This window comes from Methylomarinum vadi (assembly GCF_000733935.1).
Lineage (GTDB): Bacteria > Pseudomonadota > Gammaproteobacteria > Methylococcales > Methylomonadaceae > Methylomarinum > Methylomarinum vadi.
This window is the reverse complement of record NZ_JPON01000001.1, coordinates 862,719-978,061: the sequence shown is the minus strand read 5'-3', so window position 1 is coordinate 978,061 and position 115,343 is coordinate 862,719. Positions and strand designations below refer to the sequence as shown.

Here is a 115,343-nt window from a genome sequence, read left to right as displayed (position 1 = left end):
CGTAAATAAATCCATAGCAATACCTCTCTTTTATAATTATTGTTGGTCCACGTTATGTCATGTGGAACTGAGATATAGACACAGAAACTACTTTGAAGTCAAATAATTATGTTGACAGGCGCACGGAATGCGTTGCGGCAAAGGTCTCGTCTCTGCGCTTCTTCCAGCGGAGAATTGGGGACGGACTATGATAAGAATATGGTCGTAATCAACTTTGTTCAGGGTTACCCCAATCATTCCCGCACTCTGCGTGGAAATGCATACTAAACCGCATATCGGGCTATTACCTCCAAGGATTCCCTATAGGTTGAAAATACGTTTCCGGCGGTTTTTAGCCAAATCCTGAGCAAGACCGGAAGGCTTGTGTAACATCCCTGTTATTTAAACTCGGCACTTCCTGCCGAGATAACTACTTACGTTATCGGCATTAACGCATAGAGCGCCTTACAATTCTTCCTCGACATCCATCTGCTTCGGCTTGTTGCGCATGATCAGGTAATACACTACTGGGATCACGACCAGCGAGAACAGCGTCGAGGCGATGATGCCGAAAATGAAGCTCCAGGCCAGGCCGGAAAAGATCGGGTCAAGTACGATGATGGCCGAGCCGAACACCGCGGCAGCGGCGGTAAGGAAGATCGGCGTCAGCCGGGTCGCGCCGGCCTCGATCAGCGCATCGGCCAGGGTTGTCTCGCGATCTCGGTTGTAGGCGCGCTCGATGAAATCGATCAGGATAATCGAGTTACGCACGACGATACCGGCCAAGGCGATCATGCCGATCATCGCCGTCGCGGTGAAGTAGACCGGATTGGCGTAGTCTCCGACCGGCTCCGTGAACAGGTTGATGAACCAGAAGCCCGGCATGATGCCGATCACGGTCAACGGAATCGCGATCATCATGATCAACGGAATGCCGAGCGAACCAGTCTGGCCGACCAACAGCACATAAATCATCACCATCGCCGCGCCAAAGGCCAGGCCGAGGTCGCGGAACACGTCGACGGTGATCTTCCATTCCCCTTCGCCGGCGAGTTCGGCATGATAGCCTGCCGGCAGCGGATTGTTATCCAGCCAGTCATACATATCCAATACCGCCTCGACCGGGCTACGGCCGGCCATTTCCGCGGTGACGTAGGACAGCCGCTGCAGATTTTTATGATAAATCGTACGGCTGGCGTTTTCCTCGATTATCGTGCCGATTTCGCCGAGCGAAATTAGCTTGTCGTCGTCGGTCTTGACCCGGAGTGCCAGCAGATCGGCGGCCGAGGAGCGCAGCGGCCTAGGTAGTTGCAGATGAATCAGCAAGGGCTGGCGTTCGCTGACGATATGCACGGTGCCGACATTCTCTCCGGCCAGTGCTAGTTTCAGCGTATTGGCGACCTGTTCGGTCGTGACGCCGTTCAGCGCGGCTTTGGGGCGGTTCAGCAGGAAATGAATCTGTTCGTGTTCGGCATCGACCATGTCGTCGACATCGACCACGCCCTCGGTTTGTTTCAGCGCGGCCTTGACCCGGTCGGAGACCGCGATGATGTCGTCATAACTGGCTTCCGGCGGGCCGTAGACTTCGGCGACGACGGTCGACAGTACCGGCGGGCCGGGCGGCAATTCGACGATCTTGATGTTGGCGCCGTATTGGCGTTCGATGCGATCGATGTCGGGACGGATGCGCAACGCGATCTCATGGGATTGCTGCTCGCGTTTTTCCTTATGCAGCAGATTGATGCGAATCTCGCCGACATGACTGCCTTTGCGCAAATAATAGTGACGCACCATGCCGTTGAAATCCATCGGCGAGGCCAGGCCAACATAGGTTTCGTAATCGGTGACTTCGTTGACCGTGGCCAGATAGCGGCCCAGCGCCGTGGCGACGGCGTCGGTTTCCTCCAATGTCGTGCCGCGCGGCATGTCGATGACCAGTTGCAACTCGGTTTTGTTGTCGAAAGGCAATAGCTTCAACGGCACGACACGGGTCACCGCCAGCATGGACGAGGCGACGAAGGCGACGAAGATAGCCAATAAGAACCAGCGCGAACGGGCCGGGGTGGCGATCAAAGGTGCCAGAATCGCTTTGTAGATGCGAAAACCGAAGGTGTTTTTCAATTCGAACGGCTTGCCGTGGCCCTTGCCGTAGTCTTTTCTCAGCAGACGGTAACTGGCCCAGGGGGTCACAGTGAAAGCGATCAGCAATGACAACAGCATCGCGATCGGCACGTTGAAGGCCATCGGCGCCATGTACGGTCCCATCATGCCGGTGATGAAGAACATCGGCAGAAACGACACGATCACCGCGAATGTCGCCAGGATGGTCGGCGGCCGCACTTCATCGACGGCCGTCAGCAAGGCGCGCAACGGCGGCTCCTTGCGCATTTTGTAATGGCGGTGGATATTCTCGACGTCGACGATCGGGTCGTCGACCAGCAGGCCGAGCGACAGGATCAGCGCGAACAAGGTGACCCGGTTGATCGTGTAGCCGAAGATCAAGTCGAACAACAAGGTCACGGCGAAGGTCATCGGCACCGCGATCGAGACAATGAAGGATTCCTTCAGCCCCAGGGCCAACGCCAGCAGGACGATGATCGTCAGGATCGCTATCCCCAAGTGTTTGACCAATTCGTTGACCTTGTGATCGGCGGTTTCCCCGTAATTGCGGCTGACCGTCATCAACACGTCGTCGGGAACCAGGGTGCCGCGCAACTCCTCGGCCAAGGCCAATACGTCCTCGGCGACGCTGACCGCATTGCTGCCCTTGCGCTTGGCGATCGCCAGCGTCACCGCTTCGCGTTCCTCGCCAGCCTCCGGATGGTTACCGACCGCCTTGCCGATCGTGCGCATCTCCTCGACCGCCGGGCCGAAGCCGATACGGGTGTAATGGCGTGGGTCGAGCGGTCCGTCTATGATTTGAGCGACATCGCGCAGATAGACCAGGCGGCCGTTAACGCTCTTGATCACGGTCGCGGCGACTTGCTCGGGCGTTTTGAAGTGTGGGCCGGCTTCCAGCAGAATCTCCTTGTCGTGGCTGTCGAAGCTGCCGGCCTGCATGTTGACGTTGCTGTTGGCCAGGGCCTTCTTGACTTCCAATAATGTCGTTTCGCGGGCGGCCAGCTTGACCGGGTCCGGATAGACCGTGATACGTCTTGCCGTGCCGCCGACCACCCAGCTCTTACCGACGTTTTCCACGACGCGCAGGCGCTCGATCAGCTCGTCGGCGATACGGCGGATCGCCATCGAATCGTAGACTTCGTTCTGCGGGGACAGCGTAATCAACACGGTCGGCACGTCGTCGATCTCGACCGGCTTGACCAGCCAGTTGGTGACGCCTGGCGGAATGATGTCCTGATTGGCCAACAATTTGTCGCGGGTCTTGATCAGGCTTTGCTCCAAGTCTTCGCCTACATAATAGCGTACCGTCACCACCGATTGTCCGGGACTCGAGGCCGAATAAACATATTCGACGCCGTCGATCTGGCTGAGCAAAGCCTCCAGCGGCGTCGTCACCAGCATCTCGATTTCCTCGCTGGAGGCGCCGGGATAGTCGACGAAGACGTCCATGACCGGCACGATGATTTGCGGGTCTTCCTCGCGCGGCGTCAATACCAGTGCGGCGGCGCCGGCCAGCAGCGAGATGATCAGAAACAACAGCGACAGTTGCGAGGTCGTGAACAGCCGGACGATACTGACGGTTATGCTGTCTTTTTGCTTTTCCTGGCTTTCGCTCATTGCTGCAATCCACTATTGATCAGGATGGTTTCGCCTTCGCGCAGGCCGGAAAGTACCTCGACTTTATCGCCGCGCTGTTTGCCGGTGCGGATATGACGGGTATAGACCTGTTTGTTCTCGACGATCTTTACCGCTTCCAGCTGGCCGTAATGCAGCACCGCGGAAACTGGAATCAGCAACACATTCTGGTGTTCCTCGCAGCTTTGTTCCAGCCAGGCGAACAGGCCCGGGATCAAACCTTCGGATGAGGGCAGGGCGGCCTTGACCAATTGGGTGCGGGTCAGGGGATCGATTTCCGGCACGATTTCGTCGATCCTGCCGGTGATTTTCTTATTCAACGTATCGATACGGATATCGACCGGCATGCCCAGCGTGATGCGTTTCGCGCAGCTGGTCGGGATCGCCGCTTCCATGCGCAGATCATCCGGTTTTTGCAGGATCACGATCGGATCGTTGGGCAGGCCCATGTCGCCCGGTTCTTTCAACCGTTCGCTGATGATGCCGTCGAACGGCGCCAGCAGCACATTCTCGCCCAGATTGACCTTGATTTGTTTGACCGCGCTGCGGGCCTGTTTGACCGTGGCGCGGGCGGTATTGGCCCTGGCCACGACCGCGTCGTAATTTTGCCGGGTGGCCGCCTCCTTGCTGTACAATTCCTTGATTCTTTTTTCGTCGGCGATCGCCTGATCGGCTTGCGCCTGAGCCGCATTCAGCACGGCCAGCGCCTCCTGGTAGGAAGCGCGCAAGGCTTGTTCGTCAAGGCGGGCGATGACTTCGCCCTTCTTGACGGCATCGCCGGCATTGACGGTGACTTCGAGAATGCGGGCATTCAGTTTCGGCGCGATCTTGGCGATACTGCGCGAGCGTATCGTACCCGGCCAGGACATGAGGTTGTCGGACAACTCCTTGCCGACGGTCAGGGTCTTGGCGCCGGCCGGTAGCGGCGTCAGTTTATGCACGGTGGTGCCCGGCTCCACTTTTTCACCGCCGCCGATGACGCCCAGCGCGAACAAAATCACCAGAATCAATGCCAGTATCGACAGCGACGGAATCAACCATTTCGATTTTTGCAAGGAGGAAATGTCAGTCATGGTTTTTAGATGTGCAAAGTAAAAGGTTCAAGTACAGGGCGAAAGACGCAAAATTGTTTTTGTTTATCCTTTAGCGCCAGCGTCCGATGGCCTGGTTCAGTTGAGCGTCGGCGATTAGGGCGTCGAAACGGGCCGCAATTCTGCGCGACAAAGCTCGGTCGCGGGCGACTTCGGCTTCTATATAGCGCGTGACGGTAACAACGCCGGCATTGCGTTGTTCGTTGACCATGCGTAAGGCCTCTTCCGCAGCCGCTACCGAAGCAGTCGTGACTTTCAACCGGGCTAAGGCCTCTTGCAATTTTAAATGGGCCGATTTGACCTCTTTTTCGATATTCAGCCGGGTGCGGGTAACGGTTTTCTCAGCAGCGGTCAACTGGTGCCTGGCTTCGTTGATTTTTTCCTGGGTGGCGAAACCGGAAAAAATATCCATTTCCACCTTGACGCCGGCTGTCACGTTGTCGCGGTTGGTGCTAAAGTCTAGATTCTTACTGTCCGAACCGTAACTGACATAGGCATCGGCGCGAGGCAGGTGGGTACCTTGGGCGGCACTGAGCTGGCGTTGCGCGATGGCTAATTGCTTGTTGGCCGCGAGGATTTCCGGGCGTTGTGCCATCGCCTGGCTAAGCAGTTCGGCGAAGCCGTTATCGGCTTCGGGTAATGCCCAATCGGCGCCGGATTCGATCTCCAAACTTTTCTCGGCGTTGAGTCCCAGTAGTGTTTTCAAACCGGTACGGGCCAATTCGATGGCATTGGCGGCCTGGATTTCATCGTCCTGCGCCTGCGCCAGTTGTACTTCCAGCGATAAGACATCGGACTTCAAGGCGGTGCCGGCTTCGTAACGAGTACGGCTTTGTTTCAATTCGCTGGTGACGGCGGTGATCGAGCGTTGGGTGACCTTGTGCGCTTCGACAGCGGCAAGGTAGCCGTAATAAGCCGAATGTACGGCCTGAATCAATCGGTTACGCAACGCCGAACGGTTCAGCGCTGCGGCTTCCACACCCAGTTCGGCGGCCTTGCTGCGCTGGTAGTCCTGGCCGCCTCGGAACAACGAATAACTCGCCGAGACTTCCGGGCGGTAATTGTCGACCCCACCGGGATGGTTAAAGCCCTGGTCGCCTATGGAAAAATCCAAGCGCCGTTGCGAAATGACCATGGCGAAGGCCCGCGATGGGTTGTCGCTGTGTTCGTAGTAAAGGCCGGTCTTGATTTGCGGATAAAAAGCGGCCAACGCTTCGCCCAATTGCGCTTCGGCCTGACCGATGCGTTCCTGCATGATTTGCAGGTCGGGGTTGTTTTGCAGCGCGTAGTCCACCGCTTGCGGCAATGTAAAACTTTCCGCATTAAGGACGCCGCTATTCAGCCAGAATGCAGCGCCGAGAAATGTCAGAGTTTTTCGAAGTGTATGCATGGGAGCTAGCCGGTCCTGGTATTTTAGAGAATGTTAATATTGTATACTAATTTCAATCCGTGTTTAACGACAGTAAGCAAAAATCCTATGAACAAGCCGTTTAAAATCACCTATCGACTGATTATAGTTGCGTTGCTCTGGTTAGCGAGCGCAATGGCCCTGGCAACCGACAATTCCCGCCACGGAAAACGCATCAGCAATGCCTGGGAATTGCCGCCCTTGATTCTTGATGATCTCGATGGTCAAAGACATAACCTGTACGACTGGCATGGTCAGGTTATTCTTCTTAACTTCTGGGCCACCTGGTGCGGTCCCTGTCAACTTGAAATTCCGGACTTTATCGATTACCAGGCCCGTTACGCGGACCAAGGGTTGCTGGTCATCGGTGTCGGTCTCGACGAAACTCGTAAGCTGCGCAATTTTGTCCGCACGGTCGGCATCAATTATCCGATCTTGCAGGCCGATCCCGAATCGCAATACGAATTGCTGAAACAGTGGGGCAATTCCTTCGGCGTCTTGCCGTTCACCGTGGTCATCGGCCGCGACGGCCATCTTGTGTACATGCAGCAGGGCATCTTCCGCAAGGAAGCGTTCGCCACTATCGTAGAGCCGTTGTTGCGGTAGGTTTCCAGACAAGAAAAATGTAGGATGTGCTGAACAACGTGAAGCGCATCGGTTTATATGGGTTGATGCGCTTCCTGTCGTCAGCACATCCTACGGCCTCTACAATTTTTTAAATCGATGTTCATTCATCCCGCTCGGCGATCTGCCATTTCAACGGATATTTTTTTGTCACCTCGCGTAAATACTCGCTCATTTTTTCCGCGACAAATTTTTGCCTGACCCGGTCCTTGATCGCGGCGAAATTTTTGCGCACAGACGGTTTGCGATCGACGATCATGACCAAGTGCCAGCCTTTTTCGGTTTGAATCGGTTCGCTGACTCGATCGTTGGGCAGACCGTCGATGGCTTGTTCGATTTCCGGCGCGGCGCTGCCCGCGCTTAACCAACCCATGTCGCCCAGGCGTTGGCGGCCGTAAGGGTCGATGCTGTAACTGCCGGCCAGCTCGAACAAGCTTTCGCCGGCGACGATGCGGGCGCGGAGTTGTTCGGCCTGTTGCTTAGTAGCGACTACGATCTGACCGATTTGCCTACGTTCCGGAATATAGCCGATATCGGGATGGCGTTGAAAATAGTCGAACAGAGTTTGTTCATCCGGAATCCAGTTTTGTTCTTGCTGCGCCAGCAGGAGGCGTATCGCCAGATCGTGGCCGTATTCGGCCAATTGCGCAGCGATGTTTTCTCCCTGTTGCTGGGCCGTCCGGGCCATCAGCATCAGATCGATCCATTCATTGACTTCGTCCTCAATGGCGTCGAGCTCGATTTCGCGGTCATTATTTGCGAATAAATCGCCATAGCGTATCGAGAGAGCATCGCCCTCGGCCAACAAACTGTCTTTTGACGGTTGGCCGTTCAGTCGCTCGAAATGGGTTCGCACATTCGCCTGTTCGCGTAAACTTTTTAGGGCGACTTGCTTGGCTTCGGAAAAACGGCGGGCGAGGTAGGCCGAGCGGGCAGCGGTCAGCGCATCGCCGTTGCCGCTAAACTCCTCTTTGAATAGTTGGTCGACATCGTCGGGAACCGTGATTTGCCGGCGCAATCGGTAAAGATAACGCTGGGCCAGGGTGGTTGTGGAGAAATTGCCGATTTCCTGTTTGAACTGAGGGGTTTGTTGAATGTCGGAAGCAATCGCTTCCTGATACAACGCTTCCGCACGGGCAAGCCGTAGCAGCATGTCGCCGCGTAAATAAGCCTGGTCTTGCTCGTCCATTGCTGGAAACTGCGTGGCGAAAGGCGCCGCGAGCATTGCCGCTTCCAATTCTTGCTCGGTAACCCGGCCGGAATCACCGATCGTGACTAGCACCTGGTTGGCTTGGGCAGGTAGTAAAAAAGCGCTTAACAGTATGTAAGACAAACGTTTCTTCATAAAGATATAAAGTGAGCAATTGTTATCTCATTATCGTTGCCACACCGCTCGCGTCGCCTCACGAAGAGGGGATGCAGATTGCGTTCCCACGCAGGAGCGTGGGAACGATACGGCAAGGAGGTGGGGTTATTTGCGATTTTTTCCTCCCAAATCATGCGCGTTTCCGTGTATCCAGCTGATCGCCGCGTCGAGGTCATCCTTGATTTTCTTGCCTTCCCACGTCAGCCCTTCGGCGACGATCGGCACCCCGGATTCGTTGACTTCATGGCAGGATGCGCACAACAACGGGCCGTGACTGCCGTCCGGATTGTATTGCGTGGCCTGCTTATAGGTGGTGGTGTCGACGATCGGCCTGACCGGATACAGCCCATGGATCGACTCATGACAGGCCTGGCATGCCAGGCCGGCGTGACCTTTCGAGTAGCGCATCAGGCTATATTTACCCGGCTGGTTGATCGGGAAGGCGACGCCGCCTTGTCCTTCTACATAAGGTGGCGCATGACAATCGGCGCAGTGCGGTTCGCCGGCCGCCAACCAGTAATCGCGACCATGGCTGGCGGCGTCATACGAGACCGCGGCCACGCCAGTGGCGCCTTCGGGCAGCTGCAGTGATGCCAGCTTGGTAGATGGATTGGCCGACAACAGCGCGACGTTGACGTCGCCGTCTTCGTCTTTGCGGATCAACGGCTTGTCTTCTTGCATCGCGATCACGCCGATATCGGGTGCCATGCGCTCCTTGGACCAGGTCAACAAAATCCCGGATTTATTGGGGCTATCATGGCCGTCCTTATCGGCGATGACTTTGGGGTCAAGATATTTTTGCTCCAGCGTCTTGCGATCGACACCGATGGCCTTGGCAATTTCGTCCAGAGACTGGTTACGGATCGTCGTGCCGGTTTGTTTGAAGGCATTTTCCAGATTGTCGCGTTGATACAGTTCCCGCGACAGCTGGTTATGACAATTGGTGCACCACATGCCTTTGCCGCCCTGGTCGTTGCCGATCTTCGAGACATTGGCCTGTAGCCATTGACCGACGGCATTGAGGTGTTCCGGTGTGCCGACGCCATCGTTTTCCTTATTCGGATTGGAATGTACGTCGCGCCCGGCGAAGCAGCCGCCCTTGCTGTCGCGGTTATCGGCCTCGGCATAGAAGTTCTTGCCGTCAGGCGTGATTGGATAACCGTCCATCGAGCCGTCCTGACGGTGGGCGGGATGGCAGCCGGCACAGGTACCGGTACGGCCTTCGGAATCGGGCAGCGGTCGCATGGTTTGATGGACCCGGTGCAGTGCCTGAGACAGGGCCACGATCGGGGTATCCCAGGACTCGCGGGTTTTGCTGCCGCTCAAAACTTGGGCGACGCCTTTCGACTCCAACACGCCGATGACGTTGTCGGCATGGCATTGCTGGCACAAAACCGGATCGTTGCCCAAACGGTTTTGCGTCGCTCGGCTGCTGGGGTCGTATTTGGCCAGAAATTGCGTACCGTGGCGGGCGTCGTGAATCTGCAGAATCGAGATCGAGGTCGCTTTCAAATCGGCCATGTAATCGGAAGCGCCGAGGCTTTTCCAGAACGCTTTTTCTTGTTTGTACAGAGTGAATTTGTCGCCGTTGGCGTTCTCGTTGGCATGGCAGTTGGCGCAGTTGGGCACGTCGATCGGGTTGGTGCCGATGAAACGGACCGGCTTGCCGCTATGGCTGTCGATCACCGGCTTGCCGCTGTCGGCGTCTACCAGGCCGACCCAGGCCTCCTGATAAGGGCGGATATCGCTTTCGACGATTTCCAGGGGGCTTTTCTTCATCAGCTCGTCATAGAACGGCGTCAACGGCAGGCCCAGGGCATCCCAGATGCCGGGATTGGTCAGCACGATCGGTACGTTGTCCAATACCGGAGACTTGGTGTAGACGATGGTGCCGGTATCACCGGTGTAATGCAGATGGCCGTTTTTTAGCGGCTGGCCGGAAGGGCCGGCGTCGCGGGGAATCGGCAGCTCAATGCCGATGCGCAGTTTCTCGCTGTCCTTACTGGTGTTTTTCGGGTTGCTGCCTTTCAGATCCTTGTAGATGTAGAGGTGGGTGAAATAGGCGTTGCCGACATTTTCGTTCTTACTGTATTTGCCGTCCTTGTTGACATCGTAAGGAATATTCCAATAGGCCAGCTTCGTGCCTTCGGAAAAGGTATTGTCGATGTGGCCGTATTCCAGCTTCATGCGTTTATCGCCGTCCACCAGCACGGTGGGGTCGTTCGGGTCGGCTTTCAATAATTGCGGAAAGGTGTAAGGGGCGGTGGCCGTCTTGACGACTTGGCTCTGTATCGAATTATAAGGTGGCAAAATACAACAATAGGAAAAGTCGAAGCCGGTGCAGTGCATGCCCAGCTCGTAATTGATCGTGATGTTGTAATCGTTTTTCGGTTTACGGGTATTATCGGCGACGGGTTTTTCGATCGGATTGTTTCTGATCAGCGGGTCGTCAGTCGGCGCCTGATAGGGGATGATTCGGGCAAATGCCGGGCCGGCCAGTAGGCCGATCAACAGCAACGGGACGGTAATGTTCTTCATGCGGTGTTACCTCCTCATTTGATAATAATATTGCGCCAATTGCTTGATATCTTCTTCGCTCAATTGCTGCGCGATCAGCCGCATGCGACTATAGATATCGTTATGGCGGACACCGGTCTTGTATTCGTTCAGGGTATTGATGAAATAACCCGGCTGCTGACCGGATAATGCCGGAATATCCTGTTTTTCTCCTTGGCCGTTGCTGCCGTGGCAGACGAAACAGGAGGGGATGATTTTCTTGCCGTTGCCCCGAGTGACCAACACTTCGGCTTTTTTCAGCGGTTCTTTACTGCGTTGGCCCTTGGCCGGCGGCAAGGTCGCGAACCACGCCGCTATGTCGGCGGAATCCTTTTCCGACAAGCCTTGGGCAATCGAATTCATCAACATGTGGCTGCGCTTGCCGTCGGCATAATCGCGCAGTTGTTTATAGGTATAGGTCGCCAATTGCCCGGCCAATGAAGGATAGCCCTCCATCGGGCTGACGCCTTTGTCGCCATGGCAGCCGGCGCAGGTTTGCGCCAGTTGTTGTCCGTTTTCGGCATCTCCGTTGCCGACGAACTCGAGCAATTCGGGCGTCCAGGCAATATTGGAAGAGGGTTCCGCGACGGCTAGAGCGGGAACGATTGCTAATAGTAAAGCGACTATGCGTTTCATGTTCAGTAACTCCAGGCGCTTGAATCGAAAGTGTCGAGAAAGAAGAATTGCAGGATAGGAATGCCGAAACTGACGGCCATGTAGATGGCAATGACCTTGTTCCATAATTTGAAGTCGTTCAGGTACTCCGGTAACGATTTCACCGCATGCAAGGGTTCTGCATATTCGACTTCGGCGGCGTAGGTTTCTTCCGACTTGGCGAACTGGGTCTTGTACAGCAGGTAAACGAACAGACAGGCCGAACTGAGCATGATCAGGCCGCCGGCGATCATCGCCAGTTCATAGGGTTTCCAGGACAAGGTCAGCAGGTTGTTATAAACGACGCTGGAAATGCGGCGCGGCTGCCCCAACAATCCCAATACATGCCAGGGCGTGGTCAGGATAGTCATGCCGATGAACCAGGTCCATAGTTGCAGCAAGGCCAGATTGTTCGAAAACAGCGGCTTTTTGCTCAGAATCGGCCACAAATAATAGGCGATGGCGAAATACATGATCACCGAGGTGCCGGCGAAAATCAGATGGAAATGGCCTGGCACCCAAGCGGTGTTGTGCACCATCGCGTTCATCGCATAACTGGCGTTGACGATGCCGCCGAAGCCGCCGAAGATCAACATCAGCAACGACAATATCACCGCCAGCACCATTGTATTGTTCCACGGCAGGCTGCCGATCCAGCCGAACATCCCTTTACCGCCGCGCAGGCGGCCGGCTATTTCCAGCGAGGCGATCACGGTGAAGCCGGTGACGAAGGTCGGCAGCGTGACGATGAAGGTGCCGATGCCGTGCAGGATTTTCCAGCCCTTGGCCTGTTCCGGGTCCATATAGAGATGATGAAAACCGATCGGGAGGCTGAATACCACTAAAACGATGATGGCGGCGCGCGCGACCTCGTCGCTAAACAGATAGGAGCCGGCTTGCTTGGGGACGAACACATAATAGGCCGTATAGGCCGGAATCAGCCAGAAATAGACGATCGGATGTAAGGTCCAGGCGAACAGCGTGCGGGCCAGGCCGGGGTCGACCGTGTCGGTCCAGCCAAGCGACCAGGGTATCAATAAAAACACTGCTTCCAACGCGACGCCGGCGCTGGTCCACAGCCAAAGGAGCGCATTCGCCGTCGTTGCGAACATCGCTAGCGGGACCGGTTGTTCGGGATTGGCCTTCTTCCATTGATAGAACATCACGACCATGATCGCGCACCAGACCCATGAACCGACGATCAGCAGGGTCGCGCCGAGATAAAAAAAGTGATGCGCCTGGACCGGCGGGTAAAAGGTGTAGAGCACCGAGGCTTTGCCTGATAGTAAAGGCAAAGCGGCCAGCAACACACCAAATAGGGATAATCCGAAGCCCGTCCAGGCTAGCTCGGGCTTCCAAACGGGGGTTTCGAGCGAGGTGGCGGCGGTGTAATAGCCGAAGCCCATGATGAAGAAGGTGGTCAACACATAGGCCATCAATACGCCGTGGGTACTGACCGAGGCGAAATATACCGTTGGCGAACCCAACGACTCAATTAAGCCGCTACGTTCGAAGACCTGATATTCGCCCAGGAAACAGGCAAGGATAAAGGCCGTGAAGGCTACCGACATATGGCTCAGCGCCAGTTTTCTTTCAATAACATTATTCATTGTCGATCGCCCCGCTGCTAGGTTGTTGAGTCGCGTGCCATTGGTCCCTTTCTACGACATTGATTTTGCTCCACATGTGATCATGGCCGAGCCCGCAATATTCATTGCATAACACGGGATAATCCCCGGGTTTCGGAAAGGTGGTTTCCAACTCGGCGACGAAACCGGGTACGACCATCGTGCTCATGTTTGTCATCGGTATATGCACGCCATGCAAGACATCAATGCTGACCCAACGGAAGGTCAATTTGGTTTCAGCAGGGACGCTGATTTCTTTGGGAAAAAAGGAATAACGTCCGGCGACCATACGCACGATAATATTGCCGTTTTCATCACGGTGCACGCCCAGATTGTCCTCGGCGAATTCCTCGCTCAGATGCAGACTGGCGGAGTCGATGGTTTCGACGTTGCTGGGCGTGTGGATATTATGAAAAAAGGCATCAATCAGAATGAGGCCGACAAACAGACCGCAGATGCCTAGGGCGGTCTGTATCCATTTACTTTCTAACGGATCGATATGCATGTCTTGCCCCCTAGTTGATAATGCCGCGAGGCGAGAAAACCCCGTAGTAAAGAAATAACCAAGCAGCAACCATGCTCGCGCCAACCACCAGCATTAATGCCAGGGTTCCGATAGGGGGGCTTTCCAGAATCTTTTTCCGTTCCTCATCGCTGATCTGTTTCATGGGAGAATCTCCGGGATTATTGTTGTTATTGGAAAAGGTGCGGGCTTAGGGGTTGAAGAATAAGCGAACTCTGATAATACCTAGGCTAATTTACCCTGTCAATTAAAGTGTAAGGTTTTTAGGCGATACTACTCGCGCTGTTAATATGGCATTGAAAAAAAGTTTTTCAATCAAGCAATTATCATTTACATTTGATAAAGAAGATTAGATATATCACTGTACAGCTTCAATTTTACAAGATGATGACCTTACGACTTTGTTTGTCAACGCCTGGATAGAACTCTGTTTTCAATCCGTTAGCATTTGCTCATGGTTCAAGACATTTCTTTTTGTCGGATTAAGTCAGTGATTTTTGCCATCAAGTTGGTTGCTACTACTTGGTTTTTACCTTCAATGAGCAATGGGTTTTAAACACTAGGAACTATTGCATGGATATAAAAATTATCGCGGTTATTAAAGCCTTATTATTGCCGCCGGCCGGATTAATATTGTTGGGGTTATTGGGTTTGTTTGTTCGGCCGCAACGATTGGCTGACACCTTGATCACAATCAGTTTATTAGGGTTGATAGCCTGTAGCTTGCCTGTAATCGTCACTTTGTGGGCGAAATCGTGGGAAACGGTTCCTCCGCTGCCTCAACGGTCAATTTTGCAATTAAAGCCCGAAGCAATCGTGGTTCTTGGAGGGGGCTTAAAGCAATCGGGCAACGAAGTCGTATTGAAAAGCGGATCGTTAATGCGGTTACGTTATGCGGCAAATTTGGCGCGTGACACAGGATTACCATTATTACTTTCCGGAGGAGGGCGGCTAGAAGAATTTGATTTCTCCGAGGCAGAGTTAATGGCGGATTGTTTACGCAACGATTATGGCGTCCCCGCCCGTTGGCTGGAAGGTGAAAGCAAGAACACCGCAGAAAATGCGCGTTATAGCAATAAAATTCTGAGTCGGGAAGGCATTCGACGCATTATGTTGGTAACCCAGGCTTACCATATGCCGAGGGCATTGGTTCAATTCGAAAAGCAAGGTCTTGAGGTATTACCGGCGCCGACCGATTTTATCGGTAGCGACGAGCAATGGGATGTTTTCAGCTTCATCCCTTCGGTAGAGGCGCTGACAAATAGTTTCCTCTTAGCTCATGAATGGTTCGGAATGTATTGGTACAAATTGCGTTATTAGCGAATTGCTTTAAGCCAGCGTTCGGTAAATTGCCGCGATGGCCTTTTGGCATTTTTATGCCAGATTTCTTTCGACCTGGTGTTTTCGTTGACTAAAATTACGGCAGCGGCCTTCTTCATTCTTACCGATAGCAAATAATAAACTATGTTATTTAACCCGTTTCATTAATTATCCATCATAAGGTTTAAACCACCGGCTTTAGCCGGTCAGCTTTAGCTGCGATAATTTGCCCAAGGAGGTGGCGATGGACTATAGATACGGCAGCCATACGGTTTACCAAATTGAGTATCATTTTGTTTGGGTTACGAAGTATCGTTATAAAGTGCTGAAGGATGAAATAGCCGAACGAGTGAGAGACTTGGTGCGGCAGACATGCGAAGCCTTTGAGATACGGATTATCAAAGGTGTCGTGAGCAAAGATCATGTGCACATTTTGGTGAGTGCGCCGCCGACTATGGCCCCAAGCGAAATCATGAGGCGAATCAAGGGACGAACTTCGAGCTATCTGTTCGAAGAGTTCCCGCACTTGAAAAAGCGATATTGGGGTCGACATTTTTGAGCCCGCGGTTATTTTTGCGCCACAGTGGGGCAAATGACTGATGAGATGATAAAGCAATATTTGGAGCATCACTTTGAACCTAATCCAAACGATAATTTCAAGATGGAGCCCGACTAAGACGCGTCGTTTAGTCGACGCGTATCCGGACTTTCAGTCCGTTATTGGAACCCACCCGCTTGAGCGGGTGGTTGTTTAGTCAAATCACGCAAGGAAGAATGCAATATGCATTCTACATATCTGTAAGTGTTTAACTACATTAGTAATTATGGTTTTGGTCTGGTTGTTGCTTTGAATAAGAACCATTTTTATTATCAGGTATGAAAAATGAAAAGAAGAGATTTTCTGCGGGTCAGCGCGGCCGGGGTCGCCGCCTCCGCAATGGGAGGCGCCGGCCTGCTGTCCTGGACGCCACGCGCGTCTGCCGCAACGATCAACAAGACCTACTATATCACCGCCGGTTATATCGAACAGCCCGATGGGACCGATGTCTATTTTCGCGGCTTCAGCAACAGCAGCGGCTCTTTGAACGTTCCGGGCGAGTCGCTGATCGTTCAGGAAGGCGACACGGTCAACATCACCGTCGTCAATACCCTGTCGACCTCGCATAGTTTCGTCATCGATGGCTTGGTCGATTCCGGAACGATCAGGGGAGGGAGGAGCGCCAACCTCTCTTTCACGGCCAATAAGGTCGGATCTTTCCTATTCTATGACAAACTCAATGCCCCTTATAACCGCTTGGTCGGCCTGCACGGCGGCTTTGCCGTGATGCCTCAGGGAAGCAACAACGAGTTGTATGCCGGCAGCCCGCAATTCGTGCAACAGTATTTCTGGATTTTTAATGATATTGATCCAGTCTGGCATGATCGGATACGTAGAGGCTATACGCCGAGCACCCAATACATACCGCGCTATTTCACGTTGAACGGTCTGAGCGGAAGGCCGCCCGGCGCGCCAGGCGCCCATGATCCGAATATCGGTTCATTAACCGACCCTCGTTCCGCCTTGCATGGCCATATTGGCGACCGGACGTTGATCCGCATGTTCAATGTCGGCAAAGCGGACCAGTCCGTCCATGCGCACGCCAACCATATGGAATGGCTTACCGAAAACGGTGTGATCCGTCCCGACGTTTGGAAAAAGGATTGTTTGTATCTGGAAGGCGATATGGGATCCATAGACAGCATCTTCCCGTTCGAAACACCCCCCGATGCCTATCCGCCTGTGTCGACCGGCGCGTTTCCGATGCATCTGCATACCGAGATGTCACAAACGGCCGCCGGCGGTTCCTATATGTTCGGCGCGATGACCGATATTTATTTTGAATAAAGGAGGAGAATACGATGTTTAAGCTTAAAGAACCGCTGTTGATGGGCATGCGAGGTGGAGGCGGTGGCGGCATGGGCGGCGGAGGCGGTGGCATGATGGGCAGCGCCTGCTACACTTATCCGGCCTCGCCTTCGACGCCCGGTTTAACGACGCCCGACGTGATCTACAACCGCGGAATTTATATGAATGGCTCGATCACGATGGATGACGGCCGCAGCATCACCATCTGGGGCTTTAGCGACGGTGGCGGAGGCATGGGCGGTGGCGGCATGGGCGGCGACGGCATGATGGGCGGAAACGGCAATTTCCCTTCGCCGCCAATCCGTGTCTTCGAAGGTCAAATCGTCCATACTAACCTGAGTGTCAACGGCATGATGTGGCTGCATACGATCCATCATCACGGCATCGAACCGAGCATGGAGAATGACGGCGTCGGCCATATCACCTGGGATGTCGACGGCAGCTATACCTATCAATGGAAGCCGGCGCATCCCGGCACTTATTTTTATCATTGTCATACCAATACCGTGTTGCATGCGGAAATGGGCATGTATGGCGCGCTGATCGTCGACCCGTTGCCTGATCCCAATGATCCTCCCGGCACCAAGCGGCCATTCGCTAATGGCCCGATTTACGATGTCGAGGTGATCTGGGCGGTCGATGAGATCGACTCCAGTTGGCACAGTAAATCGTGGGCTGCTGGAACCTGCGGCGGCGACGCCGGCCTGAATTTACTGGAGCCGGATTATTTTATTATCACCGGCGTCGATGGGGCTCAGTCTGCATTGACGGCGCCCGGCATCGCTGCCACGGTGCAAGTCGGTCAAACATTGCTGATTCGCTATATTTGCGCGGGCTATCATCCCCAGGAAATCCACCTGGGCGGATTGACCGCCAATATCATCGCCTCGGACGGTCGGCCGTTGCCCAACCCCGTGCCGGTCGAGTCGTTCAGAGGCATTTCCGGCGAGCGTTATGACTTGATCGTCGAAGCGACCGATCCGGGTGAATACATCATCGAGATGGATATCAATGATTGGGTAACCGGTGAAACCTGGGGGACGGCAAGGACAAAAATAACGATTGTATGATTGCTCTGTTTTCTTATAGGCATGGATATCTACCAACTTTTGTTTCTTTCGTTGTTTCAACAACTCTTTGCGTGCTAGATGAAGGAGTTGTGTCGCTATCGCGACGGTTGTGTGAATGTCGGTTCGCGGACCAACAGCCGCGATACTTTCTTTTGCGTCGCCAAAAGAAAGTATCCAAAGAAAAGGCGCCCCGGATGCCGCTTACATCCTGCGCTCCAGCGGTTTTGCCGAGGGTTTTCGGAAGGGCTGTCCATAGCCCTCCGAAAACGAGCGGCTTCCGTGCCGCTCCCCGGTTGGGCTATTCTCGACAAAACCACCGGTGCTCGGCGCGGCATAACGGGATAAAACCAGTGTCCCTTAGCCCCTTCTGTATACTGAGTAGATTATAGACAGCGATTAAATCCATCCAGCCTATTTGGTCGAGTTACGGCTAGTGCCTGATCCGACCTTCATAACTATCACTCACTCAAACTCATCAAAACTTGGAGAACACATGGGTATCAGCGTGACGCAACTCGCGATCGTCTTGGCGATCGTGATTGTCTTATTTGGCACGAAACGACTGCGCACTGTTGGCGCCGATCTCGGCGGTGCGATCAAGGGGTTTCGTTCCGCGCTCAAGGAAGGCGAAGCCTTAGAAAACAAAGAGGCAGTGACCCTGCCTAGCAACATTAGTGTCGAAGAAGGTTCGGTTAATAAGACTCATCCATGATCATGGAAAAGTACGTGGCCGAAAGCGTCATGCGTGTGGGTCGAATCCTGTTATGGTTGCCGCTGCTGTCGGTATTCGTTGCCTGCGATCATGCCGATGCGCCGGCCAAAACCGAAACGGCGCTGGAACATGCCCGCAAGCACCTGGATCCAAGCTATGTTTGCCCGATGCACCCGCAAATCGTTAAAGACAGTCCGGGGAACTGCCCCATCTGCGGTATGCAGCTGGTCGAAAAAAAACAAACTATTGATTCGATAAATCCAACCGTCGAGCTTGATCACGGCACGGTCCAAAAACTGGGAGTGCGCAGCGTAGCGGTCCGAAAGGGAAGGATGGCAAAAACCATCAGGCTGTTGGGCCAGGTCGCCTACGATGAAAAAAATGTCGCCGAAATCCGCACCAGCACCTACGGCTGGGTCGAAAACCTAGGCGTGCGTAGCGAAGGCTTGCAAGTCAAACGCGGCCAGTTATTGCTGGAACTCTATTCCCCGGAATATTTGGATGCGCAACAGGAATTTTTAAAAGCCCAAAAGCAAGACAAGTCCGGCATCACCAAAAAATATGCGCAGCGTTCCGAAAGCGTTCCGATACGCGATTATCTGCGTTATTTGGGAATTCCCGATAGTTCGCTAAATGAAATCGCCCGAACAGGCCAAATCAAGCACCGGATTCCGGTCTATGCGCCGCAATTCGGCATTATTGTCCGCCATAACGTCCATAAACATCAGTTTTTAGAAGAAGATTTTTTAATGTTCACGATCGCCGACCTGTCCACGGTCTGGGTGGTGGTCGATGTTCCGGAATATCAGTTACAGTGGATCAGGCGAGGACTGAAAGCCACGATAACAGTTCCGTCCTTTCCCGGAAAATCCTGGGACGGCCGGGTGGACTATCTCTATCCTGAATTAGACGCCGGCAGCCGCAGTCTCAAAGTGCGTTTGTCGGTGCCCAATTTTTCCGGTGAATTAAAACCGAATATGCTCGCCCATGTGCGCATCGCCAGCCAGTTCGACGCCGAGGTGCTTAAGATTCCGTCCGAGGCGTTGATTATGAGCGGGGAGCGGGAAGTCGTGATTGTAGCATTAGGCGATGGCAAGTTTCGACCGGTCGAGGTGGTCTCGGGTTTGCGCGAGGGCGGTGACGTGCAGATTATTTCCGGCCTAAACGAAAACGACAGAGTCGTGGTCTCGGGACAATTTCTGCTCGATTCGGAAGCCAATCTCCAAGCCAGTTTTAAGCGTATCAACGCCGATTACGCGCAGCATTGATTGAGCTATCATGTTGAATCTACTGATACGCCAAGCGATCGAGCATCGCGTATTGATCTTAATCGCGACGTTGGCGCTGAGCATTTGGGGCTGGATTTCGGCGCAACAAACGGCGCTGGATGCGATACCGGATTTATCGGATGTGCAAGTCATCATCCGCACCCCTTATCCGGGGCAATCGCCCAAAATCGTCGAGGACCAGGTTACCCATCCCATTGCCTCCGCGATGCAGGCGGTACCGGGCGCAGAGGTCGTGCGCGGTTATTCGTTTTTCGGCGATTCCTACCTTTATATTATTTTTAAGGACGGCACCGATCTTTATTGGGCGCGCTCGCGCGTGCTGGAATATTTGAATCAGATTCAGGCGAGTTTGCCTGCCGATGCCTATCCGCGCCTGGGCCCCGATGCGTCGGGTGTGGGCTGGGTGTATTCCTACGCGCTGGTCGACCGTAGCGGTAGGCACGATATTTCGCAATTGCGGAGTCTGCAGGACAGCTTTTTAAAACTGGAGTTGCAAAGCGTGCCAGGTGTCGCCGAAGTCGCGTCGATAGGCGGCATGGTCCGCCAGTATCAAGTGATCGTGCATCCGGACAAATTGATCGCCCATCAGCTGACGCTGACTCAGGTCAGCGACGCGATCCGCAAGAATAATCAGGAAACGGGTGGCTCGGTGATCGAACAGGCCGAGGCCGAATACATGATTCATACCCAGGGTTATCTGACGTCTGTCAGGGACATTGAGATGATCCCGGTACGGCGGCTTGCAAACGGCGGCGTGATAACGCTACGCGATCTGGCGACTGTGCAGATCGGGCCCGAAATGCGGCGCGCCGCCACCGATCTTGATGGCGCAGGCGAAGTCGCCGGCGGCATTGTCGTGATGCGGCATGGTGAGAATGCCTTGTCTACGATAACGGCAGTCAAAAAAAGATTGGCGCAGCTGCGTCAAGGCTTGCCGGAAGGCGTCGAGCTGGTCACGACCTATGACCGTTCCGAACTGATTGAAAACGCACTCGCCAATCTGAGCGATAAACTGATGCTGGAATTTTTGTTCATCGCCTTGGTTTGCGGCATCTTTCTGTTTCATCTGCGCTCGGCGTTGATCGCGGTGATCTCGCTGCCGGTCGGCGTGTTAACGGCCTTCATCGTCATGCGCTGGCAAGGCGTCAGCGCCAATATCATGTCGCTGGGCGGCATCGCGATCGCGATCGGCACGATGACGGACGCCGCGATCGTCATGATCGAAAACGCCCATAAACATCTGCAAGGCTGGCGGCAACAACATCCGGGTCGGCAGCCGACATCGACAGAGCATTGGCAATTGATCCAACAGGCCTGCGAGGAAGTCGGGCCGGCGTTGTTCTTTTCGTTGCTGATCATCACCTGCAGCTTCATTCCGGTTTTCACGTTGGAGGCCCAGGAGGGGCGTCTGTTTTCGCCGCTGGCCTTCACGAAGACTTATGCGATGGCGGCCGCCGCGATTTTGGCCGTCACGTTAATTCCGGTGCTGTTGGGTTATCTGATTCGCGGCAATTTGCCGGATGAATCGGACAATCCGCTCAACCGCTGGCTGAACCGGCGTTACCGGCAAGCGCTGGCGTGGATGATCGCACGTTCGAACAAGACCTTGACATGGGCCACGCTGATCCTGATCAGTGTTTGGTTGCCGGTTTTTGGACTCAGTAGCATTTTATCACCGTTGAAATGGCCGGTAGAGCTGATCACTCAAAGTCCTGAAGACAACCGGTATCTGCAACAAGTGAATACCTGGCAGCACCAATTTGAGAGTTTTTGGCAACGGGCTTTTCGGCATGTGCCTGGATTGGCGAGGCTCTCGACAGGCATCGGCACCGAGTTCATGCCGCCTTTGTTCGAAGGCGACCTGATGTATATGCCGACGACCTTGCCGGGCATTGCGATAGGTAAGGCGCAAGAACTGTTGCAACAGACCAATCGCCTGATAGCCAGTGTGCCCGAGGTCGAACGCGTCTTCGGTAAAGTCGGGCGGGCCGAGACCGCGACCGATCCGGCCCCGCTGAATATGATCGAAACGCTGATCCGGCTCAAGTCCCGGCAACAATGGCGAGAAGGCATGACCCTAGAAAAACTGATTGCCGAATTGGATGCCTTAGTCTATTTGCCAGGGTTGAGCAATGCCTGGGTTATGCCGATCAAGACCCGCATCGATATGATGGCGACCGGCATCAAAACGCCGTTAGGCATAAAGATTTCCGGTGACAGTCCGGACGTCATCGAGCATATCGGCCGCGACATCGAAAACGCCTTGAATAATGTCGCCGGCACCCGTTCGGTGATCGCCGAACGCGTCAGCGGCGGACGTTACATCGAAATCATTCCGGACCGGAAACAATTGAGTTTGCTCGGGCTGAATATCGCCGACATCAACGCGCTGATACAGACTGCTGTCGGTGGCAGCAACGTTTCTTTTGTCGTCGAAGGTACGCAGCGTTATCCGCTGAACCTCAGATTTCCCCGCGAGCTGAGAGACGATATTGAGGAATTGAAAGAGATGACGCTGTTGACTTCAACCGGTCAGCTGATCGCGTTGGGGCAGGTCGCCGACATCAAAATCGTCAGCGGCCCGCCGGTTTATAAAACCGAAAACGCCCGCTTGCAGGGATGGGTCTTTATCGATACCGACGACGGCGATTTAGGCCGCTATATCGCGGCCGCGCATCAAGCCTTGCAAGCGACGGTGGACATCCCGGCCGGTTACGCCGTCAGTTGGGATGGCCAATATCGAGCCATGGAACGGGCCGCAGATAAACTGGCCCGGTTGATTCCGTTGACGCTGCTGAGCATCGTCGTGTTGCTGTATTTCATTTTCGCTAATGTCGGCCAAATATTGATCGTGCTGCTGACCTTGCCGTTTGCGTTGGTGGGCGGATTTTGGCTGATGTTTTTATTGGATTATCGGTTGTCGGTGGCCTCGGCGGTCGGATTCATCGCCCTTGCCGGCATGGCGATCGAATTCGGCGTCATCATGCAGCTTTATCTGGACAAGGCGATTGCGGACTATTCGGCCCGAGGACGACTGAACAACCACGAGGATTTAACTCAAGCCATTCTGGCTGGCGCCGTACAGCGCATGCGCCCGAAAGCAATGACCGTTGCGATCATTATTTTCGGCCTGCTGCCGATGATGTACGGACATGGCGCGGGTTCCGATGTCCTGCAGCGGATCGCGACGCCGATACTCGGCGGCATGATCACGGCGCCGTTGCTGTCGCTGTTCATCATTCCTGTGATTTACTTACGTTGGCAAGGTCGTCGATTGGGGTGAGAAAAACTGCGCGGAACGCTTTTCTTCGTCGATATTCGGCTGGATTTCCAGCAGCAGCAAGAACAGCAGGGTCAGGGCGGCGACGGTGCCAAAAGCCCAAAGAACCTTCTCTTTTCTGGTCATCGGACATGGGCTAGTGCTGCGGCCCCAAGCGATCGAGGCCCAGATGCGCTCGTACACATAGTACATGATCATGCGCGTGGAGTGGTGGTAGACGACGATAAGAGTGGCGATCAGGGCTGCCGACTGGCGAGAGGGCGGAATAAAAAGGAGAATAAGGTATGCTCCGATCCAGGTCCATACGATGCCAATCAGGCGCCAGAGCAGCGATTTTACGAGGGTACGACGGTGCAGTTCATTGGTGTTCGGTTCTTTCATGCTGTTTCTCTAATTCGTGCCGCGCCTTTGCCGGTGAGGATTCTGGCCTGCAGATAATCGCGACGCCAATTCGGCGTGCATTAGCCGCCCATCCCCAGGAATTTTGCCCCCTGATAGACCAGGATGCCGGCGCCCAGTGCGATCACCAGCAGCAGCGTTACGCCGAACAATGTCCAACGCCAACTTCCGGTTTCTTGGCGCATCACCGCCACGGTGGCCAGGCAGGGGATGAACAGCATCGTCACGGTCATGAAGGCGAGCGCCGAGGCGGGAGCGACCTGGGCGGCGAGCGTGGGGATCAGGCCGCTTCCGCCTTGGCCGTAGAGGATGCCGAGCGTGACAATGACGTTCTCCTTGGCGACGAAACCGGCGATCAGCGCCACCAGCATGCGCCAGTCCATGCCCATCAAGTCGCCGAGCGGCGCGATTCCCTGTCCGAGGCGGGCGAGATAACTCTGTTCGAGGTCGCCGCTAGGGAAATAGCTCAACGCCCAGATCAGCACCGACGCGATCAGGATCAGGCTGCCGGCCTTGCGCGCGAAGGCCCAGGTGTTATGCCAGACAAAGGCGGCGATGGTGCGGGCGTTTGGCATATGATAGAGCGGCAGTTCCATGATGAAGGCCATGTGTTGGCCGCGAAACAGCGTACGGTTGAGCATGATGCCCAGCAGCGCCAGCACCACCAGGTTCAACATGACCAGGGCGAGTACGACTAGTAGTGCCGCTGTGCCGAAGAAAGCCGGAGCGAGAAAGGCGAGCACGACCAGTCGAGCGCTGCATGGCACCAACGGCGCGAGCAGAATGGTCAACAATTGGCCGCTCCGCGATTCGACCACCCGCGCGCCCATGACCGCCGGCACGTTGCAGCCGAAGCCGAGAAACAGCGGCAGGAAACTCTTGCCGTGCAGTCCGAGCGCGTGCATGAAGCGGTCCATCAGATAGGCGCTGCGGGCGAGATAACCGGTGTCTTCCAACAGTGCCAAGAGGGCGAAGAACAGCGCAAGTACAGGCAGGAACGTCAGGACCAGGCCAGCGCCGCCTAACACGCCTTCGGCGACGAGGGCTGTGAGCCAGGTAGGCGCGTCGGCGAGTAACTGCCGCACCGTCGCCTGCGCCTGTCCGATCGCGGTGACGTCCAGCCATTCCTGCAGCGGGACCGCGAGCGTGAACGTCAGCCAGAATACGGCCGCGAAAACACTGAAGAGCAAGACTAAGCCCCATAACGGATGCACCGCGATACGGTCCAGTTTATCGGTCAGACTCACTTGGCCGAGGCGCGGGCGGATCACGGCGGCCCGCACCATACGGCCTATCCATGCGTAGCGGCCGCTGGCTATGTCGAGCACCGCGTCTTCATGCGCGTGCAGCAGGGCTTCGATCTTAGGCCAGCGTTGTTGACCGCTCCAGTCTTTGGCTTTGTGAGTGATTTCGGCATCGCCTTCCAGCAGCTTGAGTGCGACCCAATCCGGATCGAACGGCGACGGAACCTGTTCGGCGACCATCGTCTTCAATTGCTTGAATACCTGACGGTGCGGAGCGGCAATCCGCGGACGCGCCGGTTGGAAGCTGTCCGGATGGCTGGCCAGTCGCTCGATGGCGGCGATGAGTTCGGTCATCCCTTGGTTGCGGGTCGCGACGATGGGAACAACCGGCAAGCCCAGCGCGGCTTCCAGCACATGCGCTTCGATCTTAATGCCCTGGTCCTCGGCGACATCCAGCATATTCAGCGCCAGCACGACCGACGCCCGCAGGCTCAGCAACTCGGCAAGCAGATAAAGGTTGCGCTCCAGCGACGAGGCGTCGGCCACCATCACGATGACGTCGGGCCGCTCTTCGATGATGAAATCGCGCGCGACGCGTTCCTCAAGGCTGTGCGCCGTCAGGCTATAGGTTCCCGGCAGATCGATCAGGCGCAGCCGTGTGTTATTGTGAATCAGTGAGCCTTCCTTACGCTCCACGGTCTTGCCTGGCCAGTTGCCGACGTGCTGGGAAAGCCCCGTCAACAGGTTGAAGACCGTGGACTTGCCCACGTTGGGCTGCCCGGCCAGACCTACCAGCAGCGTTTGTTTGTGTGACGTGGGCTCAGTTGGCCGGTTCATCGTCAGTTTCCTGCACCAGAATCTTCAAGGCCTCTCCCCGACCTAAGGCAATACGGCTTTCGTGCGTGCGCACCAGTATTGGGCCTCGTTCTGAATTCTGCAGTATCTCGATGTCCGTTCCCTTCGCCAGTCCCATTCCCGCCAGGCGGCCGGAGAAATCCGAGCCGCCTTGGATATCCCGGACGATCGCGTGCTTGCCGGCTGCGAGTTGGACGAGAGGAATTAGTTGGCGGTCGTTCATGCTTGTCCCTTGCGTCCCCTATGTCGTCCCGCGCCGCGTCCATGCCCGCCAGTCGCGGAACTCTGCGCGCAGCGTTGAAAGGCCGGCAGGTGGCGCTGCTGTGACGCTTCCTGGAGATTACGGAACACTCTGAGTATATCCGGGTGCTCCGTCGCACGAAGCAGCCGCTGATACATGTCTTCGTTGGCGATTTCGGCGGCGATACCGGCTTCGCAGGCTTGTTGCAGACTGGTATAGCGCTGAACCTTGCCCGGCCAGGAATTCTCGGGTATGGTCAGACCATAGCGCGTGAACAGCACGAAAAGGGCATCGATATGTCGCCCCTCGGCAGCGCGGATATTGCTGAACGGAGGCACCTCACCGAAGTCGGCAATCACCTGGTTATAGGTCGCGAAGGCGCGGTATTCGTCATCGAGGGCCTCGTTCAGCGCGTGGATTTCGGTTTCCGATAAATCGGTCATAGCGTAACCTCCAAGTATAAAGTCAAGGATGCGTCCATACGCGGAATTCCCGGTAAACTGGCAAACAACAGTACCTCTTAGTGTTGCCAGCCGATATAGGTACCATTACTATTCAATCGAACATTCCTAATATTATCTCAACATATCGTTACAATCATGCCCGTTAGCTCTCCTGAGTGAAGAATGCTTAGTAAAAAGGTTTGTGACTGGAAAAACAAAACATTTCTCGCAGTATTGTTGACCGTTCAACTTTGCTCTGAAAGTCCGGTGCTTGCGGAACCTTTTGAATTCTTTAAACCCAAGAAGGCGTTGGAATATCCAGACTCTTTTGCCTCTGCATTGACCGGAAATTGGAGCGGTGTTCGAACGACGGCGCTGCAACACGGAATCCGCTTCGATATTGCCAACTCCGGCGATTTACTGGCCAACTCGCGTGGAGTAAGAGCCGATATCCGTTATGCTAACCTGTTGGAAACCGCTTTCACGGCCGATATCGACACGTTAGCGGGGTGGCCCGGCGGCACGCTTTATATTATGGCCATCGCTTCCCTGGGTGGAGACTCGGCCGAGACGAACGGCAGCATTAGCGCGCCCAGTAATCTGACGGCCGCCGATGGCTTCAAGCTGTTCGAAGCCTGGTATGAACAAAGCGTGTTTGACGATAGGGTCGGTATCTTGGCAGGACTTTACGCCGTCGATTCCGAATTCGATGTCAAGGGAACCGCCGACGTTTTTCTTAACGGCGCCTTCGGTACGGGCCTGGATTTGTCCGAAACCGGTATTAACGGTCCTTCGGTTTTTCCGGTGACCTCTCTCGGCGTCAGGGTACGCGCTAATCTCAGCCAGGAAGTCACGGTGCGGGTGGCCGTTTTGGACGGCGTACCGGGCGATCCAAACGACTCCTCCGGGACACAGATCAGTCTGAAAGGGGCCGATGGCCTGCTCATCATGAGCGAAATCAATTATCAACCCGAACAGTTCGATTTCCTGCGCTTCGGATTGGGGTCATGGTTGTACACCGCCGAGTTTAAGGATCTGCTCGACACCTATGCTAATGGCGATCCTGTGCGCCGAAATGGCACTTACGGTGTTTATGGCTTTGTCGAAGGGGTGATCTTCACTGAAACGGAGGCGCGTGACCAGGGGCTGAGCGCTTTTCTCCGCATGGGCGGAGCCGACGAGGACGTCAATCAAATAGCAAGATTTTATGGTGCCGGTTTGGTCTACACCGGCCTGATCCCCAATCGCGACGACGATATAGTGGGTTTGGGCATCGCCGTGGGCGTCAACGGCGAAAAATATAAACGCGCTCGGCAAAGCGGCGGAGTCGCGGTCAGGGATGCGGAAATCGCCTTGGAACTGACGTATAGGGCTCAGCTCATGCGATGGTTCAGCTTTCAGCCGGTTCTCCAGTATTATATTAATCCCGGCGCTAATCCCGCCTTGAACGACAGTCTTGTCGGCGGCTTCAGGTACAGCATAAATTTCTGAGGAGACTGAGTTTTCATGATATTCGCTAAGCGGGCAAGTTGGTGGTCGCATTCGACCTTGATAGCGGCGATGCTCGGCGTCGGCTGCAACTCTACGCTGCACGAGGAAGCAATGCTCCGGCAGGCACAAGCCATCGGTACCGAATGTCCGCCGCCACGCTTAACGCCGCAGCTCCCACACGCTTATTACCAGAAGCATAACCCATTTCCGGCGACAGCCGACAACATTGCACTAGGAAAACGCTTATATGAGCGCGATATGCTACCTGCTTCATGTGCGGATTGTCATGGCATCGAAGGCGACGGGCAAGGGCCGATCGGCAAATACCTGCGGCCTCCGCCGACCGATTTTACCTGTAAAGAACTGATGGATACTTTACCCGACGGCCGCTTGTTTTGGGTGATTCAAAATGGATGGGGATTTTTTGAGATGGCGCCCGGCCACAGCCGGGACACGTTGAAACGGCCTGGCCGACGCCCCCGTTACACCTACATGCACGGTCACAAGAATCATTTGAGCGAGGTGCAGATTTGGCATTTGCTACTCTACATCAGGAGCCTGTCGAAATAACCTCCGTTGCAGCGATAAAGTTTCTGTTATTGAATACTCCCGGTTGTATCTCATGCCGGACCTAATCGGTTTAACGATTTCTTGCCAGGTTTCGGGTATGTACTTTAACCTGAGTTTGGTTTAAGAACGCCATAGAGCATCAGGTATTGACACCGGAAGACGCCGTCAATACCCTCTGTAGGCTAGCCGAAATTAGGTTACTTTAATTGTTTGACATATCAAAAAGGCCACATTGAACATTATGAAATTTATAGTGATGTGCGTAATTGCATTGACGCTTTTTTCACCTGTTTCGAGCAATGCCGGCGAGGCGTTATCGGCTTTTTCCAGACTTGATAATGCGGGTTTGATCATTTTAGATTCCAGTGGCCGGACTGTTCTTGCCGATCATGCCGACAGGCCGTTGATTCCGGCCTCGACAACCAAGCTTCCGACTGCCTGGATGGCGTTAAAACATTGGGGGGAAGATTATCGCTTTCGTACCCATTTTTATCTGGACGAGGCGGGCACAACTCTATGGGTCAAAGGCAGCGGCGATCCTTATTTGGTTTCGGAAGAACTGGAGATCATTGCGAGAAAACTTAAGCAGAGAGGCTTGAAACAAATCGAAGCCATCGGCCTGGATACGGCGATATTCGAACAGGATTTGCTGCTGCCGGGCACCGGCGCGACCAACAATCCCTACGATGCGGTGCCCAGTGCCGTTGCCGCGAATTTCAACACGCTAAACCTTAAAAAGGTCGGTGGCCGCGTGAGGTCAGCCGAAGCCCACACGCCTTTGACCGAGTATGGGAAACGTTTAGCGGACTCTCTGGGGAATGGGATATTGCGGGTCAATACCGGCCCGAATCCGCGCAACGCCGAGCGATATTTTGCCGAGCTGCTGGCCGCTTTTTTACGGAAGCAAGGTGTCCAAGTAGGTTCCCGAATCGTGTATGGCCAGGTTCCTAACCGGCCTGTTTTTTATACGCATGTGAATGGCAAGACGCTGGGCGAGATCGTACGCACGATGCTAAAATATTCCACGAATTTCATCGCCAACCAATTAATCCTGATGCTGGTTGCGGAAACGTCTCAACGTCCGGCCAACAGCGCCGAAGTGCAACGGTACATGGAAGAAGCGCTGTTTCGCCGCTTTGCTTGGGAAAATTTCTCGTTGGCGGATGGCGCCGGCTTGTCCCGCGGTAACCGCCTGTCACCGCAACAATTGACCGAGCTGTTACAGGCTTTTCGCCGTTGGAAGCACTTGTTACCGGAAATCGAACCCGGCATCTATGCGAAATCGGGAACGTTAAACGGTGTTAGCGCGTTGGCGGGATATTTTGTTAAAGGCAGCGAATGGCGGCCCTTTGCCATCATCATGAACGAAAGAGTGCCTTATCGCTTGAGAAACCGCATCGCCCGAGAGCTTTCGAGACGGCAAAGCGCCAATCTTGCCGGCGTTTTCGATTAGACCTGTAGGTCGGGCATGTTTTTTTTATGCCCGACAAGTAAATTATTTCACTAGCGCGACAATTTTAGGATTTCCGAAACTTTCTCGATTATTGCCCAAGTTGTTGGACAACGAACAGCGTTTCTTGACTTAGTGTGTCCGGCATGGTTTAAAACTCGTTATCTAAAAAGAGATAACCGGAGCGGTATGCTTGCCTGTGAAGAAGACATATCATAGTCCTTCAAAATTCGGCGCCTTAATACCTTCGTCCTCCGGGATAAGGTTAGAAGAGGGCGTCAAAAGAACCGAATTCTGAAGTGCGAACAGTCGTTGATAATATGACAAAGTAGAGATAAGATCGAACCGTCTTTGGTTGATTTTGTCCGTTGCTGACGTAAACGATGAGTTGGACTTTGCCGTATTCGAGTGGGATGCTTCCGCTGTTAGCGGAAAAGCCAACTGTTTTCAAGCAGCACGATAGCATGATTACGATCTGCGTCCTTTGCCGCATAGACCAGCGTTACGTCACCCTTGTCCAGCTCCTGTTTTAAGGTTTGGATTTGCTCGTGGTTGCTCTTGAGTTCTGCGAGATACCGTTCCTTGAACTCTTCCCATTTGCTCTGGTCGTGGCCAAACCATTTTCGGAGCTCCGTGTTAGGGGCGATATCTTTTAGCCACAGATCGATACTCGCTTTTTCCTTTGTCAACCCACGCGGCCAGAGTCTGTCCACGAGGATTCGCCGGCCGTCATATTCGTCCGGCGGTTCATAGACCCTTTTAATCTTGAGTTTGTATTGATCCGGGTGTTGCATTAGGAAAAAAGTCATTCGGCCGTCTGTTTATTGGCAATGAGCCAGCCTTTGACGGCTACAATCACTAACGGTATGACGCCGAATATAATGAACACCATGTCTCCGGGAAGCCGTAACCATTCGATCAGGCGAGACCGGGCGCTTCCCGTATACTCAAGGCTGCGTGCATGCCAGTATCCATGCTGCGCCACATCCCAGACCTGCAACACGCCACCGGGAAACAAACTCATACTTAGCATAAGCGCCAGGCCGGCATTACATCCCCAAAATCCGACCTTGGCATATTTTTCTATGCCAGCCCAGTGGGGGTCACTGCTGGTCTGGCGCACCACGAATATCATCAACGCCAGCGCCAACATTCCAAAGACCCCCATCATAGCGGCATGGCCGTGGTTGGGGGTAAGCTGCGTGCCGACTTCGAAATAGCTAATGACCGGCAAGTTGATCAAGAAGCCGCAGATGCCTGCGCCCACAAAGTTCCAAAAGCCTACCGACATCAAGAAGTAAAAAGTCCACTTATGCGGCACGGCTACCGGCTTGCCGCAGGTGTCGCAGTCGGCGCGTGTGGTGCGGATGAATGCCCACGCATCCAAGGTCAACAATGTTAGCGGCACCACCTCTAGTGTCGAGAACATCGATGACATCGCCATGTTGAAGCTGGTTTGTCCGGTAAAATACCAGTGATGGCCGGTTCCGATCAAGCCGCCGGCGAAATACAAAATGGCATCCAAGTAGACCACCCTTAATGCAACGTTGCGTTGAGTAAGACCCAGTTGATAGAACATCAGCGCAACCATTGTGGTGACGAAAAATTCAAAGAATCCTTCGACCCATAAATGAATGATCCAGAATCGCCAGGTATCGACGACTGTGAAATTGGTTTTGGCCCCGAAGAAAAGCGCCGGAAGATAGAACATTGGAATCGCCAGGGAAGCGAACAAGAACATCCTAGTCAGAGGTTTCACGGCAGGATCGGTTAACTCCGAGGATTCCATCAGTTTCAACAAGATCGCAAACCAGACCAACAGACCGCCTATAAGCAGATACTGCCATAGACGGCCAAGCTCCATGTACTCCCACCCTTGGTTGCCTAGCCAGAACCACCACTGATCCAACAACTGTGAGATCCCCGCCCACTCGCCGAACAGGCTGCCGGCGATGACAATGACGAAAGCGCCGAACAATAAATGGACCGACCCGGCGAGCCAGCGCGGTTCGTCAGTTCGCAGCGAACGGCCGAGAAATAACGCGGCCGCAATATAGGCGGTTGCAATCCAAAAAACCGCCGTCTGCAGATGCCATGTGCGCGTCAGATTGCTGGGAAATATCCGCTCAAGTTGGAAGCCGTAAAAACTATCGGGGGCCGCCCGATAGTGAGCTGTCGCACCGCCTAGCAATGTTTGCATCAGGAACAGTAGCATTACCACGACGAAGAACTTTACGAGGGCGAGCTGGCCGGCGCTCGCTTGATTGGGCAACAAATGGGGATGCACATGTTTTTCTGTGCTAATCCAACCGAGATAATCGAATTTACCGAATATCAACAGTACCGTAGCGATACCGGCTAGCAGCATGATTAGACTCAGCGCGCTCCATAACACGGCGTCAGGCGTCACCCTATTGCCTACGCTGGGGTCGTAGGGAAAGTTGTTGGTATAGGAATGGGTTTCGCCGGGACGATTGGTCACTGCAGCCCAAGCAGTCCATGTGACGAAAGCGGTAAACTGCTGCAATTCGACAGGATTGTTGATCAGTCCGCGCTCGAGCCCGCCATTGCTCGCGGGGTCGAGGAAGTACTCGCGCCAGTAGTTGGCTTCCTGGCGGTAAGCGGCGGTTGCCGGCGGCGTCAGATGTAATGTCCCACTGGCGGCATCGTAACGATTGGTTTTTAGTTCGATGGCTGTTTGCGCATAGACCGCGGCTTGTTTTTCTGGTGTCAGCGCCACCAATGGTTTCCTATATTGCCGCTGAGCGATTACCGCAGCGGTATGCTCGCCGATACGGTGTAACGCTTCGGCCGAATAATCGGGGCCCAGATAGGCGCCATGGCCCCAGACACTGCCGTTATCCATCAATCCGTATTTGAGAAAGACTTCCTGGCCTTTGCCGATGTCCTCAGCGCTAAACAGGCGTTTCCCTTGTTCATCGACAACCTGGGACGGAATTGGGGGCGCGTGACGGTAGGCCAGAAACGTAATGAGGATTAGGACGGCAAAGCCCAGAACCATCACGATCAGCACCGTGCGCAGCCACCAAGGACAGAGCGGAATCCTCGGCAGTTAAGGGTTGTGCGGCAACACTCATGGGGTTCTCCCAAGAATTACTATGAAAGTCGCGAAGCGACATCTTAACCTTCCTAGCCCTTAGGAGGGCGTCGTAAAACCCCAATTTCTTTGATTTACCACTGGAAACCGGCCGTATTTTCCACGGTCGGCGAAGTTGGCAAGTCAGTAGTGTAACTCAGCCAAATGTCGACCATTCGGTCAAACGAGCTCATAAACCGGCTAAGCCAATGATATAAAGCACGAAAAAGAGCTGCCACTAAGGCGCGGCTCAGATTGTAAGCCATGGCGTGCAAGGCGAACTCTACTTTGACACCCGCCAAACCTTTACGGCGAAAGCGATTCAAACCTTGGCGACCGCGTAGCTGACTGAAGACGGGCTCCACCATGGCCTGCCGCTGTCGATAGCGTTGCCGAGGTTCGGGCTGGTCCATTTTCAGGCGCAGGGCTTCTTTTTGTGTATCGCTGTCATAGCGTTTGAGGGTGCGACCACTCTCGCTACGCGTGCATTGGGATTTCAGCGGGCAGTCTGAACAGGCATCGCAGGCGTAGACGGTATAAGCGCGGCCACTTTTACCGCCTTTGCAGGTGTGACGGCGAGTCAAGCGTTGTTGCCCCGGACAGCGATAGGTGTCGTCGTCGGCCTGATAAATAAAGCGGCTTTTGGGGATTTGTTTGTTGGATTGTTTGTTCCAATCGTCTCCTTCACTTTGGCCTTCCGGACAAAGCAATTCGATGTTGTGTTGCTCAGCAGTATCCAAGACGCCATTGCTGAAATAGCCAGCATCGAACAGAGCTGTTTCGACGCCTCCCATGGCTTGGGCGCGATCCAGTAAGCCCGGCACCACCTCGGTTTCGCTGGAAGGATGAACGTCGCAAGCCACGATCACTCGATTGTCGTTCGCCAATACCGACGGTTTATAACTGCCGCGAAAGTCTTTGGAGTTCTTTTGCGGCTGTAATACCGCCTCCGGCTCGTTGCTTTGTACTTGGGTCTTGGCCGGATCTTTGCCTTTGGCGGCTTGTTTTTGCTGGCGAGACTTTAGCTCGGCTTGGGCTTGTTCCAATAGGTTCAACCGCTTGCTTGCCGCTGCATCGTCGGGTTTGGCTTGCGCGGCTTCCTGCGCTTGCGCCAAGGCTTGCTTGAGCGCTTCTTCCTTCATCAATTGAAACCGGGAGGACATGGCTTCGATCACGGTACCGTCGCCCGCCAACGTCGTCGTGCCTGAGCCTGTGACTTTCAAAGTACGACGCGCCAGTTGATCGAAAAATTCGGTCGTCAATGATTCGGCATGCTGATGGACGAAACGGCCAATGACTGAGTGATCCGGCATGATACCGCCACTTAGCCACCAACACCCCACATCGGCTCGAGCTAAACGCTCCAAGTCGCGCAGGCTGCTGATGCCTTGTAACAGGCCGTAGAGAATAATCCCCACCATCGCACGTGGCGCATACGGCGGACGCCCGCCGGGCCGATAACGGGCTTCGAACTCGGCGAAGGATAGCGATTGCAGGAAGGGGCGCAATTTCAACGGGATGGTTAAGCCGGCGTGCTCCAGATGTTCGCCGAGCGGTTTACCGTTGATCGATAAGCCGCGCGGGTCGGGCGCTTCAAAATGGGCCATCGGTTCGCTCGAGATCGATTGAGCGATCAACTCAGGTAACGGTTCAACCTCGCATTCATCGAATAGCGAATATTGCTTGGCGCTATACAATGTCCTGACGGGTCTAATGTTTACTTCGGCTGCCATTGATCTATTTCTAATAGGTTTGGATAGGGTTATTTTACCGTATGTAGCTGGTTGGGGGGCTTTTACGACAGCCTCCTTAGGGAGAGGGCCGGAAAGAAGGCGCGATCGGGCACTTGACGCATTCATTGGCCGGTGGCACCAGACGCCGACATGTCATGTGCAAGTATCAATTACGGTTAATACTAGTATCGCTTTATGGATGTTGGCGCAAGGAAAATTTTTCAATCAGCCATCCATTGATGATGGCAAAGGCTATCAGGTAAAAACACAGTACTGCGGTATAGGCCGCTCCGAAATAATGAATCATCAGTGGCAACAAAGGCAGTTTGATCGCGCGGCTGTTTAGAAACGTGGCAATCAGCGCGACTCTCATTTCTTTTCGTCGAAGATCGCTCAGCAGGACATACCATGCGTACACAGGCCCCATCGAGATGATGCCGCCGATTACCGCCGTTCCCCAACCTTTGAGGCCGCTTTGTTTTCCCACGTAACTGCTGATCCGTTTGGAATCGATCGCGAGGTTGGCGATTATCAGTAGGAAAAAAACCAGTCCCAATACGGGTAGCAATTGATTCAGTGAATGCTTGAATAAGGTCAGAGCCTGTGTTGCCCTTTCCGGATTAAAAATGCCGATCAAGCCATAAGCGCTCAACACCAAGACTAGAAATGTCCAGCCCAGGAAACGGGGTTTGGGTTGTTCGTCGCTCATTCAGATCGCTCCCAGCATTCGCAGGGTGAAGGGGGTCAAAAAAGAGATCGCAATGGCAGCTAAGAAACTGATCAGGTTACGATAGGCGGCAAAGCGCGTCCCCAATATCATCGCTTCGGCCGGTATCTGCACGATTCCCACCGTGACCCAGGTAACCAGCAGGGCGGTGACGGCCGTTAAGCTAACGCCGACTTTCAGCATTTCCCCGCCTAACAGATAGCTGGCCAGGGGGTGGCCGACGGCTATGCTACCGGCAGCGGCGGCCAGCAAACTATCGAAAATTTCGCCGTTTCCGAACACACCGGCGTGGAGCTGCGCCGGGAACAGCGTGACAACGAGACTGGTCAGCAACAGCATACCAACGATAATCGGCAGTACATTGATGAATGTCCTCAAACTTTTCTGGAGGGCAATTGTGAAATAATGTGTTTTTTGCATTTTTTGTTAGAGAGTCGCTGTCACGCCGCCTTGCTCGCGCCACAAGCACGAAGCTGGGTAGGGCTACGACATTAGTTTGCCTTCGTTGCCGCAACCGCGACAAACGAACATTGGCCGCGTCCTGGCCGTAAGGCTTCGATTTCCCGTATCTCCGGAAGGGGGTGGGAAAGCGTCTGCCCCCATGCGTCAATCGTAAAGCCGTTATCCAATAATAGTTGCTCGACTTCGTCGGCGGAAAAGAACGTGGCCTCCCGATAAAAAACGCTTTCGTGCTGATGCGCCAGATAATGTTCACCGATTGAGCTGGTCCGGTCGATGAAGCCGATCACTAGACGTCCGCCGGGCTTGAGTATTCGGCGTGCCTCGGCCATCATCTGAATCGGTGAATCGACGAAACAAATGGTTGTCACGTTTAGGGCATAATCGAAACTGGCGCTCGCTAAGGGCAGGTTCTCGGCCGTCCCATGCACGACCTGGATTCCTCTGGCGCGCGCATGCGCCAGCATGGCCGGAGAAGGGTCTACTCCCACTTGAATGCCTAGCGGTGCGGCGAAACGGGCGGTGCCGACACCGATTTCGAGGCCCAACCCTTGCCAGGGAATGAAAGGGCGTAACGCCAGAAGTTCCGAAATATAGGCGGCTTCATGTTTTTCAAACCACGCTTCATAGCGTAGATGATGATCTTCGAACGGTGCAATTTTTGGCATACAGAACACTACCCCGGGAGCATTAATGGTTTTATCTGAATATCCGAGATTGGATGAGGTTCAACAACGTTGTCTGAAAAATACTGGCATTTTTGATCAACATTGACAAGCGTAATCTGCGCCCATAATATGGCTAACTCTGTAGTCGTTAGAACTCCTGAGTTTTTATCTTTCTGCACGATGAGTTTTCCGCCCGTATTTTTACCATAGGCATCATTGCAGACCCCTATTTTATTTGAAATCGACCACTACTGAACGAGCTGAGATCAGATGTTAAAAGAATAGCCGATTTCCCTGGTTGAGCAGGGGGATATTCAGTCTTTAAGCGCATCATCGCGAGGATTTAAAATTGATGCCTGAAGCCATGGTAGCGATTGCAATCGACTGTTTACTTTTTTGCAAGTCGCTTGACGGAGTTCAACATGAATGTTGATGACAAAAAACGGCGCGACAAAGACGCCTTGAATCGCGCCTTTTTTAAACGCAACGGCAAAAAAATAACTTCTAGACATTATGACCGGATTATCGATAAAGCGCATGAAATAGAGGGCAAAGCAAAAAGCATTCCGGCACTGCATAAAGTTATTAAGGACGTACTGCTATGCCTCGAGTTGATAAGGGACTATCGCTCAGGGGCGTATAGAAACATAGAAACTTGGGCCATTGTAGCGGTGGCGTTTGGCCTGCTATACCTGATCAATCCTCTGGAGTTGATTCCCGATGTTATTCCGGTAGTCGGCTATCTCGATGATGTCGCCGTGATGGTGGCTATCTTGAGGCTAGTGAAGGTCGAAATCGATAAATACGCACAGTGGCGAGAAAAACGCTCGGAATATGAGGATGCTTTCGGACGCCTTTTGAATCACGATCAAAACGGAAATTGACTTGAGCATTGACTGGACAAACTTATTCAGCGTCTTCGACACGAGTATTTTTAACGTAGCCTCCCATTGGTTCGCCGAGCGTTCGCATATTCTGCAAGCATTGTTGGCTGCCTTGTTTACCTGGGGAATGACTGCGTTGGGTGCCGCGCTGGTGTTTTTCACTAAACGCTTCAACCAGAAGCTGCTGGATGCGATGCTCGGATTTTCCGGCGGAGTGATGCTGGCGGCCAGTTATTGGTCATTATTGGCTCCGGCGATCGATTTGTCACAAGCATACGAGTCTTTTGCCTGGTTTCCGGCGGCTCTCGGCTTCGGACTGGGGGCGTTCGTACTCAGTCTGTCCGACAAGTTGTTGCCTCATTTTCAGCTTGGAGCGTCGGTGCGGACAGAGACATCGCAAAGCACCACTTGGCGACGCACCTTGTTGTTGGTTTTCGCGATTACGCTGCACAATATTCCCGAAGGCTTGGCGGTCGGTGTCGCTTTTGGCGCGTTGTCTTGCGGTTACGATACGGCTAGCCTCGGAGCCGCGATCGCCTTAGCGATCGGCATCGGTATCCAGAATTTTCCCGAAGGTTCGGCGGTGGCGTTGCCATTACGCCGAGCGGGCTGGTCGCAGCTACGCAGCTTTTATTATGGACAGCTTTCCGCCATCGTCGAGCCGATAGCTGCGGTAATCGGCGCGGCCGCGGTCACAGCCTGCATGCCCATCATGCCTTATGCCTTGGCTTTCGCCGCCGGCGCGATGATCTATGTCGTCATCGACGCGGTGATTCCCGAGTCGCGGGACCGCGGCAATACCGATATTGCGACGCTGGGCGCAATTATGGGCTTCATCGTCATGATGATACTCGATGTAGCACTGGGTTAATGTATTCTCTGCCGAGATTGGGTAAAACCGCTTGCTATGTTTTTTCTGAAACGATTGAGCGTAACATCAGGTTTAACCATTATGACATTTCGTTTTGGTAAGATTCGAGAGTGCGTTATGGACTTGGCGGTTGAGGATTAGGTTTGTTGCCGATAGGCTCTGAGGTAATAGGTTTGGCCGCGATAGTCTAATTGCCGCAGTTGATTTTTTTGGATCAATTCATCAACGAGACTCCAATCCGTCCGGGTCTTGGCCAACAAAGCCATAACGGCATCCTTACGCATCGGGTGTACCGAAGTGATCTCAAGGAGGTCTTTGGCCGGGTCGCCGCTGGCGGCAAAGGCATCGCCTTCATAACCGGTGAGTAACTCGACAGCGGCTACGCGTTGCTTAACCGTTTGATAAATATGATTGAGGCGCTCGGCATCAGGAGCGGCTACTCCTGTTTCGGCGGTCGGACGGGTAGGAATGGCCAGATAAGCTTTATGTGGTTGCAAGCGGCCGAGATAGTCGGCCAGTCTTTCGATGCATTCATCTGCGGTATTGATGCCTTGTAGTAACATGGTTTCGGTGGCGAGAAAACCGTCGAATTCGCCGGCGAAAGACAATACGGATGACAAAATGGACTGCAGATCCAAATGTGAATCGGGGCGATTGATATGTTGCCAGCATGTTTCATCGACGCTGTCGACCTTCAGCGAAACCCAGTCGGCCAACTGCAATGCTTCCCTGACGTCTTTACGCCAGATTAGCGAGGCATTGCTGATTACGGCAATTTTGATTCCTTGGTCGCGTAATAGCTTGATGGATGTACCCAGGTTTTTATCGAGCGTCGGTTCTCCATCGGGAACGAAGGTTAAATAATCAACGGCCTCGTGTTCCCGTTCCAGGGTCGCTAGGCGAAGTTTGATGCTCGAGACGATTTGTTCCGGCGTATAGAAATTACGAGGATTTATTTCAGTATGGGACGTTCTACCTACCTGACAATACAGGCAGGAATAGGAGCAGTGTTTTGGAGGAATATTATTGATACCCAGGCTGCGGCCCAGACGTCTCGACGGTACGGGTCCGAATACAATCATCGATGGCAACCTCCATTAGTGAGTTTTTCACGTTATCGCCATGCTTCTCAATAGAGGCAATCTTTCAAAAGTAGCGCAATCTTGGCCAATTACTGATGGCGAGGTTTGGGTTCTTGGCGAGAAGTATGCTAACACGTTGATTGAGAATTTGGGCGGAATAGTTTATTTTGGCAAGTCCTGATTATTCCGATGACGCATCGGCAATGGTTTTTTCATCTTCAACACATCATTATATTTTTCCTGACAAGGATAGACAATCATGTCCTCTACCAGCGCGAACAATGAATTAGCTGAAAGCCTCCCTACTACCGCCCAACCCCATTTCGAAGCAGCCGATCCTCAATGGTATCTCAACCGGGAATTAACGTGGTTGGAATTCAATAAGCGGGTATTGCACGAAGCCGAGGATGAGCGGACGCCTCTGTTGGAACGGGTCAAGTTTCTGGCGATCGTCAGTTCCAATCTGGACGAATTTTTCATGAAGCGTATAGGCGGCCTCAAACAGCAGGTTGGGGCGGGTATCAGCGAATTGAGCGTCGATGGCCGTAGTCCGCAACGACAAATTGACGAATGTTATGCCGTGGTCCGAGAGCTGGAGGCCAAAAAACAGCAGTTATTGGTTAAGGTGATGGCATTGTTGGAGCAACAAGACATTGCCATCGTACCTTATTCCAAATTGCCGGTAAAACAGCAGCAATTGATGCGGGAGCATTATATCCAAAACATTTTTCCGTTAGTAACGCCTCAAGCCATCGATCCGGCCCATCCTTTTCCCTTTATCTCCAATTTGTCCCTGAATCTGTTGGCCGGTGTCTATGTCAATAAACCGGAGGAACTGACCCAGGTACGGATCAAGGTGCCTGTAAGTGGCGGTGTTTCGCGCTTTATTCAGGTTGGCGAGGAACTTTTATATATCGATCTTGCCGACTTGATTGCGAATAACCTCGATTTATTGTTTCCCGGCATGAAAATCGGTTATTGCGAGATTTTTCGCGTCACTCGCAACGCCATTACGGAAAAGGACGAGGAGCAGGCCGATGATTTGTTGCAGATGATCGAATCCGAATTGCGCGAACGTAAATTCGCGTCGGTTGTGAGGCTGGAAGTCGCTTCGACGATGGGTAAGCAACAAAGCGGCATGCTGGCGGCCGAATTGGGTTTGAATGAAGAACAAGATGTCTTTGTTGTGGACCAGCGCCTGGCGATGTCGGATTTGTTTCAAATCGCCGGAATTCCCCGGGCCGATTTGCTCGATCCGCCGCATCACCCTTGTGACCACCCCAAGCTGGTCGGCGCAACCAATATTTTTCATGCAATCAGGGAACAAGGTGAGATCTTGCTGCAGCATCCCTACGAATCGTTTGTCACGTCGGTGGAACGGTTTGTCAAGGAAGCCAGTCGCGACCCGAGTGTTCAAGCCATAAAAATGACTTTATACCGTACTTCGGCGGGAACTAAGATCGTTCAATATTTGATCGATGCCGCATTGAACGGCAAGCAGGTGGCGGTGGTCGTCGAATTAAAGGCGCGTTTCGATGAATCGGCCAATATCAAATGGGCCCAGCGCATGGAGCAGGCGGGAATACATGTTACCTACGGTGTGGTCGGCTTGAAAACCCATTGTAAGGTGGTCTATGTCGTACGCCAGGATTATAACGGTCTCCGCCGTTATGCCCATATCGGTACCGGCAATTATCACGCCGGCACTGCGCGCTTGTATACGGACCTCGGTATTCTAATCTGCGATCCCCATATCGGTGAGGAATTGACCGAGTTATTCAACTTCTTGACGACCGGCTTGGTGCCCAAGCGTAATTATCAAAGGCTGCTGACTGCGCCGAAAGTATTGAAGCCCAGTTTGTTGGAAAAAATCGACCGTGAAATCAGCAAGCACAGTAATGAACAGCCCGGTTTGATCCAGTTCAAAATGAATGCGCTGGAAGACGCCGATATTACCGCCGCCCTATACCGGGCCTCTCAAGCGGGCGTCAAGGTCGATTTGATCATTCGTGATACTTGTCGCTTGCGGCCGGGAATTCCGGGAATATCCGATAATGTCAAGGTGATCAGTATCGTCGGACGTTTCCTCGAACATACCCGGATTTTTTATTTTCAAAACGGTGGCGAGGAAGAATATTTCATCGGCTCGGCCGATTGCATGAAACGCAATCTGGAAAGTCGGGTCGAAGTTGTCACCCCTGTGCAAAAAGACGAACTGAAAGCCGATTTACGTGAAATACTGGATGTTCAACTGGGCAATCAACGCAGTGTTTGGGAGATGCAGTCGGACGGGAGCTACATTCAACGTCGGCCCAAGAACGACACTCAGCGAATCGGTGCCCAGGAAATGTTGATTGACTTGGCCAAAAAACGTTGTAAAGCCGTTGGCAAGAAAGGCAAAAAGATCAAGCGCAAGAAGAGAATGATCAGATTCTCGGATTGAATTTGGAAAATTCTAAAGCAGGTTGCTGCGAAGATTCGTGCCCGCTGGAGTAGAGGGGGGGGTTAAATAGCAGTCATTGGTTTTTCGATGTATTTCAATAAGAGTAAGAGAGTGCCGATTTAATCGGCACTTCCGTTGGTCAAGTTTTATTCCGCTGTTTTTGGGTCAGTCGTTTCTTGTTCTTGTGTTTCTGCTGGCTGCTCGGATTGTTCGGCTGGCGCTGCTTCGTTTTCTTGTTGTTCGGTTGCCGTTTCTTCGGTTTCGCCAGCGGTTTCTTGGTCAGGCTGAGCTTTCTTTTCTTCGGCCTGTGTCAGCAGCACTTCCACTTTGGCCTGTTTGCGCAGGTTTTCCATCATGCTTTGTATTTGTTGTCGCTGCAGCATCTGACGAATTTGGTCTTTGACGGCTTCAAGCGGAGGCGGGGTTTGCGCTCTGGAGTCTTCTCTCAAAATAACATGCCAGCCGAATTGAGTTTCGACCGGTTCTTCGCTGAACTTGCCATTTTCCAAGGCGATAACGGCTTCAGAGAAAGGGGGTACCATGCGGTCCGCGGTGAACCATCCCAAATCCCCGCCCTGTGGTCCCGATGGGCCGGTCGATTTTGATTTTGCCAATTCAGCAAAGTCGGCGCCTTTTTTCAGTTCTTCGATCAATTTCTTGGCTTCATCTTCGCTTTTGACCAGGATATGGCGGGCTTTGTATTCGGTGCCGGCATTAGCCATTTTACTGTCGTATTCGGCCTTGATTTCTTCGTCCGTTATAGGATGGGATTCCATAAAATTTTTCAAATCGGCTTGGGACAACAATGAATTGCGAACCGTTTGCATGCGTTCGATGAAATCCGGGGTTTTGTCCAATTGTTTTTTCAGCGCATCCTGAACCAATAATTCGCGTTGGATCAATTCTTCCAGCAGTTGTTCCTTGGGGAAAGTCTGGCCATGGCTGCGTTGTTGTATTTCTTGTTCCAGATTTTCCAGGCTTTGCTTACTGATGTAGGTGCCATTAACAACGGCTACCGCGTCCTCTTTACTGACAGTCGGTGCGGCCGATTGCGTAGAGTCTTGTGTTTTTTGTTCGAAACAGCCGGGCAAGAGGGTAGTGCTGGCCAGAAGCAGGGGAATTATTTTTTTATTCATTTATTGTTTTCCTTAGATTTTATGTTCGGAAGGGGTTAAAGCGTTAATGCCCAGTGCATGAATTTCATTTTTCATCATGTCACCTAGAGCCTGATAAATTAGCTGATGGCGCTGGACTAGCGACTTTCCGCTGAAACTATCGGCTACGATGGTGACGTAATAATGGCCGCCGCCGTTTTGAGCGCCGATATGGCCGGCGTGTTCTGCGCTGTCATCGATTATTTCGAGCAAATCGGGATTGAATGCGTCATGCAGTTTTTGTCTGATGGTTTCTGATGTCATTGAGGAAAGACCTGTTTGAATGGTTTAACGGTAACACGGGAATAGACGCCTGCTTCTTGGTAAGGGTCCGTATCCGCCCAGCTCTGGGCTTCCCCAAGGCTGGCGAATTCGGCAACGACCAGACTACCGCTAAATCCGGTGTCTCCCGGATTGTCGCTGTCGATGGCCGGGTGCGGCCCGGCGAGAACCAGACGCCCCTCGTCCTGTAATTGTTGCAAACGTTGCAAGTGTGCCGGACGAGCCGATAAGCGCTTTTGAAGGCTATCTTCGGTATCTTCGCTGATAATGGCGTATAACACTATTTTTCCTCTGTTTCGGGTAGGTACTTATATAAATAAATCATCTGCAGGATAATAAAAACGACCATCAGGCCGGGGACGATAAAGGTTTTGAAAGTGACCCAGTCGTCTGTGTTGAACGTATACATCACATATAGATTCAGGCAACCGACGCCGATGAAAAAAAACGACCAGATCAGGTTGAGCCGTTTCCAGATCGTAGCAGGTAATTCCAGATTGGTTCCCATCATGCGTTCGACGAAGGTTTTTTGGCCGACAAACTGGCTGCCGAGAAAGGCAAAGCCGAATAACCACTCGATAATGGTGAGTTTCCATTTGATAAAGTTTTCATTCTGGAGGTAGATTGTCGCGCCGCCCATCACGATGATCAAAGCCAAGGTAATCCATTGCATCTTTTCGACTTTGCGATACTTGATCCAAGTAATGGCGACTTGAACAATCGTCGCGACAATGACGACGCCCGTAGCGACATAAATATCGTACAGTTTATAAAAAACAAAGAACAGAATAATAGGAATGAATTCGAGTAATTGTTTCATGGTAGTCAGGTGATGTGTGTCAGACGAAATAATCAATGCCGCTGAGCTGTGAAGGCTGCTCTGCCATGGGTTGTCTGACAGTCTCTGTGTAGAAATTCAGGGCTTTTTGTATCCGGCTGTTGGTGATTTGGCTAGGAGCCATAGGCGTTGTTGTATTGGGGTGACGTAGCGATCTTTCGCTGGCTTTAAATGTAGCAGCAGTATCTACTGTGTTGTTATTAATACCCTGTTGGAGGCGTTTGTCCTCATTAGGTTCCTTGTCGGCGGCTGTCGGCGTATTAACGTCAAGTCCGCTAGCCGGGCGCCTATTCGGGACAGGATTATAAACCAGGGATGAACTATGTATTTGCACGTCTACGAATTAGGATTAAGAACCTGATCGTCAATTGTAAAATCTTTAGTCGCTATTGTACATTAGCTAAATCCTATTTTTGATAGAATAGCTTTTTTTTGGAAGAACATATGAACGAAAACGACAAAACCAAATACGAGGCCGCTGTTTTCAGGCAATTAATCAAACATTTGCAACAGCACTCCGAGGTGCAGAACATCGATTTGATGATATTGGCGGATTTTTGCCGCAATTGCCTGGCCAAGTGGTATGTAGCCGCCGCAGCGGAGCAGGGTGAAACGATCGATTACGAGCAAGCGAGGGAGATTGTCTACGGCATGCCTTATAGTGAATGGAAAGAAAAATTTCAGGCCGAAGCCACACCCGAGCAACTGGCCGCCTATCAGCGTAAACTGGAGCAAAAAGAGGCTTCTTAAGCATGGATAAACAGTACGATGCCATGTTTGCCGGGGTGATTGGTCAGGACTATGAAATGCTAAAATTGATCAGCCCGTTAGCGCCGGAAATGAGTCGTCTGGTTGGCGAAGCCGTCAAGCATTATTGCTGCGGTAAGTCCTATGACACGGTTCAGGTGTTGGAGTTAGGGGGCGGAACCGGCATTACCACGTTGTCTATTCTATCGGCTGCGGATAACGTTAATGTGCTCAGCGTCGACAGCGAGCCAACCATGCAGAACCAAGCGAAATCCCATCTTCGTGAGTGGGCGAAGCAGGGCCGGTTGGAATTCTCTCCCGAGGATGCGTTGACGGCGTTAAAGAGGCTGGACAACAACAGTTTCGATCTGATGGCCTCGGCCTATACGCTGCATAATTCCGATCAGGCTTATCGGCAACAAGTGATCGATGAAATTTTTCGGGTATTAAAACCGGGCGGCAGGTTTATCAATGGCGACCGTTACGCGCTGGATGACATTTCCGCGCATACGGCGTTAATCCAGCGCGAAGTGGCTGGCTATTTCGACGTGTTGACGCAACATCAACGCGTCGATCTGCTGGAACAATGGGTCATTCATATCCTCAGCGACGAATCGGAAAACCATGTCATGCGCGAAAGCGTTGCGTTAAATCAGTTGGCTGCAGCCGGTTTCGACGATATCGAATTGTCTCACCGCATGGAAGTCAACGCCTTGTTGACGGCTAATAAAAACGGCGATCATTGGGTTAGAAATTGATTGACTTGCTGGATGTCTTCCTCGCTCAAACTGCCTGCCGCTTCCTTTAGTTTGATGCCATTGATCAAATAATCATAGCGGCTGCGGGCGTAATCCCTTTTGGAACGGTAAAGGTTGCGTTGTTCGGCGAGCACGTCGACCATAGTCCGGGTGCCGACCTCGAAGCCGGCCTCGGTGGCTTCGAGCGCGCTTTCCGACGACTTTACGGTCGCCGCCAAGGCGTGGACGCGGCTGAGACTAGCCAGTACTCCGCGATAGGCGTTTCTGACTTGACGGGTGACCGATCTTTTCACTTTGATCAGGTCTTCCTTGGCCCGTTGGTAATCGTAATGCGCTTGTTCGGCGCGGGAATAGGTGCCGCCTCCCTCGAACAGCGGCAGATTCAATTCCAAACCGACGGCCTGATAGTCGCCGCGAAGACCGAAACGGCTATTGTTGTCCTGTACGTTATAATTGGCAACGATGTCTAGTGTGGGTAAATGGCCGCTTTGCTGCAATTGAATTTCTTTCCTAGCAACCTCGGCCTGATTCAATTGCGCGACGATGGTGAAATTGCTGTTGGCGGCCGATTCCGTCCAACTAGCGATATCGGCAGGTTCCGGTTTATTCAAAATGATTTTTTTGTGCAAAGGGTTTAAATCGGCTTCGTTTTCTCCGATCAGTTCGCGCAAGCTTTCTTTGGCGTCATCGAGCTGGTTGACGGCGTCGATTTCGTTGGCCCGGGCCTGGTCGTAAGCCGCTTGTGCTTCGTAAACGTCGGTAATGGCGATCAAACCGACCTCGAAACGTTGTTTGGCTTGTTCCAGCTGTTTTTCGATGGCTTTTTGTTCGGCGATCGTGAATTCCAGATTATCTTGTGCCGCCAAAATGTCGAAATAGGCTTCCGTCGTTTTGACGATCAGCGCCAGGTATTGTGCCTGATATTCGGCTTCCGCTTGCGCGATCCGATTGTCGGATTGGCTCAATTGTATCCAATGGCCCCAATTGAAAACCGGTTGTCTGAAGTTAATAGTGAGGATTTGGTTCCAGTATTCTTGTTTACCGGCGCCTTGGAAAGTGACTTTCTTATTGAACAGGCGATTTCTGGAACTGGCGGCCTGTAAAGAAATGTTCGGCAGCATTTGCGCAATGCTTTGCGATTTTATTTCTCCTGTGGAAAACTGATTGTAATAGGCGCTTTTGATTTCCGGATCGTTTTCCAGGGCAAGTCGATAAGTTTCAATCAAATCCTGGGCGACGCCCGGTTGAACGGCGCAAACAATCAATAAAGCCGCCGTCAATTTTAATTTGAACACACGCATCCTCATGTTTAAAAAGATCATTGTAAGCCGAGATGGCGACAATCAATCAATAAAGTTACCTAATTGTTTCCGCAAAAACCATCCATCGGCATTTCTTCACTCGGCTTGTCATCATGATTAGAAAGGTATGGACGGTAACTCTTTGACTGTTAGAATTATACGCAAGTCGAGCTGAATTTTTCCAAACAAAATATGATCATGAAACAAGTTATAGCAAAAGTTGTATTCGTCATGTTGGCGTCGTTGATCGGAGGTTGCGCCAGCCTGGGTAAAGGCATCACCGAAGCGATTCTGGAAAAACAGGAATCGGAAGATACCCGCTTGTGCGAGATTCGGGGGCATGCTTTCAGAGGCTTGAAACCGCATCTCGAACAGGAAAACAGCAAGATGAAAGTCTTGATGGTGCATGGCGTAGGCGATCATTTGCCGGGTTATTCGACCGAATTCTTCGAAAAACTGGCGAAGGAGTTGGATTTGACCGTAACCGCCAGTAAGCATAAAAACATCACGTTGACCGATCCGGAACATCCGGAGAAGAAACTGGGTAACCTCCGGATTAACCGTTTCTTGAATAAAGATCATTCTCAGGAATTATTATTCTACGAATTGACGTGGTCGGAAATCACCGCGACCCAGAAAAAGGTTTTATCATACGATAATTCCGGCGAATATTCCTTCCGGCGCGCCGAAGTAAACGACTTGCTTAAAAAATTCTCCAATGACACCGGTCCCGACCCCATCATCTATCTGGGGGATAGCCGGGAAGATATTTTACTGGCTTTCGAGCAATCGTTTTGCTGGATGACGACCGGTAGTTGGGAGGATTTACCGGATGACGTGCACCAGCCGTGCGAATCCCAGAATATCGAATCGGTTTACCGGGACAGTTATGCCTTTGTTTCCCACAGCCTGGGCAGCCGCATCACGATAGACGGAATGCAGCGAATCGCTTCGTTATTGGGCGACCATCAGAACAGTAAACGCCATAAAGATTTGGTATTGGCTCTGAAAAACAAGGAAATACCGATTTATATGATGTCGAATCAATTGCCCATGTTGCAGTTGGGCCGTAAACTGCCGGAAGTCAGTAATCAGGAGCAATCCTATTGCACGCCGAACGGCGATAAATACGCCGAACGCATGCTGGCCAAAACCCCCATCATCGCCTTCAGCGACCCCAACGATTTATTGAGTTATGCGATACCCCACGATTTCGTCAATACCTACCTGGACTCAAGACTGTGTATCCGGGTGACCAATATCAATATTAATGTCGCCACCGTATTCGACGTTTTCGGTCTTGGCAGGATGGCTAATCCGATGGATGCGCATATTGGCTACGATATAGACGACAGGGTCGTCGCGCTAATCGCCAAGGGGATCGGCAATGACTATACCGCCGACATCGTCAGAAAGCGTTGCCATTGGATCGATACGATCGATTGAGAGAGGAAATCGCCTTTTGAATGTAAGTTAGTCGGCTGGCCCCACCCTAGCTGAACATACCAGTTTTTGATCCTGCTTATGCTATCAGGATCATTTGGTCTTGCGAAATCAAATTTTTCAGCTAAATCAATATATTGATTAACTTGCAACTATCTCAAATGGAACTATTATCTTAGCTGAATTAATGGCAAGCCATCACGAGAGGGACATGAATGATGCTGGATCTTTTCTCGCTATTGTTCGATCCGAAAGGTTACATGCCGCATGGTCACTGCTTTCATTGGCAGCCTCTGGTGTTATGGTTAACGGTGACATCCGATTTATTGATTTTTGCCGCTTATTTTTCCATTCCGGCGGCATTGGGTTATTTTGTTTACAAACGCAAGGATTTGGATAAGAAGTGGTTGTACGCGCTTTTTTCCACCTTCATTGTAGTTTGCGGTATTACTCATTTGCTTGCGGCGATTAATGTTTGGCAACCTTTTTACGGCGTCACCGCCCTGTTCAAGGCGGTGACGGCCATCATTTCGTTGGTTACCGCATTCATCCTTTGGCCCTTCATTCCTATTGCGCTCAAAATCCCCAGTCCTAGCCAGCTTCAATTGGTGAATCGAGAATTACAGGTATTGAACGATTCCCTCGATCAGCAAGTGGAAGAGCGAACCCGGGAATTATGCTACAGCCAGAAACAATTAATCAACGTCATCAAACTTAGCCCTTCGGTCGTGTATATCTTGAGGCCGACTGGAAATCCCCAATCCCCTTTCCGCGTAGAATTCATTTCCGAGAAAATTGTCGAGATTACCGGATTTACGCCGGACGATTGGTATCAGAATCCCACGCTGTGGATAGATCATATTCACCCCGAGGATGCTGGGCAGGCTTTGGAAAATATGCGGAAATTGCTTGAGACAGGTAAATTGCAGCATGAATATCGTTTCCGGACCAAAAGCGGGAGTTACCGCTGGATCAGGGACGAATTGATCATGGATTTCGAGGAGGATCGTTCATGCAAGGAAGTCTTCGGTTCTTGGGACGATATCACCGCTTACAAACAGGCCGAGGTGGAGCTGTTATTGGCGGCGACGACATTCGAAAGCATGCAGGCCGTCATGATTACCGATGCGGCCGGTAATATTTTGCGGGTTAACAAAGCCTTTACCGATATCACCGGATATGCTATCGAGGATGTGATCGGCAAAAATCCCAATATGTTTAAATCCGGTTATCAAGATGATGAATTCTATCGCCGATTTTGGAAAACATTGTTGGAGCAAGGGCATTTCGAAGGTGAATTATGGAATCGAAAGAAAAGTGGCGAGATCTTTCCCGCTTGGGAAAGCATTACCGCCGTCAAGGACGGTGTCGGCAATATTACCCATTACGTTTCCATATTCAGCAACATCAGCGAAAAAAAAGAAAAAGAAAAGGAAATCCAGGCACTTGCCTATTATGACACACTGACCAAACTGCCGAACCGGCGTCTGTTGATCGACCGTATCGAGCATGAATTGAGTGCGGTCGTCAGGCACGCTTTGTATGGCGCCATCATTTTTCTGGATTTGGATGACTTTAAACTGTTGAATGATTCGGCCGGACACTTGGTTGGCGATGAATTGTTGATCAAGGTCGCCGACCGAATCAGTCAACATTTGCGCGCCGAGGATACGCCGGCGAGGCTCGGTGGCGACGAGTTCGTGGTCCTGTTGCAAGCCAATGATCACCGGGTTGAAGAGGCTTCCGAGCATGCTTGGCGGTAGCGAAAAAAATTCAACAAGAATTGAATAAGCCCTATGTGTTGAATGGAACGCCCATGCACTTTACGACCAGTATCGGTATCAGCGTATATCCAGACGGTAACCTTAGCGCCAACGAACTGATCCAACAAGCGGACACCGCGATGTACCGGTCGAAAAACAGAGGCAAGAATTCGATCAGTTTTTTCAATCGTGAAATGCAGAGCGCGGCGGACCATCGCATCAAAATCGAAAGCCAGCTCAGAACCGCGTTGCAAGAAAACCAATTCGAACTGTTTTTTCAACCGCAGATGGACGCGACTGGGCAATGTTACGGCGCCGAGGCATTGATTCGCTGGCAACATCCGCAGAAAGGGCTGTTATCACCCGGCGAGTTTATCCCTATTGCCGAACAAAGCGACTTGATCTCGTTGCTGGATTTGTGGGTGATTAAGGAAGCTTGCCGGCAACTTAAGGAATGGCAACAAAACGGCACAATACTGCAACATCTTGCCGTCAATGTCAGTTCCCGATTGTTACGTAAGGGAAACTTCGTGGCGAAGTTCGAAGAGATTTTACGGGAAACCGGCGCCAACCCGGAGGCCCTGATGCTCGAAGTGACCGAGCGAATCTTTATCGACAAGGTTGAAAAAGTGGCCTATGTAATCAGGCAGTTGAACGAGTTGGGAATAGCATTCTCGATCGACGATTTCGGTACCGGTTATTCCTCGCTTTCCTATTTGAAGAGCCTTCCTTTTCGGCAATTGAAGATCGATCGTGAATTCGTCAGGGATATTCTGACCGACGGCAATGACGATGCCATCGTCGAAACGATCATAGCGATGGCCAATAAATTGAATATGTGGGTGATCGCAGAAGGGGTCGAGACCGAACAACAACTGGAAATATTGCGCCAAAAAGGGTGTGATCATTATCAAGGCTATTATTTCAGCCGGCCTTTAACCGAGCGCGCTTTCAGAAAATTGTTACGCCGGCATTAAGGAGGCGTTTTTACGATTGGCAGGCGTAACAGAAGTAACTGGCGCGCTGGCCGATTTTAATCTGCTTGATCGGCATAGAGCAGCGTTTACACGGTTGCCCGGCGCGACCGTAGACAAACAAGGACTGCTGGAAATAACCGGGTTTTCCGCTTTCGTTAACGAAATCCCGCAAGGTGGTTCCTCCCTGTTCAATCGCGCTTTGCAATACGCATTTAATGGCATCGGCCAAAGCTTGGTAACGGAGTAACGAAATACGACCGGCCTGGCGGGAAGGGAGAATGCCGGCCAGGAACAAGGATTCGTTGGCGTAGATGTTGCCTACGCCGACGACGATATGACCGTCCATGATGAACGATTTGACCGCGGTTTTGCGTCCGCGCGACAATCGATACAGGTATTCGCCGTCGAACTCGGCAGAGAGGGGTTCCGGACCCAGCCGGGCCAATAACGGGTGAGAAGCGGGCGGTTTTTCACTCCAGAGTACGGCGCCGAATTTGCGCGGATCGTTGAAACGCAGCACGGTATCGTCGGCGAAAACCCAATCGATATGGTCATGTTTTGCGGGGGATTGAGTGGGAGCGACAATGCGCAAACTGCCCGACATGCCTAGATGGATGATCAGCGTGCCGGTAGTGCATTCGAGCAATAAATATTTGGCGCGGCGGCCGATATGATGGAAGCGCAGGCCTCTGAGTAGGATAGGCAATTCAGAGGGTACAGGCCAGCGCAGACGGGGTTGTCTGACGATGACATCAATAATGGGCTTGTTTTCGATATGCGGAGCGATGCCGCGCCGAGTAGTCTCGACCTCGGGAAGTTCGGGCATATTTTACTGTTTTCTACGTTTGCGCCAGATGAGGATGCCGGCCAGCAAAAACAGGCCCGGTAACAAGAGCAAGAAACCGAAGCCGATCATGGCGATGGCCGGCTTGCTAAATTGCAGGGTTCTTCCCGGCACGACTTTGCTTGGAATATCGATAAAACGATCGTTATTGGTGAGCCAGTTGACCATGCGCAGGCCAAGGTCCAGATTGCCGACATTATTTAGATAGGCGTTGGAAAGAAAATCGCCGTCGCCGATCACGATGATCCGTTGCTGTTTGCCGTCGTCCAGTTGACGGGTCAAGGCGAAGGCGAAATCAAGCGGCCCCTCACGTTCATCGCTGTCGCCATCGAAGCGTATTTTTCCAACAATGGGACCGGTTTCATTCCACGACTCCTTGCCGCTGTTAAGTAGGGGAGCGGCTCGGTATTCGTTGTCTTCGGCTTCGAACGCCAGCGCGACGGTGATTGGGAATACCGTGATGTTGCGAAATCCCTGGGTTACCGCATGCACGGGATATTCTCCTACCAGCACGAAGGTCGGGTCTTCGATACCGTAAAGGCTGGAGCGTTTATCTACAATTTTACCGGGCAGCGTGGTGATGCCTAGTTGCATGAGGAACAAATCCAGAGAGTGATTATCCGGATCGGTCATTAACAGGATATTGCCGCCAGCCCCGATATAGTCGGCGATGAGCTCCATTTCTCCATCCAACAGGTCGACGGCCGGGTCGCTCAGTACCAACAGCGACGAGTTATCCGGTATGGCCGACAATTGCGTCAGATTAATTTCCTGCGCTCGCAGGCCGCGTTTTTCCAATTCATTGCCGAACAGGCTTAGGTCGAAGTTGGCTTGGCCGGAAGGAGAGCGTTCGCCGTGCCCGCCCAGAAAGGTGATCCATCGTTCGCGACTTTCGGCCAAGCGTAACAGAGCATTGGTCAGGCTGGTTTCATCAAGATAATGGATTTTTTCGCTGCGTCCCTGATATTCGACGATGACTGCGCCTTGTGCGCCAATATTATGTTCTCGGGCTTGTTCGGGCGATTGCGTCGGATCGATGAATTGGATCTCAATATCCGGTTTGACGTATTGGTAACGCGACAGCAGTTGCTTAATTTGCTGGCGCAAGGTCGCTTCGCGGATAAATGCCTGGATACGGATGGGTTGGCCGAGTTTGCCGAGCACTTTAATAGAGGCTTCGGACAGGGTATTGTTGGCGTTGGCGCTCAAATCGATACGGGCCGGGTATTTCAGGCTTAACCAGGCTGCGGCGATAATCAGCAACAACAGCACTGATGTGACCAAAAAGCTTTTCAGACGCAAAGTCTGGTGTATGTGCCGATTAATTTTCATTTTTGCAATCTATCGGATTCCAAGCGACGAATGCTTAGAATGATGAAAGTAGCGCTGAATAGCATGAAATACAGGACATCGCTCGAATCCAACAAACCGCTCTGCATGTTTTGAAAATGTTGCAGCATGGATAAATAATTAAAAATTTCGCTGCTTTGGCCTTTCAAACCGGCGCTCCAGTCCAGTACCCACAACAACAATAGCAGGCCGAAACTGCCTATGGCGGCGACGGTCGGATGGCCGGCGATGCAGGACATGTACAGGCCGACGGAGGCGAACGCGGCAATCAACAAGGATAGCGCCAGTATGTTGCAAAAAAATTTACCGACATCGAGTTCGCCGCCAAGCAGCAGGGAGAGGGGCATCAGGCAAACCAGGCCTACAATAGACAGCAACAACCCAAGAATCCCGGCATATTTTCCGATGATGATTTCAGTGCCGTTGAGCGGCGCCGACAGCAACAGGGACAAGGTTTTATTGCGGCGTTCCTCGCATACCAGGCGCATGGTCAATAAAGGGGTGACCAACAACAGGATGATGGCGGCATTGGTAAACAATGGATTGACGACGATATCGGTGAGTCCCGGGGCGTTGTCGATGGTGGCCAGGCGCGCCTGAAAACTGTTGAAGGTCTCGACCTGGCTCAGGAATAAATAGGCCAAAATGAATTGCAGGATAGCCAGGATAGACCATGCCAGCGGAGAGAGAAACAATGTTTTCAGTTCCCTGCGGCCAATGATAAAAATCATTTTCATTGGGATAGCTCCGATTGTCGGGTCAGAGAAATAAAAATATCCTCGATGGATTTTTTTACCGGCGTGATTTCCTCCAGGCCCCAGCCCGCTTCGATGATGCGTAACGCGATTTTTTCCAATAATTGCGGCTGTTCCCTATGATGCAATAAATAATGCCGTTCTCCAGTGTTTTCGATAGCCATGACGCCGTCGATGACACTCAGTCGTTCCGTCTCGATAGGCTGCCGGGTTCGGAAACTGATTGTCGCGCAATTCATGTGCCGGTTCAGCCCGGCAATTGTTTCATGAAGGACCAGCTTGCCCTGGTGGATGATTTGTACATGGGTACAGGATTCCTGAACTTCCGGCAATATATGGGTGGACAGGATAATCCCATGGCGTTCGCCCAACTCTCTGATGAGATTGCGAATTTCCTTAATCTGGATAGGATCCAGCCCGACCGTGGGCTCGTCGAGGATGATCAGGTCGGGGTCGTGCAGAATGGCTTGGGCGATACCGATGCGTTGCTGAAAGCCCTTCGACAAGTTGGCGATCAGGCGCCGGGATGCTTGCTCCAGGCCGCATAGTCGTTTCGCCTTTGCCACGGCTTTTCCGACGTCGCGAAAAGGGAGGCCGTGCAAGCGCGCGCAAAACTCGAGATATTGATCAACGGTCAATTCCCGATATAGCGGCGGGGTGTCGGGCAGATAACCGAGGATGGACTTGGCTTGCTTGGGTTGGTCCAATAAGTCGATGCCATTGATAATAATTTGACCGGCGCTGGGCGCCAGATTTCCGCACAACATCTGCATCGTGGTTGTTTTGCCGGCGCCGTTGGGGCCAAGAAAGCCGAGAATCTCGCCTTTGTTCAGTTCGAAACTGACATCGTGGACCGCACAGTGGTCGTCGTAATAACGATACAGATTTTGGGCTTCGATTAGCGCGGTCATGTGATGCCAGTCTCCGCAAGTGGGCGCGATCGTCGTAAGGAATCAGATGTGCTTTAGTAACAACTGGATCTCGTCTTGTAGCTTCTTGCGAAACAACAAAAATTTCCAACGTGCCCCGCCGCATTGCCGCCATAGCAAGGCGGAACGAACGCCGGCCAGTAACAATGCCCTGATCTTATTGACGATAGCGGGGTTGGAAAGATATTCGGGTTCGCCGTTGACCATGATCCGTGGCGGTATGGTACTAATGGTGCTGTGATACAAATCGCCCAGATTGGCGAAGATGTTTTCATGCAACAAACCGAAATGTTCAGCCTGGTTTTGCGCCTTTTCGATTCCTGCGGTGATGGTTTTCAGCATCTCCGGACGGTTGGACAACTGCCTTTCCAGGTAGATTAACGAAGCGGCATAGCGGGCTTGCTCGGGATCGGCAATTGTTCTGCCGGTCAACTGTTTATCCAGTTGCTTTAATCCGAGCCCAACTCCCTCCAGTCCGCCATAAATGTCGGTCACGCTGGCGGCATCGATTTTCAATAGGCTGCCGATACTGGCTTCCATGGCCTTGCTGTCGGCGGAACCAGATGTGGCCAATTGTTGCACCAGATAACAGGCTTGGGCCACGCCGGCCAGGGCGATCGTTTGGTTGGTAATGGTTTTTAGAGGCATGTTAGTTACAGGCAAGCTGGTTTGGGCAGGCGTTGTCGAGTTTTTGTCCCGCTTTTAGCCAGGCTTGGATGCCGTTGGATAAATGGTAGACGTTTTTCATGCCCAATTGTTGGGTTAAATAATTGCCGACCATGCCGCTGCGGTTGCCGGAACGGCAAACGAGAATGACGGGTTGGTCGGAAGACGATTTCAGTTTTGCCAACTCGCTCAGCCATTGTTCGGCATCGTATTTTCCTTGCTTGTTGAAAAACTCCAGCTTATGGCTTGAGGGAATGATTCCGGTGGACAGCCATTCTTGTTCGGTGCGGATGTCGATCACCAATGCCGCGCCGTTTTTCTGCAAGGCCTGGACTTGTTCGACGGATAAATCGATTAACTCGGCGGCCGTTGTTAACGAAGAAAATAATGACAAAAGAGTGAAGAGAATTATTTTTATGCGCATATTTTTTATTTTAGCAGTTTATATTGTCCAGCACATCGTCTGCCCAACTGATGCTTTGCAGATAAATCTGGCCGATGTTTTTCGGGCTGATTTGAGAAAAGTGTTTGCTGGATAGTTCCCAGCGCTCATAACAGATGACATAGGATAAGATTTCACCGCCAATACCGCTATGGTGCAAGATCGCTTGGTAGACATCTTCGGTCAGGGGTAATTGGTTTAAAGCCTCTTCGAGAGGTATATCCAAAAGGCTGTCCAGCGACGACAACAAGCCGATTAGAAACAAATGCTCTGGCGCTTCATTATACTGTTTGGCGAGCAGTTCGCACATTTTGCCGCGAATCAATATTTGTTGGAACAGCGCATTCGGTTTGTTCGACAAAGATGTCAGGGTCAGGATGTTGATCCAGCGTTTTATTTCGTTCATGCCCAGATAGGTCAGGGCGTGTTTGATCGACTCTATTTTATTAGGCAAGGAAAAGAACGCCGAATTGATATAACGGAGCAGCTTATAGCTCAGCCCGACGTCATGGGAGATGATATTGCCCAGTTCGTCGAACCCCACTTCCGGTTGGTTTATTTTAGTCAACAGCCGGATTGCCGCGGCTTGATTGACGCTGAGTCTTTTGCCGGACACGAGATGCGGTTTACTGAAGAAAAACCCCTGGAATAGCATGCAGCCCGCGGCCTTGAGCGCTTCGAATTCGGCGTGGGTTTCGACTTTTTCGGCCAGCAGGGTCAGACTGAAACGTTTTAATTTTTCGATCAAGGCCAGTGTTTTCGGTAGAGGCATGGCCTTGATGTCGAGCTTGATGATGTCGGCGATTTTAAGTAGCGGCAACCATTCCGGTTTCAATACGAAATCGTCCAAGGCGATGGTATAGCCTTGCCGAGAAAATTCCTTCAATGCGTCGATGATGGCCTGGTCGATGGTTATATTTTCCAGCACTTCGATGACGATGCGATCCTTGGGCAGGCTGAGCGGGGTTTTTTCCAGCAGATTACGTGCGGTAAAATTAATAAAGGCCTTGCCCGGCCCCACTAGCTCATTAAGACCGATTTCCAGCAAGGTGTCCGTGATGACTTGATTGGTGGCGTCAGCCGCTTCATCCTTATGGGAAAGGTCGAAATCCTGGCCTCGAAACAGGATTTCGTAAGCATAGATATTTTGATGGCTATCGAGAATTTGCTGTCGTCCGATGAGAATGTCGCTCATTAACTGTCATTTTATTTTACGAAGAAGGGGCATTGCTCTATCATGCGGTCAAGCGTTTATATCATGTTCGTTGATTAGCAGTCGAGCATGAGTGAGTGAATTTTTTAACACAAATGGAGGAAACGATGAGTGAAACAGTAACTCTTAACGTCAGCGGGATGAAATGCGGCGGATGTGAATCGTCGGTTAACGAAAAAGTCGGTGCCATAAACGGCGTCATTGCCGTAAAGCCCTCGCATAAGGAAAATAAAGTGGAGGTCGAATACGATGAAGCCAAAACCACGCTGGATGACATAAAACAAGTGATCGCCGACGCCGGATTTACCGTGGAATAAAAAAACGCGCACAGGAAGTCGATTTTAACGAGAATGAGATAGGCAGGCATAGTTTATGAATACCGAGACACAGGCAGATTCATCAACCGAAACACGATTATCAATTCTGGGAATGCGTTGCGCCGGTTGTGTCAGCGCGGTCGAAGGTGCTCTGAATGCTGTGCCTGGCGTCAAAGAAGTGAGTGTCAATTTTGCCGATCATTCGGCGGTCGTTCGAGGAAATAGCGATCCCGATTTATTAAAAACGGCAGTCCAGGAGGCCGGCTATGATGCCGCCATTATGGAAGGACTCGAAGATCCAGCGGAAGAGGAACAGCAGGAATTGGAACGTTATCAAAAACTGATGAAAAAAGCGGCTGTGGCGGCCGCCTTCGGGTTTCCGCTGATGATTGCCGGGCACATGGATTGGTTGCCGGCACTCAACTCCGCGGCCGGACAGGTGTTTTGGCCTTATGTCTCGTTGATTACGCTGGCGTTGCTGTATTATTCCGGAGGGCATTTTTACCAGGGCGCGCTTAAGTCTTTGTTGTTGAAGCAAGCCAATATGGACACGTTGATTGCGTTGGGAACCGGCGCCGCCTGGTTTTATTCGTCGATTTTGATCGATTTTTCCGATACTCTGGCATCGCTGTCCGCGCATGCGTATTTCGAAGCTTCCGTCATTATCCTGGCCTTCATCAATTTCGGCACCGCCTTGGAAACCCGGGCCCGAGGTAAGACTTCTTCGGCGATCAGGGAATTGATCGGACTGCAACCGCGCACCGCCCGAGTCATTCGGGACGGCCAGGAAATGGATATACCGATCGAACAGGTCGGCCTGGAGGAAACGCTGCGAGTCAGGCCGGGCGAAAAAATTCCGGTCGACGGCGTGTTGATCGAAGGGCATTCGACCGTCGACGAATCGATGTTGACCGGCGAACCGATTCCGGTCGAGAAAATGGAAGGCTCCGGGGTGGTGGCCGGAACGATGAACCAGCAAGGCAGCTTTCTGTTCAAGGCGACCCGGATCGGCCGCGATACCGCGTTGGCGCAGATCATTAAAAGCGTGCGCCAAGCGCAAAGTACCAAACCGGCGATCGCAAAACTGGCGGATAAAATTTCCGCCGTGTTCGTGCCGATCGTAGTGGCGATATCGTTGCTGACGTTTATGATTTGGATGGCTATCGGGCCTGATCCGGCCTTGGCCTATGCCTTTGTCACATCGATGACGGTTTTGGTCATTGCTTGTCCTTGCGCGCTGGGATTGGCGACGCCGATCTCGGTCATGGTATCGGTGGGTCGGGCCGCACAAATGGGGGTGTTGATACGCAATGGCGAGTCCTTGCAAAGCGCCGGCAAGTTAAGTTGTTTGATCCTCGACAAAACCGGTACCGTGACGGAGGGCAAGCCCACGGTTTCCACCATCGAGGCGGTCGGTGATTACGACGAAGAACGCGTGTTGCAATTGGCCGCCAGTATCGAATCCGGTTCCGAGCATCCCTTGGCCGCGGCCATTCTGGCGGCTGCCGAAGAAAAACAAGTCAAATTGGAAAAGACCGGCAGATTTCACGCCGTGGCGGGTCATGGCATCACCGCGGAAATTGGTGAGCATCAAGTGTGCTTCGGCAATACCGCCTTGATGGACGAACAGGGCGTCAAATACGCACGCTACGGTAAAAAAATGGAAACTTTGTCGAGCCAGGGACAGACTCCTATGCTGTTGGCGGTGGATAACAAAATCGTAGGGATTATTGCCGTTTCCGACCCGATCAAAAAGGATTCGGCCAAGGCGGTTAAAGAACTGATCCAACAGGGCGTCAGGGTTTTGATGGTGACCGGCGATAATGAAATAACCGCCAAGGCGGTCGCCAAACAGGCCGGAATTCAGGAAATTCGCGCGCAAGTCCTGCCGCAAGACAAGGCGGCCGTAGTCAAGAAATTGCAACAGCAAGGCGAAGTCGTCGGCATGGTGGGCGACGGCATCAATGACGCGCCGGCCTTGGCCCAGGCCGATGTCGGTTTCGCCATCGGTACCGGCACCGATGTCGCGATCGAAAGCGCCGATATCGTAATCTTGCAGGGCTCGCTGTTGAAAGTGCCGGAAGCGATGGCGCTATCCAGGGCGACGGTGACCAATATCAAACAAAATCTGTTGGGCGCCTTCTTTTACAATACTATCGGCATTCCGGTAGCGGCCGGTTTGTTGTATCCGGTCTTCGGCCTGTTGTTGAACCCGATGATCGCAGGCGCGGCGATGGCAATGTCGTCGGTCACCGTTGTCAGTAACGCCAACCGCTTGCGCTGGGTCAAATTGAGCGGCGAGTAGAGCGCCGCTAAAATAATATCTTGTGTTTTGCTATCTTGTTGGGCGGGTAGCGAACGACTCCGCCCGACTAACACAAGGTTTAAAGGGCGAACCCACCCCAAATTTCAGTCGTTCTTCCGCATAACTCAACCGAAAAAACAGTCGCCGAATTCGATCATCATTTGGCGACAACTGAACAAGGTATAGGGATATTCGGTCCAGATCAGATAGCGAACCACATATTCGAAATAGGCATATAAGGTTATCAGGCGCGCCGTGCTGGCCTGCCATTTCGACCCGCATTTATCGGAAGCGCGCCATACCGCCACCGTCCAGTAAACCAAGGGCAGGGCAAAGATGATATGCATAGTCGCCCAACTGGCTATGGTGTAGGTTTCGTTAACGGCCCTGTAATCGATATAAAATAAAGTGGCGTTAAATAGCAGCAGAAAAGGCCAGAATACCTTCCATAAGGCGACCCGGCCGAACCAAGTGGCATGAAGGTAAAGATAGGGGTCATTGGGCCGCTCCTCATGCCATTCCGGCAATGGTTCGGGGGTGCCCAAGTGGACAAAGTAGCCGACTCCGGCAAGCAGAAGGGCGAATTCCCAATAGCTGATAATTGCAATATTGCCGAAAAGAATGGGTAGGCTGGTGACAAACATACGACGATTAATGCACGATATCCGTTAGGGCGCTGGTAAGATCGGTATAAGCGAAACGAAACCCTTGCTTAAGCAAACGGTCCGGTAGCACCCGCTGGCTTCCCAGCACCAAACCGGACATCTCTCCTAGCAAGGTTTCCAATGCAAAGGCCGGTATGGGAAGGCAGGCCGGTCTTTTTAACACCTTGGCCAATGTTTCGGTGAATTGACGGTTGGTGACGGGGGTGGGTGCCGTGGCGTTATAGGCGCCTTGCATTGTCGGGTCGTCGATCATCGTTTCCGCGATACTTAACCAATCTTGCAGATGAATCCAGGACATCCATTGCTTGCCGTTTCCGATTCTTCCGCCTAGTCCAAGTTTGAATGGCAGCAGCATTTGTTTCAGCAAACCTCCCCCGGGGCCCAGTACCAGCCCGGTCCGTATCAGGCAGACTCGGACACTGTGTTGTTCGGCCTGTAAGGCGGCCCGTTCCCAATCGGCACATAGGCGATGCGGAAAATCGTCCACGCTATTGCTTTCCTCCGTCAGTATCTCATCGCCCTGGTCGCCGTAATAACCGATGGCCGAACTGCTGATCAGCAATTGCGGTTTTTGTTCCATAACAGCAATGGCGTTAACAAGTTTTTCGGTCAAGGCGATACGACTGTCGCGCAGAGTTTTTTTGCGTCGCTCGCTCCAACGTTGCGCAAATATTGGGGCGCCCGCCAGGTTGATGACGACATCGAACGTTTCGCGAGCCGATAACTGGCCAAGATCGGTCAGAGGCGTCACCTTGCCGGCAAAAAGCGTCGTGACTTTTTCCCGGCTCCTGCTCAAAATGGTGACATGATGCCCTTGTTCGAGGAATTTTCTGGTCAAGGCGCTGCCGATGAAGCCAGTCCCTCCGGTAATGAGTATTTTCATAGCGTCACCCATGGCGTTTATTTCGTTGTATTATGGAGCTTATTGACCAATCCGGAAAAAGCAAGTTTCTTTTCGAAGTGCTGGATCAGCCCATGTCAGATTGCTCGGCGCTTGCATGCAAATTTCTATGGAGTGCTACGTTAGCGGCCAACGGGTTGCTGCCGTTTATTGTTCATCTGGTTTTTTATCGATTAGCCAATAAGTCAGTCCGAGCGCCAATACTACCGCGGCGCTGGAATAGACATATTCAGGTTGCAGGCTTTTGAAATCGAATATGATCACTTTTCGGGAAATCGCCATCAGCGCCGTGGCGACGACCAATTTAACCGGAATGACGTCGCTGCGCAGGTACAAACTGATATTCAGGAAAATCTCAATCGCAATCAATACCGCAAGGAAGGCGCCGAATGTCGCCAAAATATCAGGGATGGTCATCAGAAAATGGGGCGGGGTCAACAACAGTTTCTGATAGATCACATAAACGACATCGGCGACTCCCAGAAAAATCACCAAAACCATCAAGAAGGCCAGAATTGTCACCGCAAAACGGATAGCCTTGTGAAATAAGATCAGGATTCCCTGCTGATCATCATGAATCGGTAACTCCTCGTGTGCTTGACGTTTTTCATAGGATGTCTTGAAAAATTTCATTAAGGGAGCAATCAGTGTTTGATTGACATCCAGATCGGGATTTTGCTTTTGCTTGCTGAAAAAATCGTTTAAACCATCGATATTTAAGGCGGCTAATTGCGCTTCATTGACTTCTTCGAATCCCATGCTCCATTGGTCGAATTGACGTTCGCTGATGTACTCTCTGTTCAACTCGATGACATTTTTATGCCGAGGATCTTTTTTGATTTTTTCATAAACTTTATTGATGACTTCTTCCTTGCCTTCCAAAACCTGGATAAAGCATTCGTTGTGATAAAGCAGGACACCCGTCAGGTTGTTTTTGGTATTGTTCGTTCGGCATTGCCGAAGCAAGGACATTAAATCGTCACTACTAACCGGTTTTACTGATTGGCTGATATAGACCAGTCGAATCATGATCAATCCTCCCGCATGTCATTATTGTTATGTGCGTTCCAGTTTGGTGCAATCAACAGCGGATAGCAAGCCTTTATTTGGCTCTAAGCGATGCCGTTCTATTCAGGATATGAGGTGGGCGGTTGAACCTTGAGTTATCGCGATGACTCATCATCCGAGTGATTCCGGCGTGAAAAAGCGCCAAACAAAATGTGTGATAGCCCAAGGTATAAGAAGAAGGTGTTGTAATCATTGTCAATGGGAATCTCATTGACGTAGCCATAGAATTGCAACGAGGCAATCAGCATTAACAAGAATAGCCCTAAGAGCATGATCCCTTGGTTATTATTGCTAAAGTGGCAATAGCTGTAGACGGCAATTTCCGTCAAACACAAATAAACAAACATTATGCGCAGATTGCCGCTTAACGGGCCATATAAATCTCCAAGATCGGCAAAGAAGAAATCACTGCCGCTTAAGGAAAAAACGCTGACGATCATCAAAAAGATGACCGAAGCGTTAAAATTGACCTGTAACAGTATTTTCAAAATAGTGAGACTTTTCGACATGGAAAGCTGACGATTCACTGCTGCCAAAAAAGAAGCCCTTCACAGCATTGAACCGGAAGGGCCTTGAAATAAAGAATGTTAAACCGGGAATGGGCCGCCTTGGCCGATATTTTGCGGGTTATCGTCGCCAGAGGGTGTTTCGATATTTTGTTCAGGCGGCGTTTTCGACTCCTGGGATGGCGGATCGATCTTTTCGCCTTTCATCAAGCGGTCGATCTGGTTTTTATCGATGGTTTCCCAGTCCATCAGCGCATGGGCCATGTTATGCAATATATCCATGTGTTCGGTCAGGATATCCTTGGCACGTTTGTAATTGGTATCGACGACATGACGAATCTCGTCGTCGATGATCTGCGCCATTTTTTCCGACATCGGCTTGGCTTGCGGACCCATGTAGCCCATGCCTTCGCTTTCGCCGTAATCCATAGGGCCGAGCCGGTCGGATAGACCCCATTTGGTGACCATGTTGCGGGCCAGTTGGGTCGCCCGTTCGATATCATTAGAGGCGCCGGTGGTGACTTTGTTTTTGCCGTAAATAAGTTCTTCGGCGACACGACCGCCAAAAAGACTGGCGATCTGACTTTCCAGTTTGTCCTTGCTGGCGCTGTATTGGTCGCGTTCCGGCAGGAACATCGTGATGCCCAGCGCGCCGCCGCGCGGCATGATACTCACTTTATAAACCGGATCGTGTTCCGGAACGATCCGGCCGACGATGGCGTGACCGGCTTCGTGGTAAGCCGTCATCAGCAAGTCTTCGGGGCGCATGACCATCGAGCGTCTTTCCGCGCCCATCAGCATCTTGTCCCGTGCTTTATCCAGGTCGTTCATGGACACGATGCGCTTGTTATTACGGGCGGCGAACAGGGCGCCTTCATTGATCAAGTTGGCCAGTTCGGCGCCGGAAAAACCCGGGGTGCCGCGGGCAAGATCGGTAACGCTGACGTCGTCGGCTAAGGGAATTTTCTTCGCGTGAACTTTCAAAATTTGTTCGCGGCCTTTAATGTCGGGCAGGCCGACATTGACTTGGCGATCGAAACGGCCTGGTCTCAGCAGTGCCTTATCTAATACATCGGCACGGTTGGTCGCGGCAATAACGATGATCCCTTCATTGCCGCTGAAGCCGTCCATTTCGACTAACAATTGGTTCAACGTTTGTTCGCGTTCGTCATTGCCGCCGCCCATGCCGGAACCGCGATGGCGGCCTACCGCATCGATCTCATCGATAAAGATGATGCAGGGCGCGCGTTTCTTGGCTTGTTCGAACATGTCACGCACCCGGGAGGCGCCGACACCCACAAACATTTCGACAAAATCAGAGCCCGAGATCGAGAAAAAGGGCACGCCCGCCTCTCCGGCAATGGCCCGAGCCAGCAGTGTTTTACCGGTACCGGGAGGGCCCACCATCAGCACGCCGCGCGGGATTTTGCCGCCGAGGAATTCGTATTTAGCCGGGTCTTTTAGAAAATCGACCATTTCGACCACGTCTTCCTTGGCTTCTTCGACACCGGCAACATCGTCGAAGCAGACCTTAACCTGGTTTTCTTCCAGCAACTTGGCCCGGCTTTTACCGAAGTTCATCTGCCCTCCAGCCCCGCCGGCCTGCTGTTTACGCATGAAGTATATCCAAACGGCAATCAACAACAGGATAGGGCCCCAAGACATGAAAAATTGCATGAAAGCGGAAGGCCTTTCCGGTTTGGCGACCTTGATTTTGACCCCGTATTGCAGTAGCTCGTCGATCATGTGCGGATCGTTGGGGTTGTAGGTAGTGAAGCGTTCGCCGTTAGTACGGCGGCCATTAACGACTTCATCGTTGATGGTTACTTCGGCAATTGCTCCGCCACGAATATCTTCAATGAAATCGGAATAGGATAGAGCGTAATTACGTTCGTAACTCGGGCCCGTCCGATTGAACATCGATATGACGACCGTGACAATCACGGTCAACATGAAGATTCTGATGATATGTGCTTTCATGCTTCAACCTCTCTGTGAGCAGTAATTCTTGATTCTCCAAAAATACCCGACCTTCCTTCTCGGGTTTTATTCAGTTTATCACGAGTAACGATTCCTAGTCCCTATTAGTCTTCATGCCGTAATAAACGCCATTCGATCTTACCGCCGGACAGTGCTTACATGTTGGAAAGTGCATCTTGATCTACTTCATATAAGCAATGTCGGACAAAATAACTTTCTTGTTTGTCCACTTTTAAAGGGATAAGTTCATCGCTTTTATAAGCGATTGGTAATATAAGGTCAACTTAACGGTTATTCATTGGCCGGTAAATACAATTTAAGTTCGTAACCAAAGTTTTGTCTTAGCTTTTCCAGCGCGATATTTTGAATTTGTCTGATTCTTTCCCGAGTCACTTGCATTTGTTCAGCGACTCCCTGCAAAGTCATCTCATGCTGGTTTTTCAGCCCAAAACGCATGGTTAGGATATCTGCCTCGCGTTGCGACAAGGATTCGATCGCTTCGAGCAGAAATTGACTCAGGTTTTGTTCCGCCAATACCTCCAGGGGTTGTTGAAACACTTGTTGTTCCAGATTAGCCATGGCGTCTGGGTGATCGTCTTCGCCCGTTTCGGATGTAGCCGGCGTTAATGCATTCTGATAAAAACTGACGACGGTCTTTATTTCGTCTTCGCTGAGCTCGCACTGAGATTTTATTTCCTCGATGCTTGGCCAACGGTTTTCGTTAAGGTAATGGCTACGCATGATTTCAAATACGCCGGAGGCCTTTTCAGCCAAGCCGAACGGTAGGCGGACAATTTTATCTTGCCGCACTACCAACCGGGAGACGGTTTGTTTGATCCAATAACTGGCATACGTTGAAAAGCGAATGTCACGACGATAGTCAAATCGATCCACCGCCTTGAGCAAGCCAATCATCCCTTCCTGCATCACATCATGGAAGTTGAGGTTTCCGGTGTTTTGTTTGCGGACGATAAAGGCGACAAGCTTGCGGTTTTGCATGACCATTTGCTGGCGCGTAGCCTGTAGACTATGGCGCAGTTGCTGTAATTCTTGTCGATAAACTTTGTTGTCTTGATTAGCGGCAATATTTTTTTCGGCCGCTTGCAGTAAAAATACCGGCAAAAAATGAAACTGAGACAATTCAGTGGCGACATGGCTAGGCTGTGATAAAACCTGATCCATTAATCCCGCGATTTTTTCGGTGATTTGTCTAGGATTAGGTTGTACAGACTGTTCATGCTGTACAACTTTTTCAAGGTAAAGCGAGCAATTGACCATTTCGCTGATATCGATATTTCTCTCGAGACAGGCCGAAAAATGTTTGGCCACAACATGAAGTCCCTTTGGGTTTTCCAATAGAATGTGTTGCAACCTTTCACGCGTCTGCTCGATTTGCTTCGCCAGGCGTTGCATGTCATCCATGGTGTCGGGGGAGTGGTTTGGATGGATAGATTGAGTGCTTATTGAAGACATAATGGAAACCCTGAGTTTTACAAGACTTTGCAAGTAAGCTACAGCAATGTACAATCATTGTCAAATAAAAACATGTACAAAACATAAACAATGTATCATATCAAAACTATCGCAACATTGACCGGATTGAGTTCCGAAACGCTGCGGGCCTGGGAAAGACGCTACCAGACGGTAGTTCCTGCGCGCGATGAAAGCGGCAGACGGGTATATTCCGAACAAGATCTGGCGCGCTTGCTGTTACTGGCGGAATTGACCCATGCTGGACACAGCATTGGCAAGTTATCCAAGTTGGACGATAGGCAATTGGCCAAACTTGTTCAGCCGGAAAGTAGATTGACTGATGTTTCCCAACATCAGTATTTCGATCGCATCATCGAGTCATTGCTGCAATATCGGGTCGATTCTTTTGAAGAATTGTTGAAACGCGCGCTGCTGGCTTACGAGCCGTTGCCCTACGTCCGCGATATTTTGACCCCAGCCCTGTATCGGGTGGGACAACTATGGCATGAGGAGAAATTGAGCGTAGCCCAGGAACATATGTTTTCGGCTTGCGTGAAACGTATTATTCTCAGCATGGTCAATAACATTCACCTGTTAACACATAATAGGCCGTCCATCCTTTTCGCGACGCCACAAGGAGAAATCCATGAATTCGGTATTTTGATGGCTTGTCTGCTAGCGGCCTCGCAGCAATTCAATTGTTATTATCTGGGCAGTGACCTACCAGCAGCGGAAATTGTCGAAGCCAGCCGTCATTTGCAGCCGGATGTCGTTGCGTTAAGTGTTATTAACACGCCTCCTGAACCGGAAATTGTCGAACAGCTGCATTGGCTCGGCGAGGTCGATGAACTTCGCGAAACGCAAATCTGGATTGGAGGTCAGGGGGCGAAATATTTGGCCGAGCATCAGCGACTCAACCGGCGTTTGCAGCTGATTGCTGATATCGATGCTTTTCATCAGAAGGCCTGTCAATTCAAATATTTGAGGGATAGATCGTGAGTTGTTCAACAGTCTCCGAGCGCCCCATTATTTGTTGGTTTCGCAACGATCTGCGCTTGAGTGACCATGCCGCCCTTCATGCGGCGGTGGCTAGCGGGAGGCCGCTCATGGCGCTGTACATATTGGATGACTCCAATGCCGGTCGATGGCGCCAAGGAAGTGCCAGCCGTTGGTGGTTGCATCATAGCCTAATGTCGTTGCAACGCAGTTTGGCCAAATTAGGCGGAGATTTATGCCTGCGCCGCGGCAATCCATTAACGATCATTCCCGAGTTGCTGGCCGAAACCGGTGCCAAGGCGCTGTACTTTACTCGCGCTTACGAACCGTGGGCCGGGACAGTGGAAAAGGCGCTACATTCGCGGTTACATAAGGAGATCGATATCCAGCGTTTCCCGGGCGCTTTGCTGTTCGAACCGGAGCAAATCAAAACCAAAGCCGGAGATCCATTCAAGGTATTCACGCCGTTCTGGAAAGCCTGTTTGCAGGCCCGGCAGGCGGACAGCTGTTTACCGGCTCCCGAGTCGATCAATTTTTATTCGCATGCGCCATATTCCGAAGATTTGCCCAGTTGGCGGTTACTGCCGACCTCGCCGGATTGGGCCGGCGGTCTGAGAGAGGCATGGCAGCCTGGAGAGGAGGGCGCCTGGGGTACCTTGGAAAATTTTTTGCAAACTTCGCTGACCCATTATGCGGCGCAGCGCGACCGACCCGATTTGCGGGCAACTTCGTGCTTATCTCCCTATTTGCATTTCGGGGAGCTCAGTCCTCGGCAGCTTTGGCTGGCGATCAGAGGGTGGCAGGACACCCATGCTGGCGCCACCAAGGGCGCGGAAAGCTTTTTACGCGAATTGGGCTGGCGAGAATTTTGTTGGCATTTGCTATTTCATTGGCCCAAACTTCCTGAAGAACCGTTTCAGCAGCAATTCGCCGCCTTTCCCTGGCAACGCGATGCGGCTTTATTGCAGGCATGGCAACAGGGAAGGACCGGTTATCCGATCGTCGATGCCGGTATGCGCGAATTGTGGCAGACTGGCTGGATGCATAATCGAGTCAGAATGATAGCCGCTTCATTTCTGGTGAAGGATTTGCTGCAGCCGTGGCAGGACGGCGAGGCCTGGTTTTGGGATACCCTGGTCGATGCCGATTTGGCCAACAATGCCGGCGGTTGGCAATGGGTGGCCGGATGCGGCGCCGATGCGGCGCCGTATTTCCGCATTTTCAATCCCGTCCTGCAGGGCAAGAAATTCGATCTGGAAGGCGTTTATGTCAAACGTTGGTTACCCGAATTGTCGGCCTTGCCGGCGAAACATATCCACGAACCCTGGCTGGCGCCGAATGCGGTATTGCGGCAGGCCGGTATTACGTTGGCGCGGGATTATCCGTTTCCGCTGGTCGATCACGCCGAGGCCCGGCAGCGGGCTTTAGCCTCATTTCAGCAAAGTAAACACTCCGCCGAGTGAATTTACGGTTGTCTTTTGGCGATTGCATGGAATACTCGTCATTATAGCCGTGACAATTTTACGTTTATAGCGGCTCGAGGCGATCTGTAATTAGGTTCGGTCTATGTCGGTGATACAGTCTTTATGGTTGATGATGGCCTTGGTTTGGATCGGCGCGGAGTGGCGGGTGGCATCGTCTACGCGCTATGCCCTGGCCGAGTCTTCCGGCGACCGTCATGCGGGCGATGCCTTGCTGTGGCTGGTCATAGGTCTGTCGTTGCCGATTGCCTTATGGCTGAAACAACAACAGCAATGGCCCATTGCTTGGCCGACTGGTCTGCGGCAGCCGCTGGCGATTGGGGTGTTTTTGTTGGGCTTGGTTATCCGCTATAGCGCGGTGTCGGCGCTCGGCCGTTTTTTCACTACCCGGGTCGGCATTCAGCCTGCGCATGTCCTGATCAAAACGGGGCCGTATCGTTATATCAGGCATCCCTCCTATACCGGTCTGCTGGTCAGTTTTGCCGGGGCGGGATTTGCGATGGGCGATCTTTTAGCCTTTGCCGTCTTGTTGATTCCGTTGTTTGGGGTGTTGCTGAAGCGAATCGACGTGGAGGAACGTTGGTTACAGAACCATTTTGGTCAGGATTATCGGAACTACTGCCAAAATACTCGCAAACTATTTCCGTATCTGTATTGAAAGGATGAACAATGCCTGAAAAACATATCGTCATCGTTGGGGGTGGTCCCGGGGGGTTATGTGCCGCGATGTTATTGAGTCACCGTGGATTCAGGGTTTCCCTGTTCGACAAAAATACCACTGTAGGCGGCCGCAACAGAGCCTTGCGCGAGAGCGGTTATGTTTTCGACATTGGACCGACCTTCCTGTTGATGAAAGGGGTGCTCGATGAAATGTTTGAATTGTGCGGCCGCGACAGCGCCGATTACCTGGATTTCATCCGCCTCGATCCAATGTACCGGCTGTTATTCGATGACCGGCAGATTCAAATCTATTCCGATCCGGAATTGATGCGTCAGGAGTTACGGAAGGTTTTTCCCGACAGTCCGGCTGGCTACGACCATTTTTTGCAGCGGGAAGGCGAGCGCTTCCGCCATCTGTATCCTTGCATCACGCGCGATTATTCAAGCATTAAATCCTTTTTGTCGCAGGATTTGCTCAAGGCTTTGCCGCATTTGGCGGTCAAGGACAGCGTCTTCTCCAATTTGGGCCGATATTTCAAAGAAGAAAAAATGCGCCTGATCTTCTCCTTTCAGGCCAAATATCTGGGAATGTCGCCATGGCAATGTCCGGCCTTGTTCACGATGTTGTCTTATCTCGAGCATCGTTATGGCATTTATCACGTTAAAGGCGGACTGAACCGAATTTCGTCGGCAATGGCGACAGTGGTCGAGGAGCAGGGTGGTTCCATTCATTCCGGCGTGGAAGTGAAGTCATTGCTGATTGACAATAAATTGGTCAAAGGCGTCCGCCTGGAGGACGGGACCGAAGTGGCCGCCGATGAAGTCATCGTCAATGCCGATTTCGCCTATGCGATGAGCGAACTGGTCGAGCCCGGCGTACTGAAACGATACAGTCGAGCCAAACTCGAGCAAAAGGAATTTTCCTGCTCCACCTTCATGCTCTATCTTGGGTTAGACAAACGCTATGATATTCCGCACCACAATGTCGTGTTCGCCCGCGATTACAAAACCAATGTCAGTAATATTTTTACCCGTAAAACTTTGTCCGAGGACTTTTCCTTTTATGTGCAGAATGCCTGTGCCAGCGACGATACGTTGGCCCCGGTCGGCAAGTCGGCGCTTTATGTTTTGGTGCCGATGCCCAATAATCGAAGCGGCATAGACTGGTCCGAACAGTGCGCGACGATCCGCGAAAAGGTGCTCGATAACCTCGGCGGCAGACTGGGGTTGCACGATGTGCGCAATCATATCGAATACGAAAAGATCATCACGCCGCAAAATTGGCAAAGCGATGAGAACGTTTTTCTCGGCGCGACCTTTAACCTGTCGCATAAATTCAGTCAGATGTTGTATTGGCGCCCGCACAATCGATTCGAAGAGCTGGAACGGTGCTATCTGGTCGGCGGCGGAACCCATCCGGGCAGTGGATTGCCGACGATTTATGAATCGGCCCGTATTTCCGCCAACATGATTTGCCGGAAGTACGGCGTCGATTTTTCAGCAGAACCAAACAATGAGTGGTTGGAGCAAATGCGATGAGCGGAAGGGTGTTTGAGGCAACGAGTCCCGTTGATGGACGCCTGCTGAAAACCTATCGCGAGACAGCAATCGATCAAATCGGTCAGCGCATCGCCACGGCTCGACAGGCCGCCGAAATCTGGGCGGGTTATAGCATCGAACGGCGTTTAGCTGCGTTGTCGCCGTTACGCGATCGATTGGCAACCGATATTGACTCAATCAGCGATCGTTTGGCCGGCGTTACCGGCAAGGTCCGGACCGAGATTTTGCTGGGAGAAATCTATCCGTTGCTGCATATGCTGGATTACTACGGCAAGCATGCCGCGGCAATTCTTGCCCCGCAAGCGGTGAGCACTTCCGCTCTGATGTTTCCCGACGCGACTGCCGGCTACGAATATAAGCCTTATGGCGTGGTTGCGGTTATTTCGCCGTGGAATTTTCCCTTGCAATTAACCCTGTATCCCTTGCTGTCCGCATTGATTGCCGGTAACGGCGTGGTTTTCAAGACATCCGAATTGAGCCTGCCGATCGGCGAATTGATCGTTGAGCTGTTTGCGGCATTGGAGATCCCGCAAGGTTTGGTGCAATGGATCATCGGCGGACCGGAAGCCGGGCGGCAGCTGATCGAGCAGCGACCCGACCTGGTTTTTTTTACCGGTGGCCTGAACGCCGGCCGCAGCGTGATGAATCAGGCTGCGCGTCACCCGATTCCGTTGATTCTTGAATTGGGCGGCAAAGACGCCATGGTGGTGTTTGCCGATGCATACCAAGAACGTGCCGTCAATGCGGCCTTGTACGGCGCTTTCAGCAATAGCGGACAGGTATGCGTCGCGGTTGAACGGCTTTATGTCGAGGACAGCCTTTACCTGCCATTTGTTGAGCGACTGTGCGAGGCGGTGGTTAAGTTGACGCTAGGGCAAGACGGCGAGGGCGATGCGGGGCCGATCATATCGCAACAACAATTGGCCGTGATCGAGGCGCATTATCACGATGCGCTGGCTAAAGGCGCCCGGGCATCGGGGCCATTGCAACGAAACGGCAATTATTTACGGCCGGTTATTTTATGGAATGTTAATGAGGACATGCGGGTCGTGAAGGAGGAAACGTTCGGTCCTTTGCTGCCGGTGATGGTTTTTGCAACGGAACAGGAAGCGATAACCCGCATTAACCGTTGCGAATTCGGCCTCAATGCCAGCGTTTGGAGTCGCGATCTCGACAAGGCTCAACGCGTGGCCGAGCAATTAAGCGTCGGTAATTGGGCCGTCAATGACCTGCTCAAGAACATCGGTCACGCGGGCTTACCGTTCGGCGGGATCAAAAATAGCGGCTTCGGTCGTTACCATGGCGCGGAGGGCCTGCGAAGCTTTACCTATACGGTGTCGGGAATGGTTAATCGCGGCCGCCTGAAGCGCGAACCCAATTGGTTTCCTTATACTGAACAGGGTTACAAGGAATTGCGTAGCTATGTCGATTTTGTTTTTGGAAGTGGGACTTGGCTGCAGCGCATGCAGCGCAATTGGCCTGCCTTGTTGGCCATGCGGCAATACGCGGGTTTTTACCTGCGGCAATATTGGCGCAATTTTCTGTGTTTGATTTCGAGAAGGCATTATTGACATGAATATACCAAAAAGTCAGAAACGCGTTGTCGTCATCGGGGCGGGCCTGGGCGGATTGTCTGCTGCCATTTCCCTGGCCTGTGAAGGTTTTGCCGTTCAATTGCTGGAAAAAAACGGGCAAGTGGGAGGCAAGCTGAATGTATTGCGCAAAGAAGGTTTCACCTTCGATCTAGGGCCTTCGATTTTAACCATGCCGCATATTTTCCGGCGCTTGTTCGAGCAGGCCGGAAGGAACATGGAGGATTATGTCGCCATTCAAGCGGTCGAGCCGCACTGGCGGAATTTTTTTGCCGACGGTACGGTATTCGATTTGACTCCGGAACCCGTGACGATGCGGCGCGAATTGCAAAAGCTGGACGACAAGTCGACCGCCGAATTCGAGCGTTTCATGGCCTATTCGAGGCGGCTCGGCCGGGCCGTGGAAAAAGGTTATTTTGCCAAGGGATTGGACGGTCTGGGGGAACTGCTCGGTCATTACGGCGTCCTAAGCAGCCTGTGGGATTTTGATGTGTTGCGATCAATGGACCAGGGCGTCAGACGCTTCATCAGCAACCCGAAACTGGTCGATGTGCTTAATTACTTCATCAAATATGTCGGCTCGTCTCCCTACGACGCGCCAGCGCTGATGAATTTGCTGCCTTACATCCAGTTCGAATACGGACTTTGGTATGTCAAGGGCGGCATGTATGGGCTCGCCCAGGCGATGCAAAGGTTGGCCCGGGAATTGGGCGTCGAGATTCGGCTCAACTGTGAAGTGGAACGGGTCGATTTGAAAGGAGACCGGGCAGCGGCGGTTTGTCTACGTGACGGCGAGGTGGTCCCCGCCGATATCATAGTTTCCAACATGGAGGTCATTCCGGCCGCGCGCCGCTTATTGCAACGTTCCGAGCAGGAAATAAAAGCGTTGCGCCGCTTTGCCCCCAGTTGTTCCGGCTTGGTCATGCATTTAGGGGTGAAACGGATTTATCCGCAGTTGGCGCATCATAACTTTTTTTATTCCGAACATCCGAAACGACATTTCGAGGCGGCATTTCATCAACATCGCCTGTCTGACGACCCGACGCTGTATGTCGTGGCGCCGGTCAAGAGCGATCCGGGGCAGGCCCCCGAAGGGTGCGAGATCATCAAGGTGTTACCACATATACTGCATTTGGACCCGGACCGGCCGCTACGGCGCGAAGATTATCTGGCATTTCGCGAGCGGGTGTTGGATAAGCTGGAAAACATGGGCTTGAGCGATTTACGCCAACAGATCGTGTGCGAGGAAACCTGGACGCCGCTGGATATCGAATCGCACTACTATTCCAACCAGGGGGCAATTTACGGCGTGGTGTCGGATCGTTTCAAAAATTTGGGCTTCAAGGCGCCGCAACGCGACCGTCAATTGCGCAATCTTTATTATGTCGGAGGTAGCGTCAATCCCGGTGGCGGCATGCCGATGGTGACGCTGTCCGGCATGCTGGCACGCGACAAAATATTGGCTGATTTGGCACGATAAGGATGGATTAATCTAAGGATAGATTAATCTTGGTTAGGGATTGGCGTTTTTTTAGCCAAGCCATAGTTGTCAAACTCAATGATGTTAATCGCCTTGATGGCGTTCTCTGACCTCCTGGGTATATTCCTCCAATTCCTCGACATTGGTGAGAAAATGCCAGGTGCGTAACGATTCCCGAATCAACCAACCTTTATTTTCCGGCATCATGTCATAGCCGAATTCGGCCAACTCCTCCTGGCAAGCTTGAATGCGCAGTTGTTCATCGTGCGAGATTTCCAGCGATGGATGGAAGGGATAAAACCACAACTGATAGAGACTGACAAGGATCTGTACCGCTAGAGACAAGCCAAGCAGGCCGCCCGCGGTCACGACGACATAAGCGAACCAGGGAATGAAGGTTGTGATGTACCAAGATAAGATATCGATGACCATGGCGACAAACGGAATGGCCACGATGGTTCTTTTCAGCAGCGGGTTGAGTTCGGTCAGGATAAAAATTTTACCGATCAGGAACAGGATGAAGGCGATGCCGAACAGATGGATATGGGAGACTTTGACCAGGGCGGGCAACGAGGCGCCGTTGGCATCGGCGACTTCCAGCACCGCTTCGTAATGGGTCAGATCGGGTATGCTTTCGTTGATACTCGGGCGATGACACGACAGACAATCCCGTTCGAGTATCGGCGCTACTTTTTCCCGATATTCATCCTCATGCTTGCCGTCCTGCAGCCATTTCAGTATGACCAATTTATCGGCTTTCGATCGCAGATTTGGTTCCATTGGGCCATTGATGGCGGCACCTAGCCGACTATGATCGTGCGAGCCATAGTAGGCGATCATGACATCGTCGACGGACATGCCGGGCTGCCCGTCACGGCTGTTATGGGTGAAATAAAGGTGGGTCAAGGCGAATAAATATCCCAAACCGATGGTCAGCAGAAACAACGTATCCAAAATTCGTTCGCTGGTGGAAATATCGCGGAAACGGCGGTAACGGGCGGCCATGACAGACTCCTGATTATCGTTATAGTCAGCAGTCTATCGACGATTCGATTCAACACAAGGCCTGACGATAAGAACTTTTTTAATATTTAGGGCAGTTCTGTATTAATCCGTGCTGGATTTCTCAGCGCCCGGTTAAGAAAAATACGTTTCCTTTAACCTCGCAAAATCAGTCGCTTATTGCGGTCGATTTTGGTCGTACGCCCCTGCACTCCAGGAAACACTAAATTAATCAGCATTTTCTCAGTGTATTCCCAGATTTCCACAAATGCTGTGGATAACTCTGTGGGCAACGGCTTATCGAATAGCGGGAAGCCGCATCGTTTCAGCCATACATTTAAATTGTACAAAATTTGCGCAAAATACTATTTTGTTCTTTTGCGGTGCCGTAAAAAGATTTTCGTTTCTCAGGTATTTGGCTGAAGCGGATAATGCACATGATGCTCGACATAGAAATAATGTGTAGATTGCGATCCGAGGTGAATCAATGCTAATGTCAACGTTCGGAATGTCTTGGCCGGGATAGGGGGGAAGTGTGATGATGACCAGGAATAGCGAACATACGGAACGACTGATTTTGCATGCTATCGACGTTTGGGACCAGGAAATGAAGCAATTGTTTCAGCCGGATTGTGGCAAGCCTTGCCCGTTTTGTCCCAAGCGGTTTATTTATGGGTGTTTTTGTAGCTTCGAACGAAAATTCGTCGAAGAAACCATTACGGCCATGGAGGAAAAAGGGCTTTTGCGCAAACGGGTTTGCGAATCCGATCCGCAAGAATTTTATCTGGAAAAGCTATTTTGAAGCTGCCTTATGGATCTTCTTGGTTTGCTGTAAATTAGCATGAACAGCAGGCGCATTAAACAGCCGATATATTCAGCTCTTTTGTTCATCGTCCTGCTGATTGCGTTGCTGCCGCTGGCGTTCATACTCACTTTGGTACTGGAACCTTTCTGGCAATGGATCGAAAGGAATCATGCTATCGAGGCGGTCGGCCATTCGGGACCCGCTGAGTGGTGCTTCCTGCTCGTTTATGCAGTTTGTGTTCTCATGACCGGTAGTTTTTATAACCACATTAAAGCCGTTACCGGCATGATCATCTTGGTGTCGACCTTATTGATCCTTTTGCCGTTGCCGCATGGCGGTTTTCTCGGCGGGGCGATATGGCATGAAATGACGACAAAGTTATCCGACTTCGATCGAAGGGAACGGCCGTCTGTTGCGGAAATCGACTCCACGAACAGTGCGGCAAAGTTAACTCCTTCGCCCGGCCGTTTTGCCGGTACGCTGCCGTTCGACGAAAATTTTGCCCGCGGGAGTTGGCGGATTGGCACGGTAATGGGCAGTCCGGCCTGGTTGGAAAACAATAGCGGCATGATTTGGGGAGGCAGACAAGATTTTCGGTTATCGGGCTGGAGTCAGGCCGATTTACAAACGGCGAGGACAGGGTGCCGCGCGGTCGAGCCGCGCGGATTTTGGAGTTTGCCGACCAATGCCGAGTTTGCGTTGGGTGTCGAATCTCAGATGCAAACCATCATCGATGACATCGAGGGGCGCTGGATTGCGCAAAGCCATATATTTGAAGGGGCCAAGCCTTTTCCTTCCCTGGTGGGTTTTGCTGGCGGTAACGATAATGCCCCAGGGCAAAAACTTTCCGTTTCGGTCCGTTGCATAGGCAGAAGCGCCGGGGCCCCGGCGCGGGGATATTTTCGCCGGGATATCAGTAATGCCGATGCGATGAAATTATTGACGCGATGAGAGGGTTTGATAAACCGGTATATCGTGGCTTTTCGCATTGTATCGTCAAAACACTATTTCCTTATTGAGGTGTAATTGTAATGTTACAATAGGCCCAGTTTTGCCCGGAAAGCTCTTTCTTGGGATGCGTTAACCACAATGAGTAGTCTATGAGTAAACTGAAATGCGCTGTAATCGGCACCGGATATTTAGGGAAATTTCATGCGGAGAAATATGCTTCGTTAGATGATTGTGAATTGGTTGCGGTCGTTGATATCAATGAAGAGGCGGCCAAGAGCGTTGCCGATAAGCTCGGCGCGGAGGCCTTGACCGATTATCAGCCATTATTGGGCAAAGTGGATGCGGTCAGTATTGTCGTGCCGACCAGTTTGCATCATGCCGTGTCGAAGGATTTTCTCAATGCCGGCGCCCATGTGCTGGTGGAGAAGCCCATTACCGTCACCGTCGAAGAAGCCGACGATTTGATCGCCATTGCCAAGGAGAAAAATCTCATTTTACAGGTCGGCCATTTAGAGCGCTTTAATCCCGCGGTCATGGGGCTGGAGAAAATTAAGGAAAAACCGCTATTTATCGAATCCCATCGCCTGTCGCCGTTTAATCCGCGCGCCAACGATGTCAGCGTCGTGTTGGATTTAATGATTCACGATATCGATATTATCTTGGCGCTGGTGGGTTCCGAAGTGGAGAGGATTGACGCCAGCGGTACCGCCGTGTTGACTCAAGGAACGGATATCGCCAATGCTCGTTTGACGTTTAAAAGCGGTTGCGTGGCCAATGTCACGGCCAGTCGCATTAGCATGAAAATGGAACGGAAGATGCGCATGTTCCGCCCTAGCTCCTATGTTTCGGTCGATTTTCAAAACCGGGTGTTGGTTAAACACCAAACTGGCAGCAAGGAGATGTTCCCAGGTATTCCCGAAATCGAAACGGAAGAGTCGGTTTTCGAAAACGGCGATGCGTTGTTGGAGGAAATCAAGCATTTCGTGAACTGTATAAAAACCGGGGAAAATCCATTGGTTTCGGGGGAAGCCGGTAAACGGGCGCTGGAAACCGCCATTCAAATCACGCAATTATTAACTCACAGTTAAAGGGCTTTAATTATGATACCAATGGTTAACCTGAAGGCGCAGTACGCGGAAATCAAAGACGAGATCGAACAGGGGCTGGCCGAAACGATTGACAGATGTTCCTTTATTCTCGGGCCGAATGTACAGGCTTTCGAACAGGAGGCGGCCGACTATTTGGGGGTCAAACATGCGATTGGCTGCGCTTCTGGCACCGACGCGCTGCATCTGGCCTTGTTGGCGGAAGGTATCGGCCCCGGAGACGAGGTGATCACGTCGGCGTTTACCTTCATTGCGACGGCCGAAGCGATTAAATATGTCGGCGCCAAACCGGTTTTTGTCGATATCGATCCCGCTACTTTCAACATTACCGCCGAAAATATCGAACTAGCCATTACGCCGCGAACTAAGGCCGTCATGCCGGTCCATCTGTTCGGCCAGCCGGCCGATCTGGGCGCGATCAAGGCGCTGTGCGACAAGCATGGTTTGAAACTGATCGAAGACTGCGCCCAATCGTTCGGTGCCCGTATCGGTGGACGGCAGACCGGTTCGATCGGTAACGCGGCCGGATTCAGTTTTTTTCCGAGCAAGAATCTGGGCGCTTTCGGTGACGGTGGCTTGGTAACGACCAATTCCGACGCTACGGCGGCGATGGTCAAAAAGCTACGCAACCATGGCTCCGATGTGCGTTATTACCATGACGTGATCGGTTTCAACAGCCGATTGGACGAAATGCAGGCGGTGGTTCTTCGCACGAAATTGAAACGCATCGACCAATACAACCAGGCGCGCCGGCACGCGGCTCATTTATATTCCGATTTGATGGCCGATTTACCGTTGACCACGCCTTACGAGGACGGCGTCGGCGAACACGTCTATCATCAGTATACCTTGCTGTGCGAACGCCGCGATGACGTAATCAAGGCATTGCAAGACAAGCAGGTCGGCTGCGCTATTTATTATCCAGTGCCGCTGCATCAACAGAATGTCTTTAAAGATGAATGCAAGGGGGTTGCGCTGCCGGTGACCGAGTCGGTTGCGGCGAATTGTTTCTCCCTGCCGATCTGTTCGCATTTATCCGACGACCACGTCGAGGAAATCGTTTCGGTGATTCGGGAAACCTTGTCTTAACCATAACTTCCTAAAGGCAGCCACTAATAATTCAAAATTTGGCTATTTTGATGTGTGTAAGTTATTGAAAATGTATGATGCCAAATTCGCATAACGTTATGTTTAGAGGCTGCCTAAAGTGTTGGGTGTGCTGCCGTTAGGCCGCGCATCATTGCTTGACGATGTTTCTCAATGCAAAGTAACTTGGATTGTATGTTTATCAAGCCAATCTTTTATTTTAAGGTCAGCCATCGCGCTGGCCTTTTTTATTCGCAGGTAATAATGTGTCGCAGGATCAATCGTTAACCATTATGTTTAGCGCCGGTGAAACGTCTGGCGAGCAGCATGCCGCCAATATGTTTCTGGAATTGAGAAAACATTTACCCCGGCTTCGCGGTATCGGCATGGGGGGCGCTAAAATGCGTCAAGCGGGTATCGATGTCAGGATCGATTCATCGACGATCGGGGTGATCGGCTTGGTTGAAGTGCTGAAACATTACGGCGAGATTCGCCGCGCATTGGCCGACATGAAAAATCTGTTACGGTCGGAAAAACCGGATTTACTGGTTTGTGTCGATTACAAGGAATTCAATCTGAAATTGGCCCAGTTTGCCAAAAAACAGGGCATCAAGGTTTTGTTTTATGTCAGTCCGCAAGTCTGGGCCTGGCGGCCAGGCAGGGTGGTTACCTATGGCAAGGCCATCGACATGATGGCGGTGATTTTTCCGTTCGAGACCCAATATTACGAGGCGGAAAAGATTCCGGTTCGCTACGTCGGCCATCCCTCGGTAGACAAAGTTCACCCGCTGCGTAGCAAAGAAGAGGACATGCAACTGTTCGGTTTAGATGAATCCCGGCCCGTCGTGGGTATTTTGCCGGGAAGCCGCATGAATGAAATCAAACGCATGTTGCCGGTGATGCTCGATGCAGTGGAGCTATTATCCGCAAAATATCCTGACCTGCAATTTTTATTGCCCCAAGCCGGTTCGATCGATGACGAAGTGCTTAATACTTATCTTGATGCGAGTTCTGCCGAGATAAAGGTAATCAAAGGCCAGCCCTATGACGCGATCCAATGTTGCGATGCAGTCATGACGACTTCCGGCACGGCAACACTGGAAATCGCACTACTGGCCGTGCCCATGGTCATTGCCTATAAATTGTCGCCGTTGACTTATTGGTTGGGACGCATGCTGGTCAAGATCCCCTTTATAGGTTTGCCGAATATCATTGCCGGCAAAGCGATCGTTAAGGAATTGATCCAGCATAATGTCAACGCCACAACGTTAACCGAGGAAATCGAACGCATATTGCAGGATCATCAGTACCGCGAAACGATAGTTGACGAATTACACGCGGTCAAGACGAAATTAGGAGAGGGAGGGGGGTCCAGGAATATGGCTAAGTTGGCCTTGCGCATGCTGGAAGCTTAATTTAGGCCCAGTATTTGAGTAATACTACGCACAAATTGTCCCCAGCCTTGTTCGAGGTAGAGGCCAAACTGGGCAATGCATGAATAAGCCAAGGCGAACTGGGCCACGACATACAGGCCGATACCGAACTGACTCAAGTTGATTATGCCCACGCCAAACTGGGAGATAGTGATCATGCCTGCCGCAAACTGACCTATAGCTATGACACCTTTCGCCACGACTGGCATTCGATTCGGCCGATATTTGAAGGAAATATGTAATAAGGGTAAGGTGCCGATAGTGGTTGTGCTTTTATATTCCCAGCCCCAACCAGTCCAATGCTTTTGGCCCGGATAGGGGGCGCCGCAATTGGGACAAAATATCGCACTTTCGCTCACTTGATGGTTGCATTCACGGCAGGTTTTCATCATGCAATCTTTCCTTGTTTTTAAATATTGATCGACAGTCTACAAAAATTCATGTAAATGCTATGTTTAAAGTACTTTCCTTACTCGGTCGAAAAGTTTCTATCATTCATTATGCTGTAATTATAGGCCTTGCCTGTTAGTTGTCATTAGCCACATCAACTCGAGCCGTACTGTTGATCATCCCTGAGCTTTGAGCATCAATGTTATTCGCTGGGTAGAATAACATGGATCCTGATGTTGGCCGTTAACCATGCCGAGACGTCGATAAAACTAAGATGAATGACATTAAAATAGAAATCAAACCGTCCCGATTGTTGTTCGTTGATGATGAAATCAATGTGCTTAAGGCGTTACGACGCTTATTTTGTGGCGACATGTTTCGGGTTTACCTGGCAAGCAGTGGAGAAGAAGGGGTAAACATCCTGGAAACACAACCCATTGATCTGATCATTTGCGATATGCGTATGCCACAAATGAATGGGGCTGAATTTTTGGAGCGAGTAGCGGAACGTTGGCCGGACACTGTTCGCATTCTGTTGACCGGTTATGCCGATATGGAGGCTATTATTGCCGCAGTCAATAAGGGGAAAATATTAAGTTATTGTCATAAACCGTGGGATGGAGACGAACTGAAGGCGTTAGTCGCTAAAGGATTGGCCCAGAAACGTTTGCTCGAGGAACGGGCGCAGCTGTTCGCGATTATCGATCGTCAAAATGAATGGTTGAAAAAGTTGAATCATCGGCTTAAAACCAAATTCGAACATAGAACTCAGCAATTACACTCTTCGGTCAATAGGCTGGACAAAACCCATGAAGCTTTAAGTATCGCCCAGCAAATGGCCCATTTGGGTAACTGGGAATGGGATTTGTCGGGCAAGAAACTCAAATGTTCCGAGGAAGCCGCACGCATACTGGGAGTGGACTCTGTTGTCTCGTCTTGGCAATATAAACAATTAATTGGATTGGTTCATACCGAAGATCGCGAAGATTTCAGGTCTTTCATCAAGTCGCTCTTCAACAAAGGGGGGACGCATGAATTAATCCACCGTATTGTTCGACCGAATGGCGGTCAACGAATTCTACGCCATCGCGCCGAGCTTATTAACGATAGCTCGGGAAGACCCAATAAAATCACTGCGGTGGTGCATGATATAACCGAACGTAAACAGGCCGAAATCCGTGCGGCTAGGATGGGTAGGATTTTCGAGCATAGTTGGAATGAAATTTATATCATTGATAGCGAGAACCTGCGTTTTGTCGAAGTAAGCGCTGGGGCTTGCCATAATTTAAGGTATTCGTTAGAAGAAATACGAGAGTTGACGCTACTGGATCTGATGCCGGAATTTACGAGGCAACAGCTGGCGGCATTGCTTGGTCCTTTGCTGCGCCATGAGAAAACAAATATTAGTTTCGAGAGTGAGTTTAGGCGCAAGGATTTGAGTCGATATCCTGTCGAATTACGCGTTCACTTGTGTCGAGAGGAGAAAGTGCCGGTCTTTCTCGTCATTAGTCAGGACATAAGTGAACGTAAACGTTATATCGAGGAACTCGAGCATAAGGCGCTATTCGATGGGTTGACTGGCTTGCCTAACAGAACCTTATTGCAAGATCGTTTGGAACATGCTTTGTCGATAGCGAAACGGGAGGCAAGCTGCCTAGCGGTACTAATCATCGATGTGATTCGTTTACGTGAGATCAATGACTTGCTAGGCCACCATAACGGTGACCTCGTTCTTCAGGAAGTTTCCGCGCGCACGGCAAAAAGCATTCGGGAGTCCGATACCTTGGCACGGTTGGGGGCGGATGAATTTGTGATCGTCATGCCGGCCTTAGTGCGGGAACAATTAGCGGTCGTCGCCAAAAAGATACAAAGAATTTTCGAACCGCCGTTCGAAATTGAAGGTATACCATTGGAACTGGAAGCCGCGATCGGAATCTCTCTTTTTCCGGATCATGGCGATACGCCATCTCAACTGATACAACACGCCGACATTGCGGTTAATGTCGCCAAACATGAAACAATAGGTTTTAGTATTTACAATCCGGAAAACGATCCCTTCAGCGTCAGGCGCCTGAGGTTACATGGAGAACTGCGTAAAGCGATCAATGAAGGTAAATTAGTCATGTATTTTCAACCCAAGGTGAAGTTAGCAAGCGGGAACATTAACGCAGTAGAAGCGTTGGCCCGCTGGTTGCATCCTGTTGAGGGAATGATTCCGCCAGCCGATTTCATTCCGATGATCGAGCAAACGGGGCTGATACGTCCTTTTACGCATTGGGTGTTAGAGGAGGTTGTTCGTCAAAGCAGTGAATGGAAGGAGCAAGATATTGACGTACAAATCGCCGTCAATATTTCCACGCGTAATTTACTTGATCCCGATTTGGTGGAAAGTATCATGTCGTTATTGTCCGCCTATCGAATAACGGCTGATAGAATTATACTGGAAATTACCGAATCCTCCATCATGTCGCGTCCCGAACAAGCTTTGAAAATATTGACCAAGCTTCATGGGGTGGGGGTAAAATTGTCAATCGATGATTTTGGTACCGGTTATTCGTCTTTGGCTTATTTAAAACAGCTACCTATTGCCGAATTAAAAATCGACAAAACCTTCGTGACCGACTTGGCCGGTAACGAGAATGATGAGGTTATCGTCAAATCGACGATTGGGTTGGCCCATAATCTGGGATTGGTGGTTGTTGCCGAAGGCGTGGAAGATAAAGCTGCGTTGGATCGTTTGATCCAACTGCATTGCGATATGGCTCAAGGATATTATCTAAGCCGGCCGCTTTCCGCTGAAAGAATGACGGCTATTTTGTTGGCTCAAGTAACCAATCGAAACATTGGCTGAATCAATCCCATGCGCGTGGGGGGTGGCCAATGGCTAATAACTACCGAAACAGCGTGATTATCTTGAAATCAAATCATCTAGAACCTGGCTGGGTTGACCTCGCAAAACTTTCAGTAGTTCCGAGCGGGCAACCTGCGGATCGAGTCCTTGTTTGATCAGCTGTTGCAACAAATCGGCAAATTTCTCCCTTTTGCGTTGTCCTGCCTTCGTGTCGTCACGACGATTGTTGAATTCATCCATCAGGGTCGAACCGCAAATACAATTTCTGAACACCTCGACAATCGCAGTCCCATCTTCTTCGACAGCTTCTTTCAAACAGGATTTTGCGCTTGGAAGGTCCCGTGTTTCCTGCAAGAATTGCTGGGCAGTGCGATATTCACGACCACAAACATTGCATTTTTTGGGGAATGACGATTCCAACAGGGCGCTTAATCCCCTAAGTTCATTTGCTAATTCTGTCATTGTGCTATTTTTAGTTAAATAAATCTTAATGGTTGATAGTTATTACTGCATCGATTCGTAACCGTTTTTTCCAGTTCGGTGGATCCCGGCATATTGCCGTATCCATCAATTTGCAAGTCTGATTATATATTCGCTAATACAGGGAATAAAACCAAGTAACTTTTAAGCGAGGGGACGATGGCCATTATCATTTGGAATGAAAGTTATAACCTAGGCATCGAAGAAATTGACCAACAACACCGGAAACTCGTAAATATCATCAATGAGTTGAATGATGGGATGGAAATTGATGGAAATTTGCGCCAAATCATTACGCTGTTTGACGAGTTAATCGATTACACGCATTACCATTTTACCTCCGAAGAACAGTATATGTTGCTTAAGGGCTATGACTCGCAAGACTTTAAAACTCATCAAGCCAATCATATTGCTTTTCTGAAAAAAATTCGTCAGGAACAGGGTCAATGCCACAGCGATCCGGAAAAAGTCAGTGACGAATTACTCGATTTTCTAGTGGGCTGGATGGTTAATCATATTCTGGGAGAGGATAAGAAAATGGCTCGGGCAATATTGCATGTCGCCCCTGAATCTGGTGTCCAGTACGGTCAAGTCGATGTGTTGAATTACAACTTATATGGCGCCCTTAGGGAAAGCGAAAGTCGCTTCAAGGAATTGGCGGATAGCTTGCCCGCCTATATTTGGATAAGTAACGAGAAAGGCCGACGAATTTATTGCAGCAAACAATGGCGGGAATTAAGCGGGCTCAGTTGTGAGCTATTGTCGAAAAATTGGCCGTCGATTATTTGTTCGGAAGATCGCCAACGGGTCGTTAACGATTATTCCTCGAACATATTACGACAACAAAGATTAGAAAGGGAATATCGGGTCCATGATCATAATGGCGGCGTAAGATGGTTGCTGGAAACGGTCGTTCCGAGAGTCCGCAAGGATAAACAATTCGCTGGATTCATGGGCTGTGCTATCGACATTACCCGGCAAAAAACGGTAGAGCAAGGTTTGGAACAGGCGGTCCAGGAACGTACGCAGGAATTGCAGGAATCGAATAAGAAACTGGCCAAGGATAAAGATGATTTGATCGAATTGAATCGGCAATTAAAGGAAGCGCAGGGACAGTTGGTGCAATCTGAAAAAATGGCTTCGATCGGACAATTAGCGGCGGGAGTGGCTCACGAGATCAATAATCCCCTTGGATATATCAATTCTAATCTACATACCTTGCAACAATATTTGGTCGATTTGGAAAAAGTCACCGCGCTGGCCAAGGGTATGGCGGCGCAACTGCCGGAAAATAACGATGAAGTTGTCGCCTTCAATCAGTTTAGCAAAGAAAAGGAGTTGGATTTTTTACACGAGGATTTACGGGACCTGGTTAAGGAGTCGATGGAAGGAGCGACGCGCGCTCGGCAAATCGTGCAAGATTTGCGTAATTTTTCCCGTGTTAACTCGCAGAAACGGGAAATGTTCGATATCGAAAAAGGCCTCGATGCCACGTTGAACATCGTTTACAACGAGTTGAAATACAAAGCGCGTATTCACAAGGATTACAGCGGCCTGCCGCTTTTCGAATGCGTCGGGTCACAACTCAATCAAGTCTTTATGAATTTATTGGTGAATGCGGCCCATGCCATCGAGGATTTTGGCGATATCACTATCCGTACCGGCCGAAAGGATGACGACTGGATATGGGTAGAGGTGGAAGATACCGGCAAGGGTATTCCGGAAGACATTCGTGGCAAAATATTCGATCCATTTTTCACCACGAAGCCGGTAGGCGAAGGCACCGGTTTGGGGTTATCGTTGACCTATAAGATTATTCAGGATCATCGCGGAGAAATCGAGTTGGATAGCAAAGTGGGGCAAGGTACTCGTTTTCGGGTCTATTTTCCGTTGGATAGTAGGGAAGAAAGTATATGTATAACATAGACAGTGAACATCAGCCGGCTAGATTGCTGTTCGTTGATGACGAGAATAATGTGTTGAAATCCCTTCGCCGTTTATTCCGTGGTGGCGATTATCAGGTCCACCTGGCAAACAACGGTTTGGAGGGATTGCAAATTCTGGAACAACAACAAATTGATCTGGTTATTTCCGATATGCGCATGCCGGAGATGGACGGCGCTCAATTCCTGCAACGGGTTGCCGAACGTTGGCCGCAAGTCATTCGTATCTTGTTAACGGGCTTTGCCGATTTGGAATCGACTATTTCTGCAGTCAATAAAGGCAGAATCTACAGCTATTGCCAAAAACCGTGGGACGACGAGGAATTAAAAGATATCGTCGGCCGGGGACTGCTGCAGAAACGTTTGCTCGAAGAGCGAGAGCGGCTGTTTGAGATCATTAACCGTCAAAATGACCAACTAAAGGAATTGAATAGTCAGTTGGAATCGGAAGTTGAACAGCGCACGATGCAATTGGAAGAGTCGTACCGATATTTGGATCATGCGCATAAAATGTTGAAAAAACAGTATACTGATACTATCAAGACTTTTTCCCGCATCATCGAGATGCGTCCCGGCATTAAAAGTGGTCACGCGAAATATATCGCCGAGGTGGCGCTGAAAGTGGCCGATCATTTGAAGATAAAGGAGGAAGACAGGAAGCATATTCTCTATGCCGGTTTGTTGTTGCAGATCGGTAAGATCGGCCTGGATGAAAGTTTGTTGAATCAACCTTTTTATTCGATGACCAGCACGGAGCGAGAGCTTTTTTTAGCCCATGCCTTGGAGGGCGAGGCGTTGTTGAAAAACATGATACCGTTGCAGGTGGCGGCAACAATGATTCGGCATCAATTCGAGCATTATGACGGTAGCGGTTATCCGCAAGGCCTGATTGCCGAACAAATCTCGCTGGGTGCCCGGATTTTGGCGGTCGTCAGAGATTATGTTGCCTATTTGGATGGCTCGATGACCGGCCATTCGATGACCGTGGCCGACGTGATTTCCCGCCTCCTCAACAAAAAAGATTCTTTTTACGATCCGCGAGTTGTCGAAGCCTTTTTGGAAGTGTTGGCGCAAATGGAAGAACAAGCAGTACGGCCTGTCGTGGAGATTTCCTGGACCAAGCTAGAGCCAGGCATGGAGGTCGAGGAAATCCGCTACGAGGGCCGCCTGTTTCTGAAAGACTGTATCCTGGATAAGGGAAAAATATATGAAATTGTCGCCTTGCGGGAAAGAGTCGGTGATAAATTGGAGATAAGAGTTCGCTTGGGAAATGCCAGTGATGAAAAACGTTAAGGGCCGCTAGCCGATGCGCATTATGCTTTTTCCAGCCCCGCCGGGGAGCGGGTTTTCGCCGACGATTCAATGAAGTTCTCGATCGAAAAAATAATCGGATTGTCTTTGTTAAGATTGTAACTGTTTTCCGGGTCTGATAAAATAAGTCATTGATTTTCCTACTATATCCCAAAGGGATAGGCGCTTAATTTGCCTTTAAGCGGGCTAACGCCCATTGTGCATGTTCCCTGACCAGTTCGGAAGGATGGTGTAGCCGTCGAGATAGGGCTTGCGTAATGGTTACGTCACGGCTGTTGCTGTTGCCTAGTGCGACGGCAATATTCCGTAGCCAGCGTTCGTGTCCGATGCGGCGGATGGCCGATCCTTCCGTCTTGCGTAAAAACTCCTCCTCATTCCAGTCGAACAATTCAAGTAATTGAATCTTGTCAAGGTTATGGCGTGGGTTAAAGTCTTTCTCCTTGCTCAGCCGGGCAAAGCGGTTCCAAGGGCAAATCAATTGGCAGTCGTCGCAGCCATAAATGCGATTGCCGAGCAGCGGCCTTAGTTCTTCAGGAATGGCGCCATGCAATTCGATGGTTAAATAGGATATGCAGCGTCTGGCATCCACTCGATAAGGGGAGACGATCGCCCGGGTCGGACAGATTTCCAGACAGGCGCTGCAACTGCCGCAGTGCGCAGAGGCTTGTTCATCATGAGGCAGCGGCAGGTCGGTATAAATCTCCCCCAGAAAGAACCAGGAGCCAGCCTTGCGGTTGATCAGGTTGGAATGCTTGCCAATCCAGCCCAGGCCGGCTTTTTCGGCAATGGCTTTTTCCAATACCGGCGCGCTGTCGACAAAGGCGCGGTAACCGAATGGGCCGATGGCCTGCTCGATCTTGTTGGCCAGTTTTTGCAGCCGGTTACGGATCACTTTGTGGTAGTCGCGGCCTAAGGCATAACGGGAAATGAAGGCGGCTGTCGGGTCTTTCAGCTGAGTATCGGATTGTTGTTGAGGTTCCGGCAGGTAATCCATGCGCGCGGATATAATGCTGCGTGTACCTTCCACCAACAGTTTCGGTCGGCTGCGTTTGCAGCCGTGGCGGCTCATGTATTCCATGTTGCCGTGATAGCCCTGGCCCAGCCAGTTTTGTAAATGTTGTTCGGCTTCGGATAAATCGGTTTGGCTGATGCCAATTTGTTGGAAACCCAGTTCGAGACCCCATTGTTTAATTTGTTGGGCGAGTTGAATCGGGTTCGGTGAATTTTTTGAGGCCATTCAATGAAAGGTAAAGGGTGCGTATGAATGACTAAGGATCACGTTGAGAGGTCCAGGATTCAAGGTGCGATAAAGAGCGAATCTTGAACCTTGGGCCCTGAACCTATTTTCTGGCTACAGCCAATATCCGCAGTCGGCAGAAGACTGTGCGTAAGCGACATCAAATCGTATCGCTGTCCTTTAACGCATTGTAAATGCCATCCAAATCAACCCGATCGGTATCGAAGGTTAAATCGGCGACATTGGCAGCGCAATCGACGCAAATACTGATTAAGCCGGCATGTTTGATGACCGGAAGCAGTACCGCTAAGTTGTCTGCTTGGTTTTCCAATACCGTCGTGGCATGGCCGGTGTCGAACAATTTTCTTTCCAAGAGGTAGGCCGTTTCTGCGCCATGGTTGCCGGTCAAGGAGATGACGGCAGGCTTCTGGCCGTAACGAGCGGCACGGTCCTCGGCGGTAACCGGTTTTAGGTCCGACACGTCCGCGCTGCCGGTGATCATGCCGGCGCCGACGGTAACATTGGTTAGGCGGTCGATAATGATGAAGGAACCGGTGCCCTTGCTTTGTTTGTAAGGATCGAAAACAACCGGCGCGTTGACCGAAACGGTGCAGGAAGCGATTTCGTTCAGGTTTAGTTCATCGGCGTCATGATGTTCCAACGTGTTGACATCGATGCGGTGATGAATGGTCGATATCGAGCCTGGAACGCTGCGAGTGGCGAGCTTGATCGTATATTGACGACCAGGCGTCATGGTTTTTTCGGTCATCCATACGATATTGGCCTTGAATTTGTCGGCCACCATCGGCTTGGACGAATTGTTCGCGACAATGACATCACCACGGCTGATATCGATTTCGTCTGCTAACGTCAAGGTGACAGCCATCGGGGCGAATGCTTCCTCCAACTCGCCGTCGTAGGTGACGATCGATTTGATGCGGCTGCTTTTGCCGGAGGGCAGGGCGGTGATTTGATCGCCTTTGTGGAAAACCCCGGAGGCGATGGTGCCACAGAAGCCGCGAAAATCGAGGTTGGGGCGATTGACGTATTGCACCGGAAAACGGGGGTCGACAAAATTACGGTCGTTGGCAATTTCGATGGTGTTGAGCAGTTCCATCATCGGTTTGCCCGTGAACCAAGGCATGTTGCCGCTAGTGTTAACTACATTGTCGCCGTCCAGGGCCGAAATAGGCAGAAAATGAATATCATGCAAATCCAGTGCCTGAGTGAAGCTCAGATAATCTTCTCTAATATTATTGAAGGTTTCTTCGCTATAGCCGACCAGGTCCATTTTATTGACGGCGACGATGATATGCTTGATGCCGAGCAACGACGCGATAAAACTGTGGCGTTTGGTTTGGGTTTGCACCCCGTAGCGGGCATCGATCAGGATTACGGCAAGGTTACAGGTGGAGGCGCCGGTCGCCATGTTACGGGTGTACTGCTCGTGTCCCGGTGTGTCGGCGATGATGAATTTGCGCGTCGCGGTGGAAAAATAACGGTAGGCGACATCGATCGTGATGCCTTGTTCGCGTTCCGCTTGCAACCCGTCCACCAACAGAGCCAGGTCGACTTTGCCGGCACCTGTCGTGCCGGATTTGACGCTGTCCGCCTGTACTGCGGCCAGTTGGTCTTCGTAAATCATCTTGGAGTCATGCAACAGTCGGCCTATCAATGTGCTCTTGCCGTCGTCGACGTTGCCGCAGGTTAAAAATCGCAGCAGTTCTTTGCGTTCGTGTTGCGCCAGGTAGGCGTTAATGTCGGTGCTGATTAAATCTGATTGATGGGACATTTTTTCTCTGAATCTTGTAAAAGTGGTCGGCCTTTAGCTTAGAAGTAACCTTCTCTTTTTTTCTGCTCCATCGAGCCAGCTTGGTCATGGTCGATTAGGCGGCCCTGACGTTCCGACGTCGTGGTCAGCAGCATTTCCTGGATGATTTCAGGCAGCGTGGTCGCGGTCGATTCCACCGCGCCGGTCAATGGATAACAACCCAGGGTACGGAAACGCACCATTTTCATTTCTATTTTATCGTTCGGGCCGATCGGCATGCGCTCGTCGTCGACCATGATCAGCATGCCGTCCTTGTCAACCACGGGGCGTTCCTTGGCGAAATACAACGGCACGATGGGAATGTTTTCCAGATGGATATATTGCCAGACGTCCAGTTCGGTCCAGTTTGACAATGGGAAGACGCGAATGCTTTCGCCCTTGTCGATTCTGCCGTTGTAGATGTTCCACAATTCGGGACGTTGGTTTTTAGGGTCCCAGCGGTGGTTTTTGTCGCGGAACGAGTATACCCTTTCCTTGGCCCGGGATTTTTCTTCGTCACGTCGGGCGCCGCCGAAGGCAGCATCGAACTGATATTTGTTTAAGGCTTGTTTCAAGGCATCGGTTTTCATCACATCGGTATGTTTCTTACTGCCATGTGTGAACGGGCCGATGCCTTGTTTGACGCCATCTTCGTTGATGTAGACCAATAAATCGAGACCGAGGTCTTTCGCGAGTTGGTCGCGAAACTGGATCATCTCCTTGAATTTCCAGGTCGTGTCCACATGCAATAGCGGAAAAGGCGGTTTGCCGGGATAAAAGGCTTTCATTGCCAAATGCAGCATGACCGCGGAATCCTTACCGATAGAGTACAACATCACCGGTTTATCGAACTCCGCCGCCACTTCGCGAATGATGTGAATACTTTCAGCCTCAAGCTGTTTCAGGTGTGTTAATTTATAATCAGTCATTAATGTATCCGGTCCACTGCCTGCATTTAACAAAACGGTTTATTTTAAAACTAATGGCATTTTAATGCCACAACGCCACTAAAAATCGATATATATAAGGAAAAGCTAAAATGAAACAGTTACATGGATTAGAGTCGTTGAGGCAAAATAGTCGCGAACGTCTCGGACATCCAATACTGGCCGAACAGTTGCTGCGGGATTTGCGGCATTGCCGCTGTCTCCTCTACGGACAACGGGAGGGCGCTTCGGTATTGCTGGCCGAATTAGATGGGCAGGATGACTCGCTATATTATGAGAGGTTCGATCAACGCATCGATCTCACGTTGACGGGCGAGATCGTTCGGGACGACTGCGTGCCGTTGACTTATCGGTTGCAAGGCGAACATCTTGTGGTGACAGGGCGATGCTCGATGCTGCCCAAGGTGTGCGGCGTGGATTGGTATATCGGGGCCGGCTATAGCGGAAAAGCCGGCGAACGAGCGAGACTGAAGTTCAAGATTGATGTGAAGGAGGTCCTGAAAAAGGTTTTAGAAAGCCAATAGCTTTCTTTATTTGAAAATGCTTTTAAGGAAGATCAGCTGTCCCTATTAAGCGATCAAGACACGGCGTAAACAACCTCCCGGTGGCCTTGACGACAGTGATCACTGCCGTCGACAGTCTGGCTAACTCAATAGGGACATTCTTTTAGCCTGAATATTGTTCATAGCCATATACTTGAATCTTATTTTTCACTTATTCATCCGATGGTCGATAATTTCATCGACCACGGCAGGGTCGGCCAGCGTCGAAGTGTCGCCGAGATTGGTTAGCTCATTGGCGGCAACTTTACGCAGGATACGGCGCATGATCTTGCCGGAACGGGTCTTGGGTAGGGCGGGAGCCCACTGAATGATGTCGGGATGGGCAATGGGGCCGATCTCGTCGCGAACCAATTGGATTAGTTCCTGGCGTAACTCCTCGCTGGGTTCGACGCCGACATTCAACGTGACGTAGGCGTAGATTCCTTGTCCTTTTATATCGTGGGGATAGCCGACCACGGCGGCTTCGGCGACGTCGTCGTGCAATACTAGCGCGCTTTCCACTTCGGCCGTGCCCATGCGGTGCCCCGATACGTTGATCACATCGTCGACTCGTCCGGTGATCCAATAGTAACCGTCCTTGTCGCGGCGAGCGCCATCGCCGGTGAAGTAATAACCGGGAAAATTCTTGAAATAAGTGTCGACGAAACGGCCGTGATCGCCGTAAACAGAGCGCGATTGCCCAGGCCAGGGAAAGCCGATGACGAGCAGACCCTCGGCTTCGCCCTGCAATACATTGCCTTCGTTATCGAGGATTTCCGGTTTGACGCCGAAGAAGGGCAGCGTGGCGGAGCCGGGTTTCAATGCCGTCGCGCCGGGCAACGGGGTGATCAGGATGCCGCCGGTTTCGGTTTGCCACCAGGTATCGACGATCGGGCATCGCTCGCTGCCGACCAGGTGATAATACCATTCCCAGGCCTCGGGGTTGATCGGTTCGCCGACGCTGCCCAGCAAACGCAAGCTGCTGCGGTCGGTGCGTTTGACGAAATCGTCGCCCTGCGCCATCAATGACCTAATAGCGGTCGGCGCGGTATAGAAAATATTGACCTGGTGTTTGTCGACGATTTGCCAAAACCGGTCGGGAGCCGGATATGTGGGTACTCCTTCGAACATTAGGGTAGTCGCGCCATTACAGAGCGGACCGTAAATAATGTAGGAATGGCCGGTGACCCAACCGATGTCGGCGGTGCACCAATAGATATCGCCATCATGATAGTCGAAAACATATTTATGGGTTATCGCGGCATACAACAAATATCCGCCGGTCGTATGCAACACGCCCTTGGGTTTACCCGTGGAGCCCGATGTATATAAGATAAAAAGCGGGTCTTCCGCGTCCATGGCTTCCGCGGGACAGTCGGCGGAGGCCTCTTTCATCGCCTCGTGATACCACAGATCGCGGGATTCATTCCAAGGAATGTCGTTACCTGTGTTCTGAATGACGATCACACGTTTCAGGTTGGGGCATTGACCCGCGGCTTTGTCGGCATTGACCTTGGATGGTACGGTTTTGCCGCCGCGATAGCCTTCGTCGGCGCAAATCAAATATTCGCAATCGGCATCGAGAATACGGTCTTTCAGTGAATCGGCGGAAAAACCGCCGAAGACGATCGAGTGGATTGCACCGATCCGGGTACAGGCCAGGATGACTACGGCGGCTTCGGCCAGCATCGGCAAGTAAATGCAGACGCGGTCGCCTTTCTTGACGCCTTGTGCCTTCAGGACATTGGCGAATTTGCACACTTGCTCATGTAATTGCCGATAGGTGATTTTTTTATCTTTAGTTGGGTCATCGCCCTCCCAGATAATGGCGATCTGGTCGGCCTTGTTTTCTAAATGGCGGTCCAGGCAATTGACGCTCACATTCAGCTTGCCGCCTTTAAACCAGTTGATTTCCCCCCGGGGGAAATCGAACGACAAAACCTCTTCCCACGGTTCATGCCAATCCAGGAAATTCTTCGCCTGTTCCGCCCAGAACTTTTCGGGTTCAGAAATCGACTGTCGGTAAAGTTCCTGATAGCTCGATCTGTCGATATGAGCGTGTTCGGCAACGATGGGGTTGATGGGATAAATCTTGTGTTCTGACATGGGTGATCCTGGCTTCCGTAATATTTTTACATTAGTCAATTCCTTAATGGATTGCACGGATTTTTTTCAAATGTTGAGGGTTCCACCGGGCGACGGCCCATTCCAGAATTTCTTCGACTTGGGCTTTCAATAAAATTTTCGGTGGATCTTGCCTTAACAATCTTAGCAAACGATATAGAGTCTTCTCCGGCTTTTCCGTGTCGACCGCTTCCGCATGGGTTTGTTTGCTCAATTTGACCCCTTGTTCGTCGACAATCAGTGGGACATGCATATAGCGGGGCCGGGAATAGCCGAGCAATTGCTGAATGAAGATTTGCCGGGGCGTGGAATCCAATAAATCGAAACCGCGGACGATATCGGTGATTCCTTGCTGATAATCGTCGATTACCACGGCCAGTTGGTAGGCGACTATGTTGTCTTTGCGTTGCACGACGAAGTCGCCGAGTTCGCGGCTCAGGTTTTGTCTGATCAGGCCTTGCAGCCGGTCGGCAAAGTTGATTTCGATATCTTCGGTTTTGAGCCGCAAGGCCGCTGGTTTAGCCGGGTCGGGGCAGGTGTGGCGGCAGATGCCCGGATAAACCGGGTTGTGCGGATTTAATGCCGCCAATGATTTGCGACTACAGGTGCAGCGGTAAAGGAGTTGTTGTTCGGATAGTTGCGTGATGATGTCGAAATATCGCGCCAGGTTCTCACTCTGGTAATAAACGCGCTCGTCCCAGTGCAAGCCAAATTTTTCCAAATCACGTATGATTCGTTCGCTAGCCCCCCGTATGTTACGCGGCGTATCGATATCGTCGATTCTTAATAACCAATAGCCGTGCTGACTGCGGGCGTCCAGATAGCTGGCCAGGGCGGTATATAGAGAGCCGAGATGCAAGGGACCGGTTGGCGAAGGCGCAAACCGGCCGACATAGTGCTTGGTTGCAGAGCCGGACAGGATTTAACCTACTTGCTTTTCCCTAATTTCATCCAATGTTTTACAGTCGATGCACAGCGTGGCAGTCGGGCGCGCTTCTAAACGCCTTATGCCGATTTCAATACCGCAGGTTTCGCAATAACCGTAATCGCCTGATTCAATCGCCTTCAGCGATTCGTCGATTTTTTTGATCAGTTTGCGTTCTCTATCGCGGGTCCTCAATTCCAGACTGAATTCGGATTCCTGTGTCGCTCTGTCGTTAGGATCGGGAAAGTTGGCGGCATCGTCCTTCATGTGATGGACGGTACGGTCAACCTCTTGCATTAATTCACTTTTCCAGCTTCTGAGAATGGCTTCAAAGTGTTTCAATTGAGCCTCATTCATGTATTCTTCGCCTTCTTTCTCTTCATAAGGCTTAAAACTGAAGTGATTGACATCAGCTTTAGAATCGGTCATCCGTTAACTCCTAGCTAGTTCTAAAAACCGCAAATTTTTATCAGAATAGCTTAGCCTTAGCAAGAAATTTGTTATTATTTATCGGTTAAATTTCACAGGAACATTATTAATGCGCTCATTAATGGCAAAGAGAATGCAGGGAATATCGCCCTTTTACGTCATGGATTTGTTGCAAAGGGCCAAGCAATTAGAGCAACAAGGTAAGGATATCATACACATGGAAATCGGGGAGCCCGATTTTCCTACGCCCCCGGCGGTCGTCGAGGCAGGCCAGAATTGCATTAAACAGGGTGAGGTAAAATACACTGCTGCGGCAGGATTGCCCGAATTGCGCGCAGCCATCGCGCAATATTATCGGGATACCTATGGCGTGACGATCGCCAAGGAACGGGTATTTATCACGCCGGGAGCTTCCGGTGCTTTTTTATTGGCCTTGGGCGTCACGCTGAATCCCGGCGAAGAGATACTGATGGCCGACCCCTGTTACCCGTGTAATGATAATTTTGTGCAACTTTTTGGCGGACAAACGCGCTTTGTCAATGTCGCAGCGGATTCCCACTATCAATTAAATGCGGAATTGATTCGGCGGAATTGGCAAGAAAACTGTAAGGGCGTCATGATAGCGTCGCCTTCGAATCCGACCGGAACGCTGATCACCAATGAAGCGTTGCGAGAGGCAATTCGGCAAACCCAGTCATTGCAAGGCTGTTTTTACTCGGATGAGATTTACCACGGCTTGGTTTACGGCGATCCCGCCGCCAGCGCCTTGCAATTTAGCGACGATGTTTTCGTGATCAATAGTTTTTCCAAGTATTTCGGCATGACAGGGTGGCGTGTCGGCTGGTTGGTCGTTCCGGAGGAATTTATCGACCCTACCGAAAGATTGGCGCAAAATATATTTATTGCCACTCCGACCCATTCCCAGTATGCGGCCTTGGCCTCTTTTTTACCCGAAAACCTTCGAGTGTTGGAGTGGAGAAGGCAGCAATTTGCCGAACGTCGTGACTTTCTCTACGAAAACCTGATTCGATTAGGGTTCGAAATTGAGTGTAAACCGGAAGGAGCATTCTATATCTATGCTAATTGCCGGGCGTTTACCGATGATAGCTTCCGCTTTGCCGCTGAATTGTTGGAGACGGAAGGTGTCGCGGTGACGCCGGGTAAGGATTTTGGCCAAAATAATAATTTCTTCATAAGATTTGCATATACCGCATCAATCGCTAGAATGGCTGAAGCTTTGCAGAGACTGGAACGATTTATATGCCGATAACGCAATTGTCAGCTACGGAATTACAGGAAAAACTAGACAACCATGAGGATTTGTTGTTGCTTGATGTCAGGGAACCTCATGAATTTGCCTATGCGCATATCGAAGGCAGTCTATCGATTCCGCTCAGTCTGGTTCCATTGCGTGTTAACGAATTGGACGCAAAGCAAGAAATAGTCGTGATTTGTCACCATGGTGTCCGCAGCATGCAGGCATCGGTTTATCTCGACCGGTGCGGATTCGACAAAGTATATAATTTGACGGGCGGTATCGATGCGTGGTCCGTGGCTTGTGACGAGTCGATGCCTCGATATTAATAATTACAATAAAGAAAGGCAATCATGTTTTTACGAGAGTTTTATTCGATTTCTGACGGAAGCATCAGTATTGATGCGCAACAGGCCAGTTTGTTCGCGAAAGAAGTTGCCGGCGATTTCAATCCCCTGCATGACCCCGATTCCAAGCGCTTCTGCGTGCCTGGAGACTTGCTTTTTTCCTTGGTATTGGAGAAATATGGTTTGAGCGAGAAAATGAACTTTACCTTTGCCGGCATGGTGGGGCACGGGGTCAAGCTGAATTTTCCCGATACCGATAGCGAATGTTTCGATATTACCGATAACAGCCAGAAGACCTATTTACAAGTCGAGAAGAGCGGCACGGTAAACCGCGATGAAAAGGTGATCGAAGCCCTGGTGCGTGATTACGTGGCGTTTTCAGGTCAAAATTTTCCTTATGTGCTAGTACCCTTGCTGGAAAAAGAAAATGTCATGATCAATCTCGAAAGACCCTTGGTGATTTATGACAGCATGACAGTGGAATTTACGACTCTGAATTTCGCCAATCCACGGTTGAATATGTTGCAGCCGGAATTGGAAGTGAGCGGTAAGCGAGGTTCGGCCCGGTTGCATTTTCAAATCATGGAGGGTGAAGACGTGGTCGGTTCCGGTTATAAAAAGCTGGCGATTAGCGGATTAAGGCCATTCGAAGCCGAGCCTATGCAGCAGTTTGTCGATAATTATCTGGCCAGAAAAGAAAAGTATTTCGCGCATCTGCCTGATATCGACAGACGACAGCTAGCGTGCTAAAAAGCCGCGTCTCGTTCTTCTAGTCAGATTTTGCTGGTCATAGGCTCCACTACAACCAATTGTCCGGCCTCGATGCCATTGCATTCGGCAGGCAAGACGATATAACAATTGGCTTTGCTCAATGCGCTCAATTGATGAGAGTCCTGCCGTCCGGCGCTGTCTACGACGAATTCACCATTGTCCAGCTGGGTCAGAATGCCGCGCTGATATTCCTGTCGGCCAGGCGATTTCTTCAGTTTGCAGATGCATGTAGCCTTCAGTCGCAGCGTTTTTCGTGGTGCGGCGCCGGACAAATATTGAAGGGCGGGGTGTACGATTTGCTGAAACATGACAATCGCCGAGACAGGGTTGCCGGACAAACCGAACAGCAAACACTCGTTCATTTTACCAAAAATGAGCGGTTTACCGGGTTTCATGGCAATTTTCCATAAGTTAACTTGGCCGCAGTGTTCAAGAATATCGTGGATATAGTCCGCGTCACCCACGGAAGCGCCACCGGTCGTGATGATCGCGTCATAACGGTGCGAGGTTTCCACCAACACCTGTTGTAGTCTTGCTTTATCGTCCCCGATGACGCCGAGGTCGGAGACATTGAATCGTTCGTCCTTCAATAGGCCGGCCAAAGCGTATCGGTTGCTGTCATAAATATGTCCTTTTTCTAGTGGCGTCCCGATTGCCGTCAGTTCATTACCGGTCGAAAGAAAAGCGAGATTGAGCTTTCTTTTGACGGCAACTTCGTGAATGCCCGCGGATGCCAATAAAGCGCATTCGCAGGCGTTAATCATTTTACCGGCGGCTAATAATTCGCTGCCGGCCATAATGTCGCTGCCGGCTGCTCGGATATTTTGCAAACCTTGAGTTTGAGGTGGAAAAACGACGTGTTCACCTTTTACGGCAACTATTTCCTGCATGACTACGCTATCGGCGTCATTCGGTAATACGGCCCCGGTAAGGATTCTGACGCATTGGCCCGATTTTATATTGCCTGCAAAAGGTTTTCCCGCCCAGGATATGCCGACGTTCGTTAAGCTGAAAGAAGCCTTATCGATGATATCGTTGCTGGACAATGCATATCCGTCCATCGACGCAACTCGATTCGGCGGAATATCGATCGGGGAGGTGACCGGTTCCGCCAGAATGCGCCCGAAGGCTTTGCTTAAGGGGAGTTTTTCCTGATCTGAAACCGGATAAATAGCGTGGTGGATTTGCCGTAAGGCTTGTTCGACGCTCAGCAGTGAAACGTCATTGGGGTTGCAATCGTCTTTCATGAAGAGATTCGAATGAAACGGTTGATAATAAAGTCGGCAATCATGGCAATGTCGTTAAGATCCAAAAGCTTTAGGTTGGCTGGTCTAGTGATTTGCTGATCAGAGGCGATGGCTATCACCGAAGGGTCGTTAGGGTAAATCAAAGGATGCTTTAAAATCGGTCGGTGCAATTCTATTTTCGGAAATTGTTCGCGCTTAAAGCCTTCTACCAAAATCAAATCCAAATAAGACTGGTCCAACACTTTTAATTGGTCGTCCAGTTTAGGTTCGATAGTCGGATTAAACTCAGTGATGATGGCGCGGCGATAGGGCGATACCAGCATCACGGTATTGGCGCCGGCAGATCTGAGGCGGTAACTGTCTTTTCCGGGTTTATCGATTTCGAAATTATGATGGCTTTGTTTAATGATGCCAAGGTTTAACCCCGTTTTTGTTAAATGTGGGATCAGTTGGGTGAGCAGCGTGGTTTTTCCAGTGCCACTAAAAGCGGCGAAACCAAGTAGGGGAGATTTGGCGTTATCCATGGAATGAAGCTGTTACTTTCGACAAATGATTGCCTATTCTAACCTAGCTTTGTGGGTAATATTTTAAATGGTTATTTACAATCCACCGGTTACCTGTGTCAGATGTTGTCGTCAAGGCTACGCCACACATGGATGTGTCAGTGCGGCGTGAAGCAGGAGTTGCTAGTTGCCAGGGAGGGATTCACGCCGTATCTTGAAAAGCTAACGGGTAACAAGTCTGCAGTAAGTTCATGGGCATTTATTTTAAGTATTCGATAATTAAATAAAAATAAATTTTATGGCACTGCAAATATGAAAAGTGGAGTAATTCTTTATATTTTATAATCAATAACTTATGTTTTTTATGGCATTTCAGTCACAAGGCTGGGCTAAGATAATATTTCTGACTTCCGTAGTGACAAAAGCTGATGGGTTGAGATATCAATTAGAGCAGTTACTGTTGCGGTGAATCGGCAGCAGACGGTTTTTTTCGATTTTCAAAGGAATTTCATGTCCAAGCATTTAAAATATCATAACTGAAGGCGTAAAGCTTGCATACTTGGCTGATTGTCGTTCAGACTTGATGGTCGTGACTGGAATGTATCTTAAAGCGCGAGGCCTTTAAGTCAGTTTTTAATCATTTTCAAACAGATACAGGAGGTTTTTTTGATACGGATCTATTTGCTGTTGGTGTTGATCATCCTGGTTTTCTTATTAATGCGATGGTTTTTAAGAACGCCACCGACGGTTATTATCGAATACATGAAAAAAACCGGTATAGTTGTTGCTGCTGTTTTGTTGCTGATTTTGGCGCTGGTTGGCAAATTGAATTGGCTGTTTGCGCTGCTCGGCGTCTTATTCGCCTCGTTCGCTAGAATGTTTCCGGTTTTATTGCGTTATGCGCCACATTTACAGCGATTCTGGATATGGTTCAATTCAACGAAGAATAAAACATCCAGTCATCAGGGAGGGAGGGCACCAAGCCAAGGAATGAGTAAATCTCAGGCCTATGAGATTCTTGGTTTGAAACCGGGGGCGACCGAACAGGAAATTATTCAGGCACATCGAAAATTAATGCAAAAAGTTCATCCCGATCGAGGTGGCTCCGATTTCCTGGCGGCGCAAATAAACCTAGCCAAAAAAATATTGTTAGATTCATAAGATCATGTCATGGCGAATGTTAGCAATTAAGACGATTCTAATTATGCTGACATTGTTGTTGACCGGTTGTGCCGGCAATGGAAATTATGCGCCGGTTAGGAATTACTATCGCGATATTCCAAAATCCCAACAATACTATACGGTCAAGAAAGGAGATACTCTATATGCGATCGGTTTCCGTTCAGGCCATGGTTACAAACGTCTGGCTAAGTGGAACAAAATTTATCCGCCTTATCGCTTGTACGTAGGCCAAAAAATAAAATTATTCAAGCCTAAACAAAAGCTTAGTACTGCCGCAAAAAAAGGTACAGGGCATAGGAGTATCAAAAAAACGAGAAACCTATCACAAAAAAGTCCAACATTTTCAAACGATAAGAAAAAAGTGTTAAAGTTGCACTGGCAGTGGCCGATTAAGGGAAAGGTCTTGAAAAGTTTTTCTCAGACGGGAAAGAAAGGGATCGATATAGGCGGTTCATTGGGGCAACCGGTAAAAGCAGCGGCGGCTGGTAAGGTTGTTTACAGTGGGCATGGCTTGGTTGGCTACGGGAATTTGTTGATCATTAAACATAATTCTCTTTATCTGAGCGCCTATGGGAATAATCGCCGATTGCTGGTTAAGGAAGGGCAAACGGTAAGTAAAGGCCAGACCATTGCAGAAGTTGGCAAAGCGGGGGGCTCGCAAACTTCATTACATTTCGAAATAAGAAAAAAAGGGAAACCGGTAAATCCAGTGGATTATTTGCCGACAAAGTAGATGTTAAGACCATGGTGTGACAGCCGATTGATCTGGGGGTTAAAATGACGGAAGAACTGATTGATGTAATGACAAAAGAGTCAGGCATGAATATGTCCGATTACACTCCATATAGTCTGAATGACGAACAAGAAGATTTGGAAGACGATGTCAAAATAAGCGATATCGACGCCAATGATTCATATAACGATAGTAATTTCGATGCGACCCGTGTTTATTTGAATGAACTGGGTAAATCTCAATTGCTAACTGCAGACGAAGAGAAGCTCTACGGGAAAAGGGCCCAGCGGGGCGATGCGCAGGCTCGTAAAGTGATGATTGAGAGTAATCTGCGTCTTGTTGTAAAAATTTCTAGGCGTTACCTGAATCGTGGATTGCCGTTGCTGGATTTGATTGAGGAAGGCAATCTCGGTTTAATCAGGGCGGTAGAAAAATTCGATCCGGATCGCGGATTTAGATTTTCCACCTACGCGACCTGGTGGATAAGGCAAACCATTGAGCGGGCCATCATGAATCAAACGCGAACGATCCGTTTGCCGATTCATATCGTTAAAGAAATGAATGTGTATTTGAAAGCGCAACGTTCTTTAACCCAGCAGCTCGATCACGAGCCGACGGCCGAGGAAATAGCCGATTATCTCGATAAACCGGTTAAAACCGTTAATAAAATGCTGAAACTGAATGAACGCGTCACTTCGGTAGACGTGCCGGGCGGAAAGGATTTCGATAAACCTTTGGTTGATTCGATTAGCGATGAACAAAGCCTTTCGCCAACGGAAATTATTCAAGAAGACGGCATGAAGGATAATATCACTCATTGGATTCACCAGTTATCCGAAAAACAGCGCGAAGTGATTTGTCGACGCTATGGTCTCTGTGGCTATGAGCACTCCACCTTGGAGCAGGTCGCTCAGGAACTAGGGGTTACCAGAGAGCGGGTCAGGCAAATTCAAATGGATGCGCTAAAAAGGCTTAAGGAAATTCTTGAGATCGGCGGCTACTCGTTCGAATCCATCTTTCATTGATTTCTGTTTTCTAGCGACATCAAAGCCGGCTTTCAAGCCGGCTTGTCTTCTTTTTAGGTTTAACTGCCGATTGTTTATTAGCAGCAACCAGATTGCTGCGCTCAGCGCCCCGGCTGCATCGGCCGACCAATCCCAAATATCCGACTCTCTTCCCGGCACAAAGGATTGATGCCATTCATCCGACGCACCATATATACTGCAAAACCCGAAGGTCAGAAAAAATCTTATAATGGCCGCATTGTTCAAAGAGGCACTGCAGCGCCATGCCAGAATGCCCATTAAAAAATAAGCGCCAAAATGATGTAGCTTGTCCTGGTGAGTAAAAAACATGGGTACTTTGATGACGGGTTGGTTTGACAAGTAGTAAATCAGTGAGCAATAAGAAAGCAATAATGAAAAATCGATTCGTTTTAACATTCTGAAATATGGAAAATATTTTTACTATCGCCGCATGGTGTTTGCAGCGAAAGGATGTCGATGAAAAAATAGCGTTAACGCATCATGCGCTCGAAAGCGCCAATACTGGACGCCTGTCATTCGCTTCAGTCGATGACGTTTTGCCGATCGATCACGTGGTGTTTCCCGGTCGACCGCAATTATTGGCCCCAAAGGCTATGCCGCAGCGTAAACTTAGCACTCGTGAAGGAAAGGCGGCGTTTTTTCATGCCTTGGCTCATATCGAGTTCGTCGCCATTTATCTTGCTTGGGACATTATTTATCGATTTCGCGGTTTACCCGAACAATTTTACCGCGATTGGCTGCGCGTTGCCGACGAGGAGGCGCAGCATTTTGCCATGTTACGCCAGCATTTGTCGGTCTTAGGGATTGATTACGGCGACCTTCCCGCTCATAGCGGTTTGTGGGACCATGCTGTCGATACCGCCGCAAATTTATTGGCACGCCTAGCCTTGGTGCCCCGCTGTTTGGAGGCGAGAGGGTTGGATGTCACGCCTGCGATGATCGACAAGTTTAAGCAAATGGGGGATCAAACCAGCGTGACGATACTCGCCAGGATACTCGAGGATGAAATCGGGCATGTGTCGCTGGGTTCTTATTGGTTTAAGTTTTTTTGCCGCCAGCAAGGTCGTGATCCGAAGGAGAGTTATCGTGTATTACTGGGAAAGTATTTCAAAGGCAAACCGAAAGGGCCTTTTAACCGAGAAATGCGTATAATTGCTGGATTCTCGAACGAAGAAATAGAGTGGCTGGAAAGTGGAGCAAATGAATAAAACACCGGTTTTTAATTACCCATTATTTGCCATGGGGTTCAGGGCTTTTTTTGCATTGGCGGGATTGTCCGCCTTACTGTTGATCGCGGTATGGACATCCGTTTTTGACGGTTCCCTCAAAACCGACAATTATTTTTCGCCCACATACTGGCATGCCCATGAAATGTTGTTGGGCTATTCCGTAGCGGTGATTGCAGGCTTTTTGTTGACTGCAGTAAGAAACTGGACCGGTATACAAACGGTGACTTACGATCGCTTGGCGGGGCTGTTTTTTCTATGGATTTACGGTCGAATTGTCCCATTTTATTCTGAACTGCTGCCCGATCCGTTGATTGCCCTGATCGATTTTTCCTTTCTTCCCCTGTTGGCTTATTTCGTCGGTCAACCGATTTTACGAGCAGGTCTTTATAAAAATTTGGGCTTTGTTGCGTTGCTTTTGATTATGACGATAGGAAACGGTTTGGTTCATGGTGAAATTCTGGGGTTCAGCGAAAATACCGCTTGGATGGGCTTGAATCTGGTAGTGGCGGTTATCATTACCATGATCCTGGTGATAGCAGGCCGCGTTTTTCCATTTTTTACCGAAAGGGGACTGAAGGGCGTCATCGCCATCAAAAATCCGCTGCTCGATTCGTTGGCGATCGCCGCGACGTTAACCGTCTTTATCCTGTTGCTTGCCGGCGTGTCGGGGGGGTATTTAACGCTGGCGGCGGTTGCCGCCTTGTTGCTGAATGTTACCCGGGCGCTCGGCTGGTATGATCCCCGGATTTGGTTTGTGCCTTTACTATGGGTGCTTTATATCGGCTATGCCTGGGTTATGCTGGGTTTCGTAATGTTGAGCCTGGCGGCCTATCAGATTGTGGCGCCGAGCCTGGCGATACATACCTTTACCGTGGGCGGAATCGGCGTGTTGACTCTCGGAATGATGGCCCGGGTTTCGCTGGGGCATACCGGTCGGGTTTTGCGGGTTTCCAATGCAATGGCGTTCGCTTTTGTTTTGATCAATTTGGCCGCGATGTTTCGCGCGGTTTTGCCTTCGATATTTCCAAATTGGTATGGAAACTTGATTATGCTTTCCACTTATTGCTGGTTGGCGGCCTTTTCGCTGTTTGCGCTTTATTACAGCCCGATTTTGACGACTCCCAGAATCGACGGTAAGGAAGGTTGATTTCTCTCTCGAGTGGACCCGGCTTCGAGGCCCACCTGAGAGAAAAGATGTTAGTGGGGACTGTAATGCGACTCGATGTATTTTTCCACTAACCCCTGGAATTCCTCGGCAATGCGATCACCTTTCAGGGTAACTGTTTTGACGCCGTCCTCGTAAACCGGAGCAACCGGTGATTCCCCGGTTCCGGGAAGGCTGATACCGATGTTGGCGTTTTTGCTTTCTCCCGGACCGTTGACCACGCAGCCCATCACCGCGACTTCCATATTTTCCACGCCCTTGAACTTGTTTTTCCAGACCGGCATCTGCGCCCGCAGGAATGCTTGAATGTCTTGCGCCAGGCGCTGGAAATAATCGCTGGTGGTGCGGCCGCAGCCGGGGCAGGCAATAACCATCGGGGTGAAAGAACGAAATCCCATGCTTTGCAGGAGCTCTTGAGCCACGATGACTTCCTTGGTCCTGGCGCTGCCGGGTTCCGGTGTCAAAGAAATCCGAATAGTATCGCCGATGCCTTGTTGCATCAGAACGGCCAGCGCGGCAGAAGACGAGACGATACCTTTGGAGCCCATGCCCGCTTCGGTCAGGCCGAGGTGTAGCGCGTAGTCGCAACGCGCGGACAGGTCCTCGTAGATACTTATCAGTTCCTGTACATTGCTGATTTTACAGGAGAGGATAATTTTGTCTTTGCCCAGCCCATATTCCTGGGCCTTGGCCGCACTTTCCAGGGCGGAAACCACGATCGCCTCTCGAGTGACCGCAGAAAGCTCCAGTGGGTTTGATTTTTTTCGATTTTCGTCGAGCAGTCGAGTCAATACGGACTGGTCAAGACTGCCGCCATTGACACCAATGCGCACTGGCTTGTCGTATCGGCAGGCAAATTCGATCATTTGCTGAAATTGCGGATCGCGATTCTTGCCGCGGCCTACATTGCCTGGATTGATGCGGAATTTGCTCAGTGCCTGGGCGCAATCCGGGTACTTTTCCAATAATTTGTGTCCGTTAAAGTGAAAATCACCAACGATAGGGACAGAAAAACCTTTCTGGTCTAGTTTGTTTCTAATTTCGGGGACTGCTTGAGCAGCTTCTTCGGTATTCACGGTTACCCTGACTAACTCGGAGCCGGCCGTGGATAGTTCAATGATCTGCTGAACCGTGCCATCAACATCCGCCGTATCGGTGTTAGTCATCGATTGAACGACAATTGGAGCACCGCCGCCGACTTTGACATCGCCGACTAGTACCTGCTGTGTTTGCTTTCTCGGGCTAATAGACATGATAAAAATATTTTCAAGAAAAACGAAGTTATCTGAAAGAATGATCCTGAATTAACTATAATTCAATGTTCGAAATTATACTCCATAGTGGATAGACAAAAGAGTTAAATTGTGAGGATAAATTATTTTTCTGATATCCATCTCGAGTTTGGCGATCTGGAAAAGCCAAATAATAATGCGGATTTGATCATCGCTGCGGGCGATATTGGTGTTTACAGGCAAGGGGTGGAGTGGCTTAAGTCATTGGATAAAAAGGTTGTTTATATTGCCGGCAATCATGAGTTTTATTCCTGTGAGTACAAGGACACCTTAAGGGCGATACGGGAAGAATGTAAAAACAGTAATGTTGTGTTTCTGGAGAACGAAGCCTGGGTTTATCAAGGAGTGCGTTTTTTGGGATGTACGATGTGGGCGGACTTGTATTGTGAGGGGGATGAAAAGGCGGCCGCATTGGGAAACACTTTGAACGATTTTAGGAAAATAACTTATAGGGAGTCGCCATTTAATCAAAAAATTTTTTCCAAGCTTTATCTGCGATCCAGGGAGTGGCTTACTACGGAATTGGAAAAGCCATTCAGTGGCAAGACCATCGTCATTACCCATCATGCCCCTACCGAGTGGAGTTGGAACGATTCGCCTGGCGCTTTAAAAAAATTGGCCTACTGTAATGATTTAAAAGAACTGTTTCATGAGCATGAAATAACGGCGTGGTTCCATGGGCATGTCCACAGCATTGGCGATTATCGTATCGCCGGCGCCAGAATTTTAAGTAATCCTAGAGGATACTTCGGTCGTAAGGTAGTAGAGCAGTTTGATATCAATAAATGTGTCGATCTTTAGCGATTAGCAATGAAGATATTGATTGTAGAAGAAGTTGAGAAGGAATTAAGCGAACTGCAAAATCTACTAACCCAGAGCGGGTGTCGTTTTTTATATACGTCAAATCAAAAAGACGCCCTGGATTACGTCAATCATGAAGATGTCGATTTGGTTTTTATCGAGATTGTTGCGCCGATTGAACAAAGGATAGAAACCGTCCGGCTGATCCGTTCCGAGCCGAGTGAGAAGTGGGTGCATATAATCATCATTACGGAACCGTTTGCCGAGCAATCTCTGGAAGCCGGATTGGAAGCCGGCGCGGATGGTTATATCACCACGCCTATAAACTCCATCATCTTGAATGCCAAATTAAGAAACTATGAACGCTTAGTGGCCATGCAGCGAGCATTGTTTGAATCTCATCAGGAGCTCAAGCAATATCGTGAACAAAACGAAATGGAAAACAACCTTACTAAAGAGGTGTTTAATCGACTGGTTAGATATGAGTTTACCGAAGATAAGCTGGTCAGGCATTGGTTATTGCCATCTCGGACCTTCAGTGGTGATTTGATTGTCGCCAAACGCGATGACAGCGGGAGTTTGTATTTCTTTATCGCCGATGCCACGGGGCATGGGTTGGCAGCGGCTTTGCCAACGATGGTGGTCAATCAAGTGTTCCGGGCGTTAATCAATAAAGGGTTTTCCGTTTCGGATGTGGTCAGGGAAATTAATCAGCGTCTTAATCTTGAAATGCCGGTGGGGCGCTTTGTGGCATTAGCGGTCGGAAAGTTCGATATTTCGGCAAATACGGTGGAAATCTGGAATGGCGGCTTGCCTGATTTGCTGCTGATTTCGCATGGCGGACAAATAGTGTGCCGATTTCCTTCTCGTCATGTGTTTGCCGGCGTGCTAAGCGACCAACAGTTCAGTGATCGGACTGATTCTTATCAATGGCAAGAAGAATGCGAGTTGATCGCTTTTTCGGATGGTGTTATCGATGCTGTGAATGAAGCCGGTCAACGATTGGGAGAGACGCGTTTTTTACAATGGTTGCTGCAAGCGCCTGCCGGTAAACGCATCGATACTGTCAAGGAAAAATTACTTTCCTACATCGATGGAGAAATTGAACAGGACGATATTTCATGTTTGTCGGTTATTTGTGCTCAAGGTTCGGTTGATGCCGACATAAAACAGGCTTGAAGTGATCGGTTTGCCCCCGTCATTGTTGACTTGTTCAGCAGGGATTTGACGTTGAGAATGCGCTGAAGTTGTGGTCTAATACTCGAGTTTTTACGTCTTGAAGTGCCTCTTGTTTTTGCGGTTTTGAACGAGAGGGTTGTTAGCTGCAACTTGTCTGGAGAGCAGGCTTAATCACTATGCAATTTACTATTAAAGAAGGTTTGGATTTGCCCATCACGGGCGGGCCCGAACAGAAAATTAGCGAGGGTAACAAGGTTAATTCCGTTGCCGTCCTGGGGGCGGACTACGTAGGCCTAAAGCCCAGAATGATGGTGGCCGAAGGGGATGCCATCAAATTAGGGCAGGTACTTTTTATTGACAAACAAAATCCCGCTGTCAATTTTACCTCACCGGGCGCCGGGGTGGTGAAAGCCATTAATCGTGGTGCCAGGCGGGTTTTGCAATCCGTCGTGATCGAGCTGAAAGGCAATGAGCAGGAAACCTTTGCCAAATACAGCGAACCCGAACTGGCTTCCCTGACTGCCGAAAAGGTCAAGGAAAACCTGCAGCCATCCGGATTATGGACCTCCTTTTTGACTCGCCCTTACGGAAAAGTTCCCGCCGCCGATAGCGCGCCGAATTCGATTTTCGTGACTGCCATCGATACCCGTCCTTTGGCGGCCGATCCTGCCGTTATCATCAAGCAACGTGTTGCGGACTTTAAAAACGGTCTGACTGTTATCTCCAGGTTGACCGAAGGCAAAACTTACCTGTGCAAGGCGGCCGGAGCCGATATTCCCGCGAACGATGCGGTCGAGGTGGCCGAATTCTCCGGTCCTCATCCTGCCGGTTTGCCGAGCACCCATATTCATTTCATCGACCCCGTTCATGCCGAGAAATCCGTTTGGCACATCGATTACCAGGCGGTGATGGCGATCGGGGCGCTATTTACCACCGGCAAGCTGAATATCGAGCGTGTCGTCTCATTGGCGGGGCCAACCGTTAAAAAACCGCGTTTGCTGCGTACCCGGGTCGGCGCCAATATCGATGATTTGGTTGCCGGTGAACTGGAGGATGGCGTAGAAAGCCGCGTTATTTCCGGTTCCGTGTTGTACGGCCATCAAGCCGCCGATTGGGCGGCCTTCCTGGGCTGTTACAGTCATCAAATTTCGGCGCTGAAAGAAGGTCGTGAGCGCGAATTGTTCGGTTGGATCGTGCCTGGTAAGGATAAATATTCGGCGCTGAATGTTTATACGTCCAGCCGGGATAGAAAAAATAATCGTTTGTTTCCGCTGACAACAGATAAAAACGGCAGTAACCGGGCCATCGTACCGGTAGGTGTTTACGAAACCGTGATGCCACTGGATATTTTGGCGACGCCGTTATTGAAAGCATTGGTGGTCGGCGATACCGATCAGGCGCAAGCGTTGGGTTGTCTGGAACTGAATGAGGAGGATGTTTCCTTGTTCACTTTCGTCGATCCGGGAAAACATGATTTCGCGCCGGTACTGAGAGCGAATTTAACTAAAATAGAGAAGGAAGGATAAATGTCGGCTAGAGACTTTTTAGATCGTATAGAGCCGCATTTTACAACGGGGGGTAAGTTCGAAAAGTATTATGGTCTCTATGAGATGGTCGATACTTTTCTGTACACGCCATCCGATGTAACGCGCGGTAAAACCCATGTTCGCGACGGTAACGACCTGAAGCGGACCATGACATTCGTGGTGGTCGCCACATTCTTTTGTATTTTGATGGCGATGTACAACACCGGCTACCAAGCCAATCTGGCGATGGAAGCCATGGGGTTGGAGAAAGCCAATAGTTGGCGCAGCATTCCGATGATGCTGTTCGGCTACAACCCGATGAATCCGCTTTCAAACTTTGTCCACGGCGCTTTGTATTTCCTGCCGATCTATATCGTCACGCTGGCGGTTGGCGGGGTGTGGGAAGTGTTGTTCGCGACCGTCCGGGGCCATGAAGTCAATGAAGGCTTCCTGGTTTCTTCAATGCTGTACACTTTGATTATGCCGCCCGACATGCCTTTGTGGCAGGTGGCGTTGGGTATTTCCTTCGGTATCGTGATCGGCAAGGAAGTATTCGGCGGTACGGGTAAAAACTTTCTCAATCCGGCTTTGACCGGGCGTGCTTTCCTCTACTTCGCTTATCCCGCTTCTATCTCCGGTGATTCCGTGTGGGTCGGTGTCGACGGCTATACGATGGCAACGCCTTTGGGTTTGGCTGCCCAAGGTGGGGTGAATGCGGTACACGAGGGCGGCTATGGCTGGTTTCAATCCTTCATGGGTTTTATGCCCGGATGTCTGGGGGAAACATCAACTTTGGCCATCATGATTGGCGCGGCGTTCTTGTTGTATACCCGGGTTGCATCCTACCGCATCATGGCTGGCGTCCTGATCGGAATGATTGCAACGTCCCTGCTGTTTAACGTCATTGGCAGCGACAGCAATCCAATGTTCGCATTCCCTTGGTATTGGCATTTGACGGTTGGCGGCTTTGCCTTCGGCATGGTTTATATGGCGACAGACCCGGTTAGCGCAGCGATGACTAATACCGGCCGCTGGATATTCGGCTTTTTGGTGGGCATGATGACGGTGCTAATTCGAGTGGTTAATCCCGCCTTCCCTGAGGGTATTATGCTGGCAATCCTGTTCTCGAACATGTTTGCACCGATTATTGATTACTTTGTCGTTCAGGCAAATATTAGAAGAAGGATAAAGCGTCATGTCTAATGGAAATCTAAAAGAACGATTAGAAAAATGTGAGCATTATCAGAAGTTTAATGCCTATAAAGAAAAAATTCTGGCATTAAGCAACGATAGTTTGGAGAAAACCATTGCCGTCGCCTTGGCGTTGTGTTTCGTCTGTGCGATTCTGGTGTCTTTTGCCGCGGTCGCGTTAAGGCCGATTCAGGCAACCAACAAGGCCATGGACATGAAGAAGAATATCCTCGAAGTGGCTGGCATACTGACCGATGATGCCAATATTCACCAGGATTTTGCCGAGAAGATCGAGGAAAAACTGGTCGACATCGAAACCGGTGAGTATGTGGAAAACAAGGATCCGTCCGAATATGATCAGCGCAAGGCTGCAAAAGACCCGGCGCAAAATATCGTAATACCGGCGGAAAAAGATATTGCCAGCATCCGGACCAAGGCAAAAATCGCCAAGGTTTATCTGGTCAAAGACGGCAGTGAGTTACAATCCATTATTCTGCCGGTTCACGGCTATGGCCTGTGGTCGACCATGTATGGTTTCCTGGCTTTGGAAGCCGATGGTCAAACAGTCAAGAGCATCAACTTCTACGATCAAGCGGAAACTCCGGGCTTAGGCGGTGAAGTGGTCAATCCTAATTGGCGTGCTTTGTGGCAAGGCAAGAAAGTTTATAACGAGGCCGGTGAACCAGTACTGTCCTTAGTCAAGGGAACGGTGGACCCATCTAAACCAGGCTCGGAGTACAAAGTCGATGGTTTGGCCGGTGCGACTTTGACGAGTAAAGGGGTTAGCAATTTAATTCAATACTGGATGAGTGCGGAAGGATTCAAGCCTTATCTGGATAAGATCAGAACCAATGGTTAGGAGTGCATTATGAGTGCTGTTATATCTAGCGAAACTAAGAAAGTTCTAACCACGCCGTTGGTTAACAACAACCCGATTACGCTGCAAATATTGGGTATTTGTTCGGCGTTGGCGGTGACATCGCAAATGTCGACGTCATTGATCATGGCGATCGCGTTGACTTCGGTCACGGCCTGTTCCAGTGCCGCGATCAGTGCGATCCGTAACCACATTCCAAGCAGTATCCGTATCATCGTGCAAATGACGATCATCGCGTCGTTGGTGATCGTGGTTGACCAAATATTGAAGGCGTTTGCCTATGAAATCAGCAAACAATTGTCGGTATTCGTTGGTCTGATCATCACCAACTGTATCGTGATGGGGCGCGCCGAAGCCTATGCGATGAAAAACCCGCCGTTGGCGAGTTTCATCGATGGCATCGGTAACGGTTTGGGCTACAGCTTAATTCTGGTGATCGTCGCCTTTTTTCGTGAACTGTTGGGTTCCGGTAAGTTATTGGGAATCGAAATATTCCAATTGACCAAAGACGGCGGCTGGTACGACCCGAACGGCTTGATGTTGTTGCCGCCTAGCGCGTTCTTCATCATCGGCCTGATTATCTGGGTATTCCGTCAATGGAAGCCGGAACAGGTCGAGCATCAGGATTTCCAAATCATGGATATTGCTCACGGTGAAGGAGGGCACCACTAATGAATGCATATGTCAGTCTTTTTGTTAAAGCGGTTTTCGTCGAAAACCTGGCTTTGGCGTTCTTCCTGGGGATGTGTACTTTCCTGGCGGTATCGAAAAAAATCTCGACGGCGATGGGCTTAGGGATTGCGGTATTGATAGTGCAAGCGATTACCGTGCCGGTGAACAACATCATCTATCACACCTTGTTGAAAGAAGATGCCTTGTCTTGGATGGGGATTACCGGCGTCGACCTGAGCTTCTTGGCGTTGTTGAGCTGTATCGGCATGATTGCCGCATTGGTACAGATCTTGGAAATGGTATTGGATAAATTCTTTCCGGCTTTGTATCACGCGTTGGGCGTGTTCTTGCCATTGATCACGGTAAACTGCGCGATTCTCGGCGGTAGTCTGTTCATGATCGAACGTGATTACGACCTGGGCGAAAGTTTGGTTTACGGTGTCGGCAGTGGTTTCGGTTGGGCATTGGCTATCACGGTATTGGCCGGTGTGCGCGAGAAACTGAAATACAGCGATATACCGGCCGGTTTGCAAGGCCTGGGTATCACTTTTATTACCGCGGGTCTGATGTCGCTAGGCTTCATGGCTTTTTCTGGAATCCAACTATAGGAAGATTGAGTAATGCTTGAAATTGCATTAGGCGTAATATTTTTCACGGTGATCGTGGTTGCGCTGGTTTTTATCATCATCGGTGCGAAAAGCAAATTGGTGGCTTCCGGGGATGTTGAAGTTCTGATCAATCATGAGAAGAAGATTCATGTACCTGTCGGCTCCAAATTGTTGACCGCGCTGGCTAACAATAAATTATTCGTTCCTTCGGCTTGTGGCGGCGGCGGTACGTGCGCGCAATGCCGGGTTAAAGTTCTTAAGGGCGGCGGCGAGATTTTGCCGACAGAGATGTCGCATATTACTAAACGTGAAGCGGCCGAAGGCGAGCGCCTGTCTTGCCAGGTCACCGTCAAGCACGATATGGAAATCGAAGTCGAAGACAGTGTGTTCGGCGTCAAGAAATGGGAATGTACCGTCAAGTCCAACGATAACGTCGCGACCTTCATTAAAGAGTTGGTTTTGGAATTGCCGGAAGGCGAAGCGATCGACTATCGTGCCGGTGGCTATATCCAAATCGAATGTCCGCCGCATGTGTCGCGCTATAAAGACATGGACATCGGCGAGGAATACCGCGAGGATTGGGATAAATACGACCTGTGGCGCTATGTGTCCGAGGTGAAGGAACCGGCATTGCGTGCTTATTCGATGGCGTCCTATCCGGAAGAAAAGGAAATCATGCTGAACGTGCGTATCGCGACGCCGCCTCCGGGTGCTCCAGACAGTGTCCCACCAGGCGTGATGTCATCCTATATCTTCAACCTGAAACCGGGTGACAAAGCCATCGTTTCCGGTCCTTACGGTGAGTTCTTCGCCAGAGACACCGATGCGGAAATGGTCTTCGTCGGTGGCGGTGCCGGTATGGCGCCAATGCGTTCGCACATCTTCGATCAGCTGCGCAGACTAAAATCGAAGCGTAAGATGACGTTCTGGTACGGCGCGCGGAGTAAACGCGAGATGTTCTATGTCGAGGATTTCGACATGCTGGCGGCCGAGAACGATAACTTCGAATGGCATGTAGCCTTGTCAGATCCGTTACCGGAAGATAATTGGGAAGGTTATACCGGCTTCATTCACAATGTCTTGTTCGAAGAATACATCAAGAACCATCCGGCGCCGGAAGATTGTGAATACTATCTGTGTGGACCACCGATCATGAACTCGTCGGTGATTAACATGCTGATCGAAAACGGCGTGGAAAGAGAAAACATCATGCTGGACGATTTCGGCGGCTAATTAGGTTTTATCGCAGTTTTTTGATGAGTATAAAATCTATTAAACGGGGAGCAGGTCTTGGCCTGCTTCTCGTTTTTTTATTGTACGGTTGCGACAGGCAGTCTTACACGAATAAGCCCTACCCATTCCAATATGCCAATGGAACGATGGGTACCAGTTTCAGCATCAAGGTCAGTCAATTACCGAAAACGGTCGCGCACGAAGCCTTGGTGCAGCAGATCGATGAATTATTGAGTTTGCTCAATAGGCAAATGTCGACTTATCTGCCGGATTCTGAACTCTCGCTGTTCAACAGCAGTCAATCGACTGAGTGGCAACCGGCTTCGCCGGCATTGTTTCAGGTCTTGGCGGAAGCCAAACGCGTCAATAAACAATCGCGGGGAGCATTCGATGTGACGGTGGGGCCGTTGGTTAATCTGTGGGGGTTCGGTCCGGATCCAATAAGTTTTGTGGCCCCGCCCGAGGACCAGATAGCGGCGAAATTACACCTGATCGGTTCCAATCATCTTTTTTTGCAAGATGACGGGCTGGCGATCAGAAAAGATATTCCGCAGCTGTATCTTGACTTGTCGGCCTTAGCGAAGGGTTATGCGGTGGACCGGGTGGCCTTGTTGTTGGAACAGCAAGGAATAGAAAATTATTTGGTGGAAATTGGTGGCGAGATTCGCCTGAAGGGAGTCAATATACAAGGAAAACCCTGGCGTATTGCGGTTGAAAAACCCGCCGCCGATAGCCGGATGATTCAAAAAGTTTTGCCGGTCAGCGACATCTGCATGGCGACTTCCGGTGATTACCGCAATTTTTTTGAAGTCGATGGCGTGCGTTTTTCCCATACCATCGATCCGCGTA

The 115,343-nt window shown here is 50.9% G+C and carries 104 protein-coding genes and 1 pseudogene (2 of these 105 cut by a window edge); 53 read left to right on the top strand and 52 right to left on the bottom strand.

What is annotated here, in order from left to right; all coding sequences use genetic code 11:
* The 4 genes from EP25_RS0104970 to EP25_RS0104955 all read right to left on the bottom strand — a co-directional run.
* On the bottom strand, nucleotides 1–15 hold the 5' portion of the coding sequence (locus EP25_RS0104970) for a urate hydroxylase PuuD (protein WP_031432876.1). Its footprint begins 684 nt before the window's first position; 15 of the gene's 699 nt are visible here — the first part of the coding sequence; its start codon is at nucleotides 13–15; its stop codon lies off the left edge, out of view.
* A 429-nt stretch (nucleotides 16–444) separates the two neighbouring features.
* On the bottom strand, nucleotides 445–3,717 hold the full coding sequence (locus tag EP25_RS0104965; RefSeq protein ID WP_031432875.1) for an efflux RND transporter permease subunit: 3,273 nt from the start codon (nucleotides 3,715–3,717) through the stop codon (nucleotides 445–447).
* Complete coding sequence (locus tag EP25_RS0104960) at nucleotides 3,714–4,808, bottom strand: efflux RND transporter periplasmic adaptor subunit (RefSeq protein WP_031432874.1); 1,095 nt, start codon at nucleotides 4,806–4,808, stop codon at nucleotides 3,714–3,716. Before EP25_RS0104960 ends, EP25_RS0104965 begins: the two co-directional genes overlap by 4 nt.
* Before the next feature lie 70 nt (nucleotides 4,809–4,878).
* Nucleotides 4,879–6,216 (bottom strand): TolC family protein, encoded by a 1,338-nt coding sequence (locus tag EP25_RS0104955; RefSeq protein ID WP_036300263.1) that lies wholly within the window; start codon nucleotides 6,214–6,216, stop codon nucleotides 4,879–4,881.
* 153 nt (nucleotides 6,217–6,369) lie between these two features.
* On the opposite strand from EP25_RS0104955, the gene EP25_RS21780 reads away from it, so the two are divergent.
* Nucleotides 6,370–6,840 (top strand): TlpA family protein disulfide reductase, encoded by a 471-nt coding sequence (locus tag EP25_RS21780; protein ID WP_235185846.1) that lies wholly within the window; start codon nucleotides 6,370–6,372, stop codon nucleotides 6,838–6,840.
* A 121-nt stretch (nucleotides 6,841–6,961) separates the two neighbouring features.
* On the opposite strand, the gene EP25_RS0104945 is transcribed toward EP25_RS21780, so the two are convergent.
* From EP25_RS0104945 to EP25_RS23580, 6 genes are all read right to left on the bottom strand, one after another.
* On the bottom strand, nucleotides 6,962–8,203 hold the full coding sequence (locus tag EP25_RS0104945) for a peptidylprolyl isomerase (RefSeq protein ID WP_031432871.1): 1,242 nt from the start codon (nucleotides 8,201–8,203) through the stop codon (nucleotides 6,962–6,964).
* 126 nt (nucleotides 8,204–8,329) lie between these two features.
* A complete protein-coding gene (locus tag EP25_RS0104940) occupies nucleotides 8,330–10,762 on the bottom strand; it encodes a hypothetical protein (protein ID WP_084190961.1) in 2,433 nt (810 codons plus the stop codon).
* 6 nt (nucleotides 10,763–10,768) lie between these two features.
* Entirely contained in the window at nucleotides 10,769–11,416 is a 648-nt protein-coding gene (locus EP25_RS0104935) for a c-type cytochrome (RefSeq protein WP_031432869.1), read from the bottom strand.
* A 2-nt stretch (nucleotides 11,417–11,418) separates the two neighbouring features.
* The gene (locus EP25_RS0104930; protein ID WP_031432868.1) at nucleotides 11,419–13,044 is read right to left on the bottom strand and encodes a b(o/a)3-type cytochrome-c oxidase subunit 1; all 1,626 of its coding nucleotides are present in this window, start codon (nucleotides 13,042–13,044) and stop codon (nucleotides 11,419–11,421) included.
* The gene (locus tag EP25_RS0104925) at nucleotides 13,037–13,567 is read right to left on the bottom strand and encodes a cupredoxin domain-containing protein (RefSeq protein ID WP_031432867.1); all 531 of its coding nucleotides are present in this window, start codon (nucleotides 13,565–13,567) and stop codon (nucleotides 13,037–13,039) included. The genes EP25_RS0104930 and EP25_RS0104925 overlap by 8 nt, the downstream gene beginning before the upstream one ends.
* A gap of 10 nt (nucleotides 13,568–13,577) precedes the next feature.
* Nucleotides 13,578–13,730, bottom strand: coding sequence for a hypothetical protein (locus EP25_RS23580; RefSeq protein ID WP_031432866.1), 153 nt, complete (start codon nucleotides 13,728–13,730; stop codon nucleotides 13,578–13,580).
* A gap of 539 nt (nucleotides 13,731–14,269) precedes the next feature.
* Here EP25_RS23580 and EP25_RS0104915 point away from each other — a divergent pair.
* The 7 genes and pseudogenes from EP25_RS0104915 to EP25_RS0104875 all read left to right on the top strand — a co-directional run bounded on the left by EP25_RS0104915 (nucleotide 14,270) and on the right by EP25_RS0104875 (nucleotide 23,165).
* Nucleotides 14,270–14,905, top strand: coding sequence for a YdcF family protein (locus tag EP25_RS0104915; RefSeq protein WP_235185845.1), 636 nt, complete (start codon nucleotides 14,270–14,272; stop codon nucleotides 14,903–14,905).
* A gap of 244 nt (nucleotides 14,906–15,149) precedes the next feature.
* Nucleotides 15,150–15,581: pseudogene (tnpA, locus tag EP25_RS0104905) on the top strand (IS200/IS605 family transposase).
* Nucleotides 15,582–15,788: 207 nt separating this feature from the next.
* Nucleotides 15,789–16,790 (top strand): multicopper oxidase domain-containing protein, encoded by a 1,002-nt coding sequence (locus tag EP25_RS0104895; protein WP_031432864.1) that lies wholly within the window; start codon nucleotides 15,789–15,791, stop codon nucleotides 16,788–16,790.
* 14 nt (nucleotides 16,791–16,804) lie between these two features.
* On the top strand, nucleotides 16,805–17,881 hold the full coding sequence (locus EP25_RS0104890; protein WP_051906395.1) for a multicopper oxidase domain-containing protein: 1,077 nt from the start codon (nucleotides 16,805–16,807) through the stop codon (nucleotides 17,879–17,881).
* 493 nt (nucleotides 17,882–18,374) lie between these two features.
* On the top strand, nucleotides 18,375–18,593 hold the full coding sequence (locus EP25_RS0104885; protein WP_031432862.1) for a Sec-independent protein translocase subunit TatA: 219 nt from the start codon (nucleotides 18,375–18,377) through the stop codon (nucleotides 18,591–18,593).
* A gap of 2 nt (nucleotides 18,594–18,595) precedes the next feature.
* Complete coding sequence (locus tag EP25_RS0104880; protein ID WP_160172699.1) at nucleotides 18,596–19,861, top strand: efflux RND transporter periplasmic adaptor subunit; 1,266 nt, start codon at nucleotides 18,596–18,598, stop codon at nucleotides 19,859–19,861.
* 10 nt (nucleotides 19,862–19,871) lie between these two features.
* Complete coding sequence (locus EP25_RS0104875; protein ID WP_031432860.1) at nucleotides 19,872–23,165, top strand: efflux RND transporter permease subunit; 3,294 nt, start codon at nucleotides 19,872–19,874, stop codon at nucleotides 23,163–23,165.
* Here EP25_RS0104875 and EP25_RS0104870 read toward each other — a convergent pair.
* The 4 genes from EP25_RS0104870 to EP25_RS0104855 all read right to left on the bottom strand — a co-directional run bounded on the left by EP25_RS0104870 (nucleotide 23,136) and on the right by EP25_RS0104855 (nucleotide 26,344).
* A complete protein-coding gene (locus EP25_RS0104870; RefSeq protein WP_031432859.1) occupies nucleotides 23,136–23,543 on the bottom strand; it encodes a DUF2061 domain-containing protein in 408 nt (135 codons plus the stop codon). The genes EP25_RS0104875 and EP25_RS0104870 overlap by 30 nt on opposite strands.
* Before the next feature lie 80 nt (nucleotides 23,544–23,623).
* A complete protein-coding gene (gene feoB / locus EP25_RS0104865) occupies nucleotides 23,624–25,642 on the bottom strand; it encodes a ferrous iron transport protein B (protein ID WP_036300256.1) in 2,019 nt (672 codons plus the stop codon).
* Nucleotides 25,626–25,883, bottom strand: coding sequence for a FeoA family protein (locus EP25_RS0104860; RefSeq protein WP_031432857.1), 258 nt, complete (start codon nucleotides 25,881–25,883; stop codon nucleotides 25,626–25,628). Before EP25_RS0104860 ends, feoB begins: the two co-directional genes overlap by 17 nt.
* Nucleotides 25,880–26,344, bottom strand: a complete 465-nt coding sequence (locus EP25_RS0104855) for a ferritin-like domain-containing protein (RefSeq protein WP_031432856.1) — start codon at nucleotides 26,342–26,344, stop codon at nucleotides 25,880–25,882. Before EP25_RS0104855 ends, EP25_RS0104860 begins: the two co-directional genes overlap by 4 nt.
* A 309-nt stretch (nucleotides 26,345–26,653) precedes the next feature.
* On the opposite strand from EP25_RS0104855, the gene EP25_RS0104850 reads away from it, so the two are divergent.
* From EP25_RS0104850 to EP25_RS0104840, 3 genes are all read left to right on the top strand, one after another.
* Nucleotides 26,654–27,835, top strand: coding sequence for a carbohydrate porin (locus EP25_RS0104850; RefSeq protein ID WP_160172698.1), 1,182 nt, complete (start codon nucleotides 26,654–26,656; stop codon nucleotides 27,833–27,835).
* A 15-nt stretch (nucleotides 27,836–27,850) separates the two neighbouring features.
* Entirely contained in the window at nucleotides 27,851–28,405 is a 555-nt protein-coding gene (locus EP25_RS22405) for a c-type cytochrome (RefSeq protein ID WP_051906393.1), read from the top strand.
* 241 nt (nucleotides 28,406–28,646) lie between these two features.
* Complete coding sequence (locus tag EP25_RS0104840) at nucleotides 28,647–29,858, top strand: D-alanyl-D-alanine carboxypeptidase/D-alanyl-D-alanine-endopeptidase (protein ID WP_036300253.1); 1,212 nt, start codon at nucleotides 28,647–28,649, stop codon at nucleotides 29,856–29,858.
* A 422-nt stretch (nucleotides 29,859–30,280) separates the two neighbouring features.
* Here EP25_RS0104840 and EP25_RS0104835 read toward each other — a convergent pair whose 3' ends face one another.
* The 6 genes from EP25_RS0104835 to EP25_RS0104810 all read right to left on the bottom strand — a co-directional run bounded on the left by EP25_RS0104835 (nucleotide 30,281) and on the right by EP25_RS0104810 (nucleotide 36,539).
* The gene (locus tag EP25_RS0104835) at nucleotides 30,281–30,649 is read right to left on the bottom strand and encodes a DUF488 domain-containing protein (RefSeq protein ID WP_031432852.1); all 369 of its coding nucleotides are present in this window, start codon (nucleotides 30,647–30,649) and stop codon (nucleotides 30,281–30,283) included.
* An 11-nt stretch (nucleotides 30,650–30,660) separates the two neighbouring features.
* Nucleotides 30,661–32,889, bottom strand: coding sequence for a nitric-oxide reductase large subunit (locus tag EP25_RS21770; RefSeq protein ID WP_235185844.1), 2,229 nt, complete (start codon nucleotides 32,887–32,889; stop codon nucleotides 30,661–30,663).
* 158 nt (nucleotides 32,890–33,047) lie between these two features.
* Nucleotides 33,048–34,685 (bottom strand): IS1182 family transposase, encoded by a 1,638-nt coding sequence (locus EP25_RS0104825; RefSeq protein ID WP_051906340.1) that lies wholly within the window; start codon nucleotides 34,683–34,685, stop codon nucleotides 33,048–33,050.
* A gap of 193 nt (nucleotides 34,686–34,878) precedes the next feature.
* Nucleotides 34,879–35,394, bottom strand: coding sequence for a hypothetical protein (locus EP25_RS0104820; RefSeq protein WP_031432851.1), 516 nt, complete (start codon nucleotides 35,392–35,394; stop codon nucleotides 34,879–34,881).
* The gene (locus tag EP25_RS0104815; protein ID WP_031432850.1) at nucleotides 35,395–35,832 is read right to left on the bottom strand and encodes a hypothetical protein; all 438 of its coding nucleotides are present in this window, start codon (nucleotides 35,830–35,832) and stop codon (nucleotides 35,395–35,397) included. It abuts the gene before it with no gap.
* Nucleotides 35,833–35,903: 71 nt separating this feature from the next.
* Complete coding sequence (locus EP25_RS0104810; protein ID WP_031432849.1) at nucleotides 35,904–36,539, bottom strand: class I SAM-dependent methyltransferase; 636 nt, start codon at nucleotides 36,537–36,539, stop codon at nucleotides 35,904–35,906.
* A gap of 422 nt (nucleotides 36,540–36,961) precedes the next feature.
* Between EP25_RS0104810 and EP25_RS0104805 the strand changes: the two genes are divergently transcribed.
* Together EP25_RS0104805 and EP25_RS0104800 are read left to right on the top strand one after the other, a co-directional pair.
* Entirely contained in the window at nucleotides 36,962–37,423 is a 462-nt protein-coding gene (locus EP25_RS0104805; RefSeq protein WP_051906391.1) for a YkvA family protein, read from the top strand.
* 1 nt (nucleotide 37,424) lies between these two features.
* A complete protein-coding gene (locus EP25_RS0104800; RefSeq protein ID WP_235185843.1) occupies nucleotides 37,425–38,294 on the top strand; it encodes a ZIP family metal transporter in 870 nt (289 codons plus the stop codon).
* 137 nt (nucleotides 38,295–38,431) lie between these two features.
* Here EP25_RS0104800 and EP25_RS0104795 read toward each other — a convergent pair whose 3' ends face one another.
* Nucleotides 38,432–39,376 carry a radical SAM protein gene (locus EP25_RS0104795; protein WP_031432846.1) on the bottom strand — a complete coding sequence of 315 codons (945 nt, stop codon included), beginning with the start codon at nucleotides 39,374–39,376 and terminating at the stop codon, nucleotides 38,432–38,434.
* A gap of 259 nt (nucleotides 39,377–39,635) precedes the next feature.
* Between EP25_RS0104795 and ppk1 the strand changes: the two genes are divergently transcribed.
* A complete protein-coding gene (gene ppk1 / locus EP25_RS0104785) occupies nucleotides 39,636–41,819 on the top strand; it encodes a polyphosphate kinase 1 (protein WP_036300248.1) in 2,184 nt (727 codons plus the stop codon).
* 146 nt (nucleotides 41,820–41,965) lie between these two features.
* Here ppk1 and EP25_RS0104780 read toward each other — a convergent pair whose 3' ends face one another.
* Genes EP25_RS0104780 through EP25_RS0104765 form a run of 4 tightly spaced genes read right to left on the bottom strand, consistent with a single transcriptional unit; the run spans nucleotide 41,966 to nucleotide 44,075 of the window.
* Nucleotides 41,966–42,955: a peptidylprolyl isomerase gene (locus tag EP25_RS0104780; RefSeq protein WP_031432844.1), complete on the bottom strand. Its 990-nt coding sequence runs from the start codon at nucleotides 42,953–42,955 to the stop codon at nucleotides 41,966–41,968.
* A gap of 12 nt (nucleotides 42,956–42,967) precedes the next feature.
* Nucleotides 42,968–43,237, bottom strand: coding sequence for a BolA family protein (locus tag EP25_RS0104775; protein WP_031432843.1), 270 nt, complete (start codon nucleotides 43,235–43,237; stop codon nucleotides 42,968–42,970).
* Nucleotides 43,234–43,536, bottom strand: coding sequence for a YciI family protein (locus tag EP25_RS0104770; RefSeq protein ID WP_031432842.1), 303 nt, complete (start codon nucleotides 43,534–43,536; stop codon nucleotides 43,234–43,236). Before EP25_RS0104770 ends, EP25_RS0104775 begins: the two co-directional genes overlap by 4 nt.
* On the bottom strand, nucleotides 43,536–44,075 hold the full coding sequence (locus EP25_RS0104765) for a septation protein A (protein ID WP_031432841.1): 540 nt from the start codon (nucleotides 44,073–44,075) through the stop codon (nucleotides 43,536–43,538). Before EP25_RS0104765 ends, EP25_RS0104770 begins: the two co-directional genes overlap by 1 nt.
* A 462-nt stretch (nucleotides 44,076–44,537) precedes the next feature.
* On the opposite strand from EP25_RS0104765, the gene EP25_RS0104760 reads away from it, so the two are divergent.
* Together EP25_RS0104760 and EP25_RS0104755 are read left to right on the top strand one after the other, a co-directional pair.
* Nucleotides 44,538–44,843: a DUF1244 domain-containing protein gene (locus EP25_RS0104760; RefSeq protein ID WP_031432840.1), complete on the top strand. Its 306-nt coding sequence runs from the start codon at nucleotides 44,538–44,540 to the stop codon at nucleotides 44,841–44,843.
* Nucleotides 44,844–44,845: 2 nt separating this feature from the next.
* Nucleotides 44,846–45,598, top strand: a complete 753-nt coding sequence (locus EP25_RS0104755; RefSeq protein ID WP_031432839.1) for a class I SAM-dependent methyltransferase — start codon at nucleotides 44,846–44,848, stop codon at nucleotides 45,596–45,598.
* Here the strand turns inward: EP25_RS0104755 and EP25_RS0104750 are convergent.
* Entirely contained in the window at nucleotides 45,580–46,899 is a 1,320-nt protein-coding gene (locus EP25_RS0104750; RefSeq protein ID WP_235185984.1) for a TolC family outer membrane protein, read from the bottom strand. The two genes, EP25_RS0104755 and EP25_RS0104750, sit on opposite strands and share 19 nt — an antisense overlap.
* 198 nt (nucleotides 46,900–47,097) lie before the next feature.
* On the opposite strand from EP25_RS0104750, the gene EP25_RS0104745 reads away from it, so the two are divergent.
* The 3 genes from EP25_RS0104745 (at nucleotide 47,098) to EP25_RS22395 (ending at nucleotide 51,082) form a co-directional block, all read left to right on the top strand.
* The gene (locus EP25_RS0104745) at nucleotides 47,098–48,345 is read left to right on the top strand and encodes a hypothetical protein (protein ID WP_031432837.1); all 1,248 of its coding nucleotides are present in this window, start codon (nucleotides 47,098–47,100) and stop codon (nucleotides 48,343–48,345) included.
* A gap of 215 nt (nucleotides 48,346–48,560) precedes the next feature.
* A complete protein-coding gene (locus EP25_RS22400) occupies nucleotides 48,561–50,105 on the top strand; it encodes a sensor domain-containing protein (protein WP_235185842.1) in 1,545 nt (514 codons plus the stop codon).
* Nucleotides 50,096–51,082, top strand: a complete 987-nt coding sequence (locus EP25_RS22395; RefSeq protein WP_051906389.1) for a putative bifunctional diguanylate cyclase/phosphodiesterase — start codon at nucleotides 50,096–50,098, stop codon at nucleotides 51,080–51,082. The genes EP25_RS22400 and EP25_RS22395 overlap by 10 nt, the downstream gene beginning before the upstream one ends.
* Before the next feature lie 10 nt (nucleotides 51,083–51,092).
* On the opposite strand, the gene mutM is transcribed toward EP25_RS22395, so the two are convergent.
* From mutM to EP25_RS0104705, 7 genes are read right to left on the bottom strand one after another with little or no spacing between them, the layout of a single operon-like run.
* A complete protein-coding gene (mutM, locus tag EP25_RS0104735; protein ID WP_031432836.1) occupies nucleotides 51,093–51,908 on the bottom strand; it encodes a bifunctional DNA-formamidopyrimidine glycosylase/DNA-(apurinic or apyrimidinic site) lyase in 816 nt (271 codons plus the stop codon).
* A gap of 3 nt (nucleotides 51,909–51,911) precedes the next feature.
* Nucleotides 51,912–53,258: a GldG family protein gene (locus EP25_RS0104730; RefSeq protein WP_031432835.1), complete on the bottom strand. Its 1,347-nt coding sequence runs from the start codon at nucleotides 53,256–53,258 to the stop codon at nucleotides 51,912–51,914.
* Nucleotides 53,255–54,013, bottom strand: a complete 759-nt coding sequence (locus EP25_RS0104725; RefSeq protein ID WP_152555598.1) for an ABC transporter permease subunit — start codon at nucleotides 54,011–54,013, stop codon at nucleotides 53,255–53,257. The genes EP25_RS0104730 and EP25_RS0104725 overlap by 4 nt, the downstream gene beginning before the upstream one ends.
* A complete protein-coding gene (locus EP25_RS0104720) occupies nucleotides 54,010–54,942 on the bottom strand; it encodes an ABC transporter ATP-binding protein (RefSeq protein ID WP_031432833.1) in 933 nt (310 codons plus the stop codon). Before EP25_RS0104720 ends, EP25_RS0104725 begins: the two co-directional genes overlap by 4 nt.
* A gap of 42 nt (nucleotides 54,943–54,984) precedes the next feature.
* Nucleotides 54,985–55,608 (bottom strand): high frequency lysogenization protein HflD, encoded by a 624-nt coding sequence (hflD, locus tag EP25_RS0104715; protein WP_031432832.1) that lies wholly within the window; start codon nucleotides 55,606–55,608, stop codon nucleotides 54,985–54,987.
* Nucleotide 55,609: 1 nt separating this feature from the next.
* Nucleotides 55,610–56,050, bottom strand: coding sequence for a rhodanese-like domain-containing protein (locus EP25_RS0104710; protein ID WP_031432831.1), 441 nt, complete (start codon nucleotides 56,048–56,050; stop codon nucleotides 55,610–55,612).
* Nucleotides 56,051–56,060: 10 nt separating this feature from the next.
* A complete protein-coding gene (locus EP25_RS0104705; RefSeq protein ID WP_031432830.1) occupies nucleotides 56,061–57,263 on the bottom strand; it encodes an EAL and HDOD domain-containing protein in 1,203 nt (400 codons plus the stop codon).
* A 125-nt stretch (nucleotides 57,264–57,388) separates the two neighbouring features.
* On the opposite strand from EP25_RS0104705, the gene EP25_RS0104700 reads away from it, so the two are divergent.
* Together EP25_RS0104700 and EP25_RS0104695 are read left to right on the top strand one after the other, a co-directional pair.
* Entirely contained in the window at nucleotides 57,389–57,598 is a 210-nt protein-coding gene (locus tag EP25_RS0104700) for a heavy-metal-associated domain-containing protein (RefSeq protein ID WP_031432829.1), read from the top strand.
* 55 nt (nucleotides 57,599–57,653) lie between these two features.
* Nucleotides 57,654–59,903 carry a heavy metal translocating P-type ATPase gene (locus EP25_RS0104695; RefSeq protein ID WP_031432828.1) on the top strand — a complete coding sequence of 750 codons (2,250 nt, stop codon included), beginning with the start codon at nucleotides 57,654–57,656 and terminating at the stop codon, nucleotides 59,901–59,903.
* Between the two features lie 125 nt (nucleotides 59,904–60,028).
* Here the strand turns inward: EP25_RS0104695 and EP25_RS0104690 are convergent, their stop codons facing one another.
* From EP25_RS0104690 to EP25_RS21755, 6 genes are all read right to left on the bottom strand, one after another.
* A complete protein-coding gene (locus EP25_RS0104690) occupies nucleotides 60,029–60,547 on the bottom strand; it encodes a hypothetical protein (protein WP_031432827.1) in 519 nt (172 codons plus the stop codon).
* A 7-nt stretch (nucleotides 60,548–60,554) separates the two neighbouring features.
* The gene (locus EP25_RS0104685) at nucleotides 60,555–61,451 is read right to left on the bottom strand and encodes a TIGR01777 family oxidoreductase (protein WP_031432826.1); all 897 of its coding nucleotides are present in this window, start codon (nucleotides 61,449–61,451) and stop codon (nucleotides 60,555–60,557) included.
* Between the two features lie 165 nt (nucleotides 61,452–61,616).
* Nucleotides 61,617–62,498, bottom strand: coding sequence for a phosphate-starvation-inducible PsiE family protein (locus tag EP25_RS22870; RefSeq protein ID WP_031432825.1), 882 nt, complete (start codon nucleotides 62,496–62,498; stop codon nucleotides 61,617–61,619).
* A 134-nt stretch (nucleotides 62,499–62,632) separates the two neighbouring features.
* Nucleotides 62,633–63,064 (bottom strand): hypothetical protein, encoded by a 432-nt coding sequence (locus EP25_RS0104675; protein WP_084190957.1) that lies wholly within the window; start codon nucleotides 63,062–63,064, stop codon nucleotides 62,633–62,635.
* A gap of 60 nt (nucleotides 63,065–63,124) precedes the next feature.
* Complete coding sequence (gene ftsH, locus EP25_RS0104670) at nucleotides 63,125–65,023, bottom strand: ATP-dependent zinc metalloprotease FtsH (protein WP_031432823.1); 1,899 nt, start codon at nucleotides 65,021–65,023, stop codon at nucleotides 63,125–63,127.
* A 291-nt stretch (nucleotides 65,024–65,314) separates the two neighbouring features.
* A complete protein-coding gene (locus tag EP25_RS21755) occupies nucleotides 65,315–66,496 on the bottom strand; it encodes a sigma-70 family RNA polymerase sigma factor (protein ID WP_036300236.1) in 1,182 nt (393 codons plus the stop codon).
* Between the two features lie 90 nt (nucleotides 66,497–66,586).
* Between EP25_RS21755 and EP25_RS0104660 the strand changes: the two genes are divergently transcribed.
* The 6 genes from EP25_RS0104660 to EP25_RS0104635 all read left to right on the top strand — a co-directional run bounded on the left by EP25_RS0104660 (nucleotide 66,587) and on the right by EP25_RS0104635 (nucleotide 74,265).
* Entirely contained in the window at nucleotides 66,587–67,495 is a 909-nt protein-coding gene (locus EP25_RS0104660) for a MerR family transcriptional regulator (RefSeq protein WP_031432821.1), read from the top strand.
* Nucleotides 67,492–68,955 (top strand): cryptochrome/photolyase family protein, encoded by a 1,464-nt coding sequence (locus tag EP25_RS0104655; RefSeq protein ID WP_031432820.1) that lies wholly within the window; start codon nucleotides 67,492–67,494, stop codon nucleotides 68,953–68,955. Before EP25_RS0104660 ends, EP25_RS0104655 begins: the two co-directional genes overlap by 4 nt.
* Before the next feature lie 103 nt (nucleotides 68,956–69,058).
* Entirely contained in the window at nucleotides 69,059–69,631 is a 573-nt protein-coding gene (locus EP25_RS0104650; protein WP_031432819.1) for a methyltransferase family protein, read from the top strand.
* An 11-nt stretch (nucleotides 69,632–69,642) separates the two neighbouring features.
* Entirely contained in the window at nucleotides 69,643–71,172 is a 1,530-nt protein-coding gene (locus EP25_RS0104645; protein WP_031432818.1) for a phytoene desaturase family protein, read from the top strand.
* Nucleotides 71,169–72,764: an aldehyde dehydrogenase family protein gene (locus tag EP25_RS0104640; RefSeq protein WP_031432817.1), complete on the top strand. Its 1,596-nt coding sequence runs from the start codon at nucleotides 71,169–71,171 to the stop codon at nucleotides 72,762–72,764. The genes EP25_RS0104645 and EP25_RS0104640 overlap by 4 nt, the downstream gene beginning before the upstream one ends.
* Nucleotide 72,765: 1 nt before the next feature.
* Complete coding sequence (locus EP25_RS0104635) at nucleotides 72,766–74,265, top strand: phytoene desaturase family protein (RefSeq protein ID WP_031432816.1); 1,500 nt, start codon at nucleotides 72,766–72,768, stop codon at nucleotides 74,263–74,265.
* An 84-nt stretch (nucleotides 74,266–74,349) separates the two neighbouring features.
* On the opposite strand, the gene EP25_RS0104630 is transcribed toward EP25_RS0104635, so the two are convergent.
* Entirely contained in the window at nucleotides 74,350–75,270 is a 921-nt protein-coding gene (locus EP25_RS0104630) for a hypothetical protein (protein ID WP_235185841.1), read from the bottom strand.
* A gap of 535 nt (nucleotides 75,271–75,805) precedes the next feature.
* Between EP25_RS0104630 and EP25_RS0104625 the strand changes: the two genes are divergently transcribed.
* The 5 genes from EP25_RS0104625 to lpxB all read left to right on the top strand — a co-directional run bounded on the left by EP25_RS0104625 (nucleotide 75,806) and on the right by lpxB (nucleotide 80,630).
* Complete coding sequence (locus EP25_RS0104625) at nucleotides 75,806–76,069, top strand: hypothetical protein (RefSeq protein WP_031432814.1); 264 nt, start codon at nucleotides 75,806–75,808, stop codon at nucleotides 76,067–76,069.
* A gap of 39 nt (nucleotides 76,070–76,108) precedes the next feature.
* Nucleotides 76,109–77,023 (top strand): hypothetical protein, encoded by a 915-nt coding sequence (locus EP25_RS0104620; RefSeq protein WP_031432813.1) that lies wholly within the window; start codon nucleotides 76,109–76,111, stop codon nucleotides 77,021–77,023.
* Between the two features lie 149 nt (nucleotides 77,024–77,172).
* Nucleotides 77,173–78,111 (top strand): Gfo/Idh/MocA family protein, encoded by a 939-nt coding sequence (locus EP25_RS0104615; RefSeq protein ID WP_031432812.1) that lies wholly within the window; start codon nucleotides 77,173–77,175, stop codon nucleotides 78,109–78,111.
* A 12-nt stretch (nucleotides 78,112–78,123) separates the two neighbouring features.
* Nucleotides 78,124–79,218 carry a DegT/DnrJ/EryC1/StrS family aminotransferase gene (locus EP25_RS0104610; RefSeq protein WP_031432811.1) on the top strand — a complete coding sequence of 365 codons (1,095 nt, stop codon included), beginning with the start codon at nucleotides 78,124–78,126 and terminating at the stop codon, nucleotides 79,216–79,218.
* Nucleotides 79,219–79,481: 263 nt separating this feature from the next.
* Nucleotides 79,482–80,630, top strand: a complete 1,149-nt coding sequence (gene lpxB / locus EP25_RS0104605) for a lipid-A-disaccharide synthase (protein ID WP_084190956.1) — start codon at nucleotides 79,482–79,484, stop codon at nucleotides 80,628–80,630.
* Here the strand turns inward: lpxB and EP25_RS0104600 are convergent.
* Nucleotides 80,627–81,037, bottom strand: a complete 411-nt coding sequence (locus EP25_RS0104600) for a zinc-ribbon domain-containing protein (RefSeq protein ID WP_031432809.1) — start codon at nucleotides 81,035–81,037, stop codon at nucleotides 80,627–80,629. The two genes, lpxB and EP25_RS0104600, sit on opposite strands and share 4 nt — an antisense overlap.
* 275 nt (nucleotides 81,038–81,312) lie before the next feature.
* Here EP25_RS0104600 and EP25_RS22390 point away from each other — a divergent pair, with 275 nt between their 5' ends.
* On the top strand, nucleotides 81,313–83,889 hold the full coding sequence (locus tag EP25_RS22390; protein WP_051906387.1) for an EAL domain-containing protein: 2,577 nt from the start codon (nucleotides 81,313–81,315) through the stop codon (nucleotides 83,887–83,889).
* Between the two features lie 57 nt (nucleotides 83,890–83,946).
* On the opposite strand, the gene EP25_RS0104590 is transcribed toward EP25_RS22390, so the two are convergent.
* Nucleotides 83,947–84,351, bottom strand: coding sequence for an oxidoreductase (locus tag EP25_RS0104590; protein WP_036300233.1), 405 nt, complete (start codon nucleotides 84,349–84,351; stop codon nucleotides 83,947–83,949).
* Nucleotides 84,352–84,528: 177 nt separating this feature from the next.
* On the opposite strand from EP25_RS0104590, the gene EP25_RS0104585 reads away from it, so the two are divergent.
* Both EP25_RS0104585 and EP25_RS0104580 read left to right on the top strand, forming a co-directional pair.
* Nucleotides 84,529–86,295, top strand: a complete 1,767-nt coding sequence (locus EP25_RS0104585) for a bacteriohemerythrin (protein WP_031432806.1) — start codon at nucleotides 84,529–84,531, stop codon at nucleotides 86,293–86,295.
* Complete coding sequence (locus tag EP25_RS0104580) at nucleotides 86,283–87,605, top strand: HD domain-containing phosphohydrolase (RefSeq protein ID WP_031432805.1); 1,323 nt, start codon at nucleotides 86,283–86,285, stop codon at nucleotides 87,603–87,605. Before EP25_RS0104585 ends, EP25_RS0104580 begins: the two co-directional genes overlap by 13 nt.
* A gap of 184 nt (nucleotides 87,606–87,789) precedes the next feature.
* Here EP25_RS0104580 and queG read toward each other — a convergent pair whose 3' ends face one another.
* The 3 genes from queG to cysD all read right to left on the bottom strand — a co-directional run bounded on the left by queG (nucleotide 87,790) and on the right by cysD (nucleotide 91,599).
* Nucleotides 87,790–88,860, bottom strand: a complete 1,071-nt coding sequence (gene queG, locus EP25_RS0104575) for a tRNA epoxyqueuosine(34) reductase QueG (protein WP_031432804.1) — start codon at nucleotides 88,858–88,860, stop codon at nucleotides 87,790–87,792.
* A gap of 160 nt (nucleotides 88,861–89,020) precedes the next feature.
* Nucleotides 89,021–90,652 (bottom strand): sulfate adenylyltransferase subunit CysN, encoded by a 1,632-nt coding sequence (gene cysN, locus EP25_RS0104570; RefSeq protein ID WP_031432803.1) that lies wholly within the window; start codon nucleotides 90,650–90,652, stop codon nucleotides 89,021–89,023.
* A gap of 38 nt (nucleotides 90,653–90,690) precedes the next feature.
* On the bottom strand, nucleotides 90,691–91,599 hold the full coding sequence (gene cysD / locus EP25_RS0104565) for a sulfate adenylyltransferase subunit CysD (protein ID WP_031432802.1): 909 nt from the start codon (nucleotides 91,597–91,599) through the stop codon (nucleotides 90,691–90,693).
* 110 nt (nucleotides 91,600–91,709) lie between these two features.
* Between cysD and EP25_RS0104560 the strand changes: the two genes are divergently transcribed.
* Nucleotides 91,710–92,141, top strand: coding sequence for a hypothetical protein (locus EP25_RS0104560; protein ID WP_031432801.1), 432 nt, complete (start codon nucleotides 91,710–91,712; stop codon nucleotides 92,139–92,141).
* Between the two features lie 186 nt (nucleotides 92,142–92,327).
* On the opposite strand, the gene acs is transcribed toward EP25_RS0104560, so the two are convergent.
* From acs to dksA, 3 genes are read right to left on the bottom strand one after another with little or no spacing between them, the layout of a single operon-like run.
* On the bottom strand, nucleotides 92,328–94,265 hold the full coding sequence (gene acs / locus EP25_RS0104555) for an acetate--CoA ligase (RefSeq protein ID WP_031432800.1): 1,938 nt from the start codon (nucleotides 94,263–94,265) through the stop codon (nucleotides 92,328–92,330).
* A 43-nt stretch (nucleotides 94,266–94,308) separates the two neighbouring features.
* Nucleotides 94,309–95,202, bottom strand: coding sequence for a tRNA glutamyl-Q(34) synthetase GluQRS (gluQRS, locus tag EP25_RS0104550; RefSeq protein ID WP_031432799.1), 894 nt, complete (start codon nucleotides 95,200–95,202; stop codon nucleotides 94,309–94,311).
* Between the two features lie 3 nt (nucleotides 95,203–95,205).
* Nucleotides 95,206–95,637 carry an RNA polymerase-binding protein DksA gene (gene dksA, locus EP25_RS0104545; RefSeq protein ID WP_031432798.1) on the bottom strand — a complete coding sequence of 144 codons (432 nt, stop codon included), beginning with the start codon at nucleotides 95,635–95,637 and terminating at the stop codon, nucleotides 95,206–95,208.
* 121 nt (nucleotides 95,638–95,758) lie between these two features.
* Here dksA and EP25_RS0104540 point away from each other — a divergent pair, with 121 nt between their 5' ends.
* The 3 genes from EP25_RS0104540 to EP25_RS0104530 are packed head-to-tail and all read left to right on the top strand — an operon-like array spanning nucleotide 95,759 to nucleotide 97,989.
* Nucleotides 95,759–96,907, top strand: coding sequence for an aminotransferase class I/II-fold pyridoxal phosphate-dependent enzyme (locus tag EP25_RS0104540; RefSeq protein WP_407661358.1), 1,149 nt, complete (start codon nucleotides 95,759–95,761; stop codon nucleotides 96,905–96,907).
* Nucleotides 96,898–97,221, top strand: coding sequence for a rhodanese-like domain-containing protein (locus tag EP25_RS0104535; RefSeq protein WP_031432796.1), 324 nt, complete (start codon nucleotides 96,898–96,900; stop codon nucleotides 97,219–97,221). Before EP25_RS0104540 ends, EP25_RS0104535 begins: the two co-directional genes overlap by 10 nt.
* A 24-nt stretch (nucleotides 97,222–97,245) precedes the next feature.
* A complete protein-coding gene (locus EP25_RS0104530) occupies nucleotides 97,246–97,989 on the top strand; it encodes a DUF3581 domain-containing protein (protein ID WP_031432795.1) in 744 nt (247 codons plus the stop codon).
* A 23-nt stretch (nucleotides 97,990–98,012) separates the two neighbouring features.
* On the opposite strand, the gene moeA is transcribed toward EP25_RS0104530, so the two are convergent.
* Together moeA and mobB are read right to left on the bottom strand one after the other, a co-directional pair.
* Nucleotides 98,013–99,257: a molybdopterin molybdotransferase MoeA gene (gene moeA / locus EP25_RS0104525; protein ID WP_031432794.1), complete on the bottom strand. Its 1,245-nt coding sequence runs from the start codon at nucleotides 99,255–99,257 to the stop codon at nucleotides 98,013–98,015.
* A complete protein-coding gene (gene mobB / locus EP25_RS0104520) occupies nucleotides 99,254–99,781 on the bottom strand; it encodes a molybdopterin-guanine dinucleotide biosynthesis protein B (protein WP_031432793.1) in 528 nt (175 codons plus the stop codon). Before mobB ends, moeA begins: the two co-directional genes overlap by 4 nt.
* A 669-nt stretch (nucleotides 99,782–100,450) precedes the next feature.
* Here mobB and EP25_RS0104515 point away from each other — a divergent pair.
* The 3 genes from EP25_RS0104515 to rpoS are packed head-to-tail and all read left to right on the top strand — an operon-like array spanning nucleotide 100,451 to nucleotide 102,700.
* A complete protein-coding gene (locus EP25_RS0104515) occupies nucleotides 100,451–100,921 on the top strand; it encodes a DnaJ domain-containing protein (RefSeq protein WP_327036944.1) in 471 nt (156 codons plus the stop codon).
* 43 nt (nucleotides 100,922–100,964) lie between these two features.
* Entirely contained in the window at nucleotides 100,965–101,675 is a 711-nt protein-coding gene (locus EP25_RS0104510) for a peptidoglycan DD-metalloendopeptidase family protein (protein WP_235185839.1), read from the top strand.
* 44 nt (nucleotides 101,676–101,719) lie between these two features.
* Nucleotides 101,720–102,700 (top strand): RNA polymerase sigma factor RpoS, encoded by a 981-nt coding sequence (gene rpoS, locus EP25_RS0104505; protein WP_031432790.1) that lies wholly within the window; start codon nucleotides 101,720–101,722, stop codon nucleotides 102,698–102,700.
* On the opposite strand, the gene EP25_RS0104500 is transcribed toward rpoS, so the two are convergent.
* Nucleotides 102,638–103,117: a VanZ family protein gene (locus EP25_RS0104500; protein ID WP_031432789.1), complete on the bottom strand. Its 480-nt coding sequence runs from the start codon at nucleotides 103,115–103,117 to the stop codon at nucleotides 102,638–102,640. The genes rpoS and EP25_RS0104500 overlap by 63 nt on opposite strands.
* An 8-nt stretch (nucleotides 103,118–103,125) precedes the next feature.
* Between EP25_RS0104500 and EP25_RS0104495 the strand changes: the two genes are divergently transcribed.
* Both EP25_RS0104495 and EP25_RS0104490 read left to right on the top strand, forming a co-directional pair.
* Nucleotides 103,126–103,929 (top strand): ferritin-like domain-containing protein, encoded by an 804-nt coding sequence (locus tag EP25_RS0104495; RefSeq protein WP_031432788.1) that lies wholly within the window; start codon nucleotides 103,126–103,128, stop codon nucleotides 103,927–103,929.
* Complete coding sequence (locus EP25_RS0104490; protein WP_031432787.1) at nucleotides 103,922–105,097, top strand: NnrS family protein; 1,176 nt, start codon at nucleotides 103,922–103,924, stop codon at nucleotides 105,095–105,097. The genes EP25_RS0104495 and EP25_RS0104490 overlap by 8 nt, the downstream gene beginning before the upstream one ends.
* A 50-nt stretch (nucleotides 105,098–105,147) precedes the next feature.
* Here the strand turns inward: EP25_RS0104490 and ispG are convergent, their stop codons facing one another.
* Entirely contained in the window at nucleotides 105,148–106,368 is a 1,221-nt protein-coding gene (gene ispG / locus EP25_RS0104485; RefSeq protein WP_031432786.1) for a flavodoxin-dependent (E)-4-hydroxy-3-methylbut-2-enyl-diphosphate synthase, read from the bottom strand.
* 111 nt (nucleotides 106,369–106,479) lie between these two features.
* Between ispG and EP25_RS0104480 the strand changes: the two genes are divergently transcribed.
* The 9 genes from EP25_RS0104480 to EP25_RS0104440 form a co-directional block, all read left to right on the top strand.
* Nucleotides 106,480–107,208: a metallophosphoesterase gene (locus tag EP25_RS0104480; protein WP_031432785.1), complete on the top strand. Its 729-nt coding sequence runs from the start codon at nucleotides 106,480–106,482 to the stop codon at nucleotides 107,206–107,208.
* 9 nt (nucleotides 107,209–107,217) lie between these two features.
* On the top strand, nucleotides 107,218–108,387 hold the full coding sequence (locus tag EP25_RS0104475) for a SpoIIE family protein phosphatase (protein ID WP_051906385.1): 1,170 nt from the start codon (nucleotides 107,218–107,220) through the stop codon (nucleotides 108,385–108,387).
* Between the two features lie 176 nt (nucleotides 108,388–108,563).
* Complete coding sequence (locus tag EP25_RS0104470; RefSeq protein WP_031432783.1) at nucleotides 108,564–109,913, top strand: Na(+)-translocating NADH-quinone reductase subunit A; 1,350 nt, start codon at nucleotides 108,564–108,566, stop codon at nucleotides 109,911–109,913.
* Nucleotides 109,914–111,116: an NADH:ubiquinone reductase (Na(+)-transporting) subunit B gene (locus EP25_RS0104465; protein WP_031432782.1), complete on the top strand. Its 1,203-nt coding sequence runs from the start codon at nucleotides 109,914–109,916 to the stop codon at nucleotides 111,114–111,116.
* Complete coding sequence (locus tag EP25_RS0104460) at nucleotides 111,109–111,963, top strand: Na(+)-translocating NADH-quinone reductase subunit C (RefSeq protein ID WP_031432781.1); 855 nt, start codon at nucleotides 111,109–111,111, stop codon at nucleotides 111,961–111,963. Before EP25_RS0104465 ends, EP25_RS0104460 begins: the two co-directional genes overlap by 8 nt.
* A gap of 9 nt (nucleotides 111,964–111,972) precedes the next feature.
* Nucleotides 111,973–112,653: an NADH:ubiquinone reductase (Na(+)-transporting) subunit D gene (locus tag EP25_RS0104455; RefSeq protein WP_031432780.1), complete on the top strand. Its 681-nt coding sequence runs from the start codon at nucleotides 111,973–111,975 to the stop codon at nucleotides 112,651–112,653.
* On the top strand, nucleotides 112,653–113,261 hold the full coding sequence (nqrE, locus tag EP25_RS0104450; RefSeq protein WP_031432779.1) for an NADH:ubiquinone reductase (Na(+)-transporting) subunit E: 609 nt from the start codon (nucleotides 112,653–112,655) through the stop codon (nucleotides 113,259–113,261). The genes EP25_RS0104455 and nqrE overlap by 1 nt, the downstream gene beginning before the upstream one ends.
* Nucleotides 113,262–113,273: 12 nt before the next feature.
* On the top strand, nucleotides 113,274–114,494 hold the full coding sequence (nqrF, locus tag EP25_RS0104445; protein ID WP_031432778.1) for an NADH:ubiquinone reductase (Na(+)-transporting) subunit F: 1,221 nt from the start codon (nucleotides 113,274–113,276) through the stop codon (nucleotides 114,492–114,494).
* Between the two features lie 146 nt (nucleotides 114,495–114,640).
* Nucleotides 114,641–115,343: the 5' portion of an FAD:protein FMN transferase gene (locus EP25_RS0104440; protein ID WP_031432777.1), read on the top strand. 224 nt of this gene lie beyond the right edge of the window; only the first 703 of its 927 coding nucleotides appear in the window; it begins with the start codon at nucleotides 114,641–114,643; its stop codon lies off the right edge, out of view.

What these genes read in the sequence shown, in the direction of transcription:
- EP25_RS0104965 (WP_031432875.1), bottom strand. Translation starts at nt 3,717, where the DNA reads ATGAGCGAAAGCCAGGAAAAGCAAAAAGACAGCATAACCGTCAGTATC.
- EP25_RS0104960 (WP_031432874.1), bottom strand. Translation starts at nt 4,808, where the DNA reads ATGACTGACATTTCCTCCTTGCAAAAATCGAAATGGTTGATTCCGTCG.
- EP25_RS0104955 (WP_036300263.1), bottom strand. Translation starts at nt 6,216, where the DNA reads ATGCATACACTTCGAAAAACTCTGACATTTCTCGGCGCTGCATTCTGG.
- EP25_RS21780 (WP_235185846.1), top strand. Translation starts at nt 6,370, where the DNA reads ATGGCCCTGGCAACCGACAATTCCCGCCACGGAAAACGCATCAGCAAT.
- EP25_RS0104945 (WP_031432871.1), bottom strand. Translation starts at nt 8,203, where the DNA reads ATGAAGAAACGTTTGTCTTACATACTGTTAAGCGCTTTTTTACTACCT.
- EP25_RS0104940 (WP_084190961.1), bottom strand. Translation starts at nt 10,762, where the DNA reads ATGAAGAACATTACCGTCCCGTTGCTGTTGATCGGCCTACTGGCCGGC.
- EP25_RS0104935 (WP_031432869.1), bottom strand. Translation starts at nt 11,416, where the DNA reads ATGAAACGCATAGTCGCTTTACTATTAGCAATCGTTCCCGCTCTAGCC.
- EP25_RS0104930 (WP_031432868.1), bottom strand. Translation starts at nt 13,044, where the DNA reads ATGAATAATGTTATTGAAAGAAAACTGGCGCTGAGCCATATGTCGGTA.
- EP25_RS0104925 (WP_031432867.1), bottom strand. Translation starts at nt 13,567, where the DNA reads ATGCATATCGATCCGTTAGAAAGTAAATGGATACAGACCGCCCTAGGC.
- EP25_RS23580 (WP_031432866.1), bottom strand. Translation starts at nt 13,730, where the DNA reads ATGAAACAGATCAGCGATGAGGAACGGAAAAAGATTCTGGAAAGCCCC.
- EP25_RS0104895 (WP_031432864.1), top strand. Translation starts at nt 15,789, where the DNA reads ATGAAAAGAAGAGATTTTCTGCGGGTCAGCGCGGCCGGGGTCGCCGCC.
- EP25_RS0104890 (WP_051906395.1), top strand. Translation starts at nt 16,805, where the DNA reads ATGTTTAAGCTTAAAGAACCGCTGTTGATGGGCATGCGAGGTGGAGGC.
- EP25_RS0104885 (WP_031432862.1), top strand. Translation starts at nt 18,375, where the DNA reads ATGGGTATCAGCGTGACGCAACTCGCGATCGTCTTGGCGATCGTGATT.
- EP25_RS0104880 (WP_160172699.1), top strand. Translation starts at nt 18,596, where the DNA reads ATGGAAAAGTACGTGGCCGAAAGCGTCATGCGTGTGGGTCGAATCCTG.
- EP25_RS0104875 (WP_031432860.1), top strand. Translation starts at nt 19,872, where the DNA reads ATGTTGAATCTACTGATACGCCAAGCGATCGAGCATCGCGTATTGATC.
- EP25_RS0104870 (WP_031432859.1), bottom strand. Translation starts at nt 23,543, where the DNA reads ATGAAAGAACCGAACACCAATGAACTGCACCGTCGTACCCTCGTAAAA.
- feoB (WP_036300256.1), bottom strand. Translation starts at nt 25,642, where the DNA reads ATGAACCGGCCAACTGAGCCCACGTCACACAAACAAACGCTGCTGGTA.
- EP25_RS0104860 (WP_031432857.1), bottom strand. Translation starts at nt 25,883, where the DNA reads ATGAACGACCGCCAACTAATTCCTCTCGTCCAACTCGCAGCCGGCAAG.
- EP25_RS0104855 (WP_031432856.1), bottom strand. Translation starts at nt 26,344, where the DNA reads ATGACCGATTTATCGGAAACCGAAATCCACGCGCTGAACGAGGCCCTC.
- EP25_RS22405 (WP_051906393.1), top strand. Translation starts at nt 27,851, where the DNA reads ATGATATTCGCTAAGCGGGCAAGTTGGTGGTCGCATTCGACCTTGATA.
- EP25_RS0104840 (WP_036300253.1), top strand. Translation starts at nt 28,647, where the DNA reads ATGAAATTTATAGTGATGTGCGTAATTGCATTGACGCTTTTTTCACCT.
- EP25_RS0104835 (WP_031432852.1), bottom strand. Translation starts at nt 30,649, where the DNA reads ATGCAACACCCGGATCAATACAAACTCAAGATTAAAAGGGTCTATGAA.
- EP25_RS0104825 (WP_051906340.1), bottom strand. Translation starts at nt 34,685, where the DNA reads ATGGCAGCCGAAGTAAACATTAGACCCGTCAGGACATTGTATAGCGCC.
- EP25_RS0104820 (WP_031432851.1), bottom strand. Translation starts at nt 35,394, where the DNA reads ATGAGCGACGAACAACCCAAACCCCGTTTCCTGGGCTGGACATTTCTA.
- EP25_RS0104815 (WP_031432850.1), bottom strand. Translation starts at nt 35,832, where the DNA reads ATGCAAAAAACACATTATTTCACAATTGCCCTCCAGAAAAGTTTGAGG.
- EP25_RS0104810 (WP_031432849.1), bottom strand. Translation starts at nt 36,539, where the DNA reads ATGCCAAAAATTGCACCGTTCGAAGATCATCATCTACGCTATGAAGCG.
- EP25_RS0104805 (WP_051906391.1), top strand. Translation starts at nt 36,962, where the DNA reads ATGAATGTTGATGACAAAAAACGGCGCGACAAAGACGCCTTGAATCGC.
- EP25_RS0104795 (WP_031432846.1), bottom strand. Translation starts at nt 39,376, where the DNA reads ATGATTGTATTCGGACCCGTACCGTCGAGACGTCTGGGCCGCAGCCTG.
- ppk1 (WP_036300248.1), top strand. Translation starts at nt 39,636, where the DNA reads ATGTCCTCTACCAGCGCGAACAATGAATTAGCTGAAAGCCTCCCTACT.
- EP25_RS0104780 (WP_031432844.1), bottom strand. Translation starts at nt 42,955, where the DNA reads ATGAATAAAAAAATAATTCCCCTGCTTCTGGCCAGCACTACCCTCTTG.
- EP25_RS0104775 (WP_031432843.1), bottom strand. Translation starts at nt 43,237, where the DNA reads ATGACATCAGAAACCATCAGACAAAAACTGCATGACGCATTCAATCCC.
- EP25_RS0104765 (WP_031432841.1), bottom strand. Translation starts at nt 44,075, where the DNA reads ATGAAACAATTACTCGAATTCATTCCTATTATTCTGTTCTTTGTTTTT.
- EP25_RS0104760 (WP_031432840.1), top strand. Translation starts at nt 44,538, where the DNA reads ATGAACGAAAACGACAAAACCAAATACGAGGCCGCTGTTTTCAGGCAA.
- EP25_RS0104755 (WP_031432839.1), top strand. Translation starts at nt 44,846, where the DNA reads ATGGATAAACAGTACGATGCCATGTTTGCCGGGGTGATTGGTCAGGAC.
- EP25_RS0104750 (WP_235185984.1), bottom strand. Translation starts at nt 46,899, where the DNA reads ATGCGTGTGTTCAAATTAAAATTGACGGCGGCTTTATTGATTGTTTGC.
- EP25_RS0104745 (WP_031432837.1), top strand. Translation starts at nt 47,098, where the DNA reads ATGAAACAAGTTATAGCAAAAGTTGTATTCGTCATGTTGGCGTCGTTG.
- EP25_RS22400 (WP_235185842.1), top strand. Translation starts at nt 48,561, where the DNA reads ATGCTGGATCTTTTCTCGCTATTGTTCGATCCGAAAGGTTACATGCCG.
- mutM (WP_031432836.1), bottom strand. Translation starts at nt 51,908, where the DNA reads ATGCCCGAACTTCCCGAGGTCGAGACTACTCGGCGCGGCATCGCTCCG.
- EP25_RS0104730 (WP_031432835.1), bottom strand. Translation starts at nt 53,258, where the DNA reads ATGAAAATTAATCGGCACATACACCAGACTTTGCGTCTGAAAAGCTTT.
- EP25_RS0104725 (WP_152555598.1), bottom strand. Translation starts at nt 54,013, where the DNA reads ATGAAAATGATTTTTATCATTGGCCGCAGGGAACTGAAAACATTGTTT.
- EP25_RS0104720 (WP_031432833.1), bottom strand. Translation starts at nt 54,942, where the DNA reads ATGACCGCGCTAATCGAAGCCCAAAATCTGTATCGTTATTACGACGAC.
- hflD (WP_031432832.1), bottom strand. Translation starts at nt 55,608, where the DNA reads ATGCCTCTAAAAACCATTACCAACCAAACGATCGCCCTGGCCGGCGTG.
- EP25_RS0104710 (WP_031432831.1), bottom strand. Translation starts at nt 56,050, where the DNA reads ATGCGCATAAAAATAATTCTCTTCACTCTTTTGTCATTATTTTCTTCG.
- EP25_RS0104705 (WP_031432830.1), bottom strand. Translation starts at nt 57,263, where the DNA reads ATGAGCGACATTCTCATCGGACGACAGCAAATTCTCGATAGCCATCAA.
- EP25_RS0104700 (WP_031432829.1), top strand. Translation starts at nt 57,389, where the DNA reads ATGAGTGAAACAGTAACTCTTAACGTCAGCGGGATGAAATGCGGCGGA.
- EP25_RS0104695 (WP_031432828.1), top strand. Translation starts at nt 57,654, where the DNA reads ATGAATACCGAGACACAGGCAGATTCATCAACCGAAACACGATTATCA.
- EP25_RS0104690 (WP_031432827.1), bottom strand. Translation starts at nt 60,547, where the DNA reads ATGTTTGTCACCAGCCTACCCATTCTTTTCGGCAATATTGCAATTATC.
- EP25_RS0104685 (WP_031432826.1), bottom strand. Translation starts at nt 61,451, where the DNA reads ATGAAAATACTCATTACCGGAGGGACTGGCTTCATCGGCAGCGCCTTG.
- EP25_RS22870 (WP_031432825.1), bottom strand. Translation starts at nt 62,498, where the DNA reads ATGATTCGACTGGTCTATATCAGCCAATCAGTAAAACCGGTTAGTAGT.
- ftsH (WP_031432823.1), bottom strand. Translation starts at nt 65,023, where the DNA reads ATGAAAGCACATATCATCAGAATCTTCATGTTGACCGTGATTGTCACG.
- EP25_RS21755 (WP_036300236.1), bottom strand. Translation starts at nt 66,496, where the DNA reads ATGTCTTCAATAAGCACTCAATCTATCCATCCAAACCACTCCCCCGAC.
- EP25_RS0104660 (WP_031432821.1), top strand. Translation starts at nt 66,587, where the DNA reads ATGTATCATATCAAAACTATCGCAACATTGACCGGATTGAGTTCCGAA.
- EP25_RS0104650 (WP_031432819.1), top strand. Translation starts at nt 69,059, where the DNA reads ATGTCGGTGATACAGTCTTTATGGTTGATGATGGCCTTGGTTTGGATC.
- EP25_RS0104645 (WP_031432818.1), top strand. Translation starts at nt 69,643, where the DNA reads ATGCCTGAAAAACATATCGTCATCGTTGGGGGTGGTCCCGGGGGGTTA.
- EP25_RS0104640 (WP_031432817.1), top strand. Translation starts at nt 71,169, where the DNA reads ATGAGCGGAAGGGTGTTTGAGGCAACGAGTCCCGTTGATGGACGCCTG.
- EP25_RS0104635 (WP_031432816.1), top strand. Translation starts at nt 72,766, where the DNA reads ATGAATATACCAAAAAGTCAGAAACGCGTTGTCGTCATCGGGGCGGGC.
- EP25_RS0104630 (WP_235185841.1), bottom strand. Translation starts at nt 75,270, where the DNA reads ATGGCCGCCCGTTACCGCCGTTTCCGCGATATTTCCACCAGCGAACGA.
- EP25_RS0104625 (WP_031432814.1), top strand. Translation starts at nt 75,806, where the DNA reads ATGATGACCAGGAATAGCGAACATACGGAACGACTGATTTTGCATGCT.
- EP25_RS0104620 (WP_031432813.1), top strand. Translation starts at nt 76,109, where the DNA reads ATGAACAGCAGGCGCATTAAACAGCCGATATATTCAGCTCTTTTGTTC.
- EP25_RS0104615 (WP_031432812.1), top strand. Translation starts at nt 77,173, where the DNA reads ATGAGTAAACTGAAATGCGCTGTAATCGGCACCGGATATTTAGGGAAA.
- EP25_RS0104610 (WP_031432811.1), top strand. Translation starts at nt 78,124, where the DNA reads ATGATACCAATGGTTAACCTGAAGGCGCAGTACGCGGAAATCAAAGAC.
- EP25_RS0104600 (WP_031432809.1), bottom strand. Translation starts at nt 81,037, where the DNA reads ATGAAAACCTGCCGTGAATGCAACCATCAAGTGAGCGAAAGTGCGATA.
- EP25_RS22390 (WP_051906387.1), top strand. Translation starts at nt 81,313, where the DNA reads ATGAATGACATTAAAATAGAAATCAAACCGTCCCGATTGTTGTTCGTT.
- EP25_RS0104590 (WP_036300233.1), bottom strand. Translation starts at nt 84,351, where the DNA reads ATGACAGAATTAGCAAATGAACTTAGGGGATTAAGCGCCCTGTTGGAA.
- EP25_RS0104585 (WP_031432806.1), top strand. Translation starts at nt 84,529, where the DNA reads ATGGCCATTATCATTTGGAATGAAAGTTATAACCTAGGCATCGAAGAA.
- EP25_RS0104580 (WP_031432805.1), top strand. Translation starts at nt 86,283, where the DNA reads ATGTATAACATAGACAGTGAACATCAGCCGGCTAGATTGCTGTTCGTT.
- queG (WP_031432804.1), bottom strand. Translation starts at nt 88,860, where the DNA reads ATGGCCTCAAAAAATTCACCGAACCCGATTCAACTCGCCCAACAAATT.
- cysN (WP_031432803.1), bottom strand. Translation starts at nt 90,652, where the DNA reads ATGTCCCATCAATCAGATTTAATCAGCACCGACATTAACGCCTACCTG.
- cysD (WP_031432802.1), bottom strand. Translation starts at nt 91,599, where the DNA reads ATGACTGATTATAAATTAACACACCTGAAACAGCTTGAGGCTGAAAGT.
- EP25_RS0104560 (WP_031432801.1), top strand. Translation starts at nt 91,710, where the DNA reads ATGAAACAGTTACATGGATTAGAGTCGTTGAGGCAAAATAGTCGCGAA.
- acs (WP_031432800.1), bottom strand. Translation starts at nt 94,265, where the DNA reads ATGTCAGAACACAAGATTTATCCCATCAACCCCATCGTTGCCGAACAC.
- dksA (WP_031432798.1), bottom strand. Translation starts at nt 95,637, where the DNA reads ATGACCGATTCTAAAGCTGATGTCAATCACTTCAGTTTTAAGCCTTAT.
- EP25_RS0104540 (WP_407661358.1), top strand. Translation starts at nt 95,759, where the DNA reads ATGGCAAAGAGAATGCAGGGAATATCGCCCTTTTACGTCATGGATTTG.
- EP25_RS0104535 (WP_031432796.1), top strand. Translation starts at nt 96,898, where the DNA reads ATGCCGATAACGCAATTGTCAGCTACGGAATTACAGGAAAAACTAGAC.
- EP25_RS0104530 (WP_031432795.1), top strand. Translation starts at nt 97,246, where the DNA reads ATGTTTTTACGAGAGTTTTATTCGATTTCTGACGGAAGCATCAGTATT.
- moeA (WP_031432794.1), bottom strand. Translation starts at nt 99,257, where the DNA reads ATGAAAGACGATTGCAACCCCAATGACGTTTCACTGCTGAGCGTCGAA.
- mobB (WP_031432793.1), bottom strand. Translation starts at nt 99,781, where the DNA reads ATGGATAACGCCAAATCTCCCCTACTTGGTTTCGCCGCTTTTAGTGGC.
- EP25_RS0104510 (WP_235185839.1), top strand. Translation starts at nt 100,965, where the DNA reads ATGCTGACATTGTTGTTGACCGGTTGTGCCGGCAATGGAAATTATGCG.
- rpoS (WP_031432790.1), top strand. Translation starts at nt 101,720, where the DNA reads ATGACGGAAGAACTGATTGATGTAATGACAAAAGAGTCAGGCATGAAT.
- EP25_RS0104500 (WP_031432789.1), bottom strand. Translation starts at nt 103,117, where the DNA reads ATGTTAAAACGAATCGATTTTTCATTATTGCTTTCTTATTGCTCACTG.
- EP25_RS0104495 (WP_031432788.1), top strand. Translation starts at nt 103,126, where the DNA reads ATGGAAAATATTTTTACTATCGCCGCATGGTGTTTGCAGCGAAAGGAT.
- EP25_RS0104490 (WP_031432787.1), top strand. Translation starts at nt 103,922, where the DNA reads ATGAATAAAACACCGGTTTTTAATTACCCATTATTTGCCATGGGGTTC.
- ispG (WP_031432786.1), bottom strand. Translation starts at nt 106,368, where the DNA reads ATGTCTATTAGCCCGAGAAAGCAAACACAGCAGGTACTAGTCGGCGAT.
- EP25_RS0104475 (WP_051906385.1), top strand. Translation starts at nt 107,218, where the DNA reads ATGAAGATATTGATTGTAGAAGAAGTTGAGAAGGAATTAAGCGAACTG.
- EP25_RS0104470 (WP_031432783.1), top strand. Translation starts at nt 108,564, where the DNA reads ATGCAATTTACTATTAAAGAAGGTTTGGATTTGCCCATCACGGGCGGG.
- EP25_RS0104465 (WP_031432782.1), top strand. Translation starts at nt 109,914, where the DNA reads ATGTCGGCTAGAGACTTTTTAGATCGTATAGAGCCGCATTTTACAACG.
- EP25_RS0104460 (WP_031432781.1), top strand. Translation starts at nt 111,109, where the DNA reads ATGTCTAATGGAAATCTAAAAGAACGATTAGAAAAATGTGAGCATTAT.
- EP25_RS0104455 (WP_031432780.1), top strand. Translation starts at nt 111,973, where the DNA reads ATGAGTGCTGTTATATCTAGCGAAACTAAGAAAGTTCTAACCACGCCG.
- nqrE (WP_031432779.1), top strand. Translation starts at nt 112,653, where the DNA reads ATGAATGCATATGTCAGTCTTTTTGTTAAAGCGGTTTTCGTCGAAAAC.
- nqrF (WP_031432778.1), top strand. Translation starts at nt 113,274, where the DNA reads ATGCTTGAAATTGCATTAGGCGTAATATTTTTCACGGTGATCGTGGTT.